Annotated in this window: 104 protein-coding genes and 2 riboswitches (2 of these 106 cut by a window edge); of the genes, 44 read left to right on the top strand and 60 right to left on the bottom strand. The window is 54.7% G+C overall.

Features of this window, described 5'->3' with window-relative positions; all coding sequences use genetic code 11:
• On the bottom strand, positions 1-1,206 hold the 5' portion of the coding sequence (locus tag AC812_RS08670; protein WP_061913920.1) for an NADP-dependent isocitrate dehydrogenase. It extends 237 nt beyond the left edge of the window; the window shows 1,206 of its 1,443 coding nt (coding positions 1-1,206); its start codon is at positions 1,204-1,206; the stop codon falls past the left edge of the window.
• Positions 1,207-1,363: 157 nt separating this feature from the next.
• On the opposite strand from AC812_RS08670, the gene AC812_RS08675 reads away from it, so the two are divergent.
• Positions 1,364-2,455, top strand: coding sequence for a hypothetical protein (locus AC812_RS08675; protein ID WP_061913922.1), 1,092 nt, complete (start codon positions 1,364-1,366; stop codon positions 2,453-2,455).
• Here the strand turns inward: AC812_RS08675 and AC812_RS08680 are convergent.
• The 4 genes from AC812_RS08680 to AC812_RS08695 all read right to left on the bottom strand — a co-directional run bounded on the left by AC812_RS08680 (position 2,452) and on the right by AC812_RS08695 (position 7,913).
• Positions 2,452-3,177 (bottom strand): TPR end-of-group domain-containing protein, encoded by a 726-nt coding sequence (locus tag AC812_RS08680; RefSeq protein WP_061913924.1) that lies wholly within the window; start codon positions 3,175-3,177, stop codon positions 2,452-2,454. The genes AC812_RS08675 and AC812_RS08680 overlap by 4 nt on opposite strands.
• 29 nt (positions 3,178-3,206) lie before the next feature.
• Positions 3,207-3,626, bottom strand: a complete 420-nt coding sequence (locus AC812_RS08685; protein ID WP_061913926.1) for a secondary thiamine-phosphate synthase enzyme YjbQ — start codon at positions 3,624-3,626, stop codon at positions 3,207-3,209.
• Between the two features lie 18 nt (positions 3,627-3,644).
• On the bottom strand, positions 3,645-5,777 hold the full coding sequence (gene ppk1 / locus AC812_RS08690; RefSeq protein ID WP_061913951.1) for a polyphosphate kinase 1: 2,133 nt from the start codon (positions 5,775-5,777) through the stop codon (positions 3,645-3,647).
• A gap of 174 nt (positions 5,778-5,951) precedes the next feature.
• On the bottom strand, positions 5,952-7,913 hold the full coding sequence (locus AC812_RS08695) for a histidine kinase N-terminal 7TM domain-containing diguanylate cyclase (protein ID WP_061913928.1): 1,962 nt from the start codon (positions 7,911-7,913) through the stop codon (positions 5,952-5,954).
• Positions 7,914-8,108: 195 nt separating this feature from the next.
• Here AC812_RS08695 and AC812_RS08700 point away from each other — a divergent pair, with 195 nt between their 5' ends.
• The 3 genes from AC812_RS08700 (at position 8,109) to metK (ending at position 12,307) form a co-directional block, all read left to right on the top strand.
• Positions 8,109-8,816, top strand: a complete 708-nt coding sequence (locus AC812_RS08700) for a cysteine hydrolase family protein (protein ID WP_061913930.1) — start codon at positions 8,109-8,111, stop codon at positions 8,814-8,816.
• A 152-nt stretch (positions 8,817-8,968) separates the two neighbouring features.
• On the top strand, positions 8,969-10,780 hold the full coding sequence (thrS, locus tag AC812_RS08705; RefSeq protein WP_061913932.1) for a threonine--tRNA ligase: 1,812 nt from the start codon (positions 8,969-8,971) through the stop codon (positions 10,778-10,780).
• Positions 10,781-10,878: 98 nt separating this feature from the next.
• A riboswitch (SAM riboswitch) is annotated at positions 10,879-10,995 on the top strand.
• A 79-nt stretch (positions 10,996-11,074) separates the two neighbouring features.
• Positions 11,075-12,307, top strand: coding sequence for a methionine adenosyltransferase (metK, locus tag AC812_RS08710; RefSeq protein WP_061913934.1), 1,233 nt, complete (start codon positions 11,075-11,077; stop codon positions 12,305-12,307).
• A gap of 55 nt (positions 12,308-12,362) precedes the next feature.
• Here metK and AC812_RS08715 read toward each other — a convergent pair whose 3' ends face one another.
• On the bottom strand, positions 12,363-14,771 hold the full coding sequence (locus AC812_RS08715) for an FtsK/SpoIIIE family DNA translocase (protein WP_169787280.1): 2,409 nt from the start codon (positions 14,769-14,771) through the stop codon (positions 12,363-12,365).
• 221 nt (positions 14,772-14,992) lie between these two features.
• On the opposite strand from AC812_RS08715, the gene AC812_RS08720 reads away from it, so the two are divergent.
• The 3 genes from AC812_RS08720 to AC812_RS08730 all read left to right on the top strand — a co-directional run bounded on the left by AC812_RS08720 (position 14,993) and on the right by AC812_RS08730 (position 18,419).
• Positions 14,993-15,946: a DnaJ C-terminal domain-containing protein gene (locus AC812_RS08720; protein ID WP_061913938.1), complete on the top strand. Its 954-nt coding sequence runs from the start codon at positions 14,993-14,995 to the stop codon at positions 15,944-15,946.
• A gap of 104 nt (positions 15,947-16,050) precedes the next feature.
• Positions 16,051-17,259: a S1C family serine protease gene (locus AC812_RS08725; RefSeq protein WP_061913940.1), complete on the top strand. Its 1,209-nt coding sequence runs from the start codon at positions 16,051-16,053 to the stop codon at positions 17,257-17,259.
• A 59-nt stretch (positions 17,260-17,318) separates the two neighbouring features.
• Positions 17,319-18,419, top strand: a complete 1,101-nt coding sequence (locus AC812_RS08730; protein ID WP_061913942.1) for a baeRF10 domain-containing protein — start codon at positions 17,319-17,321, stop codon at positions 18,417-18,419.
• 87 nt (positions 18,420-18,506) lie between these two features.
• On the opposite strand, the gene AC812_RS08735 is transcribed toward AC812_RS08730, so the two are convergent.
• Genes AC812_RS08735 through AC812_RS08755 form a run of 5 tightly spaced genes read right to left on the bottom strand, consistent with a single transcriptional unit; the run spans position 18,507 to position 22,702 of the window.
• On the bottom strand, positions 18,507-19,178 hold the full coding sequence (locus AC812_RS08735; RefSeq protein WP_061913945.1) for a hypothetical protein: 672 nt from the start codon (positions 19,176-19,178) through the stop codon (positions 18,507-18,509).
• A gap of 22 nt (positions 19,179-19,200) precedes the next feature.
• On the bottom strand, positions 19,201-20,151 hold the full coding sequence (locus AC812_RS08740) for a hypothetical protein (protein ID WP_062158870.1): 951 nt from the start codon (positions 20,149-20,151) through the stop codon (positions 19,201-19,203).
• A gap of 13 nt (positions 20,152-20,164) precedes the next feature.
• Positions 20,165-21,079, bottom strand: a complete 915-nt coding sequence (locus tag AC812_RS17165) for a ComEA family DNA-binding protein (protein WP_082148947.1) — start codon at positions 21,077-21,079, stop codon at positions 20,165-20,167.
• Between the two features lie 42 nt (positions 21,080-21,121).
• On the bottom strand, positions 21,122-21,970 hold the full coding sequence (locus AC812_RS08750; RefSeq protein ID WP_061913953.1) for an SDH family Clp fold serine proteinase: 849 nt from the start codon (positions 21,968-21,970) through the stop codon (positions 21,122-21,124).
• A gap of 33 nt (positions 21,971-22,003) precedes the next feature.
• Positions 22,004-22,702: a rhomboid family intramembrane serine protease gene (locus AC812_RS08755; RefSeq protein WP_061913955.1), complete on the bottom strand. Its 699-nt coding sequence runs from the start codon at positions 22,700-22,702 to the stop codon at positions 22,004-22,006.
• Positions 22,703-22,865: 163 nt separating this feature from the next.
• Here AC812_RS08755 and AC812_RS08760 point away from each other — a divergent pair, with 163 nt between their 5' ends.
• The 3 genes from AC812_RS08760 (at position 22,866) to AC812_RS08770 (ending at position 29,644) form a co-directional block, all read left to right on the top strand.
• Complete coding sequence (locus AC812_RS08760; protein ID WP_061913957.1) at positions 22,866-24,374, top strand: hypothetical protein; 1,509 nt, start codon at positions 22,866-22,868, stop codon at positions 24,372-24,374.
• Positions 24,375-24,416: 42 nt separating this feature from the next.
• Positions 24,417-27,197, top strand: a complete 2,781-nt coding sequence (polA, locus tag AC812_RS08765; protein ID WP_061913959.1) for a DNA polymerase I — start codon at positions 24,417-24,419, stop codon at positions 27,195-27,197.
• Positions 27,198-27,313: 116 nt separating this feature from the next.
• Entirely contained in the window at positions 27,314-29,644 is a 2,331-nt protein-coding gene (locus AC812_RS08770; RefSeq protein ID WP_061913961.1) for a tetratricopeptide repeat protein, read from the top strand.
• A 7-nt stretch (positions 29,645-29,651) separates the two neighbouring features.
• On the opposite strand, the gene AC812_RS08775 is transcribed toward AC812_RS08770, so the two are convergent.
• Both AC812_RS08775 and murJ read right to left on the bottom strand, forming a co-directional pair.
• Entirely contained in the window at positions 29,652-30,395 is a 744-nt protein-coding gene (locus AC812_RS08775; RefSeq protein WP_061913963.1) for a SagB/ThcOx family dehydrogenase, read from the bottom strand.
• A gap of 35 nt (positions 30,396-30,430) precedes the next feature.
• A complete protein-coding gene (murJ, locus tag AC812_RS08780; RefSeq protein ID WP_061913965.1) occupies positions 30,431-32,047 on the bottom strand; it encodes a murein biosynthesis integral membrane protein MurJ in 1,617 nt (538 codons plus the stop codon).
• A gap of 108 nt (positions 32,048-32,155) precedes the next feature.
• Between murJ and wecC the strand changes: the two genes are divergently transcribed.
• The 4 genes from wecC to AC812_RS08800 all read left to right on the top strand — a co-directional run bounded on the left by wecC (position 32,156) and on the right by AC812_RS08800 (position 36,305).
• Positions 32,156-33,436 (top strand): UDP-N-acetyl-D-mannosamine dehydrogenase, encoded by a 1,281-nt coding sequence (gene wecC / locus AC812_RS08785; protein WP_061913967.1) that lies wholly within the window; start codon positions 32,156-32,158, stop codon positions 33,434-33,436.
• Positions 33,433-34,578, top strand: coding sequence for a non-hydrolyzing UDP-N-acetylglucosamine 2-epimerase (wecB, locus tag AC812_RS08790; RefSeq protein WP_061913969.1), 1,146 nt, complete (start codon positions 33,433-33,435; stop codon positions 34,576-34,578). Before wecC ends, wecB begins: the two co-directional genes overlap by 4 nt.
• On the top strand, positions 34,575-35,603 hold the full coding sequence (locus AC812_RS08795; protein WP_061913971.1) for a glycosyltransferase family 4 protein: 1,029 nt from the start codon (positions 34,575-34,577) through the stop codon (positions 35,601-35,603). Before wecB ends, AC812_RS08795 begins: the two co-directional genes overlap by 4 nt.
• A gap of 117 nt (positions 35,604-35,720) precedes the next feature.
• The gene (locus tag AC812_RS08800) at positions 35,721-36,305 is read left to right on the top strand and encodes a DoxX family membrane protein (protein WP_061913972.1); all 585 of its coding nucleotides are present in this window, start codon (positions 35,721-35,723) and stop codon (positions 36,303-36,305) included.
• Between the two features lie 67 nt (positions 36,306-36,372).
• On the opposite strand, the gene AC812_RS08805 is transcribed toward AC812_RS08800, so the two are convergent.
• From AC812_RS08805 to AC812_RS08840, 8 genes are all read right to left on the bottom strand, one after another.
• Positions 36,373-36,882: a phosphoribosyltransferase gene (locus AC812_RS08805; protein ID WP_061913974.1), complete on the bottom strand. Its 510-nt coding sequence runs from the start codon at positions 36,880-36,882 to the stop codon at positions 36,373-36,375.
• Positions 36,883-36,948: 66 nt separating this feature from the next.
• Positions 36,949-38,532 carry a diguanylate cyclase gene (locus tag AC812_RS08810; RefSeq protein ID WP_061913976.1) on the bottom strand — a complete coding sequence of 528 codons (1,584 nt, stop codon included), beginning with the start codon at positions 38,530-38,532 and terminating at the stop codon, positions 36,949-36,951.
• Between the two features lie 126 nt (positions 38,533-38,658).
• Positions 38,659-39,411, bottom strand: a complete 753-nt coding sequence (locus AC812_RS08815) for a PHP domain-containing protein (protein ID WP_061913978.1) — start codon at positions 39,409-39,411, stop codon at positions 38,659-38,661.
• Between the two features lie 166 nt (positions 39,412-39,577).
• Positions 39,578-40,993 (bottom strand): DUF8173 domain-containing protein, encoded by a 1,416-nt coding sequence (locus tag AC812_RS08820; RefSeq protein WP_061913980.1) that lies wholly within the window; start codon positions 40,991-40,993, stop codon positions 39,578-39,580.
• 239 nt (positions 40,994-41,232) lie between these two features.
• Positions 41,233-41,619, bottom strand: a complete 387-nt coding sequence (locus AC812_RS08825) for a MoaD/ThiS family protein (protein WP_236839235.1) — start codon at positions 41,617-41,619, stop codon at positions 41,233-41,235.
• On the bottom strand, positions 41,620-41,859 hold the full coding sequence (locus AC812_RS08830; protein WP_061913982.1) for a MoaD/ThiS family protein: 240 nt from the start codon (positions 41,857-41,859) through the stop codon (positions 41,620-41,622).
• Entirely contained in the window at positions 41,856-43,040 is a 1,185-nt protein-coding gene (locus AC812_RS08835; RefSeq protein ID WP_061913984.1) for a tungsten cofactor oxidoreductase radical SAM maturase, read from the bottom strand. The genes AC812_RS08830 and AC812_RS08835 overlap by 4 nt, the downstream gene beginning before the upstream one ends.
• A 164-nt stretch (positions 43,041-43,204) precedes the next feature.
• On the bottom strand, positions 43,205-44,959 hold the full coding sequence (locus tag AC812_RS08840; RefSeq protein WP_061913986.1) for an aldehyde ferredoxin oxidoreductase family protein: 1,755 nt from the start codon (positions 44,957-44,959) through the stop codon (positions 43,205-43,207).
• A gap of 164 nt (positions 44,960-45,123) precedes the next feature.
• A riboswitch (molybdenum cofactor riboswitch) is annotated at positions 45,124-45,234 on the bottom strand.
• A 171-nt stretch (positions 45,235-45,405) separates the two neighbouring features.
• Between AC812_RS08840 and AC812_RS08845 the strand changes: the two genes are divergently transcribed.
• Together AC812_RS08845 and AC812_RS08850 are read left to right on the top strand one after the other, a co-directional pair.
• On the top strand, positions 45,406-45,807 hold the full coding sequence (locus AC812_RS08845) for an ArsR/SmtB family transcription factor (RefSeq protein WP_061913991.1): 402 nt from the start codon (positions 45,406-45,408) through the stop codon (positions 45,805-45,807).
• Positions 45,800-48,013: a heavy metal translocating P-type ATPase gene (locus tag AC812_RS08850; RefSeq protein WP_061913992.1), complete on the top strand. Its 2,214-nt coding sequence runs from the start codon at positions 45,800-45,802 to the stop codon at positions 48,011-48,013. The genes AC812_RS08845 and AC812_RS08850 overlap by 8 nt, the downstream gene beginning before the upstream one ends.
• On the opposite strand, the gene AC812_RS08855 is transcribed toward AC812_RS08850, so the two are convergent.
• The 5 genes from AC812_RS08855 to rplS form a co-directional block, all read right to left on the bottom strand.
• Positions 47,992-48,717, bottom strand: a complete 726-nt coding sequence (locus AC812_RS08855) for an SCO1664 family protein (RefSeq protein ID WP_061913994.1) — start codon at positions 48,715-48,717, stop codon at positions 47,992-47,994. The two genes, AC812_RS08850 and AC812_RS08855, sit on opposite strands and share 22 nt — an antisense overlap.
• A 29-nt stretch (positions 48,718-48,746) precedes the next feature.
• Entirely contained in the window at positions 48,747-49,274 is a 528-nt protein-coding gene (locus AC812_RS08860; RefSeq protein WP_061913996.1) for a DUF3090 domain-containing protein, read from the bottom strand.
• An 86-nt stretch (positions 49,275-49,360) separates the two neighbouring features.
• Entirely contained in the window at positions 49,361-50,194 is an 834-nt protein-coding gene (gene murI, locus AC812_RS08865) for a glutamate racemase (protein WP_061913998.1), read from the bottom strand.
• Positions 50,191-50,919 carry a gamma-glutamyl-gamma-aminobutyrate hydrolase family protein gene (locus AC812_RS08870; protein WP_061914000.1) on the bottom strand — a complete coding sequence of 243 codons (729 nt, stop codon included), beginning with the start codon at positions 50,917-50,919 and terminating at the stop codon, positions 50,191-50,193. Before AC812_RS08870 ends, murI begins: the two co-directional genes overlap by 4 nt.
• Positions 50,920-51,005: 86 nt before the next feature.
• The gene (gene rplS / locus AC812_RS08875) at positions 51,006-51,353 is read right to left on the bottom strand and encodes a 50S ribosomal protein L19 (RefSeq protein ID WP_061914002.1); all 348 of its coding nucleotides are present in this window, start codon (positions 51,351-51,353) and stop codon (positions 51,006-51,008) included.
• Positions 51,354-51,695: 342 nt separating this feature from the next.
• Between rplS and rpsU the strand changes: the two genes are divergently transcribed.
• Both rpsU and infA read left to right on the top strand, forming a co-directional pair.
• Complete coding sequence (gene rpsU, locus AC812_RS08880; RefSeq protein ID WP_061914004.1) at positions 51,696-51,896, top strand: 30S ribosomal protein S21; 201 nt, start codon at positions 51,696-51,698, stop codon at positions 51,894-51,896.
• A gap of 55 nt (positions 51,897-51,951) precedes the next feature.
• Positions 51,952-52,203: a translation initiation factor IF-1 gene (gene infA / locus AC812_RS08885; protein WP_061914006.1), complete on the top strand. Its 252-nt coding sequence runs from the start codon at positions 51,952-51,954 to the stop codon at positions 52,201-52,203.
• A 178-nt stretch (positions 52,204-52,381) separates the two neighbouring features.
• Here infA and AC812_RS08890 read toward each other — a convergent pair whose 3' ends face one another.
• The 5 genes from AC812_RS08890 to AC812_RS08910 all read right to left on the bottom strand — a co-directional run bounded on the left by AC812_RS08890 (position 52,382) and on the right by AC812_RS08910 (position 60,158).
• Positions 52,382-53,746: a fasciclin domain-containing protein gene (locus tag AC812_RS08890; RefSeq protein ID WP_082148948.1), complete on the bottom strand. Its 1,365-nt coding sequence runs from the start codon at positions 53,744-53,746 to the stop codon at positions 52,382-52,384.
• A 268-nt stretch (positions 53,747-54,014) separates the two neighbouring features.
• Positions 54,015-55,022 carry a dihydroorotate dehydrogenase-like protein gene (locus AC812_RS08895; protein WP_061914008.1) on the bottom strand — a complete coding sequence of 336 codons (1,008 nt, stop codon included), beginning with the start codon at positions 55,020-55,022 and terminating at the stop codon, positions 54,015-54,017.
• Between the two features lie 69 nt (positions 55,023-55,091).
• Positions 55,092-58,688 (bottom strand): pyruvate:ferredoxin (flavodoxin) oxidoreductase, encoded by a 3,597-nt coding sequence (gene nifJ, locus AC812_RS08900; RefSeq protein ID WP_061914010.1) that lies wholly within the window; start codon positions 58,686-58,688, stop codon positions 55,092-55,094.
• A 184-nt stretch (positions 58,689-58,872) separates the two neighbouring features.
• Positions 58,873-59,409 (bottom strand): NUDIX hydrolase, encoded by a 537-nt coding sequence (locus AC812_RS08905; protein WP_061914012.1) that lies wholly within the window; start codon positions 59,407-59,409, stop codon positions 58,873-58,875.
• A gap of 95 nt (positions 59,410-59,504) precedes the next feature.
• Positions 59,505-60,158, bottom strand: coding sequence for a LysM peptidoglycan-binding domain-containing protein (locus AC812_RS08910; RefSeq protein WP_061914014.1), 654 nt, complete (start codon positions 60,156-60,158; stop codon positions 59,505-59,507).
• A 229-nt stretch (positions 60,159-60,387) separates the two neighbouring features.
• On the opposite strand from AC812_RS08910, the gene AC812_RS08915 reads away from it, so the two are divergent.
• The gene (locus AC812_RS08915) at positions 60,388-60,813 is read left to right on the top strand and encodes a nucleoside 2-deoxyribosyltransferase (protein ID WP_061914016.1); all 426 of its coding nucleotides are present in this window, start codon (positions 60,388-60,390) and stop codon (positions 60,811-60,813) included.
• Positions 60,814-61,031: 218 nt separating this feature from the next.
• On the opposite strand, the gene AC812_RS08920 is transcribed toward AC812_RS08915, so the two are convergent.
• The 7 genes from AC812_RS08920 to AC812_RS08950 all read right to left on the bottom strand — a co-directional run bounded on the left by AC812_RS08920 (position 61,032) and on the right by AC812_RS08950 (position 68,315).
• A complete protein-coding gene (locus AC812_RS08920; RefSeq protein ID WP_061914018.1) occupies positions 61,032-62,960 on the bottom strand; it encodes a hybrid sensor histidine kinase/response regulator in 1,929 nt (642 codons plus the stop codon).
• A 34-nt stretch (positions 62,961-62,994) separates the two neighbouring features.
• A complete protein-coding gene (locus AC812_RS08925; protein ID WP_061914020.1) occupies positions 62,995-64,647 on the bottom strand; it encodes an ATP-binding protein in 1,653 nt (550 codons plus the stop codon).
• A 129-nt stretch (positions 64,648-64,776) separates the two neighbouring features.
• A complete protein-coding gene (locus AC812_RS08930) occupies positions 64,777-65,265 on the bottom strand; it encodes an NUDIX hydrolase (protein WP_061914022.1) in 489 nt (162 codons plus the stop codon).
• Entirely contained in the window at positions 65,262-66,155 is an 894-nt protein-coding gene (locus AC812_RS08935; RefSeq protein ID WP_061914024.1) for an anti-sigma factor family protein, read from the bottom strand. The genes AC812_RS08930 and AC812_RS08935 overlap by 4 nt, the downstream gene beginning before the upstream one ends.
• Positions 66,152-66,766, bottom strand: a complete 615-nt coding sequence (locus AC812_RS08940) for an RNA polymerase sigma factor (protein WP_061914026.1) — start codon at positions 66,764-66,766, stop codon at positions 66,152-66,154. Before AC812_RS08940 ends, AC812_RS08935 begins: the two co-directional genes overlap by 4 nt.
• A 1-nt stretch (position 66,767) precedes the next feature.
• Positions 66,768-67,163, bottom strand: a complete 396-nt coding sequence (locus AC812_RS08945; protein WP_061914028.1) for a DUF3054 domain-containing protein — start codon at positions 67,161-67,163, stop codon at positions 66,768-66,770.
• 54 nt (positions 67,164-67,217) lie between these two features.
• Complete coding sequence (locus AC812_RS08950) at positions 67,218-68,315, bottom strand: alpha/beta hydrolase family protein (protein ID WP_082426484.1); 1,098 nt, start codon at positions 68,313-68,315, stop codon at positions 67,218-67,220.
• A 107-nt stretch (positions 68,316-68,422) separates the two neighbouring features.
• Here AC812_RS08950 and AC812_RS08955 point away from each other — a divergent pair, with 107 nt between their 5' ends.
• The 4 genes from AC812_RS08955 to AC812_RS08975 all read left to right on the top strand — a co-directional run bounded on the left by AC812_RS08955 (position 68,423) and on the right by AC812_RS08975 (position 71,681).
• Complete coding sequence (locus AC812_RS08955; RefSeq protein ID WP_061914033.1) at positions 68,423-69,184, top strand: hypothetical protein; 762 nt, start codon at positions 68,423-68,425, stop codon at positions 69,182-69,184.
• 176 nt (positions 69,185-69,360) lie between these two features.
• Positions 69,361-70,356: a prenyltransferase gene (locus AC812_RS08960; protein ID WP_236839236.1), complete on the top strand. Its 996-nt coding sequence runs from the start codon at positions 69,361-69,363 to the stop codon at positions 70,354-70,356.
• Between the two features lie 328 nt (positions 70,357-70,684).
• Positions 70,685-71,125, top strand: coding sequence for a Fur family transcriptional regulator (locus tag AC812_RS08970; RefSeq protein ID WP_061914040.1), 441 nt, complete (start codon positions 70,685-70,687; stop codon positions 71,123-71,125).
• Between the two features lie 43 nt (positions 71,126-71,168).
• Positions 71,169-71,681: a Dps family protein gene (locus AC812_RS08975; protein WP_061914042.1), complete on the top strand. Its 513-nt coding sequence runs from the start codon at positions 71,169-71,171 to the stop codon at positions 71,679-71,681.
• A 50-nt stretch (positions 71,682-71,731) separates the two neighbouring features.
• On the opposite strand, the gene AC812_RS08980 is transcribed toward AC812_RS08975, so the two are convergent.
• Entirely contained in the window at positions 71,732-72,505 is a 774-nt protein-coding gene (locus AC812_RS08980; protein WP_061914044.1) for a hypothetical protein, read from the bottom strand.
• A gap of 60 nt (positions 72,506-72,565) precedes the next feature.
• Between AC812_RS08980 and AC812_RS08985 the strand changes: the two genes are divergently transcribed.
• The 3 genes from AC812_RS08985 to AC812_RS08995 all read left to right on the top strand — a co-directional run bounded on the left by AC812_RS08985 (position 72,566) and on the right by AC812_RS08995 (position 75,563).
• Positions 72,566-73,444 carry a hypothetical protein gene (locus tag AC812_RS08985; RefSeq protein WP_061914046.1) on the top strand — a complete coding sequence of 293 codons (879 nt, stop codon included), beginning with the start codon at positions 72,566-72,568 and terminating at the stop codon, positions 73,442-73,444.
• Between the two features lie 337 nt (positions 73,445-73,781).
• Positions 73,782-75,059: a serine--tRNA ligase gene (gene serS, locus AC812_RS08990; RefSeq protein WP_061914048.1), complete on the top strand. Its 1,278-nt coding sequence runs from the start codon at positions 73,782-73,784 to the stop codon at positions 75,057-75,059.
• Positions 75,060-75,065: 6 nt separating this feature from the next.
• Positions 75,066-75,563, top strand: coding sequence for a DUF456 domain-containing protein (locus AC812_RS08995; protein WP_061914050.1), 498 nt, complete (start codon positions 75,066-75,068; stop codon positions 75,561-75,563).
• 3 nt (positions 75,564-75,566) lie between these two features.
• Here AC812_RS08995 and AC812_RS09000 read toward each other — a convergent pair whose 3' ends face one another.
• The 3 genes from AC812_RS09000 to AC812_RS09010 are packed head-to-tail and all read right to left on the bottom strand — an operon-like array spanning position 75,567 to position 78,098.
• The gene (locus AC812_RS09000; protein ID WP_061914052.1) at positions 75,567-76,049 is read right to left on the bottom strand and encodes a YbaK/EbsC family protein; all 483 of its coding nucleotides are present in this window, start codon (positions 76,047-76,049) and stop codon (positions 75,567-75,569) included.
• Positions 76,046-76,735: an MSMEG_4193 family putative phosphomutase gene (locus AC812_RS09005; RefSeq protein WP_061914054.1), complete on the bottom strand. Its 690-nt coding sequence runs from the start codon at positions 76,733-76,735 to the stop codon at positions 76,046-76,048. Before AC812_RS09005 ends, AC812_RS09000 begins: the two co-directional genes overlap by 4 nt.
• Complete coding sequence (locus AC812_RS09010; RefSeq protein WP_061914055.1) at positions 76,704-78,098, bottom strand: AAA family ATPase; 1,395 nt, start codon at positions 78,096-78,098, stop codon at positions 76,704-76,706. The genes AC812_RS09005 and AC812_RS09010 overlap by 32 nt, the downstream gene beginning before the upstream one ends.
• A gap of 113 nt (positions 78,099-78,211) precedes the next feature.
• On the opposite strand from AC812_RS09010, the gene AC812_RS09015 reads away from it, so the two are divergent.
• Positions 78,212-79,168, top strand: a complete 957-nt coding sequence (locus AC812_RS09015; protein ID WP_061914057.1) for an LCP family protein — start codon at positions 78,212-78,214, stop codon at positions 79,166-79,168.
• On the opposite strand, the gene AC812_RS09020 is transcribed toward AC812_RS09015, so the two are convergent.
• The gene (locus tag AC812_RS09020; protein WP_061914059.1) at positions 79,134-79,919 is read right to left on the bottom strand and encodes a PIG-L deacetylase family protein; all 786 of its coding nucleotides are present in this window, start codon (positions 79,917-79,919) and stop codon (positions 79,134-79,136) included. The genes AC812_RS09015 and AC812_RS09020 overlap by 35 nt on opposite strands.
• Before the next feature lie 35 nt (positions 79,920-79,954).
• On the bottom strand, positions 79,955-81,613 hold the full coding sequence (locus AC812_RS09025) for an ABC1 kinase family protein (RefSeq protein ID WP_061914061.1): 1,659 nt from the start codon (positions 81,611-81,613) through the stop codon (positions 79,955-79,957).
• A gap of 91 nt (positions 81,614-81,704) precedes the next feature.
• On the opposite strand from AC812_RS09025, the gene AC812_RS09030 reads away from it, so the two are divergent.
• The gene (locus AC812_RS09030; protein ID WP_061914063.1) at positions 81,705-83,036 is read left to right on the top strand and encodes an MFS transporter; all 1,332 of its coding nucleotides are present in this window, start codon (positions 81,705-81,707) and stop codon (positions 83,034-83,036) included.
• 141 nt (positions 83,037-83,177) lie between these two features.
• Entirely contained in the window at positions 83,178-85,082 is a 1,905-nt protein-coding gene (locus AC812_RS09035) for a glycoside hydrolase family 5 protein (protein ID WP_061914064.1), read from the top strand.
• Here the strand turns inward: AC812_RS09035 and AC812_RS09040 are convergent.
• The 3 genes from AC812_RS09040 to AC812_RS09050 are packed head-to-tail and all read right to left on the bottom strand — an operon-like array spanning position 85,039 to position 88,577.
• A complete protein-coding gene (locus AC812_RS09040; protein ID WP_061914067.1) occupies positions 85,039-85,773 on the bottom strand; it encodes a M48 family metallopeptidase in 735 nt (244 codons plus the stop codon). The genes AC812_RS09035 and AC812_RS09040 overlap by 44 nt on opposite strands.
• Positions 85,770-87,623, bottom strand: coding sequence for a glycosyltransferase family 39 protein (locus AC812_RS09045; protein WP_061914069.1), 1,854 nt, complete (start codon positions 87,621-87,623; stop codon positions 85,770-85,772). The genes AC812_RS09040 and AC812_RS09045 overlap by 4 nt, the downstream gene beginning before the upstream one ends.
• A 30-nt stretch (positions 87,624-87,653) precedes the next feature.
• Positions 87,654-88,577 (bottom strand): ribonuclease Z, encoded by a 924-nt coding sequence (locus AC812_RS09050; RefSeq protein ID WP_061914071.1) that lies wholly within the window; start codon positions 88,575-88,577, stop codon positions 87,654-87,656.
• Between the two features lie 536 nt (positions 88,578-89,113).
• Between AC812_RS09050 and AC812_RS09055 the strand changes: the two genes are divergently transcribed.
• Together AC812_RS09055 and AC812_RS09060 are read left to right on the top strand one after the other, a co-directional pair.
• Entirely contained in the window at positions 89,114-89,602 is a 489-nt protein-coding gene (locus AC812_RS09055; RefSeq protein WP_061914072.1) for a DUF4395 domain-containing protein, read from the top strand.
• The gene (locus tag AC812_RS09060) at positions 89,602-90,021 is read left to right on the top strand and encodes a TlpA family protein disulfide reductase (protein ID WP_061914074.1); all 420 of its coding nucleotides are present in this window, start codon (positions 89,602-89,604) and stop codon (positions 90,019-90,021) included. The genes AC812_RS09055 and AC812_RS09060 overlap by 1 nt, the downstream gene beginning before the upstream one ends.
• A gap of 7 nt (positions 90,022-90,028) precedes the next feature.
• Here AC812_RS09060 and rarD read toward each other — a convergent pair whose 3' ends face one another.
• The 4 genes from rarD to AC812_RS09080 are packed head-to-tail and all read right to left on the bottom strand — an operon-like array spanning position 90,029 to position 93,186.
• The gene (gene rarD / locus AC812_RS09065) at positions 90,029-90,916 is read right to left on the bottom strand and encodes an EamA family transporter RarD (protein WP_061914076.1); all 888 of its coding nucleotides are present in this window, start codon (positions 90,914-90,916) and stop codon (positions 90,029-90,031) included.
• Between the two features lie 48 nt (positions 90,917-90,964).
• A complete protein-coding gene (locus AC812_RS09070) occupies positions 90,965-91,315 on the bottom strand; it encodes a rhodanese-like domain-containing protein (RefSeq protein WP_061914078.1) in 351 nt (116 codons plus the stop codon).
• A complete protein-coding gene (gene rlmB / locus AC812_RS09075; protein ID WP_061914080.1) occupies positions 91,312-92,064 on the bottom strand; it encodes a 23S rRNA (guanosine(2251)-2'-O)-methyltransferase RlmB in 753 nt (250 codons plus the stop codon). Before rlmB ends, AC812_RS09070 begins: the two co-directional genes overlap by 4 nt.
• Positions 92,065-92,088: 24 nt before the next feature.
• Positions 92,089-93,186, bottom strand: a complete 1,098-nt coding sequence (locus AC812_RS09080) for a PIN/TRAM domain-containing protein (RefSeq protein ID WP_061914082.1) — start codon at positions 93,184-93,186, stop codon at positions 92,089-92,091.
• 216 nt (positions 93,187-93,402) lie between these two features.
• Between AC812_RS09080 and AC812_RS17830 the strand changes: the two genes are divergently transcribed.
• Both AC812_RS17830 and AC812_RS09090 read left to right on the top strand, forming a co-directional pair.
• On the top strand, positions 93,403-95,151 hold the full coding sequence (locus tag AC812_RS17830) for an energy-coupling factor transporter ATPase (RefSeq protein ID WP_061914084.1): 1,749 nt from the start codon (positions 93,403-93,405) through the stop codon (positions 95,149-95,151).
• Positions 95,144-95,971: an energy-coupling factor transporter transmembrane component T family protein gene (locus AC812_RS09090; RefSeq protein WP_061914086.1), complete on the top strand. Its 828-nt coding sequence runs from the start codon at positions 95,144-95,146 to the stop codon at positions 95,969-95,971. Before AC812_RS17830 ends, AC812_RS09090 begins: the two co-directional genes overlap by 8 nt.
• Positions 95,972-95,973: 2 nt before the next feature.
• On the opposite strand, the gene AC812_RS09095 is transcribed toward AC812_RS09090, so the two are convergent.
• Positions 95,974-96,531, bottom strand: coding sequence for an ECF transporter S component (locus tag AC812_RS09095; protein WP_061914088.1), 558 nt, complete (start codon positions 96,529-96,531; stop codon positions 95,974-95,976).
• Positions 96,532-96,729: 198 nt separating this feature from the next.
• On the opposite strand from AC812_RS09095, the gene AC812_RS09100 reads away from it, so the two are divergent.
• The 5 genes from AC812_RS09100 to trxA all read left to right on the top strand — a co-directional run bounded on the left by AC812_RS09100 (position 96,730) and on the right by trxA (position 99,959).
• Positions 96,730-98,166 (top strand): MFS transporter, encoded by a 1,437-nt coding sequence (locus tag AC812_RS09100; protein WP_061914090.1) that lies wholly within the window; start codon positions 96,730-96,732, stop codon positions 98,164-98,166.
• Positions 98,167-98,209: 43 nt separating this feature from the next.
• Positions 98,210-98,806: an RNA polymerase sigma factor gene (locus AC812_RS09105; protein ID WP_061914093.1), complete on the top strand. Its 597-nt coding sequence runs from the start codon at positions 98,210-98,212 to the stop codon at positions 98,804-98,806.
• Entirely contained in the window at positions 98,803-99,060 is a 258-nt protein-coding gene (locus AC812_RS09110; protein WP_061914095.1) for an anti-sigma factor family protein, read from the top strand. Before AC812_RS09105 ends, AC812_RS09110 begins: the two co-directional genes overlap by 4 nt.
• Positions 99,061-99,126: 66 nt before the next feature.
• Positions 99,127-99,327 (top strand): YgaP family membrane protein, encoded by a 201-nt coding sequence (locus AC812_RS09115; RefSeq protein WP_061914097.1) that lies wholly within the window; start codon positions 99,127-99,129, stop codon positions 99,325-99,327.
• 113 nt (positions 99,328-99,440) lie between these two features.
• Positions 99,441-99,959 carry a thioredoxin gene (gene trxA / locus AC812_RS09120; protein ID WP_061914099.1) on the top strand — a complete coding sequence of 173 codons (519 nt, stop codon included), beginning with the start codon at positions 99,441-99,443 and terminating at the stop codon, positions 99,957-99,959.
• Here the strand turns inward: trxA and AC812_RS09125 are convergent, their stop codons facing one another.
• Positions 99,960-100,409 (bottom strand): rhodanese-like domain-containing protein, encoded by a 450-nt coding sequence (locus AC812_RS09125; protein WP_061914101.1) that lies wholly within the window; start codon positions 100,407-100,409, stop codon positions 99,960-99,962.
• A gap of 135 nt (positions 100,410-100,544) precedes the next feature.
• On the opposite strand from AC812_RS09125, the gene AC812_RS09130 reads away from it, so the two are divergent.
• Positions 100,545-101,936, top strand: coding sequence for a glycerate kinase type-2 family protein (locus AC812_RS09130; protein ID WP_082148953.1), 1,392 nt, complete (start codon positions 100,545-100,547; stop codon positions 101,934-101,936).
• On the opposite strand, the gene AC812_RS09135 is transcribed toward AC812_RS09130, so the two are convergent.
• Positions 101,899-102,618, bottom strand: coding sequence for a protein-methionine-sulfoxide reductase heme-binding subunit MsrQ (locus tag AC812_RS09135; RefSeq protein WP_061914104.1), 720 nt, complete (start codon positions 102,616-102,618; stop codon positions 101,899-101,901). The two genes, AC812_RS09130 and AC812_RS09135, sit on opposite strands and share 38 nt — an antisense overlap.
• Before the next feature lie 7 nt (positions 102,619-102,625).
• The gene (msrP, locus tag AC812_RS09140) at positions 102,626-103,582 is read right to left on the bottom strand and encodes a protein-methionine-sulfoxide reductase catalytic subunit MsrP (RefSeq protein WP_061914106.1); all 957 of its coding nucleotides are present in this window, start codon (positions 103,580-103,582) and stop codon (positions 102,626-102,628) included.
• Positions 103,583-103,828: 246 nt separating this feature from the next.
• Between msrP and AC812_RS09145 the strand changes: the two genes are divergently transcribed.
• The gene (locus AC812_RS09145) at positions 103,829-104,521 is read left to right on the top strand and encodes a TlpA family protein disulfide reductase (protein WP_061914108.1); all 693 of its coding nucleotides are present in this window, start codon (positions 103,829-103,831) and stop codon (positions 104,519-104,521) included.
• Positions 104,522-104,546: 25 nt separating this feature from the next.
• Complete coding sequence (locus tag AC812_RS09150; RefSeq protein ID WP_061914110.1) at positions 104,547-105,215, top strand: cytochrome c biogenesis protein CcdA; 669 nt, start codon at positions 104,547-104,549, stop codon at positions 105,213-105,215.
• Positions 105,216-105,277: 62 nt separating this feature from the next.
• Here AC812_RS09150 and AC812_RS09155 read toward each other — a convergent pair whose 3' ends face one another.
• Positions 105,278-106,003: a hypothetical protein gene (locus AC812_RS09155; protein ID WP_061914112.1), complete on the bottom strand. Its 726-nt coding sequence runs from the start codon at positions 106,001-106,003 to the stop codon at positions 105,278-105,280.
• Between the two features lie 387 nt (positions 106,004-106,390).
• On the opposite strand from AC812_RS09155, the gene AC812_RS09160 reads away from it, so the two are divergent.
• The 3 genes from AC812_RS09160 to AC812_RS09170 are packed head-to-tail and all read left to right on the top strand — an operon-like array spanning position 106,391 to position 109,894.
• The gene (locus AC812_RS09160) at positions 106,391-108,016 is read left to right on the top strand and encodes an ABC transporter ATP-binding protein (RefSeq protein WP_061914114.1); all 1,626 of its coding nucleotides are present in this window, start codon (positions 106,391-106,393) and stop codon (positions 108,014-108,016) included.
• A 34-nt stretch (positions 108,017-108,050) separates the two neighbouring features.
• Positions 108,051-108,989: an ECF transporter S component gene (locus AC812_RS09165; protein WP_061914116.1), complete on the top strand. Its 939-nt coding sequence runs from the start codon at positions 108,051-108,053 to the stop codon at positions 108,987-108,989.
• Positions 108,990-109,018: 29 nt separating this feature from the next.
• On the top strand, positions 109,019-109,894 hold the full coding sequence (locus AC812_RS09170) for an energy-coupling factor transporter transmembrane component T family protein (protein WP_061914118.1): 876 nt from the start codon (positions 109,019-109,021) through the stop codon (positions 109,892-109,894).
• Positions 109,895-109,992: 98 nt separating this feature from the next.
• Here the strand turns inward: AC812_RS09170 and AC812_RS09175 are convergent, their stop codons facing one another.
• From AC812_RS09175 to AC812_RS09190, 4 genes are all read right to left on the bottom strand, one after another.
• The gene (locus AC812_RS09175) at positions 109,993-112,899 is read right to left on the bottom strand and encodes an insulinase family protein (RefSeq protein ID WP_061914120.1); all 2,907 of its coding nucleotides are present in this window, start codon (positions 112,897-112,899) and stop codon (positions 109,993-109,995) included.
• A 12-nt stretch (positions 112,900-112,911) separates the two neighbouring features.
• Entirely contained in the window at positions 112,912-114,129 is a 1,218-nt protein-coding gene (locus AC812_RS09180) for an MFS transporter (RefSeq protein ID WP_061914122.1), read from the bottom strand.
• A gap of 23 nt (positions 114,130-114,152) precedes the next feature.
• Positions 114,153-114,365 (bottom strand): hypothetical protein, encoded by a 213-nt coding sequence (locus tag AC812_RS09185; RefSeq protein ID WP_061914124.1) that lies wholly within the window; start codon positions 114,363-114,365, stop codon positions 114,153-114,155.
• Between the two features lie 63 nt (positions 114,366-114,428).
• Positions 114,429-115,343: the 3' portion of an MFS transporter gene (locus tag AC812_RS09190; RefSeq protein ID WP_201797694.1), read on the bottom strand. The gene runs 558 nt beyond the window's last position; only the last 915 of its 1,473 coding nucleotides appear in the window; its start codon lies off the right edge, out of view — the gene reads right to left on this strand; its stop codon occupies positions 114,429-114,431.

The raw sequence follows: 115,343 nt of genomic DNA on the forward strand, positions 1-115,343 counted from the left end.
AGGTAGCGTCAGATCCGAGAGACGCCCGCCGAGTACATCCGGATTACGGCCGGGCTCGTTCCAGTCCAGAAAGATGTCCACCCCCACCAGCTGTTTGCAGCAAGGTGGAGCGCTCTGCAGCGGCGGCATTTGAACGCCGCCGCTGTGGAAATGAGCCGGCGGCAGGATTTGAGGCAACTGTCCCAACCGCTCGATGACCGCCCGGGCAAATTCCTGGGTGCCGACCCGTTTTTGGCTGATGCCGAGGCGGTAAATATCAATGGTGTGGATGCCATCCTCCAATGTGCGCAACCAGGCGTTATGGATGTGTTCGGCGGTTTCGGCTAACCCCACATGCACCAGCATTTGGACGGCGGCTTGCAACAGGCCGGAGGGGTTGGCAATTCCTTTTCCGGCAATGTCCGGCGCCGAGCCGTGAATGGCTTCGAACATGGCGAAATCTCGCCCCACATTCGCGGAACCGGCCAGTCCAACCGAACCGGCCACCTGAGCGGCCACATCCGAGAGGATATCCCCATACAGGTTGGGGGTTACAATTACATCCAGTACTTCCGGTTGAGCGGCCACCCTTGCCGTACCGATATCTATGATCTGGTGATCGGCTTGAATATCGGGGTATTCGGCGGCAATCTCGTTGAACAGACGGTGAAAAAGGCCGTCGGTGATTTTCATAATGTTGTCTTTGGTCATGCAGGTTACTTTGCGGCGGCCGTATGCACGGGCATATTCAAAAGCGTAGCGAATGATGCTTTCGCTGCCGGGGCGGCTGATGAGTTTGAGGACCTGGGTCATCTCGGCTGTCTGCTGGTACTCGATGCCGCCGTACAGGTCTTCCTCGTTCTCACGGATGATGACCACATCCATGCCGGGAAAGGCCGAAGCGACAAAAGGCGCGTACGCTTTACACGGGCGGATATTGGCAAACAATCCCAACGATTTCCGCAGGGTTACGTTGACGCTCTTGAATCCACTGCCCTGCGGCGTGGTGAGGGGCGCTTTGAGCAGCACGCGATTGCGCCGGATGATTTCCCAGGCCGAGTCGGGAATGCCGGAAGTGATCCCCTGACGGTAAATTTTTTCCCCGATTTCGATTTCATCATAAGCCAGGGTGGCGCCGGCAGCTTCCAATATGGTCAGCACAGCATCCATGATCTCCGGTCCGATTCCATCGCCGCGCGCAATGGTGATGCGTTGTTTTTCGCCCATCGTCTATCCTCTTTGGCAAGAATTGTATAGGGTAATGATAACGGTTTTCCGGCAAAATTTCCAACTCTTGTTAGGAAATTAATTGCTTTAGATTTAATCCGAATTTTGCAGGTTATTTGTAAGTGTTAAAATCCTAACCCCCCTTATAATTGGAGGTATGAACCTTTTCAGGAATAGAGGGTTTCTGGTCAGGTGGTTTTTGGGGGGCGCGCTCCTCCTGCCAGCAGTGATCCTGCTGGCGGGCTGTGGTGAGCGGGGGGTGCCCGGATCGTGGCTGCTGACCCCGATTGATCAGCCAGTGGTGATCAGCGCCACTTTGCCGCCGCCCGCCGAAACGGCTACCTTCCCACCAGTCCCAACCGACACACTTCCGCCCCCAACCATGGAGGCTGAGGTCACCGCAACGCCTGAACCGACCCTGACCTTCACCGCAACTGCCAGCGCCACCCTGCCACCCACGGTTGAAGGTACGCCAACCTTTGGCCCCAGCCCGACCCGGACGCGCACCCCCACCCGGACGCGTTTTCCAACCCGTACCCCTACCCCCAGCCGTACTCCCACCGTCACCCAAACGCCTACTCCGCCGCTGGCATTCATGCGGATTCAAAAACCGGGACCTTATTCCAAAATATCCTCTCCCCTGCAGGTGGAGGCGCTGGTCAGCCCGGGTGAGGATGGTTATGTCTATGTGGAGTTGATTGGCGAAGATGGGCGGGTGATCACTCGCCAGGCGTTGGATTACCGCTCGTTTATGAACCGTTACTTTTATATCAACCCTCAGGTGCCATTTGAATTGAATACAGCGGCCGAAACGGCACGGCTGGTGGTGCGTGTGCAGGACCGTTTTCAGCGTCCCACCTACCTCTGTTCGGTAGAGGTGGTACTGATGCGGCTGGGCCGGAGTGAGATAACTGCGCCGCAGATTGTGCAGGAACCCTACGTGGTGCGATCGCCGCGCGAAGGAGCAGTCATCAGCGGGGGAGTGCTGCGGGTGACGGGACTGGCGCGGCTGGTCAATGACCGCCCGTTGATTTTCGAACTGATTGACGAAAGGGGGCAACTGGTCAGCAATGCCGTAATCGAACATTCCCAGCCGTACGGCGACCTGAGCCATGTCCCCTTTGAGGTGTTCATACCCTATTCGGTCGAGCAGGACACCCCGGTTCGACTGGTCATTCGCCAGGAATCGGCTACCCGCATCCCCGGCACGGTCTGGCTTTCGAGTATGCTGCTAACCCTCCAGCCTTAATCGCTGGTCAATTTTTGAAAGCGCGGCACACCGCGCAGATCATTCAGGTCAGGGTCCTGGCGGCACCATTCTACCAGGTGCGGGTCAAGCTGAAGGGCTTCTTCCAGCAAATCCAATGCCCGGTCAAACTCACCGCCACCGGTCAACAGGCAAGCCAGATCATAAAGAAGTAAGGCGCGGCTTGCTCCCAGCTCCGCGAGGGAGGAAACCCATTGCAAGGCTTCCTCTTGAAGGGAGGAAGCCCGCGGGAGGTCATTCAACTTTCGATAGGTATGCACAAGATGCTGAATGACATGAATGTAACCGTTTCCTAGAATGTAGGAAAGGAGCGGAGTACCTTTGCGCCATTCAAAACGGTGAGGGTCAGTGAGGTCTTCATCCTCGAAACGGTTGAGAGCCTCCTTTACGGCGTTCATGGTGCTTTGGGCTTCTCGAAGCAGAGCCGCCAGGGGAATGTGTTGTTTGTCAAAATATACTTCACGGTTGACCTGATCATACGGGGGGTAAGAGGGCGGTGCTTGATTCCGGAAGGCGTAAGCCAGGGTTTCGACCATTCGCTGCCGCCAATAGGTGGTGTGTGCCAGCGAGTCTTTGGGAGACCAGTTTTCAAAAGTGCCTTCGGCGCTTCGTTCTCCTTCGCTGAGACTTTCAATCAGGTCCATCTCGGCCTGATAAGCCCTTTGCAGAAGGGTTACAATTTTTTGAACCAAATCTTTACCCATATAATCCCCTTTCTGGGGGTGTTGGAAACTTACTCTCCAATGATTTTAACCAGCACACGTTTACGCCGGCGTCCGTCGAACTCGCCGTAAAAAATTTGCTCCCATGGGCCAAAATCCAATTTACCGTTGGTGACCGCTACCACCACCTCTCGTCCCATGATTTGTCGTTTAAGGTGGGCGTCGGCGTTATCTTCGCCGGTGTTGTTGTGCCGGTACTGGCTGATCGGTTCGTGGGGGGCCAATTGTTCCAGCCAGCGCTCGTAATCATGGTGCAGGCCGGGTTCATCATCGTTGATGAACACCGAAGCGGTGATGTGCATGGCATTCACCAGACACAACCCTTCCCGAATGCCGCTTTCACGCAAGCAATCTTCCACCTGTGAGGTGATGTTGACGAAGCCGCGCCGGCTGGGGAGGTTAAACCAGAGTTCTTTGCGGTAGGACTTCATGACCTGTTCCTTTCCTTTCTACGGCAGGTTCTTGCGCCGCTGCAGGAAGATTTCCTGAGCGTTGATTGCCGGTTCACCTTCGGCTGGTTTCAGCCGCTTGTAGGTGCCGTCGGGGTTCATCAGGCGGGCTTTGACGTTATCTGCCAGATAGAGGGTGAGAATGTCCTCGTAGATGGTACGGATCATGCGTTTGTCTTCAATTGGGAAGAGTACTTCCACACGCTGATTGAGGTTACGCGGCATCAAGTCGGCACTGCCCATATAAATTTCTTCGTCGCCGTTGTTGTGAAAGTAGTAAATTCGGCTGTGTTCCAGAAAACGCCCCACAATACTGATGACGCGGATGTTTTCGCTCAAGCCTTTAATGCCGGGCCGCAGGCAGCAAATGCCGCGCACAATTAAATCAATTTTAACTCCGGCCTGTGAGGCGCGATACAGCCATTCGATGATGGGTTGATCCACCAGTGCATTCATCTTGAAAATGAGATGCCCGTTACCGTACTTTTGCTGATGTTCGATTTCGCGGGCAATCATCGCTTCGAATTGTTTTCGTAGATTAATGGGGGCTACCAGAAGTTTGCGGTAGTCCTCTTTCAGGGAGTAGCCGGTCAGGTAGTTGAACAGGTCGGTGGCATCGGCGGCGATTTCATCATCGCAGGTGAACAACGAAAGGTCTTCATACACCAATGCGGTAATGTGATTGTAATTACCGGTGCCTAAATGAACATAGCGGCGGATGTGATCGCCTTCGCGCCGCACTACCAGGGCAACTTTTGAGTGGGTCTTGAGACCGAGTAAGCCGTAAGTCACATGCACGCCTTCCTGTTCCAGCAAGCGCGCCCAACTGATGTTGCTCTCTTCATCAAAGCGGGCTTTGAGTTCCACCAGCACGGCAACTTGCTTGCCGTAATCGCGGCGGGCTTGCAAGAGTGCCTTGACCACCGGCGAATTGGAGCCGGTGCGGTAAAGGGTTTGTTTAATGGCCAGCACGCCGGGATCACGGGCGGCGGTTCGTAAAAAGTCCACCACGGGCGAAAAAGAATCGTAAGGATGATGAAGCAGGATGTTTTCCTGTTGAATAGCGCTGAAGATGGCGTCTTCTTCCGCATCTGGCCCAAAGCGGAGGATGGGCGGAGTGTAAGGCACGAAAGGACGATCCTTAAGCTCGTGGCGTTCGATGCGGGTCAGTTCCATGACCGCGCGTAAGTTCAGGGGTTTGTCGAGCACATACACATCGTTGCGGTCTACTTGAAGGTTGGCAATTAACATTTCCTTCAAGGATTCCGGAATGTCTTTCCGTACCATCAAACGCACCACTTTGCCAAAGCGGCGCTTGCGCACACTTTCTTCAATGGTTTCCAATAAATCGGCTGCTTCCAGTTCCTGAATTTCCATATCCACATTGCGGGTGACGTGGAAGAGGTGGGCGCCGGTTACTTTCAAGCCGGGAAAGAGGTCGTCCAGATTGGCTTGAATCAGGTCTTTCAACCAGATGAAGTAATGATGGCGGGGTACGGTGCCGTCCTTGCGAACGCTTCCCGACGAACGCTTAATCGGCACCAGTTGGGGCAGGGTGTCGGGCACTTTTACGCGCGCAAACCGTTGCTGTCCGTCTCTGCCTTCAAGGGTGATGGCAAGATTCAGGCTGAGATTGGAAATATGCGGAAACGGATGAGCCGGATCGAAAGCCAGCGGAGTCAGAACAGGGAAAACAGTTTCGTGAAAGTAGTCATCCGCAATTTGTTTCTGGCGGGGAGTTAATTCTTCGTAGGCGCGGATATGAATGCCGGCTTCATCTAACTTTGGCATTAATTTTTTGTTCCAGTAATCCCGTGCCTCGCTCATGATTTTTTGGGCGACCTTGCGGATTTCAACCAGCTGCTGGGCAGCCGTCAAACCATCAATCGAGAGATCTACCACCCCTTCATCGCGCTGGAGGATAAGACCGCCAACCCGCACCATGAAAAATTCGTCCAGATTGGAACCTAAAATACCCAGAAATTTAACTCGTTCCAGCAAGGGGTTCGATTCGTCCATCGCTTCTTCCAGCACCCGCCGCTGGAATTCGAGCATGCTCAATTCACGGTTGATATAGAGGGCAGGATTTTTGAGGTCAATTTCCTCAACACCGGCAGGGATTACTTCGGGCATTTTTGGCAAACTCGCTTTCTTTTTACCTTTGGCCATAGGCGTTTCGACTCGTTTTATGCATTTTTAGGTTTACCCTTTTCGCCAAGTTTAACCAAGGGAGAAGTCCATGTATATCCTATTATACTGAATCCCCCATCCGCTGGTTCATCGAAGTTTAAACCGCTTTGGGGCAAATCAATCAATGCCCGGCAATGTGTCCTGCTGCTGTTGATAAACGGCAACCCGGTTGCGGCCATTTTCTTTGGCTTGATAGAGGGCCTTATCGGCAGCGTCTACCAGTTGATCGAGACTGATCGGTTTGCCGGGTTCAAAGCAGGCTACTCCCAGACTGATGGTGATGAACGCTTTCCCTCTGGCGGTTGGGATGCTGATCGCTTCGACCGCATGGCGTAATCGCTCGGCAATGACGACGGCTTCCTTGATGCAGGTTTCCGGCAGTAAAATGATGAATTCTTCCCCGCCAAACCGCCCAATCGTATCAAACACACGGAGATTGCTGCGACAGCGTTGCGCCAGTGCCTGTAACATCTGATCGCCCACCAGATGACCAAAGGTGTCATTAATCCACTTGAAATGGTCAATATCCAGCAGGATGATGGCCATGTTCCGGTCGTAGCGGTGCGAGCGTTCCAGTTCGGTTTGAGCCACGTAATAAAAGTGGCGCCGGTTGAAAACACCGGTGAGCGAGTCGGTAATTGCCAGTTCGTGCAATTTCTGTTCGGCCAGTTTCCGTTCGGTAATGTCGCGGAAGGAAAACAGCCAGCCAATCTGTTTGCCTTCCAGGCGATAAGTGGTCATCAAGCAATCCAGTGTCACACCCGAATGGAGATCCAGCGTGATCGAGGTTTCCTCCACAGAATGCCGGATAATTTCTTCGACTGTGGATAAGAAGGGACTGCCGTCAGACATTTTTTGAGCCAGCATATCCAGTGGATGATGATCAATCTGATTGTGCCAGTTGTTGGGCAAGTCGAAGAGTTTCACCAGCCGTTGATTGTAGAGAATGACGTTCAGGTCCTGATCGAACACGACCAGACCGGAGGCGGAAGAATCTACGGTGGCTTGTAAAAGCGCCATCGAGCGGCGCAGGTCTAATTCCACCTGTTTTTGTTCGGTGATGTTATGAAGGGTGATGATATACCCGCTCAGTTCGCCGTTATCCTGAATGAGACGATTGACCTTGACCTGATAATGCTGGGTGGTGCCTTTGCCGGGCAGGGAAAGCTCGGTGATTTGAGTGGAGCGCCCGATGCCAAAATCGGCCCAATTTTCAGCCAGTGGCAGCAGGCTGGTTATTTCACGGCCAACCAATGTTTCAGCCGGGGTTGAAAACAAAGCGCATGCTGCCGGATTGGCATCCAATACCCGTTTGCCGGTATCTGCCACAATCACTGCATCCGACAGGTTTTCAAACAGGGTGTCACGGGCGACGGGCACCAGATCAAGCAGGTGGTGGCGAAACAGCGCCCATGCAATGATGAGATTGCTGATTCCAAAAGACAAGGGGACAAGGTCGTGCAGGTTTAGGGGGATCCAGCCTGCAGCGGTGATGATGCTCACCAGCCAGGGAATGATCGTGCCGACCAGTAAAGTGCCAACCTGCCTGCGGAACAGGCGCGGTGCACCGATGTACTTGACCACAAAAAACAGCGTGGCGAGGATGATCAGGGTGTAGGCATAGACAGTATAAATTCCGAACAGGGATCCGTTCTGGAATTCCAACGCATAAAACAAGTCCCTCTGGATGACCTGCGGATTGATTCGGAATAAACCGTGAAGGGCATCCGTCCAGATGAATGCCACCATGAGGCCGGCAAGGCCAAAGAGCAATTTCCAATTGAACCGTTTGAAGGGGATTTGACGATAGTTGTAATCCAGCGCAAAACCCAAATAAAAAACCGGCAACAAAGATGCTGCCAGAAATTGAATGTTATTCCAGAATAATCCGATTTCGATCCGATGGCTGAGGATTTGGAGGATGTAAGCAAACACCCACAGGGCTTCTGAGTATGCCAGACCCGCCAGCGCCCGGGATGCGACATCCTGCTTGCGGGTAGTGGCTAGCCGCCCGACCCAGATGCAAATCCCCGCTGAAATCAGATAGGGTAACAGGCCGATGATGTAGCGTAAGATCATCAAAATTCAGTAAGGTAATATTCTGGTAGATTAAATCTAATCATACCTTATAATTTGCAATTTTGATTTAATGAAATTGCAAACTTCACTTGACAACCCCGGTCAAGACGTTATAATGGTGTTGTAAATACACTAACAAGATGTTTTTAATTTTTTTCAATTTAATTTGTGTAAATTTTACACGAAGGAGGCGAGATGAGCGATTTACTTTCAACCCGATCACAGGCGTTTGTGGATTTTATTGAAAAATGGCTTTCTGAAAGACCGGTTTTGCCGATGGCGCATGCTGCTCCGCATCCCGAACGTGTTGCCATCCTTTCGGTGGATATGATCGAAGGGTTTTGCCATATTGGCCCGCTGGCAAGCCCGCGAATTGCGGCCATCGTTCAGCCGATTGTGGAACTGTTCTCCAAAGGCTGGCAGCACGGTATCCGCCATATTCTGCTCAGCCAGGATGCCCACGAACCGGATGCGGTGGAGTTTGGCTCATGGCCGCCTCACTGCGTACGCGGCACACCTGAAGCCGAAACCGTAGCAGCCTTCAAAGCCCTGCCGTTTTTCGATCAAATGGTTATTCTGGAAAAGAATTCCATCCATAGTGGACTGAATACCGATCTCAACCGCTGGCTGGAAGATCATCCGCTGGTGGATACTTTTATCGTTGTGGGGGATTGTACCGATTTGTGCACCTATCAACTGGCCATGCACCTGCGGCTGGATGCTAATGCCCGTCAGCGTCACCGGCGGATTATTGTGCCGGCCAATGCTGTTGAAACCTATCATCGCAGCCTGGAAACTGCGCAAGAGCAGGGCGGTCTGCCGCACGATGGCGATTTGCTGCATGCCATTTTTCTCTATCACATGGCGCTGAACGGCATTGAGGTGGTTGCCCGCATTGATTAAGCCGGTCATCGGCAGGTGTGAGACACAGACGTGTTCGGGTTGGGCAGTAAGTTGCTCAACCCAACATGTTTAACCGCCGAAAATCAGCCCGAACTTGATCCTCGAAGGCGGTTGGCTTTTTGATATAATAAGGTACTTCGTGGAGGTGAAGTATGGATCAGAACAATCAAGAACGATATGAAGACAGCGAGTTATATCGTATCCGCCATTCGCTGTCGCACATTATGGCGCAGGCAGTCCTGGAAATGTTCCCGGAAGCCAAATACACCATCGGCCCGCCGGTGGAAAACGGCTTTTACTACGATTTCGACCTGCCACGCACGCTCACTCCCGAAGACCTCGAAAAAATCGAAAAGCGCATGCGGCAGATTGTGGCCGGCAAGTACGATTTTGTCCGCAAAGTGGTCAGCGCTGACGAAGCCCGTCGGATTTTTGCCAACCAGCCTTACAAGCTGGAACTGATCAACGACCTTGAACGCGGTGAGACCGACGAGCACGGTCAGCCGCTGGATGAAAAACCCGAAATTTCCATTTACACCCACGGCAATTTTGTGGATCTGTGCCGTGGCCCACATGTGCAAAATACTTCTCAAATCAATCCCTCGGCCTTCAAACTGATGAGCGTAGCGGGAGCCTACTGGCGCGGTGATGAAAAAAACCCGCAATTGCAACGGATTTACGGCACGGCGTGGCGCACCAAAGAGGAATTGGAGCGCTATTTGCAAATGCTGGAAGAAGCCAAAAAGCGCGATCATCGCAAACTGGGCAGGGATTTGGAGATTTTCATCTTCGATGATGAGGTTGGCCCCGGTTTGCCGCTCTGGCTGCCGCGCGGTGGGGTGATCATTGAGGAACTGGAAAAACTGGCCAAGGAAATGGAAGAACAAGCCGGTTATCAGCGTGTGCGCACTCCGCACCTGACCAAAGAAGACCTGTTCCTGCGCAGCGGCCACCTGCCGTATTACGCCGAAAGTATGTACCCGCCGATGGAACTGGAAGGGGTGCGTTACTACGTCAAACCGATGAACTGTCCTTTCCATCACAAAATTTATGCTGCCAAACCGCGCAGTTACCGTGATTTACCTGTCCGGCTGGCTGAGTACGGCACCTGCTACCGCTATGAGAAAAGCGGCGAGTTGTTCGGGCTGATGCGCGTGCGTTCGATGCAGATGAATGATGCCCATATCTACTGCTCGGAAGAACAATTCGAGCAGGAATTTTTGGCGGTGGTGGAATTGTACTTAAGGTACTTTGCGCTGTTTGGCATCGAAAAATACGTGATGCGCCTGAGCACCCATCACAAGCGCGGACTGGGCAAGAAATACGTGGACAACGAACGCCTGTGGCTAAAGACCGAGGAAATGGTACGCAATGCCATGCGCCATGGCGGCGTGCCGTTTGTGGAAGCAGCCGATGAGGCGGCTTTTTACGGGCCAAAGATTGATGTGCAAATCTGGAGCGCCATCGGGCGGGAGTTCACCCTTGCCACCAATCAGGTGGATTTTGCCGTACCGGAACGCTTCAACCTGACTTTTGTCAACCGTCACGGTGAGGAGGAAACCCCGCTTTGTATCCACCGCGCTCCGCTCAGCACGCATGAGCGCATGGTCGGCTTTTTGCTGGAACATTACGCCGGTAATTTTCCGGTCTGGCTCTCGCCGGAGCAGGTACGCATTATCCCCATAACTGACTCTCATAATGAGTATGCCCGCCAGTTGGAGCAGGAAATGCGGGCAGCCGGCATTCGCGCTGAAGCCGATTTGGGACAGGATCGCATGAATGCCAAGATCCGCTCGGCGCAGCTGCTCAAAATTCCCTACATGGCGGTGGTTGGAGATCAGGAGGTCAACAGCCGGACGATTGCCCTGCGCCGGCGGGACGGCAGTCGCCAGAACGATGTGCCGGTGCAGGCCTTCATCGAGCAGGTCAAGGAGCGTATCCGCACCCGCTCGGCTGAATTATGAGTTAAATTGGTGAAATTGAAAGGCAGAATCGGTTGACATCACTTTCAACCTGTGCTAATATTCTGCTCCAGAACAATTGAATAAGCCCCTAAAAGGCGCTCTTATCCAGAGAGGTGGAGGGACCGGCCCTGTGAAACCTCGACAACCTGAAAACCCTTTAAAAAGTGGGTTTTCAAGGTGCCAAGTCCGGCAGAACGAATTCTGGAAGATGAGAGGGCACTTCTTAATGAGATAGAAAGTTGCCCCTTGAGGCCAGAAGGGGCAACTTTATTTTACAGGAGGATCAAAAACAGAATGAACACCACTTTTATGAACTCGCCGCGTTACTTGTTCACCTCTGAATCGGTAACCGAGGGCCACCCGGATAAGTTGTGTGATCAGGTCAGTGATGCGGTACTGGATGCCTGTCTTGAGCAGGATCCTTATTCGCGTGTGGCTTGTGAAGCGGCAACCAAAACCGGCTTTGTGCTGGTCTTTGGCGAAATCACCACCCGCGCACAAATCAATTTTGATGAACTGGTGCGCCGCGTCGTCAATGAAATTGGTTATGATAGCAGCGAAAAAGGCTTCGACGGTACTACCTGTGCCGTGCAGGTGGCCATTTCCAAACAGTCCGGTGATATTGCCATGGGCGTGGACAAAGCATTGGAAGCCAAGACCGGCTCGATGAGCGAACGAGAAATTGAAGCCGTCGGCGCCGGCGATCAGGGGATGATGTTTGGGTATGCCTGCAATGAAACCCCCACCCTGATGCCCATGCCCATCTATCTGGCTCACAAACTGACCCGCCGGTTGGCGGAAGTGCGCAAAAACGGCACATTGCCCTGGCTGCGCCCGGACGGCAAATCTCAGGTTACAATCGAATATCGCTTCGGCAGGCCTCACCGGGTAGATACCGTCCTGATCAGCACCCAGCACGCGCCGGAGATCTCTCAGGAGGAAATCTATCAGGCGATTACCCGGCACGTCATTTATCCGGTGCTTCCGCCGGAAATGGTGGATGATCAGTTGAAGATTTATGTCAACCCCACCGGACGCTTTGTCATCGGCGGGCCGATGGGAGATTCCGGTCTGACCGGCCGCAAAATTATCGTGGATACCTACGGCGGGATGGGCCGGCACGGCGGCGGTGCCTTTTCCGGTAAAGACCCGACCAAAGTCGACCGTTCGGCAGCCTACGCTGCCCGCTGGGTGGCCAAGAACATTGTTGCTGCCGGTCTGGCAGAACGGGTGGAAATTCAGGTGGCGTATGCGATTGGGGTTGCCCGCCCCTTAAGCATTAATGTGGAAACCTTTGGCACCGGCACCATTCCAGATGAGGAAATTGCCCAATTGATTAATGAACATTTTGACCTGCGGCCCGGTGCCATTTTGCGCGATCTCGATCTGCGCCGTCCGATCTACCGTCAACTGGCGGCCTACGGCCATTTTGGCAGGGATGATTTAGACCTGACCTGGGAACGCACCAACAAAGCCGAAGCATTGAAGCAGGCTGTGGCTGCCAAACTGGCAACCGCAGCGGATTAAGTACCCGAACCGCTGTTGAATTGGAGGACACCCGCCATCCCTGGACGGGTGTCCTTTATTTTTCGGCTGGCGGTGCGGTGGGGCCGTAATCCAACACCTCGCGCACCTGTGAGTTGGGCAGAGCCGGAGAAATAATGCCTTTTTCTTCGAGAGCGTCAATCAATCGGGCGGCACGGGTGTACCCGATTCGCAAGCGGCGCTGCAGCATGGTGATTGAAGCGCGTCCCTCACGGCGCACCAGATCAATGGCTTCCTTTAAGAGGGGATCGCCATCGTTTTCCTCATCATCCCACAGAGGCGTTTGTTTGAGCGGGATACCGGCCGGGAGGAGGTCTGCCGGGGATGCCGGGCTGGTTTCGCTGCCGCTTTTCTCGCGGATCATAGCCGCCTGGGTGCGCCAGAAATCCACCAGGCGTTGAATCTCAATATCCGAAACGAACACGCCCTGCAAACGGACCGGAGCAGCCGCATCCGGGGCTTGAAAGAGCATGTCACCGCGCCCCAAAAGACGTTCGGCGCCCGGTTGATCGAGAATCACGCGGCTGTCAACCGATGAGGCTACCGCAAAGGCAATCCGGGCAGGAAAATTAGCCTTGATCAGGCCGGTGACCACATCCACCGAGGGACGCTGAGTGGCAAGAATTAAATGGATGCCAGTGGCGCGTGCCAGTTGCGCCAGCCGGGTGATGGCGCGCTCGGTTTCATCGGGAGCCAGCATCATTAAGTCAGCCAGTTCGTCAATCACAGCCACCAGATAAGGCAACCGCTCGGCCGGGTGGCGGGCGTTGTAATCCTGAATATTGCGCGCGCCGCTTTGTGAGAATTTGTGGTAGCGGGCATCCATTTCGCGCTGCAGCCATTGGAGCGCACCGATCACCCGCTCGGTATCCACCACAACCGGGGCCAGCAGGTGAGGAATGCCGTTGTAACCCGTCAGTTCCACACGTTTGGGGTCAACCAGAATCAGGCGCATCTCGGCGGGGGTGTTGTTGAGCAGGAGACAGGTGAGGATGGAATTGACGCATACCGATTTGCCGGAGCCGGTTGTGCCGGCGATCAGCAGGTGCGGCATGGAGGCGAGGTCTACCGCCACGGGTTTACCGGCAACATCCTTACCGAGTGCAAACCGCAGGTCTGAGCGGATGCGTTTGAAGGCATCGCTTTCGAGCACTTCGCGCATCGAAACGCGGCTGATTTCGGTATTGGGGACTTCGATGCCCACGTAAGCCCGCCCGGGTACCGGCGCCTGAATGCGGATGCGCGGCGCGGCGAGCGCCAGCGCCAGATCGTCGGCCAGTGAAGCGATTTTGGAAACCCGCACGCGCGTCCTTCCGGAGCGGGTTTCTATAAAATCGGGCTCAACCCCAAAGCGGGTTACGGTAGGGCCGCGGGAAATATCCACCACATGCGCAGGCGCACCAAAGGAAGCCAGCGTTTCTTCGATCAATTTGGCGCGTTCTTGTTCCAGATTGGTCTGCTGGGCGGAGGGTGTGGCGGGGTCGAGAATGGAGTCCACTGGGGGTAGTTCCCAAATCACTGCCGGCGCGCTGGCGGGAGGTTGCCGGAGGGGGGCAGGGGAGGCGCGTTCGGGCGCTTCCGCCGGTTGGGTTTCCATCCCGGCCGAAGATGCCACGGAAGACGCTGCCGGGGAAGGTGCGGGACTTTCCCGCCGGGCTGTGGAAGAACGCTGGGGGGTTGCCGGAGGTAGAGGTTGAAAATCGGGGGGTAGTTCTTGCGATTCGGCTTCTTCTGATGATTTCGGCGGGCGGCTGGCAATAGCCCGTTCAATCTGTTTTTGCACACCGCTGAACAGCGGTTGAAACCGGCGCATCAATTCGGGTATGGAAAGGTCAAAGGTAAATACGACTGCAATGATCAACCAGGCCAGCAAGAGAATGACCGCCCCTGCCACCCCCACGCTGGAAGTGAGCAAACGCAGCAAAAAACCGCCAATGTAACCACCGCCTTTTCCCAATGCGGCCAGTTCCATCTCTCCGCCGGCAATCAGGTGCAACCATGCAAGAAGGTTGAGGTAAAGCAGCAAACCACCGATTAATCGTTCGGCCGAAAGGCGCGGCAGACGTTCAAAACTGCGAAAAACCAGCCATAAACCAACCGCAATGAACAGAATGGGCAGAAGATAAGCCCCCCAGCCGCTCAAACGCGAGAGGAAGGAAATCCAGGCGCCGGTAATGGAAGAACGCTGCGAAGAGAGCAGACTGAGCAGGGTCAGCAAGCCAGCAAACGCCAGAAACACTCCCAATAGGTCTAATTTTCGATCCAGCGAGAGTGAAGGAAGCGAAAAACGGCTGCTGCCAGAGCCTCCCTTTGTTGCACGCGAGCGTCCGGCTGCCGGCGAGGCCCGGCCGGTTTTGCGGCTGGCTGGACGTTCTGCCGTTTTGCTGCGTCCGCGCGAAGAGGACGCAGGAGAGGGTTTTCGGCTTTTGGAAGGATGTTTTGCCAATGCAAACCGCTCCATTCGGAAAAGGTGTTCTATATCCATTATAGCCGGAATTGAGCAAAACATTGACGGTTGAAGGCCGGTTTCTGGCCTTCAGCCAATCAAACCGCATGGCATTGAAAAACGGCTAAATTGTTAGCAAAATATTCAAAGTCTGTAAGAGTTCCATTAGAGGTCTTACAAATCACTTGACTTGTGGTATTCGGAAAGAATAAAATGAAAGCATGGAATACAAGGACTATTACAAGATTCTGGGTGTTTCAAAGACAGCCAGTGAAGAAGAAATTAAAAAGGCCTATCGTAAACTGGCTATGAAATATCACCCCGACCGCAATCCGGGCGATAAGAGCGCGGAGGAAAAGTTCAAAGAGATTAACGAAGCTTATGAAGTGCTGGGCGATCCTCAAAAACGCGCTCGATACGACCAATTAGGAGAATCCTACCACCAATGGCAGCAAATGGGCGGTCAGCCGGGTTCCTTCAACTGGGAGCAGTGGTTTACCAGTGCGCCGGGCGGCGGCCGAACCGTCCAGGTGGACATGGAAGACCTGTTTGGCGGGATGGGCAGCTTTTCGGATTTCTTCAGCGCCATATTTGGCGGAATGGGCGGGGAAACGGCGCGCCGCACAACCACTGGCCGTCGCACACGCCAGCCGCAGGCTTTTGAATACCCCGTACAAATTACCCTGGAAGAGGCTTACCGCGGCACCACCCGCCAGATTCAGGTGGATAACCGCCGGATCGAGGGCAAAATTCCGCCCGGCGCTCAAACTGGCACCAAAGTGCGCTTGCCGGGTGGCGGCCCCATCGGGGCAGATGGTCAGAAAAGTGACCTGTATCTGGTGATTGAGGTCTTGCCCGACCCGCGATTTGAACGCAAAGGCAATGACCTTTACACCGAGGTGCCGGTGGATCTGTACACGGCGGTACTTGGCGGTCAGGTGCGGGTAAAGACCATGAGCGGCGAGGTGATGTTGACCATTCCACCCGGAACTCAGCCGGGGCAAAAAATTCGACTGGCGGGACGGGGAATGCCCGTTCTGCGCAATCCACAAACTTTTGGAGATTTGTACGTAACCGTCAAGGTACAACTTCCCCGGCAATTAACCGAGGAGCAGCGCCGCCTGTTTGAGCAGTTGCGCGCGTTGGAAAAACAAAAATCAGCGGCTCGAGCCTGAGCCGCCAGTGAGGTTGGGCTGAAGCAAGCAGGTCAGACCTGCCGCTTCGACCACACCCTCGCTCAATCTCACTACAAGATTAACCGGTAATCGAGAGGCACATCATGAACAAGAAAACCATCTTACTCACCTCGCTGATCATTCTTCTCACTACTGCGGCATGCGGGTTCACGTTTCAGATTCCGCGGTTTATGGGCGGTGAAACGCCCGCTCCAACTGCCGAGGTTCGAGTTGAAACTGTACCGGCCAGTCCGCAGGTGACCCTGCCTGCCGTTCCAACCCTGAGTTCTCCGCCGGATATTTCGGGATTGAGCTACACCGAACGGGATGCCCTGCTGACCGCCCTTTATGAACGGGTTTCACCGGGTGTGGTTTCCCTGCTGGTCGAAAATGAGCAGGGGGGCAGTACCGGGTCGGGTTTTGTGATTGACCGCCAGGGACATATTGTGACCAATTATCACGTCGTGGAAGATGCAACCGAAGTGGAAGTGGATTTCCTGTTTGGCTTGAAGGTGCGCGGCAAAGTGATCGGCACCGATCTTGATTCGGACCTGGCCGTTGTCAAAGTGGATGTGCCGGAGGACGTACTCGTTCCGCTTCCGCTGGGCGATTCGGACCAGGTCAAAGTCGGGCAGACGGTCATTGCCATTGGCAATCCTTTCCAGTTAAACGGCACGATGACGCTTGGGATTGTTTCGGCAAAGGGCAGGACGCTGGAATCGCTCCGCCAGGCTGAGAGCGGCTCGTTTTTCACAGCCGGTGATATTATCCAGACCGATGCCGCCATAAACCCCGGCAATTCCGGGGGGCCGTTGCTGAACCTGAACGGCGAGGTGATCGGCGTCAACCGCGCGATTCGCACCACGGGCACAACCATCACCGGCGATCCGGTCAACAGCGGGATTGGCTTTTCGATTTCCAGCAACATTGTCCGGCGGGTTGTGCCGGAGTTGATTGCCAACGGCAAGTATGATTACCCCTACCTTGGAATCACCAGCCGCAGTAACCTGACCCTGCGGATGATCGAAGAATTGGGTCTGCCGCGCCAGACGGGTGCCTACGTCACCGCAGTGACCCCCGGCAGCCCGGCCGACCGCGCTGGCTTACGGGGCGGAAGCCGGCCGACCAGTTTCACCGGCTTGCCGGCTGGCGGTGATTTGATCGTCGGGATTGACGGCAAGCCCGTTTTGACCTTTGACGATTTGCTGAGTTACCTGATTAAGAACAAAAAACCCGGCGACACGGTCACCTTGACCATTGTGCGTGACGGGCAGGAGAAGGAGGTGAACTTAACTCTCGGAAAACGTCCATAAAGTAAAACCGGAAGCAGGCCAATTGAATAATCTATCCCACAACTAAAAAGGAGGTTGCCATGTTGGCTGAACGTGAGCTGCGGGAATTGCTGCAATTCGTATCGCCGGACCCCGTTTTGAGTGTTTATCTCAACACCGATCCCTCGGCTGGCAATTCAGATGCGTACCGGCTGCGATTGCGCAATTTGTTAAAGGGGGTCAACTTGCCGGATGATGTTGCAGCCATTGAAAATTATTTTCAGTGGGAATACGATTGGAGCGGGCGAGGGGTGGTATTGTTCTCCTGTGCTCCACAAAAGTTCTTCCGGGTTTATCCATTAGCCATCCCGGTGCCGGATGTCGTTCACGTCAGTGACCGTCCCAGTGTGCGTGTGCTGGCCGACCTGCTGGACAGTTATGGCGGTTACGGGGTCGTTCTGGTGGACAAGCAAGGCGCCCGCCTGTTTTTCTTCCATCTGGGGGAATTGCGTGAGCAGGAGGGCGTGGTGGGGGAGGCCGTCAAGCGCGTTAAGCGCGGCGGTGCTTCTACTGTACCGGGAGCATTGGGTGGAATTGCCGGGCGCACCCGTCACATGGAAGAAGTGGTCGAACGCAACATGAAAGAGTCGGTGGAATTTGCCGTGGAGTTCTTTGAAGCCAACCGTGTTCGGCGGATTTTGTTGGGCGGCTCGGATGAGAATGTTGCCCAATTCCGCAGTCTGCTGCCGAAAGCCTGGCAAAGTCTGGTTGTGGGACATTTTCCCATGAATATGAACGCCGGTCATGCCGAAGTGCTGGCAAAAGCCATGGAAATCGGACAGAAGGCAGAACAACGGCGTGAGGAACTGCTGATTGAGGACTTGATCACCCGCGCTGCAAAAAATAGCGGGGCGGTAACGGGGCTGGATGCAACCCTCGAAGCCGTCAGCGGCGACCGCGTCAGTACGCTGGTTGTGGCGCAGGGCTATCAGCAGCCAGCCTACCGCTGCACCAATTGCGGTTACCTGACCGCCAAAATCATGACAACCTGCCCGGTTTGTGGTGGTGAAGTGCGCGAAATTCCGGACGCGGTGGACTTCGCCATCAGCCGCACAATGCGCGCCGGTGGAGATGTGGAAGTCATTCATGCCAGTGACCAATTGATCAAGGCTGGCCAGATTGGGGCATTTCTGCGTTACTGACGGACATAGGGCAGGAATCTCATAAATAACATGCTCCCCCGCTGCAAGTCAGACGGGGGAGCATGTTCCATTTTATGGGGGCGAGGTTCAGGGTTTTTCCAGCCGGGCAAGGTTTTCTGCCAGTATTCTCAATTCTTCCAGACTTTTTTCGGGATCGCTGGTAAGGTTTGAACGTACCGTGGCCAGCCGTTCGGTCAGGGCGGTTTCAATGTCTTTATCGCCGATCATCGGGATCAGCTTTTTCAGGTTGCTGCTGGCTGAACTCAATTCCTGCCGGGCAGTAAGCAGGTCTTTGGTCACCAATGCCAAACGCGCATAGGATACATTGTTTTGCAAGGCGGTCAACGCGGCAGAATACTGGAGGGCTTTCAATTCCTCGGAAGTCTGCTGCAACTCACCCTGAGACTTCTGCAACTGCTCGCGGGTCTCATTGAGGTCAGCTTCCAATGTGGCAATTTGCTCATTTTGGAGCAGAACCTGCCGGGTCTTTTCTGCCAATTTTTGTTCGGCGGGCAAATAAAGCAGGAAGTAAGCCAGACCAAAACCGACCAGCAGGGATGCCAGGATGACGACCAGCCAAGCCAGACTCCTTCGAAGCCATGCCGGCGCCGGTTTTTTTTCGGAAAGGAGTTCGGTTTCTTGTGTTGCTTCTGCCGGTTGAGGCTGAGCTTCTTCCGGTATGGGTCCACTGGTTGGGGTAGGTTCCTCGGCTTCGGTTGGCGGTGTCACCTCAGGGGCGGTTTCTTTCTCGTTTTCCATAATTGAGGCTTCTCCATTTCGTTTATGGGGTTGGGGAAGGGGTGGGGGTCAATGTTAGGGTGCCGGCGGGGGTTGGGCTGGCGGTCAGTGTGCCGGTGGGGGTCAATTCCAGTGTACCGGCAGGGGTTGGGCTGGCGGTCAGAGCGCCAGTGGAAGTCATCTGCGGAGTTTCTTCAACCGCCAGGGGCGCAAGTGGTGTTTCTTCCAGCAGGGGTGGCAGCAGAATCAGGTTTTCAGCCGCCTGCAAATCACTGGCTGCCATCACTGGCCGGTCGGGCAAGTTGACCAACGCAGAGTCAAGCCTGCCAATCCAGGCAGCCAGTTCTGCTTTTTGCTCCTCGCTGGCCGTTTGCTGCAATTCAACCAGCAAAAGCCGGGCTGCGCGGATTTCATCACGCGCCAGCCCCAAATTGGCCTGACTGAGGTATACCCGTGCCCGCTGAATCAACAGGGCGGATTTTAAGACGGTCAGCTGGTATTCCACCTCGTTGAGAAAATCTCCATTTGCAAGGGTCTGTTGATTTTCCTGCGCCAGTTGAAGCGCTTCGGTGCTGATTTTCCGTACCTCAGCCAGTTTCTTCTCCAGATCGTCCAATCGTTTGAGCTGCAGGGGGTAAGCCTGCTGGGTGGATTGAATCAGTTCAACATCGCTTTTCAAACCGGCTGATTCATCCTGAAGCAGGATGATCTGGTTACCCATGTCGGTAACCTGCTGCTGGAGTCTCTCCAACCGCTGGCTGAACTGCTCGTTTTGGCTGGCCTGTTGGGTCTCCAGCAAACTCAGGCGGGCGCTATTCTCCCGTGCCGGCAGGATGGCTTGCTGATAAATCAGGACGAAACCCATGTACAGCAGCCCGGCCAGGATGACACCTGCCAAAACCACTATGATCAAGCGCAGGACAGCGCGGAAAAACGCCCCTACTGCAATCGAAAATCGCTCACCAGCGGAAAGCGGGGGTTGTGAGTTACTCATGGCAATCTCCTGTCTAGGGGGTTTCACCCACGCTCAACAAACGGCGTAAGCCGTCCAAAAAGTTTTGAAAAACATTGCTGCGTTTTTGCAAATCCTCGATCTGGGTTTGGAAAGCGGCGGTTTGTTGCTGCAAGTCAGCCAGTTCACTCTGGGCTGATTTCAATTCATCGCTGAGTGACTTTTGGCCTTGCTCCAGCGTGGTCACCCGTCCGCCGAGGGCTTCAATCGTCTGTACCCGGCTGCGTAAATTATCCACATCTCCCTCTAATAAACGGATGCGGTTATTCAGTGCATCCAGTCTTCCTGAGAGCGCCTGTGCCTCTGCGGCGGGCGCATAGGTGAGGGTTTGATTGATCAGTGCCAGGGTACCCAGGGTGAAGACCAACGAGAGGATCAGGGTCACGATGGCCACACCGACGGCTGTCCAGAGCAAATCTTCACGTCGTACCCATTTCTCGTCGGTTTTGAGAGGCTGGCCGACGGGCGGCGGGGTAGAAGCAGTCCGGGATTCAAGCGCCGCAGCCGGTTCAGCAGCAGGCGGGGTGGCCTGTGTGGCTTCTTGTATTTCACCCTCGGCCTCAGATTGGGCGGGTTCGCTTTCCACTTCGGGCGGTTCTGCTGCAGGGCTTTCCGACAGGGTTGACTCAACCTCCTCTCGCGCCGGAGCGGAAGCCACAGCCGCCACAGGCTCCGGGAGGGTTGATTCGGGCTCTTCCACTGCGGTGTCGGTAAAATCAATTTTCAGGTAGGGCCGGATCTTTTCCAGCGAAGCTGGCCCAATTCCGCTCACCCGTGTCAATTCATCCAGCGTGGAAAAGGGTCGGGCCGCCACAATCCGCTCGGCGAGGGCCGGGCCAATCCCCGGTACCGAGGCCAGTTCTTCCAGTGTGGCACGATTGACCTCAACTGCGCCATTTTGCGTTTCCATATTTCCTCCTTTTCTTAATAAAGAAAACTTTCAGTCCCGGTATTACTCGCTTTTGGTTTTACGCGCCGGTAGCGCCGGACGGGCGGGGTAGGGCAAGGGGATGTATTCAACCGAGGGGCGGCGCTGCTGAGTTTGCGGGTACAAATTCATCAACTGGTAGATTTCTTCGGGTAGTTCGGTTTTGACATTCAGGCCCAACTGACGGGCTTCGTCCACCGTAATCGGGTAATCGTGCGTCCATTTGCCGGTAGCCAGTTCTTCGGCCAGAAATTCAGCCTTCTCCGCAGGGTAGTGGGCCGACGCAATTCTGCGAATGGTGGCTTTGACCTGTTCAATGGCTTTTCGGGAGATGTCCGCCAGAATCAGGGTTTCATCGTCAATTCGATTACGGTCTTTTTCGGCAACCACTTGCAGAATCGAAGCCGCGGGAAAATTGCCGATTTGCGGGTCCACCGGGCCGAGCACCGCATTTTCATCCATGAGAATTTCATCGGCAGCCAGCGCAATCATCGTGCCGCCGGACATGGCGTAATGCGGCACCATGACGGTCACCTTGCCTTCGTGACGGGCAAGCGCATTGGCAATTTGCTCGGCCGCCAGCACCAGACCGCCGGGGGTATGGAGGATGATGTCAATGGGCAGTTTGGGATCGGTCAATTTGATGGCGCGCAAAACCTGTTCCGAGTCCTGAATATCAATATAACGGGCAACCGGGAAACCCAGAAAACTCATACTCTCCTGCCGGTGAATGAGGGCGATGACGCGCGAACCGCGTTTGGTTTCGATGGTTCTCATCAAACGCAGCCGGTCTGCTTCGATGATTTTTTGTCGGAACAGCGGCACAAGACTGGAAATGATAAGAAAGAGCCAGAGAAGATTGAGTAGATCCATAAAGCCTCCGTCCAGAATTTCAAAGAGTTGTGGTTACCATGGGTAATATTCGTCGCGGTACCAGTAGACTCTATTGCGGTTGGAAGCGCTGAAGGGAAAACCCAGCAGCAGCCCAAATAAAAACCCGCCAATGTGAGCCCACCAGGCAATTCCGCCCATGCTCATGCCGGCCGGCAGGGCAAGAGAAACCAGACCAGAGAATAACTGGGAAACGAACCAGAATCCGAGGTAGATGACGGCAGGAATGTTGACGAACCACGGCAGGAAAAATACCGGTACAAAAGTGATGACCTGAGCGCGCGGGAAGAACAGGAAGTAAGCGCCCAGCACCGCCGCAATTGCCCCGGATGCGCCGATTGAGGGTATATTCGGTGCGCCCAGCAGCAGCTGCAGCATTCCGGCTGCAACGCCGCCGATGATATAAAACACGAGGAAACGGAACGAACCCATCCGGTCTTCGACATTGTCCCCGAAAATGAACAAAGTCCACATATTGCTGAGAAAATGCACCCACCCACCATGCAGAAACATGTGAGTGAGGAGCGGATACCACGTCAGGGGGTTGTCAATTTGAATGCGGGTGCCCAATAAACCGAACGTACGGATGAAACGCTCCAATTGAAAGGGACTCAGATCCAGCTCGATGAAAAAAACAAACGTGTTTGCCAGAATGATGAGCCAGGTCATGATCGGAAGCGACCTGGAGCGGATGGTGTCTTTGAGTGGAAACATATCTCCTCCGATGTCATCTTTAGTATAGCCTTATTGGTAAAGGATTGCAAACCAGAATTCTCAACCGGGCATGAGGATTGCAACAGGTACAGCAGGATCACTTGATCGGACGGCGTAAAAATTTGGCTTGTATCCCCTCTCTGCCCGTGATAGACTTTAAAGTATGAACGGAAAAGTGCTTGTTTTCAGCGTTCATGAACCATTCCGAACCCTGTTGCTGAACAGCTTGAAGGGCGGCGGTTTCAGCCGGGTGGCTGCCGCCGGCAAAGTTGAGGAAGTCCGTCAGATTCTGCCGGAGGGGGATTTTGAGGCGCTGGTGGTGGACCTGGATGCCGGTGAGGACATTCAACAGGCCTGGTTGCATCTGGTGCAGGAAGTGCAGCCCTCTCGTTTGATCATCTTCCCGCCGGATAACGACCGGCTTCATCCGTTGGTGGGGCTCCTTCGTCCGGCAACTGTGCTGATCAAGCCGTTTTACCTGCCGGATTTGCTTTCTGCTTTACAGGTAAACGAGGGTCATTCCCCGACCGTTCGGCCGGCTCCCCCGCTCTCATCACCTGCTACCGAACCGAAAGAGACCCTCGCCAAGTGGTTGAGTGAAGCCCATGCGCTTGGCGCGGTCATTCTGCGGCGGGGTCAGCCGCCGCTGCTGGTTGGCAACCTTGAAGAGGAAGATTTACGCGAAGCCGGTCTGGTTTTGGGGCGGTTCTGGCAGAGCGAAAGGCGAACGGATTTAATTCGCTATTTTCGCCCGCATGTTGCCGATCAAGATGTTTTGCTTTACGCCACCTTGCTTTCGGAAGGCACACCATTGGGGTTGTTGTTCGAGGCGCATACTTCCCTGCGGGAAGCGCGCCGTGTAAGTCAGTGGTTTGCCAGCCGTTGGAATGACCGGCTGCTCGCCGAACCCGTCAACGACCTGCCAGGAACCGCAGAATTGGTTTCTCCGTTCACAGTTGAAGAGGAGAATTCTCAGTCAGCAGAACAATCATTCTTATCGGAGGAAGATGGGAATCTCGCAGAATTTGATCAGATTCGATTGGAGGATCTACTTGGCAGTGTTCCCTCGCCTGACCCGGTAAGGTACGAAAAGTCCTCTGACTGGCAGCCTGAAAGTGACTTCCTGCCCGGAAGTGACGTTATGGCACCTGTGAGAGAACCTGTTCAGCCCTCAAATCCCCAACCCGATCCAACGCTACCACCATTTGCTGAAAGCCCGGCCGCACTGGAAGAAACTCGCCCAAGCCGGAAAACCACGTTACCTCCAAGGGGGGACTTGCTGAATCACGAAGCGCGCCAAACTTACACCTGTGTTTTGCTGCCTCGTTCCCCTGAGGTAACTTTAGAAGGGGAAATCGGGGAGGAACTGCGCCGTTGGCTGCCGGATTTTTGTGCTACACTGGGGTACACACTGGAATCGCTGATCGTCGAGACGGCTTATCTACTGTGGACGGTCAACCTGCCCCCGGCAGTATCACCCGGACATGTGGTGCGGATTGTACGGGATCAAAGTTCCAGCCATCTTGCCGGGTGTATCCCCGAACTGGCGGGTAAGGGAAATTTCTGGGCTTCAGCCCACCTGATCCTGCGCAGCCGGCATGCACCGGAAGCCTCATTGATCGAGGACTTTATCAGCCGTACCCGCCGCCGGCAGGGATTTCTTTCCTCATAAAGGAAAGCGTTTGAGTGCAAATCATTTTTCAGGTGAGAATCAATGCCGCCAATTCTTTATTTGATTGATGGACATGCATTAGCCTACCGAACCTATTTTGCCATCACCCTTTCCGGTCAACAACTGACTACCAGCAGCGGCGAACCAACCGCCGGTATTTACGGTTTTGCCAGTGTTTTACTGCGATTGCTGGAGCAGGAAAACCCCGAATACCTTGCGGTTGCTTTCGACACAGGGGTGACGTTTCGTAACGACCTGTACCCGGAATACAAAGCCACCCGTGCCAAAATGCCCGATGAATTACGCCCGCAAATTGATCGCATTCGCGAGATGGTGGATATTTTTGGCTTTCCCCGTCTGGAAGCCGAAGGCTTTGAGGCAGATGATGTGCTGGGCAGCATTGCCCGAAAGGCGGCAGAAAACGGACTGGCCGTCAAGATCATCACCGGTGATCGAGATTTGCTGCAACTGGTGAATGACCGGGTGATTGTCAATCTGGCCGGCAGTAAACTTTCGGAAGCGCGGGATTTCGGCGTGAGAGAAGTGATCGAAACCCTTGGGATCCGACCCGAACAGGTGGTGGATTACAAGGCATTGGTGGGAGATAAATCGGATAATATCCCCGGCGTGGCCGGTATTGGCGAAAAAACGGCGATCATGTTGTTGCAGCAGTACTCCAATCTGGATGACATTTACGCTCATCTGGATCAGATTCCTGCAAGGGTGCGAAACCTGCTCGAAAAAGATCGCGAAAAAGCCTATTTAAGCCGTCAACTGGCTACAATACGCACGGATTTACCGGTAATGCTCTCCCTTGAACAGGCGCGTACTTCCCAAATCCAACTTTCGGCGGTGGAGGAGTTTTTCCAAAAACTGGAATTTCGTTCGTTGTTGCCACGCCTGAAGAAACTGGAAAATCGGGGGGAAGCCGTCCCAACCGCAGGGCAGCAGCTGTCGCTGTTCGGTGAACCGCTGGTGAAAATTGGCGAACCGCCGCCTCAAGATGGGAGATGGGTTACCATCCAGACCCGCGGAGCACTGGCAGATCTGATCCGTAAACTGGAAGGGGTGAAATATCTTTCGTTAGACACCGAAACCACCTCCACCGATCCAATGCGGGCGGAGCTGGTGGGAATTTCGCTGGCTTTCGAGGGCGGTGAAGGTTATTACCTGCCGGTTGGTCATCGGACGGGCGAAGAGCAATTACCTGCCGATGAAGTGCTGGAGGCGTTGCGCCCGGTTTTGAATTCGCCGCAGGTGGCAAAAATCGGTCACAACCTCAAATATGATGCACTGGTACTGGAAAATCAGGGTATCCCCGTCGCACCGCTGATTTTCGATACGATGATCGCGGCCTGGCTGGTGCAACCGGAAAATTACAATCTGGGATTGAAAGAACTGGCGCAGTCCTATCTGGGTGTGCAAATGACCCACATTGAAGAACTGATCGGGAAGGGTAAAAATCAACGAACCATGGATCGGGTGCCGATTGCCACGGCAGCGCCATACGCGGCGGCGGATGCAGAAATCTGTATACGACTGATGCCCCTGCTGCGCGAACGGTTGGAACAGGTGAACGCCGTCCGTTTATTTGAAGAAATTGAAATGCCACTGGTGCCAGTGCTGGGAATGATGGAACGGAATGGGGTCATGCTGGATGTACCCTTCCTTAAGAAAATGTCGCAGGAATTGAACAGCCGGCTGGCGGAAATCGAAAGGGACATTTTCGAGGTTGTGGGGTATTCTTTCAACCTCAATTCCACCCAGCAGTTGTCAAAAGTCCTGTTTGATACCCTCAAACTGGAACCGCCGGATCGGCGCAAAAAGACCGCATCGGGACATTTTTCAACCTCGGCGGGTGTGCTGGAGGAGTTGCGCAATCAGCACCCGATTGTCGAGAAAATTCTGGAATACCGCGAACTGGCAAAACTCAAATCCACTTATGTGGATGCCCTTCCGCAGCAAATCAACCCCCGGACGGGGCGCGTGCATACCTCGTATAACCAGACCGGTTCAGTGACCGGCCGATTGGCATCCTCCGATCCGAATTTGCAAAACATTCCAACCCGAACGGAAACCGGCCGGCTGGTGCGGAATGCCTTCATTGCTGCACCGGGTTACAGGTTGCTTTCAGTGGACTATTCCCAAATTGAGTTAAGAATTGTCGCTCACATGGCTCAGGATGAAGCCATGCTGGCAGCTTTCCGCGCCGGACAGGACATTCATGCGGCTACCGCGGCGGCTATTTATGGAGTAGGTCTGGATCAGGTCACCAAAGAGCAGCGCCGCCACGCCAAGGCGATTAACTTTGGCTTGATTTACGGCATGAGTGCTTTTGGGCTGCATCGTTCCACTGACCTGACGCTGGCAGAGGCCGAGAATTTTGTTAAGGCGTACTTCCAGCAATTCCCCGGTGTAAAAGCCTTTCTGGACGGCTTGCGCCGTCAGGCGTCCCGGCAGGGATATGTAGAAACGCTGTTGGGGCGAAGGCGATACTTTCCCAATTTGAAGAGCAATGCCAACCCAGCCCTGCGCGCCCGCGAGGAACGCGAAGCCATCAATGCACCGGTGCAGGGTACCGCTGCCGATATCATGAAACTGGCAATGGTGCGTCTGCCACCGGCTTTGAAAGCGGCGGGTTTGGGAGCGCGTATGTTGCTTCAAGTGCATGATGAACTGGTGCTGGAAGTGCCAGAGAACGAACGGGACGAAACCGTGCGGGTGGTACGCGAAGTGATGGAAAATGCCTATCCACTTTCTATTCCGCTGGTGACCGAGGCCCGCTGGGGACAAAACTGGGGTTCGCTGGAGGTGTTATCCTGAACCCGCGAAACGACCGGCAACCTTGCGGATTTGTTATCCAAATTGCTTTGCGTTTTCCAGGGCAATCGGTTAAAGTAGATGAGAATTAAACCATTGAGGGAGTAAGGTAGAGAAACATGGCTGGCGACCAGAGATTATTTGAGGAAGCCATGAATAAGGGGCATTCGGCGGCCTGGGATCAGGAATGGGAGCAGGCAGCCCGATATTATCGAGCGGCTTTGGAGGAATTTCCGGATCATCCGGCTGCGCTGAGTAATTTGGGCCTGGCGTTGTTTGAGTTACAGGATTTCGAGGAAGCCCTGCAGGTATATAAGCGGGTTGCGCTGATCAACCCCGATGATCCAATTCCTGCCGAGAAAATGGCACGGATTTACGAGCGGCAGGGCAGGTTGAATGATGCCATACGCGCCGGGATGCAGGCTGCCGAACTTCACCTCAAAGCCAGAGATGTGGAAAAATCCATCGAGGGCTGGCAGCGGGTTCTCAGCCTTAACCCCGAAATTTTCACAGCCCACTCACGGCTGGCTTTGATTTATGAGCGATTGGGCAAAAAGAGCGAGGCTGTTTCGGAATTGATTGCCTGTGCCAGCCTGATGCAACATGCGGGGGATCTGCAGAAAGCCCAACAAATTGTACTTTACGCCCTCAAATTGATTCCCGGCAGCGCTGAAGCAACCCAGGCGTTGCAGATGCTCAAAATTGGTCAGCCAATGCCCAAGCCGCTCCGTCCGCGTGGCGGGACGGGGCCGATGCGCATGGCGGAGGTCAAACTGCTCGAAGCTCCGCAGGAAACCGATCGGCAGCTTTCCCTCGACCCGATTTCCGAAACCCGCCAGCGGGCTTTGATTCAACTGGCGGAATTGCTGTTTGATACGCCGGAGGATTTTTCCGGCACGGATGCCCCTTCTCCGCGGCGCGGGATTAACGCATTGATGCGCGGGACGGGTGAACTGGTTCTCGATCCATCCACCCGCACCCGCGTTTTGCTGCACATCGGGCAGGCAATTGAGTCGCAAACGATGGGGCAGGAAAAACAGGCAGCGGAAGAACTGGAACGCGCCTATGATTTGGGCTTTTCGCATCCAGCCCTCTATTTTGATTTGGGGTTACTGCTGGCAGATAAAGAGGATCAAAAAGCCCTGCCCATTCTTCTCAAGGCCGTTAAACACCCCGAATTTTCGCTGGCTTCGTACTTGCTTATAGCCAAAATTTACTACCGTGCCGGCAATTATAAAGAGGCTGCCACGGCCTATCTTCAGGCATTGCGTCTGGCAGATACGGAAACGGTTGCGTTGGAACAAAGAGAAGAACTCCGCCAGATTTATGAGCCGATCATCGAGGCGCAGGCGCAGAGGAATGATCCTCAATTGTTTAAGACGCTGTGCGATACGATCGCCGATCAACTGCTGCGCGGGGACTGGCGTCAATTTTTGGCGAAGGCTCGGGAACAATTACCACCCCCGCCGCCGAATTCACCCCCGCCGCCGTTGGCAAGTCTGCTACTCGAATCGCGTAGTTCAGAAGTGATAGAAGCCATCGGTCGAATTCGGGATTACATGCGGCAGGGTAAATACCGTACTGCCATGGAAGAGGCTCACTACGCCATAGACTTTGCGCCGACCTATTTGCCGCTGCATGTTCAAATTGCCGAATTGTTGGTTGCCATCGGTCAGATTCAGGAAGCCATTACCAAATATCTGCTGGTGATGGATCTCTATAATCTGCGCGGCGAAGCCAGTCAGGCCATTCAAATCATGGAGCGGGTCATTCAACTTTCACCAGCCGATTTCAATTTCCGGAAAAAATTGATTCGGATGCTTGTTGAGCAGGGGCGGGTAGATGATGCACTCAAGCAGTACATGGCAATGGCCGATTTTTATTATCAAATGGCCGATTTGGAAGCCGCTCGTCAAATCTACATGGAAGCCTTGAAACTTTCCCAGCAATCCCGCCGCAGCCGGCAATGGGCTTATGAATTGCTGGGCTATCTGGCGGAGATTGACATGCAGCGCCTGGAACCGCGTCAGGCATTGCGCTTTTACGAACAAATGCGTTCTCTCCAGCCGAATGATCCCAACCCGCGGATTCGGATTGTGGTGTTGAATTTCCAACTGGGGCAGGATAAGACCGCCTACCTTGAAATGGATAACTTCATCGGCGTTCTGGAAGGTTTGCGCCAGGATGATGCGGCCATCCAATTTGTCAAAAGCATTCTGCTGGAATTGCCGGAAAGATACGAATTGCGCCACAAACTGGCTGATTTATATAAACGGACTCACCGCCTTGCAGAGGCGATTGCCGAATTGGATACCCTGGCGGAGCATTATGCGGAAGTGGGTGATTACGCATCTTCCATACGCACTGTGCAGGAGATCATCGCTCTTAACCCGCCCAACCGCCGCGAGTATGAGGTTGTGCTGGATAAACTGCGAAAAGGCGGAAATTGACGCTGGTTTAGCCCGGCCGTTTGCCGAGTGAGGCGGCATATACCAGAAAAAGCGTCTCGCCATCCAGCCCCAGGGCTGCATTGATGGCGTCATCATCATAAGCTGCGATGGCACATACTCCGCAGCCCAGCCCTTCGGCAGCCAGATATAGATTCTGGCAGATGTGACCGGCATCCAGCAACAGGAAGCGGTAACCGCGCTCAGGATATCGCCAAAACATCCGTTCGCCCACGGCTACCCAGAAAAATGAGACGGCACTGGTAGCAACCTGCCGCTGATTGAAGCATGCCTGAGTGAGTTTGTCGTTGATATGCTCATCGAAGTTCAAACCCAGCAAGGCGTGTTCCAGTGCCACGTAACGGTAAACGCCCGGCTGTAACCCTTCCACCCGGTTGATCAGTAAATACGTTTCAAAGGCATGCCGGGCGCCCGCCGAAGGCACCGTGCGTAGCGTAACCGGCCGGTTGGTCACCTCTTTGACACCCTGAGTAAACCATAACAGGGCCGATAGTTCGTTAAGGGAAAGTGGGTCACTGCTGTAGCGCCGCAAGGTTGTCCGGCGATTCATCACCTCCCAAAGCGAAGCAGCCGGCAGAGAAAGTTGATCCGGGTTGACCAGCCGGATTAATGCGGCGGTTGGATCGTAGGGCAATTCGAGCGGTGGTTGCGGTTCTCCCCGGCTTTGGGGGGATGGCGGGAGAAAAGCGTGCTTGGTCTGTTGCCAGAAGGTTTTACCAATGGAATGGCTCATTTTGTTCCTCCTTAATTCAGTGTGAGTGAAGGTGATTAACCCAATCGTGAGCCGAGGACATGCCTGGCTCGCTGAATGAAACTCTGCCAGAGAATGTGCAATTCAGGAACCCGTTGAATCCACAGCATGGCCGCATACACCGCCGCACCCAACAACACGGTAGTGAGTACGACAAAACCGGAGCCCATAGACGGGGTGAACTGCTGCCACAGGATGATTGTGCCGGTCATGACCAGAGCCCCTGCTATGGCGTAGCGTATCCCTTGTAAAAGATGATTTCCCTGCAACCCTCCTAATCGGCGGCGTAGTAAAAACAAAAGCAGACTGCATTCCAGGAAGGTGGCCAGCGAATTGGCCAGCGCCAACCCGCCGTGCGGCATCCAGCCAAGCCGAGCAAACAAGGAAGGGAAGGTCAGACTGAAAAGAATGTTGAGAGTCATTGCACCGGCTGTGACACTCACCGGTGTGCGGGTATCGTGCAAGGCGTAAAAAGCCCGCACGATGATTTCCAGTAGAGAATGAAAAACCAATCCCAGCGCATACCAGAGCAGCGCCCAACCGACCATCTCGGTTGAACGGCTGGAAAATTCACCCCCTTCATAAAGCCAGCGGATCAGCGGGATTCGCACTGCGATCAACCCCACCGCTGCCGGCACAGCCAGCAGTAACACACCGCGTAGACTGGCAGCGAGAGAGGTACGCAATTCGGCGAGTTTACCCAATGCGGCCTGGGCTGAGAAAGTTGGCATGGCGGCAATGGCCACCGATTGGGCGATGGCCGCCTGTGGCATCAGCATGAGCGTAAAGGCGAGGGTGAGAGATGAGACGCTGCCCTCCGGCAGGCTGAGTCCGATGATGGTGTTGACGATGAAATTAATCTGGACGACCGCCACTCCCAGCACGCGTGGTCCCATCAGGCGTGCCACTTCTCGCACTTCCGCCATGCGGATACCGAGCGTGGGAGTGTATTGGGCGTTCAAGCGGAATAGCTGAGGTATCTGCACCCCTAAATGTAATGCTGAACCGATCAATGCGCCGACTGCCAGTCGGTAAATGCCCCAATCGCCCGGCAGTAACAACACCCCCCCAATTTGTCCGAGTGAATACATGGCGGGGGCAATTGCCGGAAGCCAGAATTTTTGATGGGCGTTGAGGATGCCCATCACCAAACCGCTCAAGCCAAACAAAATGACGGTAGGCAGCAGCCAGCGCAGAAGAATGATGGTAGTTTGTTCCTGCCCGATGGAAAGTTCCGGGGCGAGAATGAAAAGACCTTGCCTGACCACCTGAGGGGCAAAGAGGAACACCAGCGCTGCAATCAGGGTAAGCACAATCAACAGGAGGTTGGCAACTGCCGAAGCCAGTTTCCAGGCGGTCTGACGTTGCTCGCGGGCAAGCAGACCGGTAAAAGTAGGGATGAATGCCGAACCCAGTGCGCCGCTTGCCATCAGGTTGAACAGCATCTCGGTTACCCGGTTGGCGGCATTGAAGGAATCCAGGTCGGCGCTGGTGCCAAAAGCACGGTAGACGAGGATGGTGCGCGCCAGACCCAGTAACTGGGTCAGCACAAAGGCAGCCATGACCGTACCCGCTGCTCGTGCAATCTGGCGGCCAGCCGAACGGGTCGGGGTTGAGGCGGGAATGCTGGACATCTTCCCAATTATACTTTCAAGATGGCAAAGCGGCAGATTCGGCCGAGTTTGGGGGTGTTTGGGATATAATTCTCACAAAACTTAGCCGTCATCCAGGAGACCTTGTGAATGAATTTTGAAAAGATATGCGTGCTGGGTTTGGGGTATATCGGGCTGCCCACAGCCAGCACCTTTGCAACTCATGGTTTGAAAGTGATCGGGGTAGATGTCAACCCACAAATTGTGAACGGCTTGCAAAACGGTCATTTGCACCTCTACGAACCCGGCTTGCGCACCCTGGTGCAGGCTGCCTTGCGTTCCGGTAATCTGATGGTCAGCCAGCAGCCCCAACCGGCGGATGCCTTCATCATCGCCGTGCCGACCCCATTTTATGCGGATAAACGTGCCGATATGCGAGCCGTCCAGTCGGCCAGTGAAGCGATTGTTCCACACCTGCGCAGGGGCAATCTGGTCATTTTGGAGTCCACCTCGCCGCCATTGACGACCGTTAATCTGGTGGCTCCAATATTGGAAAAGAGCGGCTTGAAGGCCGGAGAGGATTTCTTTCTGGCTTACTCACCGGAGCGGGTGCTGCCCGGCCAGATATTACGCGAGTTAATCGAGAATGCGCGGATTATCGGTGGAATCAACCCCGAATCGGCAGAGGCTGGGCGGGATTTATATTCCATTTTTGTGCGCGGGGAGATCATCCTCACCGATGCAACCACCGCCGAAATGGTGAAGTTGATGGAAAATACCTATCGGGATGTGAATATTGCCATTGCCAATGAATTTTCCCGTCTGGCAGATCGTTTTGGGGTGGATGTGTGGGAAGCGATTCGTCTGGCCAACCGCCATCCGCGGGTCAACATTCTTTCACCGGGGCCGGGAGTGGGCGGGCATTGCATCAGCGTGGACCCATGGTTTTTGGTGGAGGCTGCCCCGGACCTGACACCGCTCATTCGTACGGCTCGCAAAGTCAATGACGACCAGCCGCATTTTGTGGTGCAACTGGTACAGCGGATTCTGGGCGATGTGAACGGACGCCCCATTGCAGCGCTGGGACTGGCTTATAAGCCCAATGTGGATGATCTGCGCGAAAGCCCGGCCATTGAAGTCGTGCATTTGTTGCAATCGGCCGGCGCCAGAGTTTTTGCTTACGAACCGTATAAAACCGATTATGCTTTCAATGGGGTGGCCAGCACAACCTCTTTGATCGAAGCCATTCAGGAGGCAGAGCTGCTGGTTTTGCTGGTTGCCCATGACCAGTTCAAGACACTTGATCCGCGGCAGGTTGCCGAAATGACGAAAGCACGGGTGGTGCTGGATGCGGTCAATGCCTGGAAAGCGCACGAGTGGCAGGCGGCTGGTTTTCAGGTTTTTCGATTGGGAGCAGGTCAAACCCGATGACTCGAAAATTACGCGTGGTTTCGATTTTCGGCACCCGCCCGGAGGCGGTTAAAATGGCGCCAGTGGTTCAGGCTTTGGCCAGGACGCCGGAAATTGATTCGCGGGTGATTGTCACTGCCCAACACCGCCAGATGCTGGATCAGGTGCTGGATTTGTTTGGCATTCGGCCGGATTACGACCTGAATCTGATGCAGCCCAATCAAACCCTGGCGCAGTTGACAGCAGCCATCTTCACCCATCTTGACCCCGTGCTCCGCCATCTCCAGCCGGACTGGATGCTGGTTCAGGGTGATACCACCACTGTTATGGCAGCCGCCCTGTTGGGGTATTACCAACGGATTAAGGTGGGACATGTCGAAGCCGGTTTGCGTTCCGGTGACCGCTGGCAACCTTTTCCGGAGGAGGTCAACCGGCGGGTTGCCAGCGTGGTTGCGGATTTGCACCTTGCTCCAACCCGGCACAGTCGTCAAAATCTGCTGCGCGAAGGGGTCGAGGAATGGCGGATTGTTGTTACCGGTAACCCGGTCATTGATGCGTTGAATGAGATTGTGCGCCGGCCGATGCCGGCGGAAGCAGGCCAGATTCTTGACCGCTATCAGATTGGCCGGCAGGGCAGGCAACTGGTGCTGGTTACCGCTCATCGGCGCGAGAATTTTGGAGAACCGCTGGAAGCAATCTGCTGCGCCTTGAAGCAGCTGTCTGAGCGGTATAAGGATAAAATCCAGATCATTTATCCGGTGCACCTGAATCCGAATGTTCAAGAGCCGGTTTACCGCCTGCTCGATGGAGTGGCGAACATTGCCCTGTTGCCGCCGCTGGAGTATCTGACGATGGTGCATTTGCTGCAAGCCGCCCGTCTGGTGTTGACCGATTCGGGTGGTATTCAAGAAGAGGCCACAGGTTTGGGCAAGCCCACTCTGGTCCTGCGCAATACCACCGAACGGCCCGAAGGGGTGGAGGCTGGGGTGTTGAAACTGGTCGGTTGGCAGACCGAGCGGATTGTTGCAGAGGCCAGCCGCCTTTTGGAGGATGAAAACGCCTATCAGGCAATGGTCAAGGCAGAAAATCCGTTTGGGGATGGGCGGGCTGCTGAACGGATTGTGGATGCCGTGCTGAATTTTTTGGAACCCAGAGGCAGATGAACGGCGGCAGCATTTGCCTGCTCCCTCGGATTCAGGCGCTGGCCGGCCCGGCCTCGTTTTCGACACGCTTCAAAACCGGAATGGCAAGGCTGGGGTTTGAGATTCACCATGATCCCAACCGAAGCGATACACAGGCAATTTTGATCATTGCCGGAACGCGCCACATTCAACCCATCCTTCAGGCTCGCCGACGGGGTGTGCGGGTTGTGCAGCGCCTGAATGGAATCAACTGGATTCACCGTTACCGCAAGACCGGTTGGCGGCATTTTGTGCGGGCTGAGGCCGGTAATTTCCTTCTTGCGTTTACTCGTCGTTTCCTGGCTGATTATGTGGTCTATCAAAGTCACTTTGCTCGAAACTGGTGGGAACGTCAATATGGAAAAACGCCGGTTGAAAATACGGTGATCTGGAACGGGGTGGATTTGAGCGAATTTTCTCCGAATGGGGAAGAACGCCCGCCTTCGGATCGGGTAAGAGTGCAGGTTGTGGAGGGTCATTTAAAGGGGGGATTTGAAATCGGTTTAGAAATTGCGGCTGGTTTTGGGGCGGCCCTTCGGCAAAGGGTCAACCTGCCGGTAGAAATGGTGATTACCGGCGATGTGAACCCGACCGATGCCAGCCGACTGGTACAAAGGTATCCGAATTTATGGATGAGTTTAACGGGGGTAGTCCCGCCCCGGCAAATTCCGGCCCTGAACCGGCAGGCGCACCTTTTTCTTTCCACCGACTTACACGCCGCCTGTCCCAATTCGGCGATCGAGGCGCTGGCCTGTGGCACACCGGTGGCTGCTTTTGCGACCGGCGCATTACCCGAGCTGATTATGGGCGACAGCGGGAGGGTGGTAGATTACGGAAACGATCCATGGCGTGCAGAGTTGCCCCGCTTTGAACCTTTGGCGGATGCGGTTCTGGAAATCATTCGGGATCAGGTCAGATTCCGGCGGACTGCCCGACTGGTGGCGGAGGAATATTTCGATCTTGACAAAATGTGTTTGGCCTATCGTCAGGCGCTTTTACCTTCCTGATCACCCGATTGGATGACCCAAGAACAGGATATTCGTCCTTGAAAAAAGTTTGAAAGGAGGTATGATATTAATTAGGATAATCTCATCCAATTTATCGTGTTACGAAAGGATTGAATAATGACCACTGCATCACGTTCCCAAAATGTGATTGGTATCAATGATCCCCCGGCGGCTCAAGCACTCTTCGGCAGTCCGCAATGGGCCTGGTTGTGGTTGATTGCCCGTTTGTATGTTGGCTATACCTGGTTAACCTCGGGATGGGGAAAACTTTCCAATCCCGCCTGGGTGCAAACTGGTGAAGCGCTGAAAGGTTTTTGGGAACGGGCTGTGCTTGTGCCCGAGCCACCCGCACGCCCTGCCATTGCTTTTGACTGGTACCGTGCCTTTATCCAATTCCTTTTGGATGCCGGGGCTTACACCTGGTTTGCCAAACTGGTGGTCGCAGGTGAAATTCTAATTGGGATTGCTCTGCTTCTGGGATTATTCACTGGTATTGCTGCCTTCTTTGGCGGTTTTATGAACTGGAATTTTATGATGGCAGGAACAGCCAGCATCAATCCAGTGTTGTTCACCCTTTCCATTTTCCTCATTCTCGCGTGGAAAAATGCTGGCTGGTGGGGGCTTGACCGATTTGTGCTACCCCTGTTGGGGACTCCCTGGCAGCCGGGTCGCATTTTCTCCCCAAAAGAGGTGGAAGCGTAAGACTGGATTGACCAATATGCCGAAAAACAGCGGTCTGCTAGAAGGATGGCCGCTGTTTGTTTTCCTATCATAAATCGCGCAGTAAAAGATTCTGCGTACCCCGGGCGATTTCCCATGGATAGACGATGTAGGCATCGGTGATAGCGGCGTAGTAATCCGGGCGGGCAGTGCCGAAGAGATTGCGGTAAGGGTTGAAGTGCAGGACGCAGGTGTAGGGTACCCCTGCGGCGGCGGTGATGCGGTTCTTCACCGCGGTGATCGTCCGCCCTGATCCCCACACATCATCCACCACCAGAATGCGCCTGCCGCGCAGCAAATTATTTTCCGGGAATTGCAGGAATTTTGGCCATGCCAGCCAGCGGGTTTTCTCTTTGTCGTGTTCCTGCTCCATCTCGGCAGGAAAGTCCACCGAGGCGGTCAGGATAATGCTCAATTTGAGCGCTTCGGCCAGCATTCCGCCGGGAATAATTCCGCCATGGGTGATCATCACCATGGCGTCAAATTCCACTTCAAATTGGGGGATGAGATGATCAATCAGTTTATCAACGTCGTTCCAGGTTAACACTTCACGGCGCATGAAAATAATCCCTTCGGCAGGTGGGCAAGTAGTATTTTTGAATGATTAAAAACAAATTATAGCAGGTTATTGCCTCAAATAGGCCTGCCAGGCACAAACTCGATTGCGCCCATTTTGCTTGGCAAGGTACAGGGCACGGTCTGCGCGGTGGAATAAATCGTCAACATTCAGACAGTCCTCATCCATCTGGGCAACCCCCAGGCTGATGGTCACCTGAATGGCTGTATGGCCGACAAAGGTGGTACATTCCTCGGCCGAGCGGCGCAACCGTTCAGCCACTTCAAGCGCATTTTGCACATTGGTTTCCGGAAGGAGGATCACAAATTCCTCGCCCCCATAACGACCGATGCTGTCGCTGGCACGGATTTGAGAACGCAGGCACTGACTGAGACGCATCAGAACCTGATCACCAGCGGTGTGTCCGAGACGGTCGTTGACGTTCTTGAACAAATCAATGTCAATCATAACCAAAGAAAGATCACCGCCATAGCGTTGGGAGCGGCGCATTTCGATTTCGGCCAGTTCGTAAAAATAACGCCGGTTGTAAAAGCCGGTCAATCCGTCTGTGATGGCGTATTGCTGAACCTGTTGAAAGAGGCGGGCATTCTCAATTGCAATGGCCGCCTGATTGGCAAACGTCTGGCCCAGTTCGGCTTCGTTGCCGCCGTAAACGCTGCTGTTGGCGTTGTAAATACTCAGGTAGCCGATCACCTGTCCATGTCCGAGCATGGGAATGCCCAGCCAGGCTTTACCGCAATTCAGATCGCCTAATTCCTGAAAAGGACGGTAGAGTTCTGCGTCATCCAGATAGAGCGGGTAACGGTTCCGATTGATGGCCTCAAATTGTGGGTTGCGGGCGGAAATTCGCCTGCCGATGTAATCGTCATTGTTGGCAAAGCCAGCGGCTGCTGCGATCTCCAATTCATCCTTATCTGCCAGGAACAGGAAGGCACGGTCGTAGGGAATGAGCATCTTCAGGTATTCCATGACCTGAGAAAGAACCTGACGCAGGTTCAGCACCGATGTAAAAGCAGTCATTGCCTGACGTAAGAGCTCAATTTTGGAGCGTTGCTCTTCTTCGGCTTGCTGTTTGAGTTTTTGGTGGGTGATATCGCGGATAATGTTCAGTAAATAGCGGTGTGAAAGACGAACATAATCGGCCTGAACCCATTTTTCTTCACCTGTGGTGCGCAGACGGGTGAGCGTTTCAATTCTTTTTGGTTTACCGGTGCGGAAAACCTGATAGATAATCTCGCTTACCTGTGGTTCATGGGAAAAGAAATCTTCCACGGTGATACCGGTAAAATCTTTGATGCGTCCCAAAGACATTTCGACGGCTGCCTGATTGAATAACATCAGGCGGATTTCCCCCTGTTCGTCCCTGCGCCAGATGAGGATCGGATCGGGCAGGGCAAGAAAGTTCTGGCGAAAAATCAGGTCCGTTTCGGTGGGGTGACCGTTCCCATTTTGCAGACGACTGAGTTCCCGGCGTAATTTCCGGTTGAGGCGCAACAAATATCGGGAGCGTCGGTTGTGGCGTGAATCTTGGTAAACCATTCCCCACCGAGAGGACGGCTGGATTAAGCGGGACAGGCGCGCTTTATTGGGAGTGAGATTGGTTGAATCGTTCGTGTTGCTGGAATCTGCCATCGGTTCGATGATTACCTCCCCTATGCAATACCGACGAGCAGCGAAGAAAGGGTGATAATGCTAATCCTGATTGCATTATACCCAATTCTTGCCAGCAATACATCTATCTAAATATTAAAATTTTCCTCAAATTTCCAGCCGGATGTGCTCCATCCGCCTGAACACCGGCGAGCGGGCAGTATCTCCCCACGTGCTCACCCAGCCCATCCTGCGCAGCAACGAACGCAGGAGGTGATCCGCAAAAAACAAAACAGTTCGCCGCGGTTGAGCATACACGGGCAGGGTTTTCTTGTCCAGCAATGCTTTGCGAAGATCGGCAGGGGTGTAGCCCTCGAAGTATGTGCGGGCATGTCCGATATTCCAACCCACGTGTGAGTCGCTACACCCAACCGCGGCCAGCCCCAACCGTTGAGCCAAGCGAGCGGCGCGTAAATTGCTGCCACGGTAAAACAGGCTGGCGTTCAAACTTTCAATCCCCAGTAAAGTTTGCTGGCCAATTTCCGTTTCCAGCGCACGGCGGATAGCCGTTTCGTTCAGGCTGTGAGCGCCAACCGCCAGCGGATGGGCGGCAATAGCCACCCCACCGGCTTCGTGGACGCGCTGGAGTGTTTCGAATAAGGGCCGGCCGGCAGGAATAAGCGTGCGCACGAACAGAGTCAGCAGGTGCCCTGCGGCGGTGGATACTTCAATGCCCGGGATGACCTTCTGGTCATATTGAACGCCGATGGCTTCCGCCCGTAGCGCGCCTTGAATTTCATCGTGATCGGTTATGGCAATCAGGTCCAACCCGGCACGGCGGGCATGTTTTAACACGGCTTCGATAGTGGCCGTACCATCGTAACTGTATGTCGTGTGAATATGTAAATCAGCCTGTCCCATGTTCCCTTGCTACCTTTTTTATCAGTATTCCCAAAGGTATTATGAGGGAGGAAGGTTAAGGCCGGTTCAAAAACGGTTTAAGGATTGGTTGTGATCCTGTAAAATTGCAGATTGACCGCTGTCTGGCGGTCAATCTGCAAAATCTTCGGGTTGTATTGGCAGATTTTCAGGCGGGGTTCTCTTCGGTTGTGATTGAGGGGCGCTGGCGGGCGGACTGAAAAGCGAACCAGATAGCGCCTAAGCCGATCAGGGTAGCCAGCAAGCCGATTAACCATCCAAAAACCGGAATGGCCCGTAGAATCACATAAATCAACACACCGCTTAATAAGGCCCACAGGCGCGGGTTTTTTGCCTGAGGAGCGATTTGCCGCACGAGGAGTTGCCCGATCCAGAAGGAGGCAACCAGTTTACTGCCATACGCTACCAGCAGGGTAAAGGAAGCCAGGAAGACTGCCAGCCCTGAAAATCCGATGCCGAAAATGGCATTGCTCAGACCGCCCAGAGTTATCAGACTGAATAAGATGCCGACACCGAAAATCAACGCCCCGGCCAGAAGCACCCCGGCGTAACCGCCCAACAAGCTCAGCAGACCCACCCCTGTGGATGCAAGCGGTTGACGGTTGGCCTCGTCCACTGTTCGCTGGAAGAAGTTCGGCAGCAGCCATAAAACTAAACCGCCTAACAGCAGCAGTGTGATCAGATTGCGCAAGAGGTTGACCACGGTTTTTACAACGGGCATGGCAAAAAAGCCGCGAGGTGGTTGAGAGATGGATGGTTTTCGGGCTGCTTCGTTCGGTACGGGGGTCTGGTAAATAATCTGTCCGCCAGGTCGTCCTTGAATAGCCGGGGATTGGTCGGTTGGGCTGGTGTATTTCAAGTCGCCGCCAATGACAGCCTGAGGAGAGACGCGCATACCGGGGCGAATAGCCGGCGGTAAAGCAGGTTGAAAGGTGAGAAACCAGCTGCCGGTTTCTCCACCTTCAGGAGAGGACACCTCGGCTACAACATCTCCGCCGATTGTACCGTTGATTTCCAACGCGCCAGCCGAGACTCTCAAATTGCGCTTAATCTCACCATTCAGGATTGCCTGATACACCCCCATAAAAGCATCCGTGTTCACGGTGGAACCGGCCAGGCTTTCCAGACTGTAACCGCCGTAGTACACATTCCGCCCGATTTTTGCGTTGTTGCCAATCAGCAGGGCGGTGCTGCCGCCAAATAAACTTCCCCCAACACTTCCACGCACCTCCGCATAACGAGCCGCCCCAAAAAGATTGCCGGTTACTTTTCCACCTTCGGACAGGATGACATCCGTGCCGAACATGAACAGGTCACCGTTGATGGTGCCGTTGACGATCACACGGTTGCCGGCAGCGATGACTGTGCCGTTGACTGTGCCATCCAGAATGACATTGTTCCCCGTAATGAGCAGGTCGTCATTGACGGTTTCATTGGCCGGTAGGCTTCCGTCATCGTCAATGACCGTTGCCTCCACCGGTCGAACAAATAAAAACATCGAGATGAGTAAGAGCGCAAAGAAGGTTGCCGCTCCGGCCCAATATTTTCGCTGATTCGCATTCATTTCAATACTCCTTTTTCAAGCGACGAGTCACTCTACTTACGTGAATATACCTTGCCGGGTTGCGGTAATGGTAAAGATTAAACGAACGTTAACACTTGTCTTTTTCCCAAGTGGAAGGTTGGCCTGGATATTCCAGATCGCTATGAATTAAGAAGGATCGCCCGAAATTTCCAAACTTCAACCAGCCCGTTTGGGGGCTGGTTGAAGTTGTGTGTAACCATCTCTATACAGGCAGGGGATTATGATGTGGGTTGGTCTTTACTGTAAGCGTGATGCAGCCCCATCTGGTCGGTTTCGATGATGGCTTTTTGCATTTCCTGAATCATGGTAACGCCGTGACGGTATTGGAACGGCCACATTGAACGTAAATGGAAGAAAGCCACCCGGTCACCATCCTGCAGGGGATGATCCAGATCCGGCTGCAAGCCGGGCATCGCGCTCAACTGCCCGTTGATAAAGGTGATGCCGCGCTCCTCGGTGCGCATACCCAGCACATCCAGTAAATCCCGTAATCGAGATCCTTCCGGTAAAGCCACTTTACAGTTGGCGAAGACGCGCTCTTTAGGATTTCCGCCGAAGCGGGCCAGTTCGCCATATAACCAGGTATCTACAATGATGTTGTTCACTCAGCCACCTCCTACGGGCGGAAAGATACCAGCTTCGTCGCCATCATTCAAGCGGGTATCCAGGTCTTGAATTCGGGCGTTGATGAAACAGACTTTGACTTCACTTTCGGGGATTTCAAGATGGTTGATTAAGTCCCTGAGCGTTGAACCTTCCGGCAATTCTACCTCAAAAGGAGTGCCGGCGAGGGTGCCTGGATGATAGCGGCTGAAAGTGGCGTAAAGCTTGACTTTGACTTTCATGGACAGCGAATAATATCCTGAGACCAGAGACAATCGGCGCAGGAGGGATTGACCCCCCAGCAGCCTTCGTTGAGTTCGCGCAGATCGCAGGTGCTGCGCAAGTCACAATCCGGGCAGGAGGGAAAGTGATACACGGCTACTTCACTGCGGTACTGCATGTACTCTTCCGACATCCAGATCTCATCCAGCGGGGTTTGGGTGACATTCCCCAAGACGTAACGGGTGACTTTTTTCTTGCGTCCATCCAGCGTGTAATAGGAATAATTGTGCGAGAGAGCATAACAGGGGGAAACTCCGCCGTCCCAACCCACCACTGTTGCCCGGCTGTGAACAAAACGACAGTGTCGTTCAGCGCCCCAGTGCATGCGGGGCATTTCCATAAAGTTCCATAACCACCAGCCTGACCCCAAATTTGGAAACCCAAACCCCTTGACCGAATCTACGGGGGCATAACCATACAGGGTTTGGTCCACCATGTCTTCGGTGTAGGCAAGGACATTGCTGACGATTAAGCGAGCCGCGCCTAAACTGGAAGCCAGCCGTACCAACGCAGGCAGTTCATCCGCATTCGATTTGAGAATGACAAACTCAATGCCCAGTTCGGGCAGGCGGGTAGCATGCTGCTTTTTTAATTCTTTCAAGTGCTCCAGATTGGCAATAATTTGTTGAAGGTTTGCGCCGCGCAAATCATGGAAGGTTTCGGCTTGCGCGCCATCAATCGAAACCATGACGCGATAAACCCCCAGTTTAATTAACTCACTAACGATTTTTGGGGTGAGCAAAATACCGTTGGATCCCAGTGTGACTTTCAAACCACGACTGGTGAAAGTTTCGATCATGCTGAGGATGTTAGGGTGGGTGAGCGGTTCACCGAAACTGGTAAAAACGACTTCCTCTAATTCCGGCAGAAAAGCCAGCCGGGCAGCAACCGCATCGAAAATGTCCCGGGTCATCAGGGCAATTGGGTCATCCCAAATATTCCGCATGCAGAAGCGGCATTGCAAATTGCAACCGGTGGTGACCTCGATGTACAATTTGCGTAAATTGGGCAATCGCGGCAACAGGATGGGTTCCCCCTCCCGTTCGAATAGCCAGAAATCCAGCGGGGTCGGCAGGTTGCGGCGCTGTAAAAACGCGGCCGGTATTTTGAGATTATTTTGTTGATCAAGTCTGATTTTCATTGTCCATTCATGACTGAAAACGGTAAATCGAAATTATTCTGAGAACGGGAATGTCATTGCGATTTCCGCGCTGGTTTGAAGGTGTATTTTGATGGTTGAGATCGGTGCTCTTTTAAGAGCGGTTCGCAATGACATTCCCGAAAAAAATCTGGCCGGGTTATGCGTTAGAGCTCGGCGAAAACTGCATCCAGTGCTTCGTCCGGCACATCAAAGACGGTGTTGTGGGGCGGCAAGGGTTCCTGTTTCATGAATTCCGGCAGCCGGTCAGCGGCTTTGGTGATGCCGGCGGCTTCGTTGAACTTGCGCTCGACTTTCAACACCTCTGCGCCGAATTTGACCACATCATCGGCTGTCCAGTTGGTACCGAGTACGCCGTTGATCTCCTCGATCATACCCTGATAACCGCTGGCGATGTCGAGGATGGCAAAAGCGATGAAGAGGCAGTGACCGCTGGAATCGATGAAAGCGGTGGTCGCCTGGAAGGCGCGGCTGAGGGCGGCTTTACCTTCGGGCGAAAGCGGATCCACCTTGCCCATCACGCCCAAAATTTCCGGGGCAATCGTGTAGCCGGCGGTGTGATCGGCGCCCATCGTGGAGGTGGCGTAGGTTATTCCAATACCCTTCACGGCACGCGGTTCGTAAGCCGGGATGGACTGGCCTTTGACGGTGGGGACACGGGTGATGCCATAAACCCGTCCGGTCGTTTCGGTGCCGGCTCCCAGAATGCGGCCCAGCGTCGTGCCTTTGCCCATCTCATGCACCAGATTGATGGCGGCTTTGCTATCCCCAAACGGAATCACGCCTGCCTCCATGGCTACACCCAGGGTGGTGCCGGTTTCGATGGTGTCAAGACCATAATCGTTGCACAACTGGTTGAGCATGGCAAGGTCATCCAGATTGCTGATGCCGAGGTTCGCACCCAGCGACCAGGCTGATTCGTATTCCAGGCAGGAAGTAATTTCGCTGCCATCCTCGGCATAGACCGTGTTGGAGCACTGGATGATGCAGCCGGGGCTGCAGGCATGGTTGAAGATTTCCTTGCCTTTGCGATCTTTGTTGGTTTCAAAAATGGCCTCACCGGCAATCTTGGGGGCTTCTTCAAAACGGCCGCTGGTGAAGTTTTTGGTCGGCAGGCCGCCGGCTTCGTTCATGATATTGATCAGAATGGCGGTGCCGTAGGAGTTGAGTCCGCCTTTGGGTTTGGTGATGGCGTGGGTGCGCAACGCATCAATCATTTTCTTGCGACCTTCCTCGAAGAGGGCTTTGTCAGCGATTTCCACGCCGGGGGCGCCTTGCCGGTCAAGCACGATGAATTTGAGGCCTTTGGAAGCCATCACCGCACCGAGACCGCCGCGCCCTGCATAACGAGACGGTCGCTTGGACTGATCGTTGAAGCATACACCGGAATTGCTGTATCCATATTCTGCGGCAGCGCCTACGCTGCAAACCGAAACCCGATCGCCAAACTTTTCGTAAATGGGCGGATAAACGGCGGAAAGCGGTTGTTTGGTGTAGGGTGTGGCATCGAAGAATTCTACCTTGGGTTTGCCATCCCAGGTAATGTGCAGCCCCCAGAATTGATCCTTCTCTTTGGGCTGCCCTTCGATGATCAGGCCGCGGATTTGCATGTTAGCCAGATCGGCGCCCCATGAGGTACCTGCATTGGCTTCCTTAATGCCGCCGGTCAGAGGTGATTTTCCACCGACAGAAATGCGGGCTGCGGTTGGAGCGCTGGTACCGGTGACAAAACCGGCAGAAAATACTAATTTGTTGTTCGGGCCGAGCGGGTGACAAAGCGGGGGTACTTCATCGGCAACAACGTTCGAAGTCAAGGCGCGCCCAGCAAAATATTTGTACTTTTCCGGCACCTCAGTTACCTGATAAGTACGGTCGGTCATGTTGACTCTAACAAAATACATGGCATCCTCCTTTGCAAAAATTGAATTGAAATTGCGGGGGCTTGGGATTAAGACTTTTATATACTGCCTGGAAATTCTGCGGACTTCTACCTCCTTGCTCAGAAAATGGGGATGGGGAAACTCGCTTGGCGTATAACAACGAAAAAGAAGGACGCATCCCGTCGGTTTGAACGGGTGGCCCTCCTTTGCAAAACGGCAGGCGATGAAAGTTGCCTCTCATGCCCTATCGTCCATCTATCCCGGAGGGAATTGATGGATCGGAGGAAATCATTGGATGGTTAAGTCGCGATTCTCATCCCTGTTATTAAGAATAATGACATTGGACGCGATTTCAAGTGACAAAAGTCACAATCGGTTTATTTCAGAGTGAAAAGGTTGACAAAACAAGGAGTATCTGTATAATGTATGAATATATGTTCATATATTGGTTTTGGAAAAGGGTTGAGATGAGCCAAAATGTGCTTTCCCCCAAATGTACTGACCATCACATTCACCGCGAGGCGGTCGAACGTGCTCTCGATTCCATGGTGGATGGCTGGACGGCCACCCGCCTTTCGCAGGTTTTCGGGGCACTTTCTGATCCCAGCCGCGTGCGCTTAATCTCGGCTTTGCTGGCAGGTGAGTTGTGTGTTCACGATTTGGCTGCAGCGCTTGGCATGAGTCAAAGTGCGGTTTCCCATCAGCTGCGTTTTCTGCGCAGCCTCAATCTGGTGCGTTACCGCAAGGAAGGCCGGGTGGTGTATTACTGCCTGGATGACGAGCATGTCGAGCATCTCTTCCGTATGGGGCTGGACCATATCCGCCACCCAGAAAAAAGCATCGAGGAGGCATTCACACATCATGGCTGAGCAGCGTTACCGCATTGAAGGAATGGACTGCGCCGATTGCGCTTTGAAAATTGAAAAAGGGGTTCGTCAATTAGATGGCGTGGAGCGGGTTGAGTTGAATTTCAGCACCGCCTGGTTGACCGTCGAAGGTGAGGTCAGCCGGCAGGTGGTGCAGAAACGGGTAGAACAACTGGGCTACCGTTTAGCGGAGGATGCGGCTGACTCGGCGGCGCGCGTTCAAACAGAAGCCTTTCTGCCCGGATTGTTTCGTTACCTGCTTGCCAGTCGCGAGACGCGTCTGGCATTGCTGGGCGGTGGTTTGATCGCCCTTTCTTTTTTGTTTTCTGCCTTTGGCTTTGATGGCTGGGGGGTGGTCGCCTTGCAATTGATCGCGCTGCTGCTGGCAGGTTTTCCAATTGCGCGCAGCGCACTGGTGAATTTGTGGATTAACCGTGATTTCAACATGAATTTCTTGATGACCGTGGCGGCGATTGGCGCAGTGGTCATCGGGGAATACCCGGAAGCGGCTTCACTGATCTTCCTGTTTGCCGTTGCCGAAGCGCTGGAAGGTTACAGCGCTGAACGAGCGCGCCGTTCTATCCGCCTTTTGGCGGAACTGGCTCCGCGAACTGCCCTGCGCCAGACGGAGAATGGCGAAGAACGGGTTGCGGTGGAGCATCTGCGAATCGGTGATCGGGTAATCATTCCGGCTGGCGAACGTATTCCGACCGATGGAGTGGTACGCAGCGGCTTTGGAGCGGTTGATCAGGCACCGATCACCGGTGAAAGCCTGCCGGTTGAAAAAGCACCCGGCGATGAGGTGTTTGCCGGAAGCATCAACGGCGGCACGGTTCTGGAAGTCGAAGTGACCCGTCTGGCGGCCGACAACACCCTCAACCGGATTATTCGCATGGTGGAGGAAGCCCAGGCCTCCAAAGCCCCCGCTCAGCGCTTTGTGGATCAGTTTGCGCACTATTACACACCGGCCATGCTGGTGCTGGCGATTTTGGTAGCTTTCATTCCCCCGATTCTATTCGGCCAGCCTTTACTGAACCTGCCGGATGGTACGCGTGGTTGGCTGTATCGCGGTTTGGCGCTGTTGGTGATTGGCTGTCCCTGCGCGCTGGTGATTTCTACACCGGTAACGGTGGTCAGTGCGATTGCGGCAGGTGCACAAAAGGGGGTGTTGTTCAAGGGCGGCGCATTTCTGGAAGCTCTCAGCCGCGTGCGTGCGGTGGCGTTCGATAAGACTGGGACGCTCACCCGCGGGACGCCGATGGTGACTACCTACCGCTCGGTGGATTGTCGGGACGGTCAGGATTGTGAAAAGTGCCGGGATGTGCTGGCGCTGGCTTGCGCGCTGGAGCGGCGCAGCCAGCATCCGCTCGCACAGGCAGTTGTGCAGGCAGCTGCCCTGCGGGGATTGGAAAACCGCTATCCACCAGCGGATAAGGTTTCTGCGTTGAACGGCCTCGGTCTTCAGGGTCAGGTCAATGGGCAAATGGCCACCATTGGCAGTCATCGTCTGTTTGAGATTGAGCATCCCCATTCCGATGAGTTATGCCGCTGGGTGGAATCGGCGGAAAGCCTTGGGCAGACCACCATGCTGGTTTGTGATGGGGAACGGGTTCGCGGTTATCTGGCGGTGAGCGATTCGCTGCGTCCGGAAAGCGAACAGGTGGTGAATCGCTTGAAGCGGCTGGGAGTTGAGCCGGTTATGCTGACCGGGGATAACCCGGCTGCGGCGCGGTCGGTTGCTGGACAGGTGGGTGTCCAGCAGATTCACGCCGGTTTGATGCCGGAAGATAAAACCCGTCTGATTCAGGAATTGCGATCTCGCTATCGGACTGTGGCAATGGTGGGAGACGGGATTAATGATACACCCGCCCTGGCGGCGGCGACGGTCGGAATTGCCATGGGTGGGGCTGCTTCGGCGCAGGCAATGGAAACGGCCGATGTGGTGCTGATGTCGGAAGGATTGCTTCGTTTGCCGTTTGCCATGCGGCTGGCGCGGCTTGCCCAGCGGATTATCCGCCAGAATATTGCTTTCAGTCTGCTGACCAAAGCCGTCTTCATTTTACTGGCGCTGGCCGGTTGGACGACCATGTGGATGGCCGTGCTGGCTGATATGGGTGTTTCGCTGCTGGTGACTTTCAATGGTATGCGCCCGCTGGCTGTGCGGGATGAGTACGGTCAGACCCCGGCTCACACCGGCGGCCACGGATAGGGGCGTCGGCTGGGGGCCGGGTGGGGAAAGCAGCCGTTTTCAATCAACCGGCGGGTTCGGCGTTCCAGGGCACGAATTTCTGCCGGCGAGAGGTAGGCTGTGAGCGATTCAACCAGCCGTCCGGTTTGGGTCAGTTCTTCCAGCAGGCGGGTTATATCCTTCAGCAGGTCAGTGGGGATCGGCTCACCGGCAAAATCCCAGATGACCGTGCGCAGTTTATCCTCCTCATGGAAACAGATGCCGTGATCAATCAGCCAGATGTGGTGATTTTCATCCATGAGGACGTGACCGCCCTTGCGGTCGGCATTATTGATCACCAGATCGAATAGAACGACCGGACGAAGCAGCTGCCTGTCTTCGGGGGTGAAGGAAAAATAGTGGTATTGGGGGTCGTGCTCAATGTACAACTGTACTGAACCCGGGCCAAGGGGCGCTTTGCGGCGGTAAACCGTGGGCGGCACCAGCCGCCAGCCGAGAAATTCGCTCACCAGATAGGCTGCCACCTCCCTGCCGGAAAGGCTACCGGCTGGAAAATCCCACAGGGGCTGCTCACCGCGCACCGGTTTATACACAGCGGGGTATTCCTGGTTCTGGTGGACAATCGAAGCCAGAAAGGTGTAGTTGGAACCATGCACAAACTGACCCCGCAAGGTCATTTCACCCTTTTGAAGAATGGTGAGTATCTGCGGGGTTTCTGCGTTCATGTACCGATAGCACCTTTCGGTAGGGGGACTTAATGTTTGTGGCCGTTTTTCTTGGGGCAGAAGTGTCCTTCGGGATCCATTGGCTCACCACATTGCGGACAAATCGGCCTTCCGCGGTTGGCCACCTCAATTCCCCATAAACTCAACGCAAGCAATTGCGAACGGGTACACCAGAAGCGGGCGACACCGGCATCCTCCTCGCTAATCTGGTCGGAGAGCACTTCATGGGCGATCAGGCAGGCCATGTCGCGTTCCGGGTCGAAGGCCAGCCCCAGCTCGCCAACCCGGAAGAGCGGATCCACCGGCGGCTGGATGTGCATTTGATTTTCGTCATACTCACCGGAAGCCGGTGGCAGTTGTGGGTAACGGCTGGCGATTTCTTTGAAGAATTGCTCCACACCGATGGCCAGGGTTTGAATCTGTACTTTTTCCACCAGTAAGGTGACTACCTCTTCACCCTGGCGGGCCTGAATATAAAAAACCCGCTGTCCGGGTTTGCCAATTGCATCGGTGGTGATGTGAGTGACCGGGTCAAGTTCAATTTCTGTATGCGCCATGTTGGTGCGCCTCCTGTTTCAGGTTGAGTATACCAGAAACCGTCTGTTGAAATATCCTCTTGTCCAATCTGGGCGGGGAGGGGCTTTCAGAGGGCAGATTGCACCTCTAAAAGACGGCGCTCCTCCCAACGGGCGGCCTGAAACAGGCCGTGCTCACCCACCAGATTGAAAACCTGCTGGCGCAGGGTGGCCGGGTCGCCGCTGGTATAAAAGCGCACCTCGGCCGGCCGATTCCCCTCAACCAGCAGGTGATTCTGTTCCAGCAGGCGACGGGTCTGGCGGGCAACTGCGGGGGCGGGATCAATCACGCGCACCCCGGGGCCGCAGATTTCTTCAATCAGTGGGATGACAAAGGGGTAGTGGGTACAGCCCAGCACAACCGTGTCAATCCCTTCGCGCAGCATGGGGGTGAGGGCACTCTGGAGTATCTGGCGGGCCGGGCTGCCTTTCAGCCGTCCGGCTTCAATTTCCTGTACCAGACCAGTGCAGGTATCCGTCATCAGTGTAACGCCGGAGGCAAACCGCTCAACGACCGAAGCGTATAAAGCTCCCTGAAAGGTGGCGGGAGTGGCCAGCACGCCGACTTTTCCACTGCGGGTAGTTTCGGCAGCGGGTTTTACGGCCGGTTCCATGCCAACAAAGGGGATGTGCGGGAATTTTGCCCGTAGATAGTGCAGGGCGGCGGCTGAAGCGGTGTTACAGGCCACGACAATCAAGCCAGCCCCATGCTCAATTAAAAATTCGGTAATGGCTTCGGAAAAATCACGCACTTCCTCCAACGGCCGGCTGCCGTAGGGGACGTGCTGTTGGTCGGCAAAATAGATAACCGGCTGGGCTGGGAGAATCTGGCGAATGGCGCGGTAAACCGAAAGACCGCCTACCCCCGAGTCAAAAATCCCAATTGCCGGCGGGTGATTCATGCCCCCATTTCCCCGGCTGCCTGAATAAATGCTTTAAAGAGGGCAAAGTGGCGGGGGTGTTGGGTCAACCATTCGGGGTGCCACTGAACGCCCATCAGAAAACGGTGGCCGAGCAATTCAATCGCCTCTGCCAGTCCATCCGGCGACCATGCACTGACCCGCAGTTCTTCGCCGATACGTGCCAGCCCCTGATGATGGAGGCTGTTGACTTGAATTTCGTCCTCGCCGATGATTTTTTCGAGATGGGTCTGGTCCATGATTTTAACTTTGTGGGCGAGTGTATCCCGCGGATAGCCCGGAAAATAATCATGTTTGAGGGCGCCTTTGAGTTGCGAGGCTATATCGGTGTAGAGGGTACCACCCAGCGCCACATTAATCACCTGCGCTCCGCGGCAGATGCCCAGCAGGGGCTTTTTGTGAGTTGCGGCCAGCTGCACCAGTTCGATTTCCATCTCATCGCGGGCAGGATCCACATCATAAACCCGCGGGTGGGGTTCGCCGTTAAAGCGGGCCGGGTCAATATCGCCGCCGCCGACCAGTAAAATCCCGTCCAGATTTTGGAACAGCTCTCGCAATTGGGTCAAACTCAGCCCGACCGGGATCAACAGGGGGATTCCGCCAGCCTGAAGAATGGCGCGGGCATAGGCTTCCTTTGCACCTACGCTGACGATCGGATCGTGGACAATCAATCGTTCGGTGGAGAGTCCAATCAGTGGCGTTTTCATTGATAAATATCCTATGGTAATTTTACCTAAAAAGGGCGCAGCCAGCGTTTGACTGCGCCCTCCGGTTTGGAATGCGGTGGCGAGGACTAGTTAAACTTTTGTTTGAGGCGCGCGCTTTTACCGGTGCGGTCGCGCAGGAAGTACAGGCGGGAGCGCCGCACGCGGCTATGCCGTTCTACCACAACCCGGTCAATCCGCGGGGAGCGGAACAGGAAAGTGCGTTCCACGCCAATGCCGTTACTGGCAATCCGCCGCACCGTGAAGGTGGAGTTATTACCGTTGTTGTGAATGTACAGAACGGTGCCTTTGAACTCCTGAATACGTTCGCGGTTGCCTTCTTTGATTTTGACATGCACGGAAACGGTATCCCCGGTTTTCAATTCCGGAATATTGGGGTTGACCGGCGCCTCTACAGATTTCAAAATATCGTCCATGGTGCAATTCCTTCCAATGAATTCTTACCCTGCGTCCTTAACGCGAGGGCAGATTATACCATGAAGTTTTCAGGCGGGCAATGATTCTGGAATTCATTCCAAAAATTTGGTTGATTTGACAATTTCTTAAAGGATGGTTATAATTAGGGTCGTGAGCGGTCAAGAACCGCCTGAACATTCGATTCAAGAGATTGAATGGTTTTAATTTCTGTTGGAGGTTGTATCGCCGAATGCTTCCGAGAATAAAATCCAGACCGGTGCTTATTCCTTCGGCTGCATGGGCGAATTGCAGCCGAAGTTTTTTGTGTGTTCCATCCCTGAACCAGAAGGGAGGTGAGAAGAATGACCGTTGTCACGTTAAGACAAAATGAATCACAAGACCAGTTGCTGAAGCGTTTCCGCAAGAAGGTCGTCAAGAGTGGTGTGCTCAGCACAGTCCGCCGTAAGCGGTGGTTCATTTCCAAAAGCGAACTGCGCCGGGTGGAGAAGAAAAAAGCCATTCGCCGCATCAAGCGCCGCCAGTTTTCACGTTCGGCTGAGTAGTTTCAGGATCTAGATTCCGGTTGGGCGAGCATCCTCATCCGGTGTGGAGGGAATGATGGCAAAAGAAGAAGATAAGATTCAGGTCGAAGGCACCATTGTGGAAGCTCTGCCGGGAACACAATTCCGCGTCCGGCTTGACAATGGGCACGAAGTGCTTGCCTATCTCTCCGGTAGAATGCGTAAGTATTACATCCGCATTTTATTGGGAGACCGGGTGCGGGTAGAAATGTCTCCGTATGACCTCACCCGTGGCAGAATTGTATATCGCCAGCGCCGCGTCGGTGAATCCATGGCATTGGAAGAGTAAATCGCTGCTCAACCCTATCTGGAATCATTCGTCTGTTGGTTAATCATTGAACGCCCCTGCCTTTGAGGGGCGTTTTTTATTGACGAACTCCTGCGGTTTTCAGGCCGCAGGAGTTCGTCTACCGATAATCTATCCTCTTGCAATCCTTGGGGAGGGCAGGAGAGGATATTCGATTGGATTACTGAGGCAGGATGACCGTATCAATCACGTGGATGACGCCGTTGGTGGTTTTGATGTCGGTCAGGATTACCTGCGCATCGTTGATGAAGACTTTTCCGTTCTCCACTTTGATGGTCACTTTTTGACCCAGTGCGGTTTCGGCTTCGCTCAGTTTCACCACATCCTCAGCCAGCACGCGGCCGGGCACCACATGGTAGAGCAAAATGTTGGTCAGTTGCTGCTTGTTCTCGGGCTTGAGCAGGGTATCGAGTGTGCCTGCCGGCAGTTTTGCAAAAGCCTCGTCGGTGGGGGCAAACACCGTGAAGGGACCTTCACCCTTGAGGGTTTCAACCAGATCCGCAGCCTGAACAGCGGCAACCAGGGTTTCGAACTTATTGAACACCGCAGCATCCACAATATCTTTCGGCAGAATGACGGTATCAATCACATGGATCACGCCGTTTGAGGCCTCAATATCGGTAAGGATGATTTCGGCTTCGTTGATATAGGCTTTGCCCATGTCCAGTTTGAAGAAAACCGAGGTGCCAAGGGCAGTATCTGCAATCAGTCCATCGCTCACATCCGCTGCCATGACCTTGCCGGGGATGACGTGGTAGAGCAGGATGTCGGTCAGCTGCTGTTTGTTTTCGGGTTTGAGCAGTTCTTCGATGGTGCCCGCCGGAAGTTTGGCAAAAGCCTCATCGGTGGGGGCGAACACGGTGAATGGGCCTTCGCCTTTCAGGGTGTCCACCAGCCCGGCGGCCTGAACGGCTGCCACCAGTGTCGTGAAGCGGCCGTCCGCCACAGCAATATCCACAATGTCTTTGGGAGCTTCAACGGTCATGCTGGGGGGCAGGATCACGGTGTCAATCACGTGGATTACGCCGTTTGAAGCTTCAATGTCGGTGAGGATGACCTGGGCATCGTTGATGAATACCTTGCCATCTTCAACCTTAATGCTGACCTTTTCGCCAAGCGCGGTTTCGGCTTCGCTCAGGTTGACCACATCCGCTGCCATGACCTTACCCGGGACTACATGATACAGCAGAATGTCGGTTAACTGCTGCTTGTTTTCGGGCTTGAGCAGCTCCTCAATGGTACCGGCCGGCAGTTTGGCAAAAGCCTCGTCGGTGGGGGCAAACACCGTGAAGGGACCTTCACCGGCTAATGTTTCGACCAGCCCGGCGGCCTGTACAGCGGCAACCAGAGTGGTGAATCGGCCATCCGCTACGGCAATGTCCACAATCGTTTGCGGAGCGGGGGTGTTGGTGGGCATTGGCATCGGGGTGTTGGTGGGGGCTGCCGTTGGGGCAGGTGTAGCCGCAGGAGCGCAGGCAGCCAAAGCCAGCACAGCAACCAGAGCAAACAACATCAAGCGTTTCATTTTTTTCTCCTCATACCTTCTAAAATTTGGATTGATTTTGTTGATATCCAGAGTATAAGGTTTTGTATAAACTTGGTCAAACACTATTTGGGCTTTGTATAATGTTTGTGTAATGTATTAAAAAATACTTAACTAAACCGCTTGTTTGGACTGGATCAAAATAAAAAAACGGTGCAGCGCACCTTTTTGCAGCTACACCGTTGATGGATGATTTTTCTTTACCGGTTGAGTGGTCTACTCAGGGAGGCTTGCTCAACCGGAGGTTTGATTACCAGATGATTCGGTTATCGTAACTCATCAGGGCTTTCATGTAATTGGCGCGTTCAAAGGCGGCCGGTTCGGCAACTGCCTGCTGGCTCATGCTGCCAATCATCTGCTGAACGGAGGTGTATTCGAACTCATCCAGCCAGTTGTTCAGGTCGGTGAGGATTTCGGTTGCCCGTCCAATGCCCTTTGCCAGCAATTCGGAGGTGGTCATGGCCACATTTGCTCCGGCCATCAATGCCTTGACCACATCCCTGGCGCTATGAACTCCGCTGGAAAGGGCCAGGTCGGCTTTTATGCGCCCGTAGAGAATTGCCACCCAGCGCAGAGGCAGGCGCAATTCATCGGAGGTGCTCAGCACCAGGTTGGGCACCACATCCAGCGATTCGATGTCCAGATCCGGCTGGTAGAAGCGGTTGAACAGTACCAGACCGTTGGCGCCTGCTTCGGCCAGTTGAGCAGCCAGGTTGGGCAAGGCGGTGAAGTAAGGGCTGAGTTTTACCGCCAGCGGAATTTGGATCTGACTACGGACATCGCGCACCAGTTGAACATAGGTGGCTTCCAGTTCCTGACTGGTCAATTGGGGATCGGTGGGGACGTAATAGATATTGAGTTCAAGGGCATCCGCGCCGGCTTCCTCGATTCGTCTGGCATAATTGATCCAGCCGCCGGTGGAAATGCCGTTCAGGCTGCCGATGACCGGAATGCTGACGGCTTTTTTGATGCGGTAAATCAGTTCCAGATAGCTTTCCGGCCCCACATTGTAACGTTCAAGATCGGGGAAGTAAGTCAGCGCTTCGGCAAAGGATTCGCTGCCGCGGGTCAGATAATAATCGAGGGCGTGGCTTTCGTGGACAATTTGCTCTTCAAAGAGCGAGTACATCACAACCGCGCTGATGCCGGCGTCTTCCAGCCGCTTGACCCCTTCAACTTTTTTGGACAGTGGTGAAGCCGAAGCGACCAGAGGGTTTTTGAGTTTCAAACCCAGATAAGTGGTAGTCAGATCTGCCATCGTTATTTCTCCTCGTCGTGAATTAAGCCAGCGTGCGGAAAGAACCTTCCGCACGCTGCAGGGGTGGTTTTATTCGCTCTTACCAGCGGCTGGCTCTTGCCCGTGCCCATTATACTGAATGGCAGCCATTTGCTGGTAGAGTTTCCAGCGGCGGATGGCGTCTTCGCGGGCCAGTTTCATCAAGGCTTCGGCGCGGGATTCGTCGCTTTGCAGTAACATGCGGTAGCGGGTTTCATTGTATGCGTAATCCTCCACCGGAACCGACGGATCGCGCGAATCGAGCTGCAGGGGATTCTTGCCTTCTTCTGACAGCATGGGATTGTAGCGGAAGACAGGCCAGACCCCGGCTTGAACTGCCAGTTTTTGCTGCTCCAGGCCTTTGCGCATGTCAATACCGTGAGCGATGCAGTGGCTGTAAGCGATGATCAGGGACGGGCCTTCGTAGGCATCGGCTTCGAGGAAGGCTTTGAGGGTTTGGGCGTCGTTGTAGCCCATGGCGACGCGCGCCACATAGACATACCCGTAGGCCATGGCGATCATGCCAAGGTCCTTCTTGGGCAGGTTCTTCCCGTTGGCGGCAAATTTGGCAACCGCTGCGCGCGGGGTAGCCTTGGAGGACTGTCCACCGGTGTTGGAGTACACCTCGGTATCCAGCACCAGAATGTTGACATCCCGCCCGGAAGCGAGGACATGGTCCAAACCGCCGTAGCCGATATCGTAAGCCCAGCCGTCACCGCCGATGATCCAGACACTCTTGCGCACCAAAAAATCTGCCAGATCCAACAGCATGGTAGCGCGCGGGTCTTTGAGCGATTGAAGCACCTGTTTCAATTGGGCTACCCGTTCGCGCTGGGCTTTGATGCCGGTTTCGCTGGTCTGGTCGGCGGTCAAGATGGCATCTACCAAAACCTGTCCGATTTGGGGAGCAAGCGCCACCAGTAATTCGCGGGCGAACTCACTTTGTTTGTCAATGGTCAGGCGCATGCCCAAACCAAATTCAGCGTTATCCTCAAACAGACTGTTCGACCATGCCGGGCCGCGCCCTTCGCGGTTGACCGCCCATGGGGTGGTGGGTAAGTTACCGCCGTAAATAGAGGAACAACCGGTGGCGTTGGCAATCACGGTGCGGTCGCCGAACAACTGAGATACCAGTTTGACATAGGGCGTTTCGCCGCAACCGGCGCAGGCGCCCGAGAACTCAAATAGCGGTTCGAGCAATTGAGAGTTTTTCACCGTCCCGACGCTGATCGCCGTGCGATCCACCTCCGGCAGGGAGAGGAAAAATTCCCAGTTGACCCGTTCGGTTTCGCGCAGGGGCGGCTGAGGAGCCATGTTGATCGCCTTCAAACCAACCTGCGACTTGTTCTTGGCGGGACAGGCTTCCACGCACAGGGCGCAGCCAGTGCAATCCTCCGGGGCGACCTGGATGGTGAACATCATCCCTGGAAATTCCTTGAATTTGGCAGGGGTGGATTTGAAAGTCTCCGGGGCATTTTCCAGATATTTGGGGTCATAGACTTTCTGGCGGATGACCGCATGCGGGCAAACCAGTGCGCACTTGCCGCATTGGATGCATACCTCCGGGTCCCAAACCGGAATTTCCAAGGCGATGTTGCGTTTTTCCCAACGGGCGGTGGCGGTGGGGAAGGTGCCGTCCACCGGCAGTTTGCTGACCGGCAGGTTGTCGCCTTCAAACACCATCATCGGCGCCAGCGTTTCGCGTACAAAAGCCGGGGCTTCATCGGCAACAGCCTTGCGGCGGCTGAATGTGCTGGTCACCCGATCCGGCACTTTGACCTCAAACAGGTTGTCGAGGGTGTGATCCACCGCTTCAAAATTGCGTTTGACCACGGCTTCGCCGCGTTTACCGTACGTCTTTTCGATGCTCTTCTTGATTTGAGCAATGGCTTCATCCCGCGGTAAAACACCGCTGATGGCGAAGAAGCAGGTCTGCATGATGGTGTTGATGCGGCCGCCCATACCGGTCTTTTGAGCGACCTCATAAGCGTCAATCACGTAGAATTTTAATTTTTTATCAATGATCGTTTGTTGAACTTCGCGCGGCAGGTGATCCCATACCTGATCGGGCGGATAAATGCTATTGAGAAGGAACACGGCGCCTGGAGCGGCGTATTTGAGAACATCCAGCCGTTCCAGGAAGGTGAACTGGTGGCAGGCGACAAAATTGGCCTGGCCGGGTTGGATCAGGTAAGGCGCTCGAATCGGGCGCGGGCCAAAACGCAGATGCGAAATAGTGACCGAGCCGGATTTCTTGGAATCATACACAAAGTAACCCTGGGCGTAGTTGTCGGTTTCTTCGCCGATGATTTTGATTGAGTTTTTATTGGCGCCTACGGTACCATCTGCGCCCAGGCCGAAGAAAACGCAGCGCACGGTTTGAGGATGTTCAATCGAGAAGGAGGCATCATAGTCCAGGCTGGTGTGGCTGACATCGTCCACAATCCCCACGGTGAAATGGTTGCGCGGGGTATCGGATTTCAATTCATCGAAGATGGCTTTGACCATGCCCGGCGTAAACTCTTTTGAAGAAAGACCGTAACGACCGGCAACCATCACCGGCAGGTGTTGAAACGGCGCTTTTCCAGTCCGTAAGGCTTCGGTGACGGCGGTTACCACATCTTCATACAAGGGTTCACCGGCGGCGCCGGGTTCTTTGGTGCGGTCTAAAACAGCAATCTTCTGGACGCTGGCCGGCAGGGCTTTCATCAGGCTTTCCAGCGAGAAGGGGCGGTAAAGGCGGACGGTAACCACGCCGACTCTTTCACCCTGCTGCTGCAGGTAAAGGGCGGTTTCCTCGGCGGTTTCGGCTCCGGAACCCATCAAGATGATCACCCGCTCGGCATCCGGCGCACCGGCGTAGTCAAACAGATGGTAGGAGCGCCCCGTCAATCGGGCAAATTGATCCATTGCTTCCTGGACAATCGCCGGGCAGGCATTATAGAAGGGGTTGATCGCTTCGCGTGCCTGGAAGAAGACATCCGGGTTCATGGCGGTTCCGCGCAGGACGGGGTGATCGGGGCTGAGGGCGCGGGCGCGGTGCTGACGGACGGCTTCCATGTCAATCATGGCGCGCAGGTCATCTTCGCTGAGATATTCGATTTTGTTCACTTCGTGAGATGTACGGAAACCGTCGAAGAAGTGCAGGAAGGGGATGCGTGAACGCAGCGAGGCAGCCTGGGCAATCAACGCCATGTCATGGGCTTCCTGTGGTGAGCGGGATGCCAGCAAAGCCCAGCCGGTCTGGCGGGTGGCCATTACATCGGAGTGATCGCCAAAAATAGAGAGCGCGTGGGTAGCCACTGTGCGCGCCGAAACATGGAAAACAGCCGGGGTTAGTTCGCCGGCGATTTTGTACATGTTGGGGATCATCAACAGCAGGCCCTGAGAGGCAGTAAAGGTGGTGGTCAGCGAGCCGGTTTGCAAAGCGCCGTGAACCGCACCGGCGGCGCCCCCTTCGGATTGCATTTCCACAACCAGCGGAACGGTGCCCCAAATATTGGGGATTTTGGCGGCTGACCAGGCATCAGCCAGTTCGCCCATCCCCGATGAGGGGGTAATCGGGTAGATGGCGATGACTTCATTCAGCCGATAGGCCACATAAGCAACAGCCTCATTGGCATCTACGGTAATCTTTTGTCGTGTCATGTCGGTTAACTCCACATCGAGATGATAGAAATCCCAAAAACAGCCTGCTTTCTTCTCTGAAAGTCAGGCTGTTTTAATGTTCGGCCGTCTTGCGTGTCCAGACATTCATCTATGAGAGTGTATCTTTTCTTGGACGAATGGGTAAGTTATATTGGTCATTTAATTTGTATGTTTCCTGTCATATTTACAAATCACCCCTCAACCGCTTCTGCGCCAGCATCAACGCTGCCAGGCTTTTGGCGTCGCGCAGTTCTCCATTCTGTGCCATTTCCACGGCTTGTTCGGCCGGAATGGTGACCAGTTGCAAAAATTCATCGGCATCCTGCTCCAAAGGGGAGGGGTAAAGTGCGCTCGCCAGGAAGATGTACATGTGTTCACTGGAATAACCGGGAGCCAGGTAAAAGTCGCCCAGTAGTTCCAGCTTTCCGGCTGCCATGCCGGTTTCCTCGCGAATTTCACGAGCAGCGCAGGTGTGTGGATCCTCCCCCTCGTTCAGCACACCGGCCGGAAGTTCCAGTAATTCCTCGCCGACGCCAATGCGGTACTGTTTTACAAACAAGATATTTCCCTGAGCGTCCAGCGGGACAATGGTAACCGAACCGCTGTGTTGGACGAGATCGTAGGGGCGGACGGCACCATCCGGCAGCCTCAAATGCACCTTTTCCACCTCAAAAGCACGACCCCGATAGATGGTTTCTCGTTGAAGAATGGCAAAGTTCATCCTGCACCTTTTGGATTTGGAATTAAGCACAAATGGCAGGGTTTCCCCTGCCATGATTGTACCATTTACACTGGCCGCTCAGTGAAGAAACGGCTTTACGGAATGCGGAGAACGTCTCCGACTTTGAGGGTGTATGGGGCTTGCAGGTTGTTGGCAGCTGCAATGGCCAGCGGATCCACATCTCCAAAGTCGCAGGCGATTGAGTAGATGGTATCGCCGGCTTTGACGGTGTAATCAGCCGGGTGGGCTTTGAGAGCGCGCGGGCCGGAAGACCAGGTACCCGTTGCGGGGATCTTCAAAACCGTTCCTTCAGCCGGGCGGGAATTCATGTTGAGGTTGTTGGCGGAGAAGAAAGAGTTGAGATCCAGATTATAGCGCCGGGCGATGCAGATGGGCCATTCGCCTTTTTGCAGGGTGTAAGTTTCCGGGCGGCTGAGGGTTGGCAAAACCGGCAGAGTGGTAGTGGGTTGGGGTACCGGTGTGTCGGTGACCACAATAATCGGTGTTGCTTCGCCGGGCGTTTCCGGGGTGATTTCCTGCGGTTGGGCGGTCGGCTGCTGGGCAGCCTGAGTCTGCTGGACGATTTCGGTCAGCCGCTGGTTCGGATCAACCGTAGAAATCGGGAATGGGATTTCGGAGGTGGCGGTGGCTTCGCCGGGTTGTTTGGTGGTGGCCGAACGAGTGCAGGCAGCCATGCTCACCACAACCAGTATACTGATCAGCGCCACTACAAAAAGGTTCTTTTTCATCTTCATTCTCCTTCTGAGGGTACGAATTCCCGAATTTCGTGTAAACTTTCCTCAGGATTTCATCACTTGCAATGATACTAGCATAAGCATTATCCTGCGTCAAGCGAAGATTCGGGGGTAATTTCATCACTCCATGCAATAAGTATGCCAGATTTTGATTTTTCGGTGTTGAAAAAATGCGGGTAAAATTGAGCGCAAGGATTTCTTTTTTCGGGGTTTCTACACGAAAATGAACATTTATTTTTCCTGTTCAATTACCGGCGGCAGGAATGATCAGCCGGTTTATGCCACCATTGTGCGGGCTTTGCTGGAAGATGGTCATCATGTGCCTACGGCAATCCTTGCCAGCCCACAGGTGATGGACATGGAAATGGTGGTGGATCCGCGCGAGGTTTACCGCCGGGATGTCAACTGGGTGCGGGCGTGTGATGCGTTGATTGCGGAGGTGAGCACACCCTCGCATGGGGTGGGGTATGAAATTGCGCTGGCGCTGATGCTGGAAAAACCGGTGCTGGCCTGTTTTCGGGCTGGGGCAGCCGTTTCCAAAATGATTCTGGGTAACGATCATCCTCGTTTCAGCATGGGAATGTACAAGGATAGCGAGGAGGCTGTCATATTAATCCGTGACTTTTTACGGGGTCTGGATTGTGAATAAGGTCATCCTGAATCTGTGATGAAACACAATAACGGATGTCAGACCTTTGAGGTAAGATAAGACATGGAGACGCAGACATCCGGACACCTCCAAATTTAGCTCATCGCTGTCTCCTCCTTTGGCGAATGCCTCCGCTGGGTTACCTCACCGCCCCCGGCGGAGGCTTGCTTTAAACCCCAAACTTCCCCTTCAGGCAGGTGCAACCCGGCCGAGTGGAATCAACCTTCCACAATCGGGAGGACGATGGTAAATGTGGTTCCCTGCCCAACCGTGGATTCCACCCAAATCCGTCCTTCGTGGCTTTCCACAATCGAGCGGACGATGGCCAGACCCAAACCAGTACCGGCCACTTCGCTGTTGACATTGCTGGCACGGTAGAACTTATCGAAAATGAATGGCAAATCAACCGAGGGAATGCCGATGCCCTCGTCTTTGATTTGCAGGATGATCTGGTTCTGCTCCATCTCGCCGTAGATTTCGATTTTTCCGCCGGGCTGAGAATATTTGATGGCATTATCAATCAGGTGTTCAAACATCTGGCGGATTTGCACCGGATTGCCATAGAAGGGCGGCATGGGCGAGGGCAGTTTGATTTCCAGGGTGTTGCCTTTGCGTGCCAAAGCTTTACGGAAGTTATCCGCTGCCAGATCGAGAATCTGGCGCAGGTCAAAGGTTTCCTTGCGGGTGTCAAAGCCGGCCTCAATCCGTCCAAGGTTGACCAGATCATCTACCAGATGGGTGATGTTCTGGACGCTGGTTTGCACGCGGCGAATAAATTCCTGTTGCAATTCGTTGACCGGGCCGGCCCGTTCGATTAATTCGGCGTAACCCAGAATAGCCGTCAAGGGAGAGCGTAGATCGTGCGAAACGGTGCTGACGAACTCGCTCTTGATGCGGTCCAGTTTCTTGAGGTAAGTAATGTCGTGGAGAGTCAGAGCGGTGCCCACATCGGGAATGGGGGTGCGCTGAGCGCCGAATACCCGTCCATCCTCCACCACCAGTTCTGTGCGGTTAGAAAGGCTGCGGGTGCTGGTGTCCAGTAATTCGAGCAATTCTGGTTGGCTGATGACCTCGCGGTAGGGTTTCCCAATTACATTCATGTGGTGGAGACCCAGCGCTGCTTCGGCAACCTGATTGATCAGGATGATCTCACGGTTTTGACCGATGACGATGACGCCATCCTGAATCTTTTTCAAGATGGTTTCCAGTTTATTGCGTTCGGCCTGGGTTTCATCGAACAGCCGGGCATTTTGCAGGGCAATCACGGCGTACTCCGCCAGCGTGGAAAGCAGGTTGATGTCGCGTTTATGGAAGGGCAGCCTGCTGTGACGGTTATCCACTCCCAGCACACCAAAAACACGATCCTGCACTTTAAGCGGTACATAAATCAGGGCGTGGACCAGATAGGATGTTTTGATTTTCTGCGGGGTGCTTTCGTCCAGCACAACCGGTTGAGCCGTCCTCAGCACCGAACCCGCCAGCGTATCCTGAATGGGCAGGCGGAAGGTGCGTACAAAATCTTCCTGAAAGTTCTTGGCAGCCCGCATGTACAACTCGCCGCTTTCCTCATCCAGCAGTAACAAACTGCCTTCCTCGGCACCGGTCAGCTCAACAGCGGCTTCGACAATTGCGGAGAGGACTTCGTCCGAATTGAGGGATGAGGTAATGGACTGACCCAGCCTTGCAAGCGTTTCCAGCTCATCCACCCGGCGGCGCAGCCGGTCGGTGGCCCGGCGGGCTTCCAGCAACACCCAATCGCGTGACTGGCGGACTTTGTTCAAACTTTCCTGAACCGAGGAAAGGATATCCTCGGTGCGCAGGGGCAGGCACAGGTAATCGCTCACTCCTAATCGCAGAGCTTTTTTGAGCAATTCGGGGGTGTCTTTTTGCACCAGTAAAACAATGGGAATGGCAGGAAATTGATGAATGAATTTACCGGCGACTTCCAGACCTTTCCCCTGATTCAGGGTTTCGCTGAGTACAATCAATGCCGGGTGATTCTCTTCGGCATAATGAAAGGCAGCTTCGACATCGCTTTGAATCACCACTGTAAAACCGGCGGATTGCAGTACCCTTTCCAGCAGGTAGGTGATTTGCGGATCCGTAATCAGGACGAGGATGGTCTGGTCTTTGTTTGGGTTATTCATGAACGGTTATGTGCCTCTATAGCATTATACCGGTTTAGCGGGCGGGCAGCATGACATGAAATTGAGTACCTTGTCCGGGTTTGCTTTCCACCCAAATTTTACCATTGTGGCGGCTTACCATTTCCTTAATGGTTTTCATCCCAACGCCCAAGCCGCCGAAACGTCGCGGCTGGGTCTGCTCGTTGCCCGCTTCGCTTTCAAAAAGGCGGGCAGCAATCTGAGCATCCAGACCCGCTCCGCTGTCGCTGACAATCAGGTGAGCATCGTTTCCGTCGGTTTTTTCCAGTTTGATCCGTACCTGACCACCACTATTGCAGAATTTGATGGCATTGCTCACCAATCCGTTTAGAATTTGGGCGATTTGCCGTTCATCACCCGAAATGTAGATCGGCTGGGGCGGCAAATCGGTGATCAGAGAAAGGTTGCTTTTTTGGGAAAATGGCAAAAAATGACCGGCAGTCACCCGAACCACTTCGGTCAGGTTCACCTCACGGGCCGGTCGCTGACTGCGCGGCGTCTGTATGGGTGTGATCGCTTCGGAAAGCTGGTTCAAGGTATCCAGCGACTGACGTAGCATGGTCAAATTTTCGCGCTGGGCAGATGACCAGCGGATGGTCGGATCTTGGAGCAATCGTTCCAGCGCGCCATATTGGACTTCAACTGCCCGGCGCAGTTCCTTTTTGATTTTTTGCAGCAATTCGATGGTGATTTTTTCCCCCGTCAGGGCATTTTCAGCCAGCGATTGCTGCTGACGAGCACGTTCTTCCATAATCCGGAAAAGCCGGGCGTTGACCAGCGAAATTGAAGCAAAGTCCGCAATGGATTCAACCAACCGCTGTTCATTCTCTCGGAAGGGTTCGGACTTGCGACGAATGAGCGTCAGCAAGCCAATGACCTGTTTGGAAACCTTTACCGGTACAATCAAAGCAGATTGACCCAGCGCCGAAACTTTAAACCGTTTGAGCGGTTCGCCGTGAATACTGAGCGGTTCACCGGACATGGCTACGAGAGAACTGATGCCGTCATCCCATGCCTGGTTCAACCGCACCGGCATGGAAGGTGGTAATTTATGCTGGGCAACCAGCACAAAAGCCTTGCTGGGTTCTTCTCGCAGTAAAAACCAGCCGATTTCGGCATGAGTAATCTGAGTGACGCTTTCCAGGATTTTTTCGAAGAGGGCCGATTGATCGGTAAGCGAGGTAACCGCTTTGGCAATTGAAAAAATGGTGGTCAGTTCACGGATGCGCTGCTGTAATTCCTGATTGGTTTGCTGTAATTGCGCAGCCAGTCGTTCCCGCTCGCGGCGTTCTCGGACCTGCGAGAGGTTACGCTCCACCGCAGAAAGCACTTCTGCTTCGCGCGCCGGCCAGATGAGGTAATCGGCTGCGCCCAGCCGAAAGGCCTGAATGATTTCGTTTTCTGTGCCTTTACGGGCAATCAGGATGACGGGGATATTGACTCCCTGAGAATTCAAACCAACCAGCAAATCTTTGCCGCTCAGTCCGGGCAGTTCGAGGTTGGCGAGAATGACATCGGGCATGACCTGCACGGCGCGGGAGAGTGCGGCAGTCCCATCGCTCACCTGATATACCTGATAGCCGGCAGCCTGCAAGGTCTGACGCGAAACGAAGTCCGCAATCACGGGATCGCTCTCAGCGATCAAGATTCGATCAGGATTTTCTGCCATGTATTCTTAATGATAGCACGGAACATTAAAAATAAAACACCGTTGACTATTCAATTTGCTAACAATTTTCCGATGTTTTTGGGGTTTACTGAGCCGAATATGGCAGTTGGGTCAGGCGAAGGCTGGCCGCTATTCCACACCCAGTACCCGCCGGGTGGCACGGAAAGCCAGCGGCGGCAGATGGTTGCGGGGGAAGAAAGCAGCCTGATCGGCATCATCTCCGGCGGATAGATGACCGCCGATCACCTCGGCACGATAAACAATAATGATGTCGGCACCGCGTTCATGTTCCCGTCCGTTGATGACATCGACAAGACCGGTGATTCGCACCTCAAGTCCGGTCTCTTCCAGACATTCCCGCAGAGCTGCCTCCTGCGGGTCTTCATGGGCATCCACAAAACCGGCCGGTATGCTCCAAAGACCCTGGAGCGGTTCGTTGATGCGTCGAACCAGCAGTACCTGATCATCCTGTTCCACCAGTACACCGGCGGCGACTTTGGGGTCGGCAAAATAAATAAAGCCGCATTGTGGGCAGACGGGACGCAGCTTGCCGAAGACGATGCGGGTTTCCAATTCAGCTGCGCATTGCGGGCAATACCGATAGATGGTAGGGCTCATGAGATCTTTCGTTTGAGCAGCATGGAAAGAAGCCATAACCCAAGCGCCAGAATGGCAAAGCCGGCTCCTGCCAGCCAGGCTGGGCGGATCATGCCGCGCTCCTGTTGGCTTTGGGGAGCAGAGGGGAGAGGGGCCGGTACAGGCTTTGGGGGGTTCGAATCGGGAGTGAACAGGTTCTTTCCCTGTTCTTCCGGTTGACGCACACCCAATATCGGGCCACTGCCTTCCAGAGGGAGGGGTTCAATCTGCGTAGGAACGGGGTTGATCTGAATACTGCCTGCCCCCGATTCGGGCATTGCCTGTGATTTGAATTCGAGATCCAGACCGCCGCCTATCCCATTGGCAGGCGGATAATCGGACGCTCCCCCGCAGAAAGCATCCGGACAACCCGGGGCCGTGCCTCCGCCTCCCCCCATGCCCATGGCGGGGGCCGGCGGGCCACCCCAGTACACGACTGGTGGGGTTTCTTGCGGGATTTCTGGAACTGCCATTATTCTTACGGTTTCTGTGCCGGTGACTGCCTGTAACTCCATCATCGGTTCACTGGCGGTCATCGGACGGGTTGCCATGCCCGGCAATAACTGGCTGACAAACATCCACACTGCCATGAGGGTTGCCAGTACGGAGGAAAAGCGTAAGGCGGGGATCAGGAAATACGAACGGCGTGGCTGCTGGACAGTGGCAGCGCTGAGGGTAAAATTGCGCGGCACTTTACGAAGTGGAGCATTGCGTAGAACAGCCCGGGTTTTTTGCAAAGACTCAAAAGTTTCTTTTGCCTCAGGATTGGACTGAAGTAACGCCTCAACCCGCGCTTTTTCGCGCGGGTCAAGCTCTCCATCCAGATAGGCAGAGAGCAGAATCAAATCACGAGAATTCAACTGCTCTGTCATTGTAATTCAGCCTCTTTCCCAAGACGAAATTTTGCCGGTAATAGTTCCGCAAAACCGGAAAGACAATCGCGTAAGCGCAGCCTTGCCCGTGCCAGCCGGCTTTTGATGGTGCCAAGCGGCTTGCCAATCGCCTGAGAAACTTCGTTGTAATCCATTCCCTGGATATCCACCAGGATGACCACTGCCCGAAATTCTTCCGGCAGGTCTTGAATGCAATGCTGAATGGCTTGTTCTAATTCGCGGGTTTCAACCTCCTCATCCGGCTGGGGATTGTGATCAGCCAGCCACGCCGGAGATTCGATTTCCTCATCATCTTCCTGATGGATCGGCTCCAGCGCCACGGTCGGGCGGCGCTGACGGCGGCGTAGTTCATCATAACAGGCATTGGTAACCATGCGCATGACCCATGCCCGAAACGAACCGCCGCGGTACTGGCGGATATTGCGGTAGGCGGAGATGAAGGCAGTCTGGGTGGCATCCTCCGCTGCTGCATCGTCGTTTAGCATCCGGTAGGCGAGGTTGAATGCCATTTGCTGGTAAGCCAGCACCAGCCGGTTGAAGGCATCCAGATCCCCATGCAGTGCATCCTGAATCAACGCGGCTTCGTCCATGTCAAGTCTGCTTTCTAGTCGTCCACCCGATCCAAATTAAACGCCAAATCAACAAACCGGCCGCTGAAACTGCCATCATCACCAGCGCAAAGACCGGCATGACCACATTTTGAAGCCACAAGCCGCGCAGCACAGCCCCCAGCGGCGCAGCCAGCCCCGCAGCCATCAAAACCCTCCATAATTGCCGGTAATCCGTACTGATTTGCGGTGTGAAGACTCCACCCAGCCAGCCGGCAGCCAGCCAGCCCGCCAGCATCGGCAGGAAGGTGACCAGCCATCGGCCGCCAGCCAGCGAACTGCTGTGCGAGGCAAACCCGATGAAGGTGACCACGAGCAGGACGACCCCGTCCATCAGAATCAAGAAAATGACGGGTGGAGAAACCGGATGACTCTTCACCCGTTTATCCTAACCTATCTAAATCTGAACGTCAAGAAGGTTTTTTAGCGGTCTTTATTTTAAATACCGGTCAAAGAATTCGATTGAACGCTGCATGGCCAGGCTGAAACTGTTGGCAATATTGTGATCATCGCCGGGGTAGGTGTAGAACTCAACCGGCTGACCAGCCGCCTGCATGGCTTCGTACAACCGTTGTGAAAAGTAGAGCGGCACGACCGAATCATCCACGGCGTGGTGCAGCTGCAAAGGGCCGCTGATCTGGTTGACGAACATGATCGGGGAGATTGATTCCCAGAAGGAGGGATTTTCCTGGGGAGATCCGTAGGTTTCAACCAGTTGCTGGGTAAACCGTCGCCCGCCAGTCGAAAGGGTGGGTATGGGAGTCGGCCGCCAGCGGTACATCAGGTCTTCGTAAGAACCGACCACCCCCGCCCAAATCACACCGGCTTTGACATCACCGCTGGTGACCATAACCCGCAGGGTGATGTGGCCACCCATCGAATGCCCCCACATGCCGATTTTTTGCGGGTTTGCCCTGGGGTAGCGTTTGATTGAGGCAACGGCGTTCAGCACATCAATCGTGTAGTCGGGGTTGCTGTAAGCGCCACGAGCCTCACCTTCTGAATTGCCGTGTCCGCGATAATCCGGCCGGAAGACAATGTAGCCGCGGCTGGCAAAAGCGTTAACGTAGGCAACGTAACGCTCGGTGGGGCGGTACTCGCGCGGAGGAATGTAGCCGTGATTGAAAATGATCACCGGAAAACCCCCGTCAGGCGGTTCGCCAAAGGGAATGGTCATTAAGGCAAAGATTTTCAGCCCCTCCGAAAGATAAGAAACCAGATACCGTTCATAATTTGCCCCGGAGGCCAGTTTTTCCTCAAAAGTGATTTCACTGCCGGGGTAATCCCGCAGGCGCATGGATTGAATGGTGAGGGGGTGCAGGGTGGGGGTGGGGGTAAAAGTAGCAGTGGGAGGTAATGTCGGGCTGGGGGTAACGGTTGGCAGAGGACTGGGAGTCTGGCTGGGTTGTTGAATGCTGGCAGGCGAAGGCAGCGGCGGTGCTGGTTCAAGATCAACCGAATTACACCCGCTGATCAGCAGTCCGATGACCAGTGTGAATTGAACCCATAGCGGATTTTTAAATTTGGACATAATTTATCCTGAATGAGATTGTAAAGGGATTTGAGGAAAGGTGTCAAGGCAAGTTTTGTGGTTTGAAAGAGGTTGCGCCGGGCAGGGTTCTGGTCTAAACTAAATGTATGATGGTCAGCAGTCGCACGGTCTTTTTGGGGATTGACCCCGGCAGTGGGCGCGAGGGGATGACTTATGTGGCGCTGGATGCCGAAAAGCGTTTGCTGGCCATTGGCGGGGGAAAGATCCAGGATGTGCTGGCTTATGCTGCCGGCCAGGCCGAGGTACTGGCAGCGGTGAATCATTTTTATAAGCCGTCGAGAGAACTCCCGGCGACGGAAATCCAGCAGCGGCTTTTCCCGGAGTTTGGAGATGATCTATTTGGGCGCTTGAGAAAAGAGGTGGCTGAACGGCTGGAATCCAACACCGCTGCTGGTTTAGCCGAAAAAGACAGCCGCAGTGCCAGGCAGCGTTCAGGTTTGCTTGTGCAACAGTTGCAGGGGTTGGGTTACCAACGTTTTCCAATGGAAGAAGAAAACCGACAGTGGCTGCGCTTTTCGGCGCAGGCTGCGTTTTACTCGTTGAGCGGCGGGCGTTTGTTCGAGGCACGCTCGCTGGAGGGGCGTCTGCAGCGCCAGTTGATTCTTTTCGAAGAAAAATTGCCGATTAAAGATCCGATGGATTTTTTTGAAGAAGTGACTCGCCGCAGATTGCTGCTCGGCCGGCTGCCGTATGAGATGATTTACGCTCCGGGTGAATTGAACGCGCTGGTGGGTGCTTATACGGCCTGGCTGGCAGTTTTTGATGAGCAGCGGGTGAAAAAAGAGGAAGACGGCAGTGAGGGCGGCTGGTATCTGCCGCTGCCACCTGCGCCGGCTGAAAATGAATGACATGGGCAGCCACTCTCTTTACGGGATGAAATGAATGCGGGCGGGTTTACCTGAAGTCCGCTCCCCAATCAAAACGGCTACCCAGGATTAAGATTGAATTAGAGTTTTTCGAAAAGCCTTTACATTCGGCTGCTTTTCGAGATAATAACCTTTAAGATAGACATAGTGAGGAAATAATGGTCAATGTAAAAATGTGGGTCAAAGCCTTACAGGTTATTCCCCATGTTGAGCGGGACGAGTGGGAACGTTTGGATGTGATATCCAAGTGGTTAATTTCCACGCGGGCAGCCGTGCTGATTATGACCTTTATCTCCGCTGCGATTGCCGGTTTGCTGGCATTGCGCGCCGGGGAGTTCAATCTGGTACGCTGGCTCATGCTGGTGATCGGGCTGATCTTTGCCCATGCCACCAACAATTTGCTCAATGACCTGACCGATTACTCGCGCGGGGTGGATACGGATAATTACTACCGTACCCAATACGGACCGCAGCCTTTGGAGCAAGGTTTGTGGAGCCGTAAGACACACCTCCTTTATGCCGCCGTGACCGGTTTGATTGCGCTGGCGGCTGGGGCTTATCTGGTGGCTGTGAGCGGAATTTTGGCGTTGTGGCTGCTGCTGGCAGGTGCCATTTTCGTCTTGTTCTATACCTATCCGCTCAAGTACATTGGATTGGGAGAACTTGCCGTTCTGCTGGTTTGGGGGCCGTTGATGATCGGCGGCGGTTATTATGTGATTACCGGTCAGTGGGATTGGTATGTGGCCCTGGCCTCTCTGGCGTATGCTCTCGGCCCCACCACGGTCATCTTTGGAAAACACATTGACAAATTACAGCAGGACAAGGAAAAAGGCATCCGCACTTTACCGGTGATTTTGGGCGAAACACGCTCACGGTATGTGGTGCTGGGTATGATTGCCCTGCAGTACCTCTCGGTGATCACGCTTGTCGCGGTGGGATATTTCTCACCGGTGATGTTGATCGTTCTGCTGGCGTGGTATTACCTGCCTCCGGTCATCCGGGTATTCAGCCAGCCGCGCCCGACTGAAAAACCACAGGACGCAAGGCTGGCAGCCGGTTGGCCGCTTTATTTTGTGGCGGCAGCGTTTTATCAAAATCGCAGTTATGGGTTGTTGTTGCTGGTCGGTTTGATTTTGCAATTATTCATTCGCTGAGCAGGGTTTTACTGGTTGGGCAGCGGGAACTGCTCAACCGCCAAAATCTTGCCTCCAGGTAAAGGGTTTTGGGAAATTGGGTGTGCAAATGGCGTGCGGTCAACCGCGCGCCATTTGCCAATTTTAAACCGGCAGCTTTCGACGCAGAAATGGAAGTTTCCGGCAGTCTGCGTGGGATTCAGGGTCTGCCATGGGGACCTGCTGAATCTTGTCATCTGATCCTTTGGCAAGGGAGGGGCGTTTTTTTAATCAAACTCTAACTTGACAATAATTATTTTTTAGATATAATTATTTACGGATAATGATTATCAATAAGAGGATGGGTTCGATGGATACCGAAGAACGCTTAAGGGATATTCTTCAAAGATTGCAGAAAGATGGTCACCGCATGACCCCCCAACGAGTGGCGATTTTGCGGGCGTTCCTTTCCGCACAGGATCATCCCACCGTTGAACAGGTCTACCGGCGGGTCTGCCGGGATTTTCCGATGACCAGCCTGGCTACGGTATATAAGACTGTTGCTCTGCTGAAGGAAATGGGCGAAGTAATCGAGATCAGCGGAGACCTGCAAGGCAGCCGTTACGATGCCTTTCATCCCGAACCGCATCCTCATTTGATCTGCACCCGCTGTGGTCAAATTTACGACGGCGAGGGCGTGGATGTTCAGCCAGTTGTGGCAGCCTTACAGGCCCAGTCGGCATTTCAGGTTTCCACCTACCGTCTGGATTTGTACGGCGTTTGCGCTGCCTGTCAGGCGCAGTCCGGCTGACCAAAATCAAATTCCAAAAATTAATTGTTTTACGGAGGTAAAAATGGCAACCTTAAAATCGAATACAATTTTTGACGAAAAACAACCCGAAATTGAAATTGCCCCATCCAACCGCGAGGCGGTCATCGAAATGCTGAATCGTCTGCTGGCCGACGAGCATGTCCTGATGCTCAAGACTCACAACTATCACTGGAATGTGCTGGGGCCGAGTTTTGACCCGATGCACAAGTTCTTTGGCGAGCAGTACGAAATGCTGGATGATATTGTGGACGATGTTGCCGAACGTGCTCGCGCTTTGGGGGGTAAGGCAGTCGGCACGATGCGTGAGTATCTGGAACTGACCCGCCTGAGCGAAAACCCCGGCGAATATCCGGATGTGATGACGATGATTGCCAACCTGTTGGCCGATCACGAAACCATCATCCGCGAACTGCGCAAGGATATTGACGAGAGTCTCGAAAAGTACGGTGATGTCGGCACCAGTGATTTTTTGACCGACCTGATCCGCCAGCACGAAAAGATGGCCTGGTTCCTGCGCTCGTTTTTGCAGGGATAGAGCGGTTTGAGCCATTGAACAGTACGCCCCTCGAAAGAGGGGCGTACGTTTTATCCAACCAGCTGGATTTCGGTAATCCTCAGGCTGGCGGCATCGTTGGGCAGCAAACCAAAGCGCAGTTTCCCGTCTGCTGTGAAGGTGGCGTATTGATTGTCTATCCAGATCACCAGCCCCAGCCGGCCGCGCGGGGTGAGAGGTGTTTCAAAAACCGGCTGTCCATCCACATCAAATCGCACAGCATGGGTCTGACATTCCAGGCGGTACTCATGGGGTTGGGTTACTTTCACATCCAGACGGGCTGCGTCCTGCTGAATGACGAAACAGGCAAGGCGGCGCAGCCAGCGGGCGGTTGCCGGAATTGCCAGCAGCGGCAGGACGAAAAGTGCCGGTATCAGCACCGCCGAAGGAATTAAGGGTGAACGAAATACCCCGGCCAGTAAACCGTTGGCGGGCAGGTCATCGCGCAGGCTGAGGTGATTTTCTGGTGAAGCGTAAAAGAACCAGGCTGCATTCGGCAGCATCGGCAGGCGGCGGGAACTGCCCCTTGCCCCCCAGGAGAAACTAAACGGATCGTTCCAGAAGCCGAATCCCCAGGTGCCGGGCACGGATGGGGAAGAGACCTGGGCGGTCAGCTTAAGGATCAGCGGCGGCTGCCAGCGGAAATGGCTGCGCGGAAGATGGCGGTAGTCATCCAGTTGGGCAACGCGGTAGGAATCAGCCGGGCCGGCCGGTAGTGCCAGCAGCCACCCGTTTTCGGGCAGTAACTCAACGCTGGCCTGGCCGGGGGGTAGGGTCAAGATATTCAGGGATGAAAAACTCGACATTGTCAGCAATTCCTGATTTATTATAAAGTATATGTCTTTGCCGAACCGTGGGGCCTGGGCATGGAAAGTACGGTTGGTGAGCGTTATCAGGTCAGTTTAGCGGACGGGAAGACGGCATCGCTCGACGCAGAACACCCCCCAAAGGGAGCGAATTCGCCGGATGGACGCTATGAAATCTTTGAACACCCCCAGGGATTAAGGCTGTTTGACCATCAGAGCCAGCAAGAGCAGGTTATCCCCCTTGAACCGGCCTGCCCGGATGCAGAGGTGTGTTATCTGAGTGGGGAACGACGTATCGTCTGGCGGGTTGATTCGAGCGGTTTTTATACCACGAATACCCGCAATGCGAATTTTGACGAACGCGCCGAAACAAATCTCTATTTTGTGCAGGTGCAGCCGCTGGTCATCGTAAAGGAACTGGCGGTCATTCGAGCCAATCCATGGACATTTTCTTTTTCTCCCGACCGGCGTTTTCTTGCTTTTTTGAATCAACCGGATGTGGATAACGCTTCCCCAAAAACCTATAACTGGGTGACCCTGAGTCTGATGGATTTACAAACCCTTCAAGTGCGCCGTTATTCGCAGGGGTGGGTGTTGCGGATGGCAGGCTGGAGTCCGGAAAGCCGACGCTTTTTGCTGACTTCCAGCCCTTTTGGTGGTCCAAATCCCAATGTTAAAAAACTTGCTGTGGGAGACCTATGCCGCCCGCCGGAGGAGTTGATTGTGCCGACCAAACAGACAATCATGGAAACGCTGTGGCTGGATGCGCAACATATCTTAATGTGGACAGCGCCGGAGGAAGGTATTCCGGATCGTTATCTGTCGGGGATGTATCTGTATCATTTGAGCGGGTCCAGCGAGCCCGTCAAGATTGATGATCTGGTGCAGGATTATTTCCAGCCCTATGGACTGCGCCATGAATTCGTCATTTTAAAATGAGCGGATTGTTTTCCTTGACAGGGTTTCACCCTCAGGTATAATGCCATCATCGAGAAAGACCAACCCGGAGTCCAGTAATCGCCTCTGGTCGTTCAGAGAGCCGGCGGGTGGTGCAAGCCGGACGACTAAGCGGTGAACTCCCCTCCGGTGGCCTGTTTAAGCAGGCCGGTTGCCTTCGCAGGGGCATAAAGCCGTAAGAAGGACGGATGGAACCGTTATCTCCACGAATGAGGCTGACCCATCAGCGGGCAGCGAAAGCAGGTGGCACCACGAGATGCTCCCCCCTCGTCCTGCACGGGCGCGGGGGTTTTGTATTCATCTTTGCGGAGGTGTGTTGATGTTGGATTTGAATCTGATTCGCGAAAAGCCTGAAGTTGTACGTAAAGCCTTGCGTGACCGGCAAATGGAAGACGCGCCGGTGGATCGCGTGCTGGAACTGGATGCGCGCCGGCGGGCGCTGCTGACCGAGGTGGAGGCCATGAAAGCCGAGCGCAACGCGGTTTCTAAGGAAATTGGTCGGATGAAAGACCCCGTGGAAAGACAGGCTAAAATTGACGCCATGCGCGGGCTGGGTGACCGGATTGCCGAACTGGATGAAGAGGTGCGTCAGGTTGAAAGCGACCTGCAAGCGCTGGTTGCTACCATTCCCAACATCCCTCATCCGGATACGCCCTACGGCACCGGCGAACACGACAACCGCGTGGTGCGCCAGTCCGGCGATATTCCGCAACTCGATTTCCAGCCTCTGCCGCACTGGGATCTGGGCGTCAACCTCGGCATTATTGACTTTGAGCGCGGGGTCAAGATCACCGGGTCGCGGTTTTACATCCTCAACGGCGCCGGGGCGCGTTTACAGCGGGCGCTGATCGCCTGGATGCTTGACCTGCACATCCGCCAGGGTTACGAGGAACGCTACCTGCCCTTTATGGTCAAGTCGCAGACTCTGTTTGCTTCCGGGCAGCTGCCCAAGTTTGCCGATAATCTTTACCACGACGCCGAAGAGGATTTCTGGAACGTGCCGACAGCCGAGGTGCCGCTGACCGGTATGTTGATGGACGAGGTTTTGGAGGAAGCCAGCCTGCCGCGCCGCTATACGGCCTATACCCCTTGCTTCCGCCGTGAAAAAATGAGCGCCGGCCGCGATGTACGTGGCATCAAGCGCGGCCATCAGTTCGATAAGGTGGAAATGTACATCTTCTGCCGACCGGAAGAATCAATGCGCGAACTGGAAAAAATGGTGGCGGATGCCGAGCAAACCTGCGCCGAATTGGGCCTGACCTACCGGGTGGTACAATTATGCACCGGTGATCTGGGTTTCAATGCGGCAATCACCTACGATATTGAGGTTTGGGCGCCCGGTTGTGGTGAATGGCTGGAAGTTTCCTCGGTTTCCAATGTGATGGACTTTCAGGCGCGCCGGGCAAACATCAAGTACCGGCCAGCCGATGGCGGCAAAACCCGCTTTGTCCACACCCTCAATGGGTCGGGGTTGGGCTTGCCGCGTACGCTCATCGCTGTGCTGGAAAACTACCAGCAGCCGGATGGCAGTGTGGTCGTGCCGGAGGTGCTGCGCCCGTGGATGGGCGGCATCGAGGTTATTCGCCCACAGGGATAAAAGTCCATGCAGGAATTTTTACAGGCAGCTTTTCCGTGGATTATTCTGGCTTTTCTACTGCTTGGGCAGGCGGGAACCTTCATCCCGCTCTTGCCCGGGCTGTGGATTCAATGGGCAGCGGCGCTGGTTTACGGCCTGGTCACCGGTTTCGACCTGACCGGCGGCATTTTGTTTGGAATAATTACCCTTCTGGTGATCATCGGCGGAATCATTGACAATGTGGCGATGGGCGCTTCGGCAAAGACCAGCGGGGCTTCGTGGCTTTCGATTGGTGCCGCGCTCATCGGCGGGGTGGTCGGCTCACTGGTCTTTCCGCCGCTGGGCGGGTTGATTCTGGCAATGGGCGGCATCTTCCTCGTCGAGTACTTGCGCATCCGTGATTTACGCAAAGCGTGGGATTCTACCCGCGGCCTGGCGGTTGGCTGCGGTTGGGGAGCCGTCTTGCGCTTTGGTTTTGGGCTGCTGGTGATTCTCGTCTGGCTGCTGTGGGCGTTTGTGTTTTAGGATCTAACGGACTTTGATCAGTTCCCCGCCGGTGATGCGCGGCAGCTCGCGAGGGTCAATCTTGAAGACGGCGTTGGGTGTGCCGGCTGCCGCCCAGACTTCTTCGTACTGGAGCAGGTCTTCATCCACAAAAGCTGGCAGCGGGCGGATGTGACCAACCGGCGGTACGCCGCCGATGGCAAAGCCGGTCTGCTCGCGCACAAAATCTGCTTCGGCTTTGAGAATTGGCTCACCGATGATTGCCGCCAGTTTTCGTTCATCTACCCGATTGCTGCCACTGACCAGCACCAGAATCGCCCGCCGGCTGGTTTGGGTGCGAAAAATCAGCGATTTGACGATTTGCCCAACCTGACAGCCGACCGCTTGAGCAGCCTCCGGCGCGGTACGAGTGGAAGCCGGCAGTTCAACGACCTGACAGGGTAAACCCAGTACGGACAGGGCAGCCTGCACTTTGCGGGCACTTTCGCTGAGGGTTTGTTCGCTCATGCTTGTTTTTGACCTCGTTTGGTAGGGGATGAAGGGGGCGGAGGGGCTGGCCAGGCAAAGCCGGCAATCTGGTTGACGTGGATGACCAGCGGGCGCTGCTCCGGCTGGATGCGAATCAGGGAAAGCGAAGCCGGGAAAATGGTCAGTCGGTGGAAATCGTTCAGCGCCATGTTGAGATAATGCGCCAATGCCAACCGGATAATATCCCCATGGGCTACGGCAGCGATGACCGCCTCCGGCGGGGGTGGTGTGTGTTCTTCGGCGGTACGGGTGTGCTGGTGTGCCAGATATTCCAGCTCCTGCACTACCCGCTGCTGAACTTCGCCGAGGGTTTCGCCTTTCGGAAATCGCACACTGGCGGGGTCATCCTGCACCGTTTTCCACAGCCTGATGCGGCGGAGTTGTTTGTAGGTGCGACCCTGCCAGTCGCCGTAGTCCACCTCACTGAGCGCTGGACGAATCTGGACGGTCAAGCCGCGCTCTTCGGCCAGTGGTTGGGCAGTTTCAATGGCGCGTTCCAGCGGACTGGAATAAACCGCTTCAATTGGAGCGTGTTCCAGCGCTTTGGCAAGGGATTGAGCCTGTTTTCTGCCGTTATCGTTCAGATGCACCCCCGGTAATCGTCCCGCCAAACGGCGGTGCATGACATCATTTTCACCGTGACGAATCAACAGAATCAGCGTCATTGTTTTTCTCCAGAGGGGGTGGTTCTTCTAAACCCAATGCCTGCGCCTGAGCTTTTCGCCAGCGCTGCAAGCGTTCGGCAACTTCGGCTTCGTATCCCTGATGGGAGGGGTTGTAAAAGGTGGTGCCTGTCAGGCCGTCCGGCAGATATTGCTGTCCGACATGATGTTCGGGGAATTGATGGGGGTACTGGTAGCCAGCGCCGTGCCCAAGGCCTTTGGCGTCCCGGCTGCTATCCATCAAGTGCTGGGGTACCATGCCGACCCCGTGTTCCTCAATCCACTCTTTGACTTTGAAATAGGACAGAGCCGTGTTGGACTTGGGAGCGGTGGCAAGGTAGAGGGTTACCTCGACGATGGGGAAAATTCCTTCCGGTAGGCCGACATACTCGTAGGCATAAGCCGCCGCAGCGGCTACTTGCAAGGCGCGCGGGTCAGCCAGGCCAATGTCCTCGCCAGCCAGAATCAGCAGCCGGCGCAGAATAAAGCGCGGGTCTTCGCCAGCGATCATCATTTTGGCCAGCCAGTACAGCGCCGCATCTGGATCTGAGCCGCGCACCGACTTAATGAAGGCCGAGATGGTGTCGTAGTGCGCATCGCCGTTGCGGTCATACAGCACGGCGCGCTTTTGAATGGATTCCTGGGCTACTTCCAGGGTGATGTGAATGACCCCATTTTCATCCGGGGGAGTGGTTTCCACGGCCAGCTCAATGGCGTTGAGCAGGTTGCGGGCATCTCCGCCGGAAACACGAATCAGGTGGGTGCGGGCTTCTTCGTCCAGTTGGATGTTTTTTCCGCCGTAGCCGCGTTGTGGATCGCTTAACGCTTGCGTAAGAATGCGGTTGAGATGCTCTTCCGAGAGTGGCAGCAACTGGAACAGGCGCGAGCGTGAAACCAGCGCCGGAATCACATCAAAATAGGGGTTCTCGGTAGTGGCGCCGATCAGGGTAATCATCCCGCTTTCGACATGAGGCAGCAGAGCGTCCTGCTGAGCTTTGTTCCAGCGGTGAACCTCGTCCACAAAGAGAATGGTACGCTTGCGATGCAGGCGGCGGCGCTCGGTGGCCTCCTGAATCACCCGGCGCAGGTCGGCAACGCCCGCCAGTACGGCGGAGATACTTTCAAAGTGCGCCTGGGTGCTGTTGGCAATGATTTGCGCCAGCGTGGTTTTACCGGTACCGGGCGGGCCAAAGAAGATGATCGAGGAAAACAGGCGGTCGGCTTCGATGGCGCGGCGCAGTAATTTACCCGGCCCGATGATATGTTCCTGACCGATAAATTCATCCAGCGTGCGCGGCCTCATGCGGGCTGCCAGCGGCGCTTCATCTTTCATGCGTTCCTGCATGGCATGGTTAAAAAGATCCATGGCTACTTCCCTGAACCTGAGTATATCATGAACCCACCAGCCGAAATTGCAGAAGGTTGTGCGCTGAAAGAGGTGTTTTTTGGGTTAAAATTCTCGCACAGGTGAAAGAGAAGATGACCGAAAAAAGTGTGTTTGAACCCGCAAATCCTGCCGGCGTGCCAACCCTTAATCCTCCGGTGACGCAGCCGGTTGATCCGAACGAGTATTATCAGCCCATTCCCATTTCACGCAGCAGTCCAAAACGGCGCCGTATGGGGATGGGATGCGGCCTGCTTGTTCTGCCACTGCTGGGTGTGTTGGCGGTGCTGGCGCTTTACTTCTTTGCTCCGCTGCGCACCAATATTTTGATTTTGGGGATTGACCGGGCGCCGGATGGCAGCGCAATGGGACGCAGTGATACCAACATCTTGCTCAGCATCAACCCTCTCCGGCCAGAGGTTAAAATGCTCTCCATCCCGCGTGATCTGTGGGTGAACATCCCCGGGGTTGGCGAAAACCGGATTAATACCGCTCACTTCTTTGCCGAAATTGAACAGCCCGGTTCCGGGCCGCGTGCCACGCTGGAAACAATCCGGGTCAACTTTGGACTGGACGTACCATATTACGTGCGCTTGCGCTTTGATAGCGTGCAGCCAATTGTCGAGGCAATGGGCGGAATTACCATTGAACTCGATCAGCCGACCGCCGGTTATCCGCCCGGCCGACATACCCTCAATGGCGAGCAGGCGCTGGCGTTTGCGCGTAACCGCAGCGGGACGGATGACTTTTACCGCATGGCACAGGGTCAGTTGCTTTTTAAAGCCGCCTTCCGACAGATGCTCAACCCTGCCTCGTGGGGCCGCTTACCGGCCGTGGCTGCCGCAGCGCTGGAGTCGGTGGATACCAACTTGCCGGTCTGGTTGTGGCCGCGCCTTGGGCTGGCCTTGCTGCGCGCCGGCCCGGATGGGATTGATAACCGCACCCTCGACCGCGAGATGGTCACACCCTTTACCACCAGCGGCGGCGCCAATGTGCTGCTGCCCAATTGGGAGCGGATCAATCCGCTGCTGCAGGAGATGTTTGGGCAGTAGTCTGCCCGTTGGCTAAATACTTTTGCCAGTCATCATCGCTCATCAACGTGATGACGCGGAACGATTCGGCATAGGCCATTTCTTTGCCTTTGCCGCTTTCGGCTGCCCAGTTTTTGATCATCTCGGCCGGATCCCACCCTTCCATCTGGCTTTTGTGCTGTTTCAGGGCTTCGATTTTCAAGTCAATGGTTTCCTCGATGTTGACAAAAGTATCGCCGCCATCCCAGGCAGAGATGTACACCTTGCGGACTTTGTGGGGTTTCAGACCTTCTTCGGCCAGTTCTTCAAACACCTGTGGCTGTCCGGCGGCCGGAAAGACGGCATCCAGGGCGGCAGTGGCCGCCGCGCGGTGGTCGGGGTGGTTGATGTAGGTGCTGTTGGCAAATACGACGGTCGGGTCGCCGCAAATGACGACTTCCGGGCGGAAGCGGCGGATTTCGCGAACCAGTTTTTTGCGTAATTCGAGAGTCGGTTGGAGTAAGCCGTCCGGCTCACGCAAGAAGATGACCTCGCTGGCGCCAATGACCCTGGCGGCTGCGGTCTGCTCCGCTTCGCGGATTTCGGCAGCGCGGGCGCGGGTCATCCCTTCTTTGGCAATACCGGCATCCCCACTGGTGCAGAGGACGCAGGAGATGCGGCATCCGGCGCGCGCCCAACGCGCCAGTGTTCCGGCGCAGGAAAACTCAATGTCATCCGGATGGGCAACGATGACCATTGCACTTTCGGGGATGTAAAAATTTTTACTGGACATGGAAAACTCCAATCATTGGGAATGATTTAATGGGCTTAAGGCAGGAACAAAGGCACAATCAGGCTGAGTAAAGCGGCGGCGAGGAAGCCGACAGCCACCACGATTTGACCGGCAAGGTACAACTGCACAGCGCTGAACAAGAAGACCGCAAAGAACAGGGCAGCCGTCAGGCGGCGCAGGGCTTTTTCAACCCGGCCGATTTGTTGTTTTAATTCGGGGCTGCGAAACTCCAAACGTCCCTGTTCCAACCGTGAAAGCAGCGAATCGGCGCGGCGTGGCAAGTTTACCAGCGTGCGCAGGGTGTCCCCGGCTTCCAGCACCCAGCCGCGCAAGCCAGTGCCGCCCTCTTCGGCAATTAACCGCTGGGCATAGGGGATGATGCTGACCCAGACGTTAAAGTTTTCGTCCAGACCGGTACAGATGCCGCTCAAAATGGATAAACAGCGCCCCAGCAGAATCAGGTTATCCGGCAGCTGGAAGGGAGCGTCGTAAATCAATTCGCGAAACTCGGCGATGAAAGCCATCGCCTCGCTGGTGCTGAGGGCGACCAGTTCGCTGGTGGATTTGCCCCAAAAGCGTTCAAAAGCGCGCTGATTTGCCTGACGCAGCAATTCCAGGTCGGCGCCGGGCAGTAAAACGCCCATGATCTGGTAAGCCTTGATCAGCCGATCGGCATCCCGCTGCCCAACCGCGATGATCATTTCGCGGAAACCGGCCAAAATGGTTGGAGTAACTTCGCCAGCCATGCCAAAATCCACGAAGACCAGTTTCCAGCCGGGGCTTTCTTCCTCCCCATTCGACTGGAGAGGGTGAACAAAAAGATTGCCGGGATGCGGGTCGGCGTGGAAAAAGTGATCGTCCAGAATCTGCTTGAGGTAGGCATCGAACAAGCGTCTGGCCACCTCAGCCGGATCAATGCCGTTGGCAAGCATGGTTTCTTTGTCGGTGATCTTGATTCCGCCGACTTCTTCCAGTGTGAGCACGCGGCGGGTGGTGTAATTCCAGTGAATCTGAGGGACGAGAATCTCCGGATCATCCACGAAATTGGCTCGAAACATCTCGGCATTTTTGGCTTCATGCAGGTAGTCAATTTCTTCCAGCAACGTTCGACTGAATTCTTCCAGCAGGGCCGGCACATTGGCGCGCCGCCGCACCGGCGGATATAAATCCACCCAGCGTCCAACCACCCGCAGGGCTTTGAGATCAACTGCCACAATGGCTTCAATGTTCGGACGTTGAACCTTAACTACAACCGGCAAGGGGGTGTCTTCATCAGCGGAGGGGTAGAGACTGGCACGGTGCACCTGTCCGATGGATGCAGCCGCCACCGGCGTCGGCTCAAAATAAGCAAACAGGCTCTCCAATGGGCGGTCAAATTCGCTTTCGATGACGCGCCGAACAGCCTCAAACGGCTCAGCAGCCACTTCATCCTGCAAACCGGCCAGCTCGGAAGTGATTTCCGGGGGGAGAATGTCCAGGCGTGAGGAAAGCCATTGGCCCACCTTGATCATCACACCACCCAGGTCAATTGCCAGCCGTCGAAAGCGGGCGGCAATCCGTTGTAAACGCCGGGCACGGCTACGGCCTGACCATTTACCCAAACCGATGAACGGCAGGAAGATGTCCCACCAGATCAGGTGCAATAGCACTCTGCCGAAGAACCACAAAATGCGTTGATAGCGGCGTCTTAACATCTTTGTTGGGATTATAACACTGCCCGTCCATCGAGCCGGAAGCGGGTGTATAATCGGCGTATCTCACCACAAATCCACAATTATCCCGGTAATGACGATTAAATCCCTACCTTCCAGCGGCGGCAGGGTCTTATGGCTGGGTAAGGGGACTTTCCGCGCCCTGCGTCACCGCAATTATCGAATCTGGTTTATTGGACAAACCATTTCTTTGATTGGTACCTGGATGCAAACCATGGCGCAACAGGTACTGGTTTACCGCTTAACCGGATCAGCAGCAGCGTTGGGAATTGTCAGTTTTGTCGGTCTGATTCCGGTCATTCCGCTTTCGTTTTGGGCGGGGTCTCTGGCAGACCGCTACCCCAAGCAGAAAGTTGTCCTGTATGCCCAGATGGGTATGATGGTGCAGGCGATTGCGCTGGCAGCCCTGACCTGGCTGGGAATGGTGCAAATCTGGCATGTGTACCTGCTATCTTTTCTCTTTGGCGCACTGACCGCCATTGACCTGCCTGCCCGGCAGGCGTTTACGGTGGATCTGGTTGAAGGAAAAGATGACCTGACCAACGCGATTGGACTGAACTCGGCCATGTTCAATCTGGCGCGTGCGCTCGGCCCGGCGCTGGCGGGCATGGTTGTGGCAGCCACAGGCGAGGCGATGGCTTTCTCGCTGAACGCGGTCACGTTTCTGGCAGTCATTGGCAGTCTCTTGTTGATGCGCGACCTCCCCGATTCGTCACGCTCTTCTCATCCGCAGAACGGCGCTCTGCGCCATATGGTAGAAGGCATGCGTTTTGTCTTTTCCAACCGTTCAATCGGGGTGCTGATCAGCCTGGTGGCGGTCAGCGCATTCCTCTCGATGCCGTTCAATACCCTGATGCCGGTATTTGGCGGTGAAATCCTGAAGGAGAGTGCTGCACCGGTGGTTGCCTATTTTTGTGACTCCGCGCATGGATTGTTCCAGTGTCAGGCGCCCGAAGCTTTGCCGCTGGGCATATTACTGACAACTGTCGGGATCGGGGCGGTGATTGCGGCGCTGAGTGTGGCATCGCTGCCGGCTTCGGCGCGGCGCGGTCACTGGTTGACTTTCGGTAATCTGGCTTTTCCCACCCTGCTGCTAGGCTTTGCCCTTTCGCGTTCGTTCCTTCTCTCTGTGTTGTTGATGCTGGGGGTCGGGTTTTGTTTTGTACTGCAAAATGCCCTTGCAAATACCTTGTTACAAATTGCCTCACCGGATGACCTGCGCGGGCGGGTGATGAGTTTTTATACGATGACCTTTCAGGTTACCATGCGGTTGGGAGGATTGCAAGCCGGCCTGGTGGCGGATTGGTTGGGAGCGCCGTTTTCGATTGGGGTGGGGGCGGTGGTGTCTCTGTTTTATGGATTGTTTGTGGCCTTGCGCTTTCCGGCTGTGCGTGAAATGAAGTGAGCGCGGGATTCGGGTAAAATTTAAGGATGTGATTGATTTTTGGGGTAATTATGCCGGTCGGTAAACCGGTAAACGAAAACCTATGTGGAATTATTTTGGGAAAGGGTCTTAATACCGGTACGCTTGGAGGTGTAAGCAGAAATGATTCTAGTGGATGGGCCATTCTTCAAGGATGAATACGGCAGAACGTTGATCTTACGGGGGGTCAATCTGGCCGGTTCGAGCAAGGTGCCGGCCTCGCCGGATGGGGCGACCCACCGCAGTGAACAGTTCTTCGATCATCGGCACGTCTCATTTGTCGGTCGCCCTTTCCCCCTGGAGCAGGCTGATGAACACTTCCGCCGATTGCGGGCGTGGGGTTTGACCTTCCTGCGGTTTCTGGTCACGTGGGAAGCCATTGAACACGCCGGGCCGGGTCAGTACGATGAATCTTATCTGGATTACATCCGGGCTGTGTTGCAAAAAGCCGCCGAGTACGATATTCAGGTGTTCATTGACCCGCATCAAGACGTGTGGAGCCGCTTTTCTGGCGGGGATGGTGCGCCGGGATGGACTCTGGAAGCGGCAGGGTTTGACCTGCGCCACCTGCATGAAACCGGTGCGGCTATTGTCCATTCCCAACATGGCGATCCGTTCCCTCAGATGGTGTGGCCTTCCAACAGCAGTAAACTGGCTTCGGCGACGATGTTCACCCTTTTCTTTGGCGGTAATCACTTTGCTCCTTCCCTGAAAATTGAAGGCGAGCCGGCGCAGGAATACCTGCAGCGCCATTACATTCAGGCCATCACCCGGCTTGCCGAACGGGTGTGTGACCTGCCGAATGTGGTGGGTTATGATATGTTCAATGAGCCGCTGCACGGTTATATCGGCTGGAAGCGGCTGGATCGGCGGGAGGGTGTCCTGCAAACCGGTGAAACGCCGACGCCCTTCCAGTCCATGCTGTTGGGAGCCGGTTATCCGCAATGGGTGGACATTATGGATCGGCGGGTATTCGGGATTCACCGGGTTGGGCGGCGACTGGTCAACCCGCGCCGCCTCTCGGCCTGGCGGGAGGGTTACACCTGCATCTGGCGGCAGCACGGCGTTTGGGATGTGGACGGGCGCGGAAAGCCGGTTTTGCTCCAGCCGGAGTATTTTGCCCGCTACAACGGTCAACAGGTGGATTTTGCCAATGATTACCTCAAACCATTCATCAATCGCTATGCAAATGCAATCCGACGGGTGCATCCGGCGGCGCTGATATTTGTGGAAGGCGAGGCCTTTCATTCCGTCCCATGCTGGGGGCCGGAAGATGTCCAGAATATCGTTTATGCCCCGCACTGGTACGATGCCTTTGTGTTGTTCTTCAAGTCCTTTGTGCCGTGGCTGGGGGTGGACGTTCGCAGCGGCGGGCGGCTGGTCTTCGGGCGGAAAGCCATCCGCAAGTCGTTCGCCGAACAGATCGCATCCTTCCGTGAACAGGCGCGCCAGTGCCTGGGAAACGCTCCCGTTTTGATCGGTGAATTTGGGATCGCCTTTGATCTCAACCGCAAGTGGGCTTATCGCAGCGGGGATTATTCCCAACAAATTGAGGCGCTGGATCGCAGTCTGCGGGCAATGGATGACAACTGCATGAGCTTTACAATCTGGAATTACACGCCGGATAACACCAACGAGCGCGGTGACCTGTGGAACGATGAGGACTTGTCCATTTTCTCCCGTGACCAGCAAACCGACCCGGCTGATATCCATTCCGGTGGGCGGGCTTTGCCGGCTTTGTTGCGTCCCTATCCGCGGGCTACAGCCGGGCAGCCTCTGGAGATGGAGTTCGATTATCGCACGGGTGAATTCCGCTACCGTTTTCGCCACGACCCGGCGGTGACCACGCCGACTGAGTTATTTGTCCCTTCCTACCAGTATCCGCAAGGCTGCCGGGTGGAAGTTTCGGACGGCGAATTTGAGCTGGATCTGTCGGTCCAACGGCTGATCTACCGCCATACGCCGCAGCAGGCCGAACATGAGATCATTTTACGGCGGGGTGATAAGGCGGCAGCGGCTGGTCGTTGATGCGTTCAAGTGTCAGCCAGGCAGCGTATTGTTTGAGCCATTGTTTGCGGGCTTTGTAGTCGGGCAGAATGCGGGCAACCTCAGCCCAGAAAGCCCGGCTGTGGTTGGGATGTTTGAGGTGAACCAGCTCGTGAACGATGATGTAGTCCAGAATTTCCAACGGCGCCATTGACAGCCGCCAGTTGATGGCGATTGTGCCATTGCTGCTGCAACTGCCCCAGCGCGTGCGCGCTTTGCTGATGCGTACCCTGGCCGGTTGCTTGCCGATTTGCTCTGTGAAAATGGAAAAACGGACCGCAAGGGTCAAATTGAGCAATTCGGTCAGAAATTTCTGTAGAGCCGTTTTCGCATGGGGTAGCAGATCGCTGCTCATTACCAGCCGGGTCTTTTCCAACCGCAGGGTTTGGGTTTGGGTTTTGATCACCCGCAGCGGATAAGTTTTGCCCATCACATAAAGCAGGTCCCCGTTTTGAAGCGAGCGACTGACCGCCTGTGCTTTTTCAGCCTGAATTTGCAAGACCTGTTGACGGTGTTTCTCGATCCAGTTGCTTTTACTGGCAACCCATTCGAGGATTTCCTTTTTGGGCAGGCGCAGCGGGGCGCGTACTTCCAGCGAGCCATCCGGACGGATGATCAGCGCCACCGTTTTGCGTTGACTACGAATCAACCGATCAATTTTAGGCGGGTTCATGGCGGGCTGCTCCCGTAGGCTTGTTCAACTGCCTGATGGTCGGCTTCGATGAGATAAACCTCCATGTGATCAAAGCTGGCCAATTGCCGGGCGGTAGAAAAATCGAAAAAACCGTAATCCGGGCCGCGCTCGCGGATGACCTGTTCAAGGGTCTGCTGATGGGCGATGCTGACCAGCACAAATGCCCGTCGGAAGGGGATATCCCTCCGCAGCATCTCGCGCGGCAGGTTGTATTGATAAAAATAGTACCATAAGGGAGCATCTTCCGGTGCGGTGATGATCACCAGATCCCCGGATTGGAGTTGGGGCTGAATAAAACGCAGGGACTGTTCCACCCCCCCAAAGCGCCGCTCACCCAGCGGGGCGCGTTGGGCAACATAAACCACCGTACCCGCCAGTAAAGTTACCGAAAGGAGGGCAAGCAGGCCGCGCTGTGCCCGCATGGGATTCTTGAAAAGGCGTGAAACGACTTCCAGAAGGTACGTTACTCCGGCAGCCGACCAAATCAGCATTAGCGGCACTAAGAAGAGCCAGATGCGCGCCCACGGGTTGGGGCGCTGAATGAACACGATCACCGGCAGAATCACCAGACCGGCCTGCAGGGGAATAGGCAGGCGGCTGAGCCGGGCGTGAAAGACCAGCCCAATGACCCAGCCGATTCCGAATAAACCCACCAGCGCAGGATGGACGAAGCGAGTCCATTCCCGCCAGGTTTCGCTCAGCCGCGATTGAAGGGTGGGCAGAAACCACTCACGGGCAACCGGCTCAATCCACTGGTTGGCAATCACAGACCGGACACCGGAGTTGACAAAGACCGGCAGGTAGAGCAGTCCCGCCAGCAGCACCGTAAGAATCCCGCACAGAACAACCCCCAACAGGAAGGAAAAACGCCGCTCAGACTCAACTTTACCGCTTGCCCACACGAGAAAAAGCCAGAAATAGAGTGTGGCTAAAGAATAAACAAACACCGGCACCGTATAAAGCCCCAGCGCACCGAACAAAGCCAGCAACAGCCAGTGAAAGGCGTTTCCCTGACGGAGCAACGACACGGCCAGCCCGGCATTCAACAGGGTGAACAATGCCAGCAAGGTATAACCCCGCGCGTTGACCGAGAAACTCACCAGCACCGGCGCCAGGGCAATGGTCAAACCGGCCAGCCAGGCCGCGGCGGGTGAATACAACCGGCGTGCCAGCCCGTAACCGAAAGGCGCCAGCAGGGCACCAGCCAGCAAAGCCGGCAGGCGTACCGTCCAGGGTTGAACACCGAACAGGCGGTAGGAAAGGTGGACGAGAAAGGTGTGGAAGAGGTGATTGTTTGGGTAATGATAATCACTCAAACCCAGCCGCAGGGGTTGAACGGCAAAAACGCTGAAGGTGTAGGCTTCGTCATGTTCCATCGGGACGTTGACGAACAACCACCGAAGGATCAGCCCGAGGAATAGCAGAGCAAGCGCCGGCAGCCAGATTTTCGGCTGGTGGAGCAAATTCAACCCATGGGCAAAGACGCGTTTGGAATCGCCGGGCAGGTTTTGAAGGGATCTCAACAGGGTCTGCTTCAACCAGACCGTTGCCGCTCGAAAACGGGCCGGAAAGCGCAGAGCGAGTACTGCAATGCCGCTCAGCAGCAGACCGCTGACGGCCAAAAGGCCCTGAAAGACCCGCCAGAGGGCGGGGGTGAGCAGTTCGAGACTGCCATCGCGTGCAAGAAGATCACCCAACCGGCGGGCAGCCGGGTAGGGTAGTAAGGTGAGCAGCAAAAACCCAATCCCAAAAACCAGCAAAGCCACCGGGACGACTTGCCAGTTTTTATGGAAGCCTTTTTCCAAAAGGGGAGGGACGCGCTTGCTCATGGAAGGGACTTCCAATGTGGTTTGAACCGGTCATGGGCTGGCACGGCGAATTTGGAAGACATCGAAATCGCGGGCGACCACCGTGTTTTCAAAGACCGGTTGGGCTTCTGCCAGTATGTCCTTTTCCCGGTACCGGCGCGAAACGTGGGTGAGAATTAACTGACGCACTTCCGCTTGGCGGGCCAGTTCCGCCGAGCGGCGGGCGGTCATGTGGCCAAAGTGACGCGCCATTTCGGCTTCTTCTTCCAGATAGGTGGCTTCGATGACCAGCGCATCCACACCGCGTATTACTTCTACCAGATTGGTGGGATCGCCGACATCCCCAACGATGGCTAAACGGGTGCCGGGTCGAAAATCTCCCAAAACCATGTCCGGTTCAATGGTGCGCCCGTCCGCCAGTGTGACGGCGTTACCGGCCACCAGTTCGCGGCGCAGTGGGCCGTTGGGAATGCCCAGCGCTTCGGCTTTTTCGGGAAGAAAAGGGCGGCGGCCTTTTTCTTCAAACAGATAACCGAGACTATCGGCGCCGCGGTGAGAGACCGCAAAGGCGTGGATGGTAAAGTCCTCCGCCTCAAAAATTTGGCCGGGCTGCACCGGGCGCAGTTGGAGCGGCATGGGTGGTTCGGCTCCGCGCAGCACAACCCCGTAAATCAGGTCGTATACTCGATCCAGTGCGCTGCGGGTACCGAGAATTTCGAGCTGGTCAATTGACTCCCAGCGCATGAAGGTGGAAATCAGACCGGCCAGTCCCAGAATATGATCCAGGTGGCCGTGGGTGAGCAGGATACGGTTGAGGTTTTTGAAGCCGATTCCGGATTGTAAAATCTGGCGCTGGGTGCCCTCACCGCAATCAACCAGAAAGCGGTACTCGTCTTTTTTGACCACCAGGGCGGGCAGGTTACGGCGTACCGAAGGGGCGGAAGCGGATGTGCCTAAAAAGATGATCTCAAACAAAGCAGGTGAAATTCCTTAAGAATACAGGGTAAAGCCTGCGCTGCCTTTTGCAGAAAGGCGGGCAGGCGGGCATTTAACCATACGGGTCTTATTTTACCTTATCTCAGCGCTTCTGGAAGGATTTGAATGGAGGCTGCCTCCGACCAAAAGAAAAATCTCGCCTTTCCGGGATCAAGTTTTTTGGGGAAGTTACGGCGAATTTTGATCGCAACTCCACAAAAATTTTTGCGAACCCTCTCTGGATAGGGGCGAAGCACAGGATGAGAGTGGAAATCGAGGAGAATTTGTTTGTGTATCTCTATACACCTTGTAAAAATTCGTAATTCGGACTACAATAGTCGTAATTATGCTGACAAGCCAGAACCACACTTCTTTCAATACCTGCATGTGTATGCGGCGGAGGGTGCTGTCCGCCGGGGTGTGCTGGCTTTAATCCTTTCCAGTCCAGGCACAATCTATCCAGCGGCTGCGCCCTCTGATTTTTCAAGAGCGGTGCAGTTTTTTATTCTCAACTCATTCTCTTTGCGGAGGAAGATATGAATCCCTTACAACCCATTGATCATGCTGCGCTACGAACCAATCAGGCCGTGATCATCCTCTTGCTGCTGATTTCTTTCATTCTCAATCTGTCGTGGCTGGCAGGGCTGGTAGGGCTGATGATGTTGGGCGGTGCGCTCATCGGAAAACCGGCTTTTGGCTGGTTGTATGCCGGCTTGCTTAAGCCGCGCGGCTGGCTGAAACCGGACGTTTTGATGGACAACCGTCAGCCGCACGCCTTTGCCCAGGGCTTCGGCGGTGTGGTGCTGCTATCTGCCGGATTTCTTTTTCTCAGCGGGAGCAGTATCGTGGGCTGGGGGCTGGTCTGGCTGGTGATTGCGCTGGCTTCGCTCAATCTGTTTGTGGGATTTTGCGTGGGTTGCGCCGTCTATTACTGGTTGAATCGTCTGAAGGTACCGGGGTTCACCCAATCACCGCCGCCAGGAACGGCGGCCGGCTGGCGTCCACGCCGGGAGGAGCAGGGCTGATGGATGATTGGACGTTGCGGCTCGTCTGGAGCGGCCTGCTGATAGGCGCAGGCGTTGGGTTGTACCTGCTGGTAAACCGTACTATCCTGAAACGAACGGCGGATTTAAGCCGTCATTTACCCGGCTGGCAGCCCGGCCGGCCGGTGATTCTGTATTTCACCACACCGGATTGTGCCCCATGCCGCACGATTCAGCGGCCGGCTTTACGACAGGTGCAGTCGGCATGGGGCGACCGTTTGCAGGTGATCGAGATTGATGCCAGCCGCCGCGAAGATCTTGCCAGACATTGGGGCGTGCTGAGTGTGCCAACCACTTTCCTGCTGGATGCCAGCGGTAAACCCCGCTTTGTCAACCACGGCGTTACCCGCGCCGAGAAGTTGACGGAGCAATTGCGCCACCTGACCGATCAGTTAGCCTGACAAGGTCTTATGGCACCGGCTGAGGGTGTAAGGTACGCTGGTTGTGAAAGTAGCTTTCCAGCGAGAAGATCAGCAATGCCAGCCAGATGAAACCAAAGCCAATAGCACTCGTCAGGGTGAACGGTTCGTGATACAGCAGAACTCCCAGTAAAAATTGCAGGGTTGGCGCCACGTATTGTAACAACCCCATAATCGTCAACGGAACGCTCTGGGCGCCGGCTGCAAACAACAACAGGGGTATGATTGTGACCAGACCGCTCAATGCCAGCAGCACATTGGTCAACGGCAGGGTGTGCAGAAACACTCCCTCGCCGCGCGCTTCGGCAAACACCAGATAGGCAAACATGGGCGGGAAGATCAAGGCGGTTTCCAGCGCCAGACCTTTGCGCGGGCCGAGCGGTGCAATTTTCTTCAACAATCCGTACAGACCAAAACTAAACGCCAGCACCAGGGCAACCCACGGTAACTGGCCGTAACGGATGGTCAGGTAGGCCACTCCTGCTGCCGCCAGACCAACCGGCAGCCACTGCAGCGGCCTCAAACGCTCTCGCAGAAAGATGACCCCCAGCGAAACACTCACGAGGGGGTTGATGAAGTATCCCAAACTGGATTCAACCACTCGCCCCTCATTGACTGCCCAGACATAGGTCAGCCAGTTGATTGCCAGCAGGACACCGGCCGCCAGGTAAATCAGGATGGTGCGGCGGTTGAGTGAGTGGAGCAGCGAGTTGATTTCGCGGCGCAAGAGTAGATAGGCCGCCAGAAAAATGAACGACCACACGACCCGGTGAGCCATGATCTGAAGTGCCGGGACGCCGTGCAGCCATTTGAAGTAAATCGGGAAAAATCCCCATAACCCATATGCCGAAACTGCCAGTAATATGCCTTTTTTCATGCCGTGTCTTCCATGATGTAGAGATTAATCGCGTATCATACCAGAAAATCAGTACATTCCCACCTGCCAATCCACCAGCCGGGCGTAGGCATCAATTCCGCCGGACAGGTTGAATACTTGCTGCCATCCCTGCGCCATCAGCCAGGCGGCTACCATCCGACTGCGCTCGCCGTGATGGCACAAAATCACCAGGGGTTGATGAGGGTTGCGGGCGGCCTCCGGCAGGGCATCCACTCCGCGGGCGGCCAGTTCTGAGAGTGGGACAGGATTGACGGCAGGATGATGGAGATAAGCGCGCGTCCATTCGTGGGGTTCGCGCACATCCAGTATGAGCAGGTCGGGGTTTTCCTGTAACTGTTGGTGGAGTTGCTGGGGGGAAATTTCCGGCGGCAGAGTCATGCAGGTTTGTCCTTCTTGGTTTGCTGGCGAGCCATCATTGCCAGATACAACGCAATCGAACCGGCCACGGCAGCGTTGAGCGATTCGATCTGACCGCGCATGGGCAGGTTGACCAGCATGTCGCATTTTTTGGCAACCAGCGCTCGCATTCCTTCGCCTTCGTTGCCAACCACCAGCGCCAGCGGTCGGTCCAGCGGGGCTTGTTGAATGGTATGAGGAGCCTCGCCGGACAACCCCACTACCCAAACACCGGCTTTTTGAAGCCAATCAATTGCCTGTGCCAGATTCATCTGTGCTACCAGCAAATGCTCGGTTGCGCCGGCTGAGGCATGAACCACAGCCGGAGTGATGCCGGCTGCCCGACGCGGTGGAATGATCACGCCGTGGACGCCAGCGGCTTCGGCAGTGCGCAGGAGTGTGCCGAGGTTTTGGGGGTTTTGCAGCATATCCAGCAGCAGAATCAGGGGCATCTCCTGGCGCTGGGTGGCTCGTTTGAGAATGTCGGAATAATCTGCGTAGGGGTAGCCGCTCACTTCCAACGCAACACCCTGATGTCCTTCGCTGAGTGCATCCAACTGCTGGCGCGGGACACGCTGTACCGGGAGGCGTCGGCGGTTGGCATGGCTGAGGATTTCGGCCAGTTTGCCTTTTTCCTCTGTGCCGTTGGCTACCAACAGGCGAAAAATCTGCCGACGGCGGGTTTGTAAAATCTCAAAGACCGGATTGCGTCCGGTAATCCACTCTCTCATGGGTCAATTCACTTCCAAAATGGTTCAGTGTTCGGTTTCCGGACGAGCAAAGATCATCCGCCCGGCAGCCGTTTGCAGGACTTTGGTGACGGTCACCAGAATTTCCTGATTAATGTATTTGTTGCCATTTTCGATCACCACCATGGTACCGTCCTCCATGTAGCCAACACCCTGTCCGCTTTCCTTGCCTTCCTGAATGACGCGCACGGAAAGGGTTTCACCCGGCAGCAGTACCGATTTGACAGCGTTGGCAAGTTCGTTGACATTGAGGACGGTGACGCCCTGCAGCTCGGCAATCCGGTTGAGGTTGTAGTCGTTGGTCAGAATCGGGCAGCGTAACTGGCGGGCAAGGATGACCAGTTTGTCGTCCACGTCTCGTACGCCTTCGACATCAATGTCCGAGATGCGCACCGGAATAATCGGTTCTTTTTGCAACTGGGCGAGAACTTCCATGCCGCGTCTTCCACGTTGGCGCCGCAGGCTGTCGGGTGAATCGGCGATGTATTGCAGCTCGTTCAGCACAAAGCGCGGAATCAGCAAAGAGCCCGGCAAAAATCCTGTGCGGGCAATATCGGCAATCCGGCCGTCAATGATCACGCTGGTATCCAGCAAAATGGTGCGCGATTCGGCCCAATTTGCCGCGCTTTCTGCTCCGGCCGCGGCTGCGCCGGCGGGTTGAGTTTTGGAGATGTTGCCCCAAAGCGCAAACAGGTCATTCTGGCGCATGACGAAAACCGAAACGCCGAGATAACCGAAGAAAACCACCCCGATGAAGGGAAGAATTTCTCCAAACGGGGAGGGCAGGCGCGAGAGGGGAAATGCCAGCAGGACAGCGATGATCAGGCCGGCGATCAGGCCAAACAGAGCTGCAAAAAGGGTCTGGGCAGAAACGCGAGTTAACAGGCTGCGAATTGCCCGCATGGGACGGATGGTGATGAATGGCGTCAAAATCAAGCCGATCAATGCGCCAACCAGCCCCAGCGTGAAAGCATACTCCTCTACCGAAAAGGTGGAGGATGCGCCGCCGGCTGTTGCAATTTGCCCTAATTGCGCTCCCCACATTACACCAATGATTGCAAAAACGACCATGCCGATCAGGCGAAAAATAAATTCAATACTCATGAATAACTCCTTGGGATGAGTGCAAAAGGTGGTGAGAATTGTTAAGGTGCAGAATAAATAATAAAACGAGAATAAATAATAAAGCGAAAAAATGAAAAGAAATGAATAATGATTAACTCTATGATAGCATCAGAGTCAGGCGGAGTCAACGAAAAAAATTCTAATGGTAAACCTGTGGCTGTAATTTGAATCGAGTGTGTTAAAATAACCTGACGAATGACCGCGGCATTGATCGAAATCGAAGATTTGTGGTACAGCCACCCGGTACGGGGGGGTGAGGCAATCCCAGCCCTTAAGGGCATCAACCTGCGGATTGAAGAGGGGGAATACGTTGCTTTGATCGGCGCCAACGGCTCTGGCAAGACAACCCTTGCGCGGCATTTGAATGCGCTGTTGTTGCCCGATAGGGGAGTTGTCCGAATTCATGGGATGGACACCCGCGAAGCCCGCTTTCATCCGCAAATTCGCAGTCTGGTGGGGATGGTATTTCAATCGCCGGAAGACCAGCTGGTGGCCGCCATACTGGAAGAGGATGTTGCCTTTGGGCCGGAAAATTTAGGATTACCGCCAGCCGAAATTCGCCAGCGGGTGGAAGATGCCCTGGAAATTACCGGCTTGAAGGAGTACCGCCAGCGGCCTCCCCATTTGCTTTCGGCCGGACAGATGCAGCGGGCAGCCCTGGCAGGGGTTTTGGCGATGCGCCCGCGCTGTGTCATTTTCGACGAAACCACAGCCATGCTTGACCCGGCCGGACGGCACATGGTCCGACGGCTGATGCGCCGTCTGCACGAAGAGGGGCTGACGGTGATCGTCATTTCGCACTTCATGCGCGAAGCGGTGGCAGCCCAGCGGGTAATTGTTCTGAACAAGGGCGAAATTGCGCTGGACAGCACACCCCAACAAGTGTTCAGCCACCCGGCTGACCTGTGGGCCTTGGGGCTGGATCTGCCGCTGGCTGGCAGGCTGGCCATCCAACTGCGGGAAGTGCTGCCCGACCTTCCGCCGAATCTGCTGCGCTCCAACGATCTGATTGCTGCCCTGCCGCCTCCGCCCTTCCCGGTGAAGGCAGGCGGTGGGAGTGAACCCGACCGCCCGGTGCTGCCGCCGAATGGTTTTATCCGGGTGGACCGGCTAGGGCATACGTATCTGGCAGATACTCCGCTGGCGTATCAGGCTCTCGAAGAAGTGCGGTTGCATGCTGGTGAGGGAAAGGTGCACGGCCTGATCGGTTCAACCGGCTCTGGAAAATCCACCCTCTTACAGCACCTGAACGGTTTGCTGTTACCCCAAAAAGGTACGGTGGCGGTTGGGCCATTTGATTTGAACGACCCCACAACCGATTTGAAGGCTGTCCGCCAGTTTGCCGGTCTGGTTTTCCAGAATCCGGATTATCAGTTATTTGAACAATATGTGGGGGATGAGATTGCCTATGCACCTCGTTTGAAGGGTGAGCATGATTCGCTGCGGGAAACCGTGCGCATGGCCATGGAAATGGTCGGTCTGGATTTTGAATCCTTCAAAGACCGGCTCACCTTTACGCTGAGCGGAGGAGAACGCCGTAAAGTGGCGCTGGCTTCTTTGATTGCCATGCGTCCGCGGGTGCTGTTGCTGGATGAACCCACCGCCGGGCTCGATCCGCGTTCGCGCAGCGAAACGCTGCGTTCACTGGAAAATCTGCGCCAGCAGGGCCTGACGCTGGTGCTTTCCTCCCATCATATGGAAGATATTGCTGAATTAAGCAGCAGTTTGACCGTACTTCATCGCGGCAGAACGCTGCTGGACGGCGCTGCTGAAGAAGTTTATTCCAACGTCAGTCTGCTGGAAGAACACGGGCTTGAAGCCCCGCTGGTGACCCGGGCGGCGGCTCGCCTAAGGGAACTGGGGTGGGACATTCCTCGCTGCATTTTGCGAATTGGCGACCTGATTGAACATCTGCGCCGCAATCTGGAGGCTCCGCATGCATAATTTTGAATTTTTGCGGATGGTCAACATCGGGCAATATCTGCCGCTGAATTCGCTCCTTCACCGCCTGGATGCCCGGGCGCGGATCATCCTGTATCTGGTGATCCTCATGGCGGCGACTTTCACGGCTCAACCTGCCGGTCTGTTCTTGGCTTTATTAATTGTGCTGGTGCTGTTGAGGATTGGACGCATCCCGCTGAATTTTGCTTTGCGCGGTTTGTTGCCGCCATTACCCTTTCTTTTGATCCTTGCGGTTTTGCAGGTTTTTGTCTCGATCCGCCCCCCCAGTGCCTTGCCGCTGTTTGAGTTTGGGATATTGAAAATCTACGCCAGTGGTTTGGTCTCGGCCGGCATGCTGCTCCTGCGGTTTTGTGTGTTAATTCTGACGCTTTCCCTCTCATCGTTCACGCTTTCAACTTCCGAGATGATTCACGGGCTGGAATCGCTGCTCTCGCCTTTTTCCCGGCTAGGCCTGCCGACCCACGATTTGGTGATGGTCTTGCAGGTTACCATCCGGTTCATTCCCTTTTTGGCGATGGCTGCCGAGCGGATAGCCAAAGCACAGGCATCCCGCGGGGCGGAGTGGGGGGTGAGAAAAGGCAACATTTTTCAACGAGTACGACAGGTTATCCCGTTGATTGTGCCGTTGTTTCTGACCAGTTTACGCCGCGCCGAAACTATGGCTCTGGCGATGGACGCGCGGGCTTATGGAAGTACCCCCCAGCGTACTTCCATGTACACCATGCAGTTTCAATTCAAAGACGCAGTCGCCATCATTTTTGGCGCCGTCAGCGCGACTGCAATCCTGATTTTGGGGATATAGGCTTACAGCCTTGCGCCTTTGCGATTACCCACGGCAAACTGCTGCCAGGCAGCTACCACAACCAGGGTAATCAATGCCGATACGCCCGCTTCGGGCAATCCGTTGGCAATTGCAATGGGCAGCAAAGCCGCAAACGGCAAAAAGCCAAGTATCCCGATCATGCCCAGCACCAGGATAGTATTGGTCAGGCTACCGGCAATACCCGCAAGAATCAGCGCTGGGACCGTCCATTTCCGCAAAGATTGCCAGACCAGCCAAGCAACCGGGCCGATGAACAGGCGCGGCAAGACGGAAAGAAGCGGATTGGTAAACCAGACATCCGCCGGGCCGGTTGGTGCTACGGCTGCTTGAATCAGGCTGAAGATGCCGAAAATCAAGCCAATGCCCAGGCCGACAATTGGCCCTTCCAGCACTGCGCCGATGATCACAGGAACGTGCATGATGGTCAAAGAAGCTCCACTAACCCATGGGATGAAGCCCAGACGGGTCAGTCCCAGGAGAACAGCGATTGCCCCCAATACGCCAGTAATAACAATTTTACGGGTGCGATTTTGTGGCATATTTACTCCTTGTGAGGATGAAATGGTTGGTTTTTGGGGTTTATCTAATTAACCCTGAAGGTTGGGGTAGAGTTTTGCGGTTTGGAATTTGATTTTAACATTAAAACCGTTCGAGCGGCGAGTTCCTGATGAGCGGGAATAATTCTCCGCTATAATGGGAGCAGTGCTTGCGATTTTTCCGCATCGTTTGAGGGATTTATGAACCGACCCCTGCGCTGGTATGATTACATTACGATCAATATCTACTGGTTTGCGCTGACCACCCGTTCTCAGACCATTTCACCATTGATCCTGCCACTGCTCGTTCAGCAATTCATAGGCGAGCAGGCCAAGGGAGCGGCTTTGGGAAACATCCGCTTATGGGCCTTGATGACTGCGGTACTGGTACAGGCGTTAATGGGGATGCTTTCCGACCGGAGCACCCATCCCTGGGGCCGGCGCCGCCCGTTCATTCTGCTGGGTTCGCTGGGTGAGTTGATTGTTTTTGCCCTGCTCGGCTTTGTGGCGGGGATGGAAGGCATGAGCGGTTATACAGCCATGTTTGCCATCTACGTTTTTTCCATGGTTTCTTCCAACATTGCTCACGCGGCTACCCAGGGATTGATACCTGATTTGGTGCCGGAGGAAAAACGCGGTCGCTTTTCAGGGGTCAAAGCCCTGCTGGAACTGCCCGTGCCGGTGATTTTTGTTTCATTTGTCATGGGACGGCTGGTCAGTCAGGGGCAATTGTGGACGGCGTTGATGATTCTGATGGCGGTGTTGGTTATCTGCACGGCGCTGGCGATGTTGGTGCCGGAAAAGCGTTTGGAGCAGCCACCTTTCCCACTCGACTGGCAGGGATTCTTCCGGCTGACTTTGATGACGGTTGTTTTTACCCTGATCATTCTTGGGATGGGTGGAGTTGTGCGCTGGTTCTTAAACCTCTCCTTGCCGGAGGGTATTTTTAAGACGGTTGCGACAATTTTCGCCGGAATTCTCTCGATGGGGATTGCCGTGGCTTTGGGGGTGCTTGCCAGTTTGAGAATTGGGGTGGGTAAAGACATTCGCTATCAGCCCTCGTTCAAGTGGTGGGTGGTCAACCGGCTGGCATTCCTGGTGGGTTCAACCAATGTGGCAACTTTTCTGGTCTTCTTTTTGCAAGAACGCTTCCCGCAATTTGCAGGTGAAAAAGCGGCCGCGCCCGCGGCCACCATTACCATGTTTGTGGGGGTATTTATCCTGCTCACGGCTTTACCGAGCGGTTTTTTAGCCGACCGCTTTGGAAAAAAGATTCTGGTGGCGATTGCCGGTCTGCTGGCTGCTGGCGGAATAGGTGTGATGCTGTTATTCCCAACACTGATAGCCCTGTATGCAGCCGGTTCACTGGTGGGAGCGGGGGTAGGGCTGTTTTACTCGGCTAACTGGGCTTTGGGCACGGAAATTGTTCCGCGCGAGCAAGCCGGGCGCTTCCTGGGGCTTTCTAACCTGGCCGGTGCGGGTGCAGGGGCAATTGGGGCATATATTGCCGGCCCAATTGCCGATGCCACCGGCTATACATTGATCATGGCGTTGTACGGTGTTTTGTTTCTCGCCTCAGTTTTGTTTTTGCCATATATTGAGGAAAAGCGAATTGGCTCATCACCGGTGGGCGGGTAACCTTTTGCCGGTCTAATCCGTCTAAAAGTGAGGAAACCAGCGCGTGAATGAAGTGGAAATACTCCGTGGCTTGAAATCGGATCAACCTCAGGCGGCCCTGAGCCTGCTCTTTGAACAGTATGCCGACCGGGTTTACCATCTTGCGCTTGGTCTGCTTGGAAATGAAGATGACGCCGAAGATGTCGTTCAGGATACTTTTCTCTCCGTATTTCGCAACCGCTTTCAGTTCGAGGGCCGGTCTTCAGCGGGCACCTGGCTTTACCGAATTGCCTATAATCTGAGTCTGGACCGGTTGCGGACAAAACAAACCCTGCCGCTGCCAGAAGAGGAGGGTGCGGATGACGAGGATCATCCTGCGCCTTTGCCGCGCGAATTTGTGGAGTGGCGCTGGCTGCCGGAGTATTTGATTCAGAATCAGGAACAGCGCAAGGCATTGGATGAGGCCATCCATTCCCTCTCGCCGGCTTTGCGGGCGGTGTTTTTACTGCGGGATGTGGAGGAACTGTCCACCGAGGAAACTGCGGCGGTGCTTTCAATTTCGGCTTCGGCAGTCAAGGTGCGCCTGCACCGCGCCCGGCTGGAATTGCGCGAAAAGTTGGCGGCTTTTTTTGCGGCTCAGGAGAAAGGAGCAGTGCAATGAATTGCGAGGAGTTAATCCGTTATTTGTCGGATTATATTGACAACAATCTCAACGAAGACCTGCGTGCGGATGCGGAAGAACATCTGCGCACCTGCCATAATTGCCATGTGGTTCTGGATACCACCCGAAAGACCATTCTGATGTATAAGGGCAGCCTCAAAGAGCCGATTCCTGCCCCGCGCCGAGAAGCCTTGTTTGATCGTCTGCTCAAAGCCATTTCAGATCGAGAAGATTGCCCTCCCGAAGGAATGTAACCTTTTGAGGGCTTCCTCGTCAAAAGGGTAGAAGTTCAAACGATCATTCTGAAGGAGGAATAAGCCATGTCTTTCGTAAATGAGTCAACCGTAGATCGGATTATCCGGGTTGTGGCAGGTGTTTTATTGTTAGCCCTTGGATGGGGCGGTGTGGTTACCGGTACGCTGGGTACTATCTTCAAATTCCTTGGTTTTTTACCGTTGTTGACCGGCCTGATCGGTTGGTGCCCGGCTTACTCCTTATTCAAATTCCGCACGAATTCCTGAATTAATTCCAATCCCATCGGCTGCTGGCTGAGAGACTTCTGGGTTGGGCATCACCCAACGCGGAGCGTTCAACCAGCAGCCGGTTGCTGAATCAGACCCTGTAAGGACTTTCAATGACACCCGAACAATTTGAACAAAAAGTGGCTTCTGCCCGTCAACCGCTGGTGGTGGAATTTTGGGCGCCCTGGTGCGGTCCGTGTAAAGTCATGAACCCAATTTTGAAGGCTGCCAGTGAAAAGTACCGCGGGCAGGTAGAATTGTTGAAAATCAACGCAGACGAATCCCCTGATCTTTTACGGCAGTTGAAAGTGTTCAGCATTCCCACCCTGCTGGTGTATCGGGAGGGAAAGGCTGTTTACCGAAAGGTTGGCGCCCAACCAGCCGCTGCGATTGATAATTTGTTTGCCGATTTGGCCTCCGGTAAAATTATCCAGAAAAGTGGCCCTGCCCCCCTGGATCGTTTTTTGCGATTGGGGGCAGGACTTGTTTTGTTGGGGATTGGGATAACCAACCAGATGAACATCGGGTTGGTGGTGATGGGGGGAATCGTGATGTTTAGCGCGGTGTATGACCGCTGTCCTATCTACCGGGCGATTTCCAGCCGGGTGAAGACCCTTTTTGAAAAACCCTAATTAAGGCCCGCTTACGGTTGGATAACCAGCGTTACGCCAGGCGATAATACCGCCGCTAACGCTGGTTACTTTTTCGTAGCCGGCTTGCAGTAAAATATCCCGCCCGGCCTGACTGCGGTTACCCGAGCGACAGATTACCACAATTTCCTTGTCTTTTGGCACTTCACTGATCCGCTGGGGCAGTTGATCCAACGGGATGAGCGTTGCCCCGGGAACATGCAGTTCATTCCATTCTTCCGGTTGGCGCACGTCCAAAACCCATGCGCCCTGGTCGCGAAGTTGAGCGGCTTGAGATACCGAAATTTCTGGCGGTAAAGCGCGGGTTTCCGCCGGGGAAGTGCGGGTGAGAAGGAAGGCAGCGCCTGCTATAAGGACAATTGCCAGCAGGATGGCATACACCGGAAAACGCCTGTGTTCAAATGAGCCTGAGGATGTCTTTTGACGAGTCATGGATTGTTCCTGTCATGAGTGAGATTCAATCTATCGGTTTTGATTCAATTTTACGGTAAAGGTTACAGGATGTGGGGTAAAATAGAAACGGGTCATTATCCCTGATCAATCAAAGCGGAAGGGATATTCAAAAAAATGTTCATCAGCCGGGAGAGTTTCAGCACCCATACTCTGGATGAGCACCCGCATGGGGAGATTGTCAAACGGGTGTTGTTCGCCGCTTTGCGGGCCGTGGATCCGGCTACTGCGGTGGCGCGCTTTCTCGAACGAGAGGGTGACCTGTTGTTTGCCGGAGGGCGGAGTTATGACCTCAGCCGTTACCGACGCGTGTTTATCGTTGGAGCAGGCAAGGCCGCAGCACCGATGACCAAAGCCGCTGCCCGGATTCTGGGAGACCGCCTTTCGGGGGGAATGATTATCTGTAAAGAAGGTTTTTTGCGGGAAAATGCCGTCGGCGGAGCAATCCCCGAGCGGATTCAGGTGGCCGAAGCCTCTCACCCGCTGCCGGATATGCGCGGTGTGAATGCAACCCGTCGGATGCTTGCCCTGCTCAACCGGGCGAGTGAAAATGATCTGGTGCTGGCATTGATTTCCGGTGGTGGATCGGCGCTGATGACTGCCCCTGCCGAGGGAATTTCCCTGGCAGATTTGCAGTCTCTCACCAATTTGCTGCTGGCTTGCGGCGCTTCGATTGAAGAAATTAATACTCTGCGGAAACATCTGGATGAAGTCAAGGGTGGCGGACTGGCGCGGGCGGCCGGCAAAGCCGATTTGCTGGCATTGATCCTCTCGGATGTGGTCGGCGATCCGCTGGATGTGATCGCCTCCGGGCCAACCGTGGCTGACCCAACCACCTTTACGGATGCGCTGGCAATTTTACAACGGTACAATCTGGCAGAGCACACCCCACCCTCCATTCTTGAACGACTGCGCAGCGGTGCCGAAGGGAAAATACCCGAAACCCCAAAACCGGGAGATGGTTTGTTCCGGCGGGTTCAAAACCTGATCATTGCCAGTAATCGGCATGCGGCTCAGGCTGCGGTTGAAGAAGCCGAAGAATGCGGACTGACCCCCCTGCTGCTGAGCACTTATTTACAAGGGGAAGCCCGTCAGTTGGGAATGTTTTTGGGGTCAATTGCCCGTCAAATTCACGCCACCCGTCAGCCGCTACAACCGCCAGCCTGTTTGATTGCCGGTGGTGAGACGACAGTGACTCTTCACGGAGATGGGCTGGGGGGACGCAATCAAGAAGTGGCACTCGGCGCCGTGCGCGGTTTGGACGGCACGCGCAATTTGCTGATGGTCACCCTGGCTTCCGATGGTGACGACGGCCCCACGGATGCCGCCGGGGCGGTGGTCAGCGGAGAAACGTTACAAAGAGCCCTTGCCGCCGGAATGAAACCGGAAGATTATCTCGAGAGAAATGATTCTTACCATTTCTTTGATGCGCTGGGAGATTTGATCCGCACAGGCCCGACCCAGACAAACGTCAATGATTTGATGTTTCTGTTTGCTTTTGCGGATTGAGACTTTCCAGCCCTGGCGGATTGGCTTTGGCAGTTGGTTGGGGTGTGATCTTGACCACCCGCCTTCGGCGATGGCGCGCCGAGAGGGCGCGTCTGAGCGGGGGGATTCGCACAATCAACAGCACAGCCAATACAACCGTGGCGGCTAGTGGTTTCCAAATATCTCCTTGCAGACGGAGAAAGTCGCCCTTGACCGCCATGGCCAGATGAACGACCGCCAGCACGGCGGTGAGGTAAACCAGTTGGTGCAGGCGCTTCCATATTTTCCCCAGTGTTTTTTGCCACCAGCGATGGGAAGTCAATGCGAGGGGTGTCAGCAGGCTGATCGCCGCCAGTCCTATGAGGATATAGGGTTTATCGGCAATTGAGGCGTAAATCAGATTGAAGTCAAACTGATAATCCCAGCCGGTGTACGTGAGCATGTGCAGCGCTGCATAGAAGAAAGCGTACAGGCCAAGCGGGCGACGAAGTTTGAGCAACTGCGGAAGGTTGAAAAGGATGTGAAGGGGGGTCATCGTCAGAGAAGCCAGCAGGATGAGAATGGCGATATCCCCAGAGCGCTGGGTGGCTGCCTGGATCGGATTAATGGTCAGGTTATTGGTGAAGTAGGCAGCCGTCAACACCATTAACGGCAGCCAGCAGAGGATGTGAGTCAGCCATTGCAGGCGCGACCAGTTTTTCATCGGCTTTTCAGTAATTAACCCGCAAGTCCATGTTGGCGTAAAGCTGCCCGACCTGCTCGGCATAACCGTTGAATAACAACGTTTCGCGGCGGCGGTTTTCGCCGATGCGCCGTTCGGTGGCCTGAGACCAGCGCGGGTGGGGCACTTCCGGGTTTACATTGGCATAAAAACCGTATTCATTAGGAGCAACCCTGTTCCAGAAGGTGGGCGGCATGGTTTCGGTGAGCTCGATTCTAACAATGGCTTTGCTGCTTTTGAAACCGTATTTCCACGGTACAGCCAGACGCAGCGGTGCTCCGTTTTGGGGGAGTAATTCCTTGCCGTACAGCCCGGTGACCAGCAGAGTCAAATCGTGGTAGGCTTCATCCAGCCGCAAGCCTTCGGTATAGGGCCATGGGTAAAAGGGGCTTCTTGCACCGGGCATGTTGTTCTCATCCAGAATTGTGGTGAACTGGACAAAGGCTGCACTGGTCATGGGCTCGACTTCTTTGAGCAGCAACGAAAGCGGAAATCCGAGCCATGGGATGACCATAGACCAGCCTTCCACGCAGCGCAATCGGTAAACACGTTCTTCCTGCGGAAACTGGCGCAGGTCTTCGATGTCGAAAATGCGCGGCTTGTGAACCAGTCCGCTAACCTCCACCTGCCACGGACTGGTGGGAAAGTTTTTTGCCAGCGAAGCCACACCGCCCTTATCCATGGTGAATTCGTAATAATTGTTGTAGTTGGTAATTTCCTCAAAGGAATTGGCCGGGTCTCCCCGTTCATCGCGGGGGCGCTCCGCGGGGTTGATTGAGTCGGAATAACCAGGAGTGTTTTCAGACTGTGTTTTGATCCCACAGGCGGCCAACAAAGCCCCGGCTGCACCAACCGCCGCCAGTTTAAGGAATTGCCGTCGGTTCAGGTAAACGTGCTCGGGTGTGATTTCCGAGGAAGGGATGGGGGGAACAGTATTATTTTTCATATTCGGTTAATCCTGACTGGCTATTCTTGTTTATATGGACATGTTTAGTCCACTTAACCTTACCAGAGATGGTGAGATTTTTCAAATCTTTATCGAGTGTTGGCCGGTGGGCAGGGTTGTGTGGAAATTGGTGCGCAGAAACGTAAGATTGCCGAAAATTGACACTCTAATGAGTGATAGGCATCCTGCAAGCAGGGCTGCCACGACATCGAAAAAGGCTCGAAAATCAACGGAGAAAGGTATAACATGAAGAGGCAATTTCTCATTTCTAACCTGCTGATCGTTATGGTGTTTTTACTGACAGCCTGTGCACCCGGTGGGGTCGTTCCGGCTACGGTTCAAGAAAATACCCCCCTGCCTGTTTCGACCGGGGTTGATGAGATGAAAAGCGAGTCAGTAACACCCGATGGAGATGAAAACAACGCTTCGCAATCGCAGTCACAAACGCCGATCGAAGAGGGTGAATCTTCACCTGATACGCAGACCCTGCCGGACTGGTTTAAGGTGGAATTGGTTAATGTAGAAAACGATGAGGTATTCACAATCGAATCCCTGACGGGAAAAGTAATCCTCGTTGAAACGATGGCGCAGTGGTGTTCCAATTGTTTGCGCCAACAACAAGAGGTCAAAGCCTTACATCAGTTACTGGGTGAGCGGGAGGATTTTGTGAGCATTGGCCTGGATATTGATCCCAACGAAGATGCCGCTACGCTCAAGAGCTACATTGCCCGGCATGAATTCAATTGGATTTATGCGGTTTCCCCAGCGGAAGTCTCGCGTTCGCTGAGCGATCTCTATGGGCCTCAATTTCTATCGCCCCCCTCGACCCCGATGCTCATCATTGATCGGGCAGGCAGCGTGTATCCTTTACCCATGGGAATCAAATCGGCAGAGCGATTGAGGGAATTTTTACAGCCTTACTTAGAAACCAATCGTTGAAGGGTTGTGAAGCGTGGAGAACATCTTGACTTCACTGACCATCGGATTGCTGGCAACCACCAGTCCATGCGTTTTTCCACTTTACCCGGGCTATCTGGCTTATTTGAGCGGCGGTCATGAAAAATTGCAAGAAAGCAAGGGCCGATTTTTACTCGGCTTTTTCGTGCTTTGTGGGGTATTGAGTATGATGCTGGCAATTGGGCTGCTGATTGCCTTGCTGGCAATACCCATCGGAAATGCGCTTTCCCTGGTTATCCCGTTGGCAAATGGATTGATCTTTCTACTTGGAGTTTTATTATTGCTGAACATCAATCCGTTCAAATCTTTGCCGATGATTCGCATTCCTGTTCTTCAAAATCCGTATTTGAATGCTTTTGTTTATGGACTGCTCTACGGACCAATTGCGTTGCCTTGTGCCGGCCCGCTGGTTGTGAGTGTGTTTGCCCTTTCGCTGAGTGCCGGGGAACTTATTAACCGGTTAAGCACTTTCTTATGGTTTGGTTTGGGATTTGGTCTACCACTGCTGTTGCTTTCTTTTCTGGCTGGAGCCCAGCAGCGGTGGATTACCCGTCAATTCGCCCGCTACGGGAATTGGGTAAATCGAATTGGGGGCATCATTTTGATCACGATAGCCGTGGTGGATCTGGCATCGAATTGGGAGTTGATTCGGTTTACATGGTCGCGATTCAACTAAAAAATTCTTCCCACAGTCCGAATTGACCGGAAAAGGACTGTGGGAAGATCCAAAAGATCCTGTCAGGTTTGATTTTTTTCGCTAAAAATCCCTACAAGGATGCCAATACCGGCAACGATCAACAACACCGGGCCAATTAATGTCCAATTGGCGGAGAAAAAGCCGATCAAACCGGCGGCGGCCGTCAGCAGACCAAAAATGGTCAGCCCCAAAACATTGCCGAATTTTTCCCCGCGCAGAAGACCCAGCAGGGCACTCACAAAAGCCCCCAAGGCGGGGATGAGAATGGCAATTCCCCACCAGTTGTACGGCTCGAGGCGTTGGGCTAAATCCATCCAGCCGGTATTGATTCCCAGAAAACCCACTCCCAGATAGACCGCACCCAGACCGATCCAGAAAGCCATGTTAAGACCTTCTTTGCCGCCAAAACCGTTCAGCAGCACACTCAGGCCGGGTGCAATGACCATCAATGGCCAGTAAACCGACCAGTCCAATCCCAGCAGGAACATGAAGGTCAGGGTAAACAGAATTAATGCGCTTCCAAGGCTGTTGCGCACCGCCGCATTGAAGCGTCCGCTGGCTTGAAAAGCGTAAAACGCTCCGGTCAACGAACCAAAGGCGGGAATTAGGATAAATAAAGCCCACCAGTTGAAACGCGGGCCTAGCCAGCCGGTCTGTTGAGCAAAGATGATGATGCCCGCCAGGATCAAGATCATTCCGAACCAGGCGCTGTTGCGGCGGGGAGAAGAAGCCGCGGGTTTAGGGACATTTGAGGAAGGGGTATCCATTGGTTAATTCCTGCTTTCTGTTGGAGAGCCGAGTTTGATTTATATACGCAAACCCTTCACGGAAGTTGCGCCCAGACTTGCAGTACGGTTAAAAAGTCAAACGCCCGGGTGAGGGGGGCACCCGAACGTTTGACAACTTAATATTATCATGTTCTTCGTTCAATTTCAATCCCTTAATTCTTATAAAATTCCGCTGAAATCATCTCGAATTGGCTTTGGCTGCCTTCTGAAATTGATCAAGAAACAGACAATTTGGGAAAATACCTAGAAATGGCTGCGCCAGTGTTGGGAATTGACGAACTGATGCGCTCATGCTATAGTAATGGCACTTCGGAAAAAGAACCATTGAATAAATGGCATCTTTGCTTTATTCATTGCTGAGGGAATATGGCATTACCTCCTCCGGTCAGGATTGAAAATTTGTCTTTCCGCTATCGCAGCCGGACAGATTTTGCGATTCACAACATTAACCTGACGGTTGACGAACCGCAGATTGTACTGATTGCCGGTGCCAGTGGCTGCGGGAAGACGACGCTGGCGCGTTGCATTAATGGTTTGATCCCGCGTAGTTATAAAGGTGAACTGAGCGGCAAAATTTACCTGCAGGGGCAGGATATTGCAGGATTGCCGCTGGCGCGCATTTCTCAACTGGTGGGTACGGTGTTGCAGGATCCGGAACGACAAATCCTCGGTTCGATTGTGATGAACGAGGTCGCCTTTGGGTTGGAAAATCTCGGCTTGAGTCGAGATGAAATTCGCCGCCGTGTGGATGAGGCGCTGGAACGCTTGAAAATTGCTCACCTGCGCGACCGGCAAACGCATTATCTTTCCGGCGGGGAGAAACAAAAAGTAGCCCTGGCCGGGGTTTTAGCGATGAAACCCTCGATCCTCCTGCTGGATGAGCCGCTTGCCAGCCTTGATCCGGCCAGTGCCCAGGAAGCGTTGGAGGTCATCCGCGGGCTTGCCGACGAGGGTATGACCGTGCTGATGGTCGAACACCGCGTGGAAGATGTGCTGCGGGTTCGGCCCGAACGGGTTTTGTTCATGAAGGAAGGCGAAATTCAATATGATGGCGATCCCCAGCATCTGGTCGAACGGGTGGATTACCGCGAGGTGAAACTGCCCGCACCAATGATTATGGAACTGGCCATCAAAGACCCTCCCCCGCCGCCGCTGAATATCCTGCCGGGGGTCAACGGTGGCAGCGTCCCCCTGGTTGAATTCAAGGATGTGGTGTTTGGATACGAAAGCGGGCCGGAGGTACTGCATGGGATCAACCTGCAAATCCGGCGGGGGGATGTAATTGCTGTGCTGGGGCCAAACGGCGCCGGCAAGACAACCCTCGTCAAACATGCCATTGGTTTGCTCAAACCCAAACGCGGGCAAGTTTTGATCAATGGGCGGGATACCCACCAGTTGAGTGTGGCGGAAATCGCCTCAACGCTGGGTTATGTGTTCCAGAGTCCAAGCCACATGTTATTTGCACCAACCGTGTACGACGAACTGGCTTTTGGACCCACCAATCTGAAGCATCCTGAGGAGGAGATTAGAAAGGAGGTGAGTCAGGCAATCGAGATTGTCAACCTGCAGGGGTATGAAAAAACGCCTCCGCTTTCGATGTCGTTTGGGCAGCAGAAACGGGTGAGCATCGCCGCCATACTTGCAATGCGTTCTCGCATTCTGGTGATGGACGAGCCAACTGCCGGGCAAGATTATAAAAATTACATGAACTTTATGAATTCAATTTTGGGAATGCCCGGTTTTGAGGCGATTTTGTTCATCACTCACGATCTCGATATGGCCGTGATTTACGCCAACCGCGTACTTTTGGTCAACGATGGTCAGGTGGTGGCGGATGGCAAGCCGGCTGAAGTGTTGAGTGACCTTGAACGGCTGCGGCAATGCCGCCTGCTGCCAACTTCCCTGCTGGAAACCAATCTCCAATACTATCCAAGAACCCAACAATTTTTCCGCGCCGAAGCCCTGACGCACGTTCTTGCATCGGGCAACTAACCTCTCACTATCTTTCGCCTAAGGAGAGAATGACATGGACCGCAAATTAACTTCTGTCATCGTTTCGCTGGTGGCTGTGCTGGTTTTCTTCTTGCTGATTGTGTGGATCGGCGGGATGATCAACCCCGATTTGCAGCTGGATGAAACCGGTGTGCTTCGCTTTGCTTTTGTGGGAATTGGTCTGTTAATCGTTTTCATTGTTTATTTGTTGACCCGCCAGAGCCAGATTTGGGAAGTAGGTACCCGTGAGGTGGTGTACATGGCGATTGGTGCGGCGCTGTATGCCGTGCTTTCCTTCCTCTTCAACGGTACCGTATTTGCCGTGCCGTCGGTCAGTCAGGTGGCGCTGCGTCCGGCGGTCGCCATCCCCATGTTCTTTGGCTTTGCTTTTGGGCCCTCGGTGGGCTTTTTCACCGGTGCAGTGGGCAACATGTTCGGGGATGCCTTGACCGGCTTTGGGCTTTCGCCGCAGTGGTCGGTTGGCAACGGTTTGATCGGCATGGTGGCCGGTATGGCGCTGTTGTTCAAGGATCGCCAGAAAGGTGTGAATACGGTTTTGGTGGTCAGTTTCATTCTGGCACTGCTGGCAACCCTGGTCTTCTTCCTCAACCGCAATGTTCCGAATATGATGTTCTTCGACCCTGAAGCCGGCATTTTTGGTGATGCGACCATCTCGTGGTTTGCCGGTCTTTCGGCAATTGTGGGCTTTTTGCTGGTTGTCGGCATTCGCTTTACCGCGGTGTTCAATAAAAACCCGGAGGTGACCGCGGCTGTGGCGTGGAGCCTGCTGGGTAACTTCATCGGGATTGGTTTTGCAGCCATTTCGGATATCTGGATCAATGGGTATCCCCCGGCGGTGGCCATCGTTGGCGAGTTCCTGCCGGCTGCCGGCCCGAATTCGATCTTCGCTGCCATTCTGGTACCTTTGCTGGTGGCTGCTTATTCTTCTGTTCAGCGACAAACCGGAAGATAATCACTTGAAAGGAAAGGACATAGCCCTCAATGCTGGTCACCTGGCGTTATAAACCCCGCAAATCCCTGATTCAATCCTTCGATCCGCGCGCCTGGATCATCTTTTTTGCCTGCTACATTGCCTGTACGGTGTTGTTCTGGGATTTGCGCTACCTGCTGGTGCTGTTTGCCATGGCAATGGTGGTGGTGTTTACATCGGGGATCCGGTTTTCAGAAATGCGCCGGGCGTGGCTGTTCATTGGGGGCTTTGTGGTCTTTTTCTCCTTTCTGACCTTTTTAACCGGCCGGGGTGGGATTGAGCTGTACACTGAAGAACACCTGATCACCCGTTGGGAAGCCGGGTTTACACTGCTTGGCTGGCGACCAACCCTGACGGTAACGGCGGAAAAAACCATGTACGCCGTCTCCATGCTGGTGAGGGTGTTCAGTCTGGCCAGCATGACCATTTTGATTCCGTATTCGCTCAACCCGGCCCATTATGGCATCATTTTCAAAGGGTTAGGACTGCCGGACAAGGTTGCCTACGGCATGGATCTGACCATGCGCTTTATTCCATCTTTTGGACGGGATTTCATGCTCACCCGGGACGCACAGCGGGCGCGTGGCTACGAGCTGGAAAAGTTGAGCGGCGGACTGGTGGCACAGGTGCGTAAACTGGCTCCATTGATTGTGCCGGTCACCATTCATGCCATTGTTTCCAGTGAAGACATCATTGATGCGATGGATTTGCGCGCCTTTGGTGTGGGGCCGCGCACCTGGCTGGAGGAATTGCATTACCGCACCCGTGACCGATTGTTAATCGGTTTTGGGGTGGTGATGTTGTTGACCAGCATTGCCCTTTCTCTCTTCGGTATGGGTAAGTTCTGGGTGCCGCAATTCTTGCTGCAACTGGCGGCCGCGGGTTGAATGGCGCATGGAGCGAAAAAAGCAAAAACTGCCGGTAAGTTCATTACCGGCAGTTTTTATTTTAAAGTGAAAGGATAAACCGGCTGTGGAAAGTCGGCCTATAAAATTTTAACCATGGAAAATTGTCCGGCAAAACGGCTGCTTTCAAATACGGGTGGGGCAGCCAGGGCTACCACAACCCCGTGCTGGCGCACACTTTCCAGCACTTCCCCGAATTGGCGAAAATCCGCCTGGGTGGTATTGAGGATCTCATCCCGGATGCGCTGACGCTCTTCATCGGTGATGCCCAACAGGTGGCGGATGAGGGCTGTATAGCCTTTGGCATCCGGCAACTGGTAGGCATCCACCTCGCCGATGGCACCGATGATGGCTTTGGTCAATTCGCTTTCGCTTAGCTCCAACCGGCGCAGATAATCGCTGGTTTGATCGAAGGCTTGCAGGGTCTGGTCCAGATTGGGGTCGCGGTACGAAAGGAAGTTGAAATTGCCAGACTGTTGGTCGAACACCGCAAACCCGCCGTAAGCGCCACCCTGTACCCGCACTTTTTCCCACAGGTAACTGCCCCGTAAATAGGGGACGATCACAAGAGCCGATCCGTGAAAGGTGTAGCCGTGTTGGTACAAGTTTGCACCTTTCCCCACAAAGTTGACCTGCAACGGCATGGATAGACCTTCCACATCCGGCAGTTTGCCGGTTGACCATGAGTGACGTCTGGATTGGCCCTGCGGCAGGCTGTTGAGGAAGTCCTCCACCCGTGGACGAATCATTTGCCAGTTAGCCGAATCAAGAGTGATGTTGCAAACAGCGACGGCGCGTTGAAGGAGCGTGCTGCGGATGGATTCAAAGGTCTGGTGGACACTTTCCCAATCCGTGTCGATTTTCGTGAGCAGATCGCGCAGAAAGAACAATTGACTGACGCCGCTGGTCTGCTCGGCAGCCCAATCGGCTTCATTGAAGCGTGCCTTCAAGCGGGTATTCACCACCCGATGCCCGGCGTGGACAATCCCCGATTCCATGCTGGCTTTGTTTTCCAGCACCATCTGGCGGATGCGCTCCCGATCATGCAGGCGGGCGCTGGTCAACACATCCTTGAGGATGGCAAGTAAGTCAGCGGCCTGATCGGTCATGGCTTTACCGCGCAGGAACAACCAGGCGGCGCTCTGGTGGGTGTGACGCGAGAGTGAAAAGAGGGTAGTGGGGTAAATGCCCCCGGTGCGCTGCCCAATCTGCTGAAGCAGCTGGACAAAGGTCAGGTCGCGCGTACCGGTTTCCAGCAGAGCACGGCTGAATATGGGCAAATAGGGCAGCCATTCCTGCGGCAGGGTGTGCAGGTCAAACCCCAAATCCAGATAAAGAATGCCGTTGGTGAACAGGTCGTGGTAGAGGATTTTGCTTTCGGCTAGCAGAATTTCCTCGCTGGGGATGGTCTTGATCTTGGGTTCAAGGTCTGCACGGGTGAGCATCGGAATGGTTGCGAGTGCTTCGGGACTGTCGGGGGTTTCTTGTCGGCGTTTGAGTTCGCGGGTGATCTGGACGATTTCTTCGATTTGCTCGGCGGTCATCCCGGCGCGGGCCTGCTGCAAACGCTGTTGTTCCGCAGCGGCGCGCTGCTGCCCTAATTGCGGATCGGGGCGTAATACCAGACTGACGCGGTGTGGATTTTCCAAAAAGTGCCGGCGGATCAGGTTTTCAAAGAAGCGTTCACCAGCCTGAAAGCGTTGCTTGATGGCATTCAGGGGGGCTTCAAATGCCAGGGCGTCAATGGGATTATGACCGTACACCCAGTTTTCCACTGCGTTGAGCATCATCACCAAACCGCGTGGATAAGACCCGGTATTGTTTTCCCTCAGGCTGAATTCCACCGTGTTAAGCGAAGCGCGCAGCGTTTCAGGATCAAATCCCTTCTCGGCAATCTCGCTCAGTGTGTCCAAAATCAATTGCTCGACCTGATCGGTATCCGGCTCGGCTACGCCTTTTAACCCAACCGAGTACATGGTCTGGCGGTAGCCGGTTTGAAAACCGCCGCCGGTTAAATCCTCACCCAATCCCGAATCGATCAGGGCCTTCCGCAGCGGTGAGGCGGATGTGCCAATCAAAGCATGATCCAGAATGTGAAGCGCCAGAATCTCTTCCAGGTTTCCGCTCTCCACCAGTAGCCAGTTGAGGGTGATCTGAGCTTTGGCATTGGGGTCGTCCCCACTGTCAAAAGTAACCTCTTTTTTCTGCGGGGCGCTGAAGCGCGGCTGCAGGGGAATTTCGACGGGAATCTCGCGGCGGGTGTACGCTTTGAGCGCTTCGGCCATGTATTTCAAACGCTGTTCGGGATCATCATCGCCGTAAAAGTAGATCAATGCGTTACTGGGATGGTAATAGGTTTCATAAAAAGTGCGGAATTTTTCATACGTTAGCGAGAGGATTGACTCTGGCTCCCCGCCGCTATCGTAGCGATAGATGGTATCTGGAAATACGGCGTGCTGGGCTTCTTCCGCCATTACCGAATCGGGCGAGGAATATGCCCCCTTCATTTCATTGAAGACAACTCCTTTGAAAGTCATCTCTCCCTGCGGTTCTTCCAGCTCGTAGTGCCAGCCTTCCTGATAGAGGGTGTAGGGGGAAATCAACGGATGAAACACAGCGTCCAGATAGACATCTATTAAGTTGTAAAAATCCTTGAGGTTGGTGCTGGCGACCGGATAGATGGTTTTATCCGGGTAGGTCATCGCATTCAAAAAGGTATTGAGTGAGCCTTTCATCAATTCCACAAACGGCTCTTTGACCGGGTATTTCTGGGAACCGCACAGCACCGAATGTTCCAGGATGTGAGGCACGCCGGAGGAATCCGGTGGAGGCGTGCGGAAGGCGATACCGAAGACTTTGTTCTCATCGTCGTTTTCGAGGGAAAGCAGTTGCGCTCCGCTTTGGCGGTGTTCCCATAGGCGGGCGCGGGTATTATATTCGCGGATAAAGCGGTCTTCCAGCAATACAAAACCGTGTAATTCTGTCATATTTACCTCTTGTCATGATTTTAAAGTTTTCTGGCTGGCGGGCAGGCGGAACAGAAACGGCAGACCGGCCAACACAAGCACCCCGCTCAGCCAGTAAGCCGTGCGCAGGCTGAACATATCCCCGATTGCACCGACGGTCAGGGTCGCAAAGGAACTACTTACGAACGAGACAGCCATGTAAATGCCATTGGCGAGGGCGCGGTTTTCCGGGAAGCTTTCCTGCACAATTGCCATTACTACCGGGGTCATGGAGAGCAGGCCAAACCCCAGCCCCAGCAAGGCGGGAAATTGCAGCCAGCCATGCAGGTTGAGCAGTAAAAAGATGAATAACGAGGTGCTGACGAGGGAGAAGATCATCACCGGCCTTCTGCCAATCCGGTCAGAAAGCGAGCCGGAAAGGAGGGCGCCAATCACCCCGGCTGCCTCCAGCACCGAAAGCGATGCCCCAGCCAGCATCAGATTGGCACCTTCTTCGGTGAGGAAGGTGGGTAAATAGGTGGACACACTGACAAACGCCAGGGCGCGGGTAATGAGAATGATCGAGAGCGGTATCAAAACCGGTCGCATGGTGATGAGAGCTTTTTTCCACGGTAGGGCGTTGTGGCTCTCCGGGTGACGGGCAGGCAGTTGGCGCAATTGAACCGCCATCCACAACGAGACCAGAACCCCGCCAACAGCCAGCCATGGCGTACGCTGCATGCCCAGCGTGGAAACTGCCGAAACGATGATGATTGGGCCGAGGGTGCGCCCCAGTTCACCGCCGACCATCCAGAAACTCATTCCCATTCCCAGCCGGTTGGCCGAAAGCCGCCCGGCCAGTACCGGACCGGTGGCATGCAGACTGGCGGAACTCAGCCCGGCGATGATCAACAGCATGGCTGCCAGCCAGTAATATGGTGCAATTCCCAGCAGGCTCATCGCCAGCGCGGTGATGGTGGGGGTGAGGATGACGAAAATGCGCAGTGAACGCCGGTCAGCCAGATAGCCGATGAAGGGTTGCAGCAAGGAGGGAGCGGTCATGAACACCGAGAGCAGGCCGGCTTCGGTCTTGATGAGGGAGAATTTTTCGATCAGCAAAGGCAGAAGTGGCGGCAGAAAAGCCTGATAGGTATCGTGGACCCCGTGGGCCGTGGCTACGGCGCTGACCTTGCCGGTACGAAAAGTCGCTTCTTCAATGGTGGCAGCCCCGGGCGCTGCGGTACTGAGTTCGGTTGGAGATGTCGGGTTCAAAGGCAGCCTCGATGCAATTCGCGTCAGGATTGACGGCGGATCTCGCCTTCAACTTCAAAAGAAAGCGGCCGAGCAGGCGGGTGATCTCCGTAATCGGTCAGGTCTTCGATTTTGATCCGTAATTTCAAGGCGGGAGCATGGGGGTTTTCGATCAGGTGACGCAAGATCTTTTCGTCAGCCTGAACGCCAAACACTTTCAGCAAACGGCGGATGTCATTGCGGCTGGTATCTTCCATCTTTTTGACCTCCTTTGGCAAAGCAGGATTCGGGACAGGTCAATCTTAATCGCAAAGGGATTTTCAATCAAGCCGCGCCAGCGGTTTGGTTAAGGTGTGAAGTTTTTTCCGGCGCTGGTCAACCCAAATGGCCAGCACAGCGATCAATGTGGAAGCTAAAATAAATGCAGCAGCAATATGATAGGTGCGCTGCAAGCCCCCAACCAGCGCCTCCGCGCCGGCTGTGGTGATGTCCGTGCCGGAGGGTAAACCTCCCGCTGCCAGCACACTGGCCGAAAACAGGGTGCCCATTAACGGCAGACCGGTAGTCTGCCCCAGCGTGCGGGAAAGCACCAGCAGGCCGGAACCAATTCCCAGCCTGTCCGGCGGAACGGTGCTCATCACGGCGCTGTTGTTGGGGGCCTGAAAAAGCCCCATCCCAATCCCGAATAACAACGTGCGTGGGAGGAATTGCAGCGGGGTCATTCCTTCCTTCACGGTGGAAAGTGCAAGGCAGCCAGCCGCGATGGAAATCAAACCGATCAGGCTGATGACCCGTGAGCCGAAACGGTCGGAAAGGTAACCAGCCAGCGGCGCAACGACGCCCATTCCAATCGGGTGAACCATCATCAGCAAGCCGATCATGCTGGATGAGAGGTTCAAAACCAGTTGCAGGTAAAACGGCAGAATGAACATACCCGCCATGACAATGAAAACCAGAAAAGCCATCAACAAGTTCATGCTGAATAACAGGTTGCCAAAGAGATGCAAGTCCACCATCGGCTGAGAGATGCGGGATTCGAGCCAGACGAAAGCCACTAAGCCCAACCCGGCTGCGCCGAGGCTGAAAGTAACCAGCGGCTGTCCAAACCCGGATTGCTGACCACTGGTCATACCAAGGGCATACAATCCAAGGGTGAGGAAGAGCAGTAAACCGCCCCAGCGGTCAAACCGCTGGTCCGGCCGGGCAGGCGGCAGGTTGGGGATGAAGCGGTAGAC

Origin of the sequence: Bellilinea caldifistulae, assembly GCF_001306055.1 — a bacterium.
In the GTDB taxonomy this organism is placed as follows: Bacteria; Chloroflexota; Anaerolineae; order Anaerolineales; family Anaerolineaceae; genus Bellilinea; species Bellilinea caldifistulae.

Bases quoted from the DNA above. Each gene is read 5' to 3' on its own strand.
- polA (WP_061913959.1), top strand. From the start codon at position 24,417: ATGCCGCCAATTCTTTATTTGATTGATGGACATGCATTAGCCTACCGA.
- serS (WP_061914048.1), top strand. From the start codon at position 73,782: ATGTTGGATTTGAATCTGATTCGCGAAAAGCCTGAAGTTGTACGTAAA.
- AC812_RS09090 (WP_061914086.1), top strand. From the start codon at position 95,144: ATGCATAATTTTGAATTTTTGCGGATGGTCAACATCGGGCAATATCTG.
- AC812_RS08860 (WP_061913996.1), bottom strand. From the start codon at position 49,274: ATGGCGCATACAGAAATTGAACTTGACCCGGTCACTCACATCACCACC.
- metK (WP_061913934.1), top strand. From the start codon at position 11,075: ATGAACACCACTTTTATGAACTCGCCGCGTTACTTGTTCACCTCTGAA.
- wecC (WP_061913967.1), top strand. From the start codon at position 32,156: ATGAATTTTGAAAAGATATGCGTGCTGGGTTTGGGGTATATCGGGCTG.
- AC812_RS08750 (WP_061913953.1), bottom strand. From the start codon at position 21,970: ATGGATCTACTCAATCTTCTCTGGCTCTTTCTTATCATTTCCAGTCTT.
- AC812_RS08755 (WP_061913955.1), bottom strand. From the start codon at position 22,702: ATGTTTCCACTCAAAGACACCATCCGCTCCAGGTCGCTTCCGATCATG.
- AC812_RS09060 (WP_061914074.1), top strand. From the start codon at position 89,602: ATGGATGATTGGACGTTGCGGCTCGTCTGGAGCGGCCTGCTGATAGGC.
- AC812_RS08910 (WP_061914014.1), bottom strand. From the start codon at position 60,158: ATGAAAAAGAACCTTTTTGTAGTGGCGCTGATCAGTATACTGGTTGTG.
- AC812_RS08985 (WP_061914046.1), top strand. From the start codon at position 72,566: ATGGAAAGTACGGTTGGTGAGCGTTATCAGGTCAGTTTAGCGGACGGG.
- AC812_RS08795 (WP_061913971.1), top strand. From the start codon at position 34,575: ATGAACGGCGGCAGCATTTGCCTGCTCCCTCGGATTCAGGCGCTGGCC.
- AC812_RS08930 (WP_061914022.1), bottom strand. From the start codon at position 65,265: ATGAGCCCTACCATCTATCGGTATTGCCCGCAATGCGCAGCTGAATTG.
- AC812_RS08810 (WP_061913976.1), bottom strand. From the start codon at position 38,532: ATGGCAGATTCCAGCAACACGAACGATTCAACCAATCTCACTCCCAAT.
- AC812_RS09165 (WP_061914116.1), top strand. From the start codon at position 108,051: ATGGACCGCAAATTAACTTCTGTCATCGTTTCGCTGGTGGCTGTGCTG.
- AC812_RS09040 (WP_061914067.1), bottom strand. From the start codon at position 85,773: ATGAACCCGCCTAAAATTGATCGGTTGATTCGTAGTCAACGCAAAACG.
- AC812_RS08950 (WP_082426484.1), bottom strand. From the start codon at position 68,315: ATGTCCAAATTTAAAAATCCGCTATGGGTTCAATTCACACTGGTCATC.
- AC812_RS08995 (WP_061914050.1), top strand. From the start codon at position 75,066: ATGCAGGAATTTTTACAGGCAGCTTTTCCGTGGATTATTCTGGCTTTT.
- AC812_RS09045 (WP_061914069.1), bottom strand. From the start codon at position 87,623: ATGAGCAAGCGCGTCCCTCCCCTTTTGGAAAAAGGCTTCCATAAAAAC.
- AC812_RS09170 (WP_061914118.1), top strand. From the start codon at position 109,019: ATGCTGGTCACCTGGCGTTATAAACCCCGCAAATCCCTGATTCAATCC.
- AC812_RS08805 (WP_061913974.1), bottom strand. From the start codon at position 36,882: ATGCGCCGTGAAGTGTTAACCTGGAACGACGTTGATAAACTGATTGAT.
- AC812_RS08695 (WP_061913928.1), bottom strand. From the start codon at position 7,913: ATGATCTTACGCTACATCATCGGCCTGTTACCCTATCTGATTTCAGCG.
- trxA (WP_061914099.1), top strand. From the start codon at position 99,441: ATGACACCCGAACAATTTGAACAAAAAGTGGCTTCTGCCCGTCAACCG.
- AC812_RS08845 (WP_061913991.1), top strand. From the start codon at position 45,406: ATGAGCCAAAATGTGCTTTCCCCCAAATGTACTGACCATCACATTCAC.
- AC812_RS09125 (WP_061914101.1), bottom strand. From the start codon at position 100,409: ATGACTCGTCAAAAGACATCCTCAGGCTCATTTGAACACAGGCGTTTT.
- AC812_RS08800 (WP_061913972.1), top strand. From the start codon at position 35,721: ATGACCACTGCATCACGTTCCCAAAATGTGATTGGTATCAATGATCCC.
- AC812_RS09110 (WP_061914095.1), top strand. From the start codon at position 98,803: ATGAATTGCGAGGAGTTAATCCGTTATTTGTCGGATTATATTGACAAC.
- ppk1 (WP_061913951.1), bottom strand. From the start codon at position 5,777: ATGCCCGAAGTAATCCCTGCCGGTGTTGAGGAAATTGACCTCAAAAAT.
- AC812_RS08680 (WP_061913924.1), bottom strand. From the start codon at position 3,177: ATGGGTAAAGATTTGGTTCAAAAAATTGTAACCCTTCTGCAAAGGGCT.
- wecB (WP_061913969.1), top strand. From the start codon at position 33,433: ATGACTCGAAAATTACGCGTGGTTTCGATTTTCGGCACCCGCCCGGAG.
- murI (WP_061913998.1), bottom strand. From the start codon at position 50,194: ATGAATCACCCGCCGGCAATTGGGATTTTTGACTCGGGGGTAGGCGGT.
- AC812_RS08905 (WP_061914012.1), bottom strand. From the start codon at position 59,409: ATGAACTTTGCCATTCTTCAACGAGAAACCATCTATCGGGGTCGTGCT.
- AC812_RS08820 (WP_061913980.1), bottom strand. From the start codon at position 40,993: ATGAATGCGAATCAGCGAAAATATTGGGCCGGAGCGGCAACCTTCTTT.
- AC812_RS08935 (WP_061914024.1), bottom strand. From the start codon at position 66,155: ATGACAGAGCAGTTGAATTCTCGTGATTTGATTCTGCTCTCTGCCTAT.
- AC812_RS09030 (WP_061914063.1), top strand. From the start codon at position 81,705: ATGACGATTAAATCCCTACCTTCCAGCGGCGGCAGGGTCTTATGGCTG.
- AC812_RS08980 (WP_061914044.1), bottom strand. From the start codon at position 72,505: ATGTCGAGTTTTTCATCCCTGAATATCTTGACCCTACCCCCCGGCCAG.
- rplS (WP_061914002.1), bottom strand. From the start codon at position 51,353: ATGGACGATATTTTGAAATCTGTAGAGGCGCCGGTCAACCCCAATATT.
- AC812_RS08970 (WP_061914040.1), top strand. From the start codon at position 70,685: ATGGATACCGAAGAACGCTTAAGGGATATTCTTCAAAGATTGCAGAAA.
- AC812_RS09035 (WP_061914064.1), top strand. From the start codon at position 83,178: ATGATTCTAGTGGATGGGCCATTCTTCAAGGATGAATACGGCAGAACG.
- AC812_RS09130 (WP_082148953.1), top strand. From the start codon at position 100,545: ATGTTCATCAGCCGGGAGAGTTTCAGCACCCATACTCTGGATGAGCAC.
- AC812_RS09160 (WP_061914114.1), top strand. From the start codon at position 106,391: ATGGCATTACCTCCTCCGGTCAGGATTGAAAATTTGTCTTTCCGCTAT.
- AC812_RS09055 (WP_061914072.1), top strand. From the start codon at position 89,114: ATGAATCCCTTACAACCCATTGATCATGCTGCGCTACGAACCAATCAG.
- AC812_RS08890 (WP_082148948.1), bottom strand. From the start codon at position 53,746: ATGAAACGCTTGATGTTGTTTGCTCTGGTTGCTGTGCTGGCTTTGGCT.
- AC812_RS08720 (WP_061913938.1), top strand. From the start codon at position 14,993: ATGGAATACAAGGACTATTACAAGATTCTGGGTGTTTCAAAGACAGCC.
- AC812_RS09175 (WP_061914120.1), bottom strand. From the start codon at position 112,899: ATGACAGAATTACACGGTTTTGTATTGCTGGAAGACCGCTTTATCCGC.
- AC812_RS08740 (WP_062158870.1), bottom strand. From the start codon at position 20,151: ATGAGTAACTCACAACCCCCGCTTTCCGCTGGTGAGCGATTTTCGATT.
- AC812_RS09145 (WP_061914108.1), top strand. From the start codon at position 103,829: ATGAAGAGGCAATTTCTCATTTCTAACCTGCTGATCGTTATGGTGTTT.
- AC812_RS08940 (WP_061914026.1), bottom strand. From the start codon at position 66,766: ATGGACGAAGCCGCGTTGATTCAGGATGCACTGCATGGGGATCTGGAT.
- AC812_RS09185 (WP_061914124.1), bottom strand. From the start codon at position 114,365: ATGGAAGATACCAGCCGCAATGACATCCGCCGTTTGCTGAAAGTGTTT.
- rpsU (WP_061914004.1), top strand. From the start codon at position 51,696: ATGACCGTTGTCACGTTAAGACAAAATGAATCACAAGACCAGTTGCTG.
- AC812_RS09115 (WP_061914097.1), top strand. From the start codon at position 99,127: ATGTCTTTCGTAAATGAGTCAACCGTAGATCGGATTATCCGGGTTGTG.
- AC812_RS08730 (WP_061913942.1), top strand. From the start codon at position 17,319: ATGTTGGCTGAACGTGAGCTGCGGGAATTGCTGCAATTCGTATCGCCG.
- AC812_RS17165 (WP_082148947.1), bottom strand. From the start codon at position 21,079: ATGGAAACGCAAAATGGCGCAGTTGAGGTCAATCGTGCCACACTGGAA.
- AC812_RS08815 (WP_061913978.1), bottom strand. From the start codon at position 39,411: ATGGGACAGGCTGATTTACATATTCACACGACATACAGTTACGATGGT.
- AC812_RS09070 (WP_061914078.1), bottom strand. From the start codon at position 91,315: ATGACTCTGCCGCCGGAAATTTCCCCCCAGCAACTCCACCAACAGTTA.
- AC812_RS08775 (WP_061913963.1), bottom strand. From the start codon at position 30,395: ATGAGCCATTCCATTGGTAAAACCTTCTGGCAACAGACCAAGCACGCT.
- AC812_RS08925 (WP_061914020.1), bottom strand. From the start codon at position 64,647: ATGGCAGAAAATCCTGATCGAATCTTGATCGCTGAGAGCGATCCCGTG.
- AC812_RS08955 (WP_061914033.1), top strand. From the start codon at position 68,423: ATGATGGTCAGCAGTCGCACGGTCTTTTTGGGGATTGACCCCGGCAGT.
- AC812_RS09080 (WP_061914082.1), bottom strand. From the start codon at position 93,186: ATGAGTATTGAATTTATTTTTCGCCTGATCGGCATGGTCGTTTTTGCA.
- AC812_RS09135 (WP_061914104.1), bottom strand. From the start codon at position 102,618: ATGAAAAACTGGTCGCGCCTGCAATGGCTGACTCACATCCTCTGCTGG.
- AC812_RS08675 (WP_061913922.1), top strand. From the start codon at position 1,364: ATGAACCTTTTCAGGAATAGAGGGTTTCTGGTCAGGTGGTTTTTGGGG.
- AC812_RS08725 (WP_061913940.1), top strand. From the start codon at position 16,051: ATGAACAAGAAAACCATCTTACTCACCTCGCTGATCATTCTTCTCACT.
- AC812_RS08840 (WP_061913986.1), bottom strand. From the start codon at position 44,959: ATGTATTTTGTTAGAGTCAACATGACCGACCGTACTTATCAGGTAACT.
- msrP (WP_061914106.1), bottom strand. From the start codon at position 103,582: ATGAAAAATAATACTGTTCCCCCCATCCCTTCCTCGGAAATCACACCC.
- AC812_RS09015 (WP_061914057.1), top strand. From the start codon at position 78,212: ATGACCGAAAAAAGTGTGTTTGAACCCGCAAATCCTGCCGGCGTGCCA.
- AC812_RS09100 (WP_061914090.1), top strand. From the start codon at position 96,730: ATGAACCGACCCCTGCGCTGGTATGATTACATTACGATCAATATCTAC.
- AC812_RS08770 (WP_061913961.1), top strand. From the start codon at position 27,314: ATGGCTGGCGACCAGAGATTATTTGAGGAAGCCATGAATAAGGGGCAT.
- rlmB (WP_061914080.1), bottom strand. From the start codon at position 92,064: ATGAGAGAGTGGATTACCGGACGCAATCCGGTCTTTGAGATTTTACAA.
- rarD (WP_061914076.1), bottom strand. From the start codon at position 90,916: ATGAAAAAAGGCATATTACTGGCAGTTTCGGCATATGGGTTATGGGGA.
- nifJ (WP_061914010.1), bottom strand. From the start codon at position 58,688: ATGACACGACAAAAGATTACCGTAGATGCCAATGAGGCTGTTGCTTAT.
- AC812_RS17830 (WP_061914084.1), top strand. From the start codon at position 93,403: ATGACCGCGGCATTGATCGAAATCGAAGATTTGTGGTACAGCCACCCG.
- thrS (WP_061913932.1), top strand. From the start codon at position 8,969: ATGGATCAGAACAATCAAGAACGATATGAAGACAGCGAGTTATATCGT.
- AC812_RS08735 (WP_061913945.1), bottom strand. From the start codon at position 19,178: ATGGAAAACGAGAAAGAAACCGCCCCTGAGGTGACACCGCCAACCGAA.
- murJ (WP_061913965.1), bottom strand. From the start codon at position 32,047: ATGTCCAGCATTCCCGCCTCAACCCCGACCCGTTCGGCTGGCCGCCAG.
- AC812_RS08760 (WP_061913957.1), top strand. From the start codon at position 22,866: ATGAACGGAAAAGTGCTTGTTTTCAGCGTTCATGAACCATTCCGAACC.
- AC812_RS09010 (WP_061914055.1), bottom strand. From the start codon at position 78,098: ATGGATCTTTTTAACCATGCCATGCAGGAACGCATGAAAGATGAAGCG.
- AC812_RS08915 (WP_061914016.1), top strand. From the start codon at position 60,388: ATGAACATTTATTTTTCCTGTTCAATTACCGGCGGCAGGAATGATCAG.
- AC812_RS08685 (WP_061913926.1), bottom strand. From the start codon at position 3,626: ATGAAGTCCTACCGCAAAGAACTCTGGTTTAACCTCCCCAGCCGGCGC.
- AC812_RS08700 (WP_061913930.1), top strand. From the start codon at position 8,109: ATGAGCGATTTACTTTCAACCCGATCACAGGCGTTTGTGGATTTTATT.
- AC812_RS09155 (WP_061914112.1), bottom strand. From the start codon at position 106,003: ATGGATACCCCTTCCTCAAATGTCCCTAAACCCGCGGCTTCTTCTCCC.
- AC812_RS09005 (WP_061914054.1), bottom strand. From the start codon at position 76,735: ATGACGCTGATTCTGTTGATTCGTCACGGTGAAAATGATGTCATGCAC.
- AC812_RS09000 (WP_061914052.1), bottom strand. From the start codon at position 76,049: ATGAGCGAACAAACCCTCAGCGAAAGTGCCCGCAAAGTGCAGGCTGCC.
- AC812_RS08855 (WP_061913994.1), bottom strand. From the start codon at position 48,717: ATGAACGCAGAAACCCCGCAGATACTCACCATTCTTCAAAAGGGTGAA.
- AC812_RS08830 (WP_061913982.1), bottom strand. From the start codon at position 41,859: ATGAAAGTCAAAGTCAAGCTTTACGCCACTTTCAGCCGCTATCATCCA.
- AC812_RS08960 (WP_236839236.1), top strand. From the start codon at position 69,361: ATGGTCAATGTAAAAATGTGGGTCAAAGCCTTACAGGTTATTCCCCAT.
- AC812_RS08920 (WP_061914018.1), bottom strand. From the start codon at position 62,960: ATGAATAACCCAAACAAAGACCAGACCATCCTCGTCCTGATTACGGAT.
- AC812_RS08895 (WP_061914008.1), bottom strand. From the start codon at position 55,022: ATGGCAGATCTGACTACCACTTATCTGGGTTTGAAACTCAAAAACCCT.
- AC812_RS09020 (WP_061914059.1), bottom strand. From the start codon at position 79,919: ATGTCCAGTAAAAATTTTTACATCCCCGAAAGTGCAATGGTCATCGTT.
- infA (WP_061914006.1), top strand. From the start codon at position 51,952: ATGGCAAAAGAAGAAGATAAGATTCAGGTCGAAGGCACCATTGTGGAA.
- AC812_RS08870 (WP_061914000.1), bottom strand. From the start codon at position 50,919: ATGAAAACGCCACTGATTGGACTCTCCACCGAACGATTGATTGTCCAC.
- AC812_RS09025 (WP_061914061.1), bottom strand. From the start codon at position 81,613: ATGTTAAGACGCCGCTATCAACGCATTTTGTGGTTCTTCGGCAGAGTG.
- AC812_RS08835 (WP_061913984.1), bottom strand. From the start codon at position 43,040: ATGAAAATCAGACTTGATCAACAAAATAATCTCAAAATACCGGCCGCG.
- AC812_RS09095 (WP_061914088.1), bottom strand. From the start codon at position 96,531: ATGCCACAAAATCGCACCCGTAAAATTGTTATTACTGGCGTATTGGGG.
- AC812_RS08975 (WP_061914042.1), top strand. From the start codon at position 71,169: ATGGCAACCTTAAAATCGAATACAATTTTTGACGAAAAACAACCCGAA.
- AC812_RS08850 (WP_061913992.1), top strand. From the start codon at position 45,800: ATGGCTGAGCAGCGTTACCGCATTGAAGGAATGGACTGCGCCGATTGC.